The organism is Novosphingobium sp. HII-3, from assembly GCF_002916655.1.
GTDB classification, from domain to species: domain Bacteria; phylum Pseudomonadota; class Alphaproteobacteria; order Sphingomonadales; family Sphingomonadaceae; genus Novosphingobium; species Novosphingobium panipatense.
In genome coordinates this window covers 507,466-618,302 of sequence record NZ_PPSM01000014.1, presented here as the reverse complement: position 1 = coordinate 618,302, position 110,837 = coordinate 507,466, and the positions used below count along the sequence as shown (strand labels likewise).

Annotated in this window: 108 protein-coding genes, 3 tRNA genes, 1 other RNA gene, 1 pseudogene and 1 riboswitch (2 of these 114 only partly in view); of the genes and pseudogenes, 56 read left to right on the top strand and 57 right to left on the bottom strand. The window is 65.4% G+C overall.

Annotated features, from left to right (window positions below; translation table 11 throughout):
* From C2R25_RS06780 to C2R25_RS06770, 3 genes are all read left to right on the top strand, one after another.
* Positions 1-851, top strand: partial view of a valine--tRNA ligase gene (locus tag C2R25_RS06780; protein ID WP_103728624.1) — the end only. It extends 1,810 nt beyond the left edge of the window; only the last 851 of its 2,661 coding nucleotides appear in the window; the start codon falls outside the window, past its left edge; it ends in the stop codon at positions 849-851.
* Positions 852-1,088: 237 nt separating this feature from the next.
* A complete protein-coding gene (locus tag C2R25_RS06775; protein WP_103728422.1) occupies positions 1,089-1,835 on the top strand; it encodes a 7-carboxy-7-deazaguanine synthase QueE in 747 nt (248 codons plus the stop codon).
* Positions 1,832-3,271: an MATE family efflux transporter gene (locus C2R25_RS06770; RefSeq protein ID WP_103728421.1), complete on the top strand. Its 1,440-nt coding sequence runs from the start codon at positions 1,832-1,834 to the stop codon at positions 3,269-3,271. Before C2R25_RS06775 ends, C2R25_RS06770 begins: the two co-directional genes overlap by 4 nt.
* Before the next feature lies 1 nt (position 3,272).
* Here the strand turns inward: C2R25_RS06770 and C2R25_RS06765 are convergent, their stop codons facing one another.
* From C2R25_RS06765 to C2R25_RS06740, 6 genes are all read right to left on the bottom strand, one after another.
* Entirely contained in the window at positions 3,273-4,931 is a 1,659-nt protein-coding gene (locus C2R25_RS06765) for an ATP-binding protein (protein ID WP_103728420.1), read from the bottom strand.
* Between the two features lie 75 nt (positions 4,932-5,006).
* On the bottom strand, positions 5,007-5,759 hold the full coding sequence (locus tag C2R25_RS06760; protein ID WP_103728419.1) for a TIGR02186 family protein: 753 nt from the start codon (positions 5,757-5,759) through the stop codon (positions 5,007-5,009).
* Positions 5,756-6,670, bottom strand: a complete 915-nt coding sequence (locus tag C2R25_RS06755; RefSeq protein WP_103728418.1) for a sulfite exporter TauE/SafE family protein — start codon at positions 6,668-6,670, stop codon at positions 5,756-5,758. The genes C2R25_RS06760 and C2R25_RS06755 overlap by 4 nt, the downstream gene beginning before the upstream one ends.
* 47 nt (positions 6,671-6,717) lie before the next feature.
* Positions 6,718-7,806: a hypothetical protein gene (locus tag C2R25_RS06750; RefSeq protein WP_103728417.1), complete on the bottom strand. Its 1,089-nt coding sequence runs from the start codon at positions 7,804-7,806 to the stop codon at positions 6,718-6,720.
* Positions 7,803-9,197, bottom strand: a complete 1,395-nt coding sequence (locus C2R25_RS06745; RefSeq protein WP_233203794.1) for a glycosyl transferase family protein — start codon at positions 9,195-9,197, stop codon at positions 7,803-7,805. Before C2R25_RS06745 ends, C2R25_RS06750 begins: the two co-directional genes overlap by 4 nt.
* 183 nt (positions 9,198-9,380) lie before the next feature.
* Positions 9,381-9,812: a VOC family protein gene (locus C2R25_RS06740; protein ID WP_103728415.1), complete on the bottom strand. Its 432-nt coding sequence runs from the start codon at positions 9,810-9,812 to the stop codon at positions 9,381-9,383.
* Between the two features lie 195 nt (positions 9,813-10,007).
* Here C2R25_RS06740 and C2R25_RS06735 point away from each other — a divergent pair, with 195 nt between their 5' ends.
* Complete coding sequence (locus C2R25_RS06735) at positions 10,008-10,796, top strand: metallophosphoesterase (RefSeq protein WP_103728414.1); 789 nt, start codon at positions 10,008-10,010, stop codon at positions 10,794-10,796.
* Positions 10,797-10,807: 11 nt separating this feature from the next.
* On the opposite strand, the gene rnpB is transcribed toward C2R25_RS06735, so the two are convergent.
* From rnpB to C2R25_RS06715, 4 genes are all read right to left on the bottom strand, one after another.
* Positions 10,808-11,263: RNase P RNA component class A (gene rnpB, locus C2R25_RS06730), an RNA gene on the bottom strand.
* Positions 11,264-11,272: 9 nt separating this feature from the next.
* The gene (locus C2R25_RS06725; RefSeq protein ID WP_103728413.1) at positions 11,273-11,977 is read right to left on the bottom strand and encodes an N-acetylmuramoyl-L-alanine amidase; all 705 of its coding nucleotides are present in this window, start codon (positions 11,975-11,977) and stop codon (positions 11,273-11,275) included.
* 25 nt (positions 11,978-12,002) lie between these two features.
* The gene (locus tag C2R25_RS06720) at positions 12,003-12,644 is read right to left on the bottom strand and encodes a histidine phosphotransferase family protein (protein ID WP_103728412.1); all 642 of its coding nucleotides are present in this window, start codon (positions 12,642-12,644) and stop codon (positions 12,003-12,005) included.
* 42 nt (positions 12,645-12,686) lie between these two features.
* Positions 12,687-13,079: a Mov34/MPN/PAD-1 family protein gene (locus C2R25_RS06715; RefSeq protein ID WP_103728411.1), complete on the bottom strand. Its 393-nt coding sequence runs from the start codon at positions 13,077-13,079 to the stop codon at positions 12,687-12,689.
* Between the two features lie 18 nt (positions 13,080-13,097).
* Between C2R25_RS06715 and C2R25_RS06710 the strand changes: the two genes are divergently transcribed.
* The 3 genes from C2R25_RS06710 to mtgA all read left to right on the top strand — a co-directional run bounded on the left by C2R25_RS06710 (position 13,098) and on the right by mtgA (position 15,900).
* Entirely contained in the window at positions 13,098-14,039 is a 942-nt protein-coding gene (locus C2R25_RS06710) for an RluA family pseudouridine synthase (protein WP_103728410.1), read from the top strand.
* A gap of 89 nt (positions 14,040-14,128) precedes the next feature.
* Complete coding sequence (gene rpoH / locus C2R25_RS06705; protein WP_103728409.1) at positions 14,129-15,040, top strand: RNA polymerase sigma factor RpoH; 912 nt, start codon at positions 14,129-14,131, stop codon at positions 15,038-15,040.
* Positions 15,041-15,234: 194 nt separating this feature from the next.
* Positions 15,235-15,900, top strand: a complete 666-nt coding sequence (mtgA, locus tag C2R25_RS06700; RefSeq protein WP_103728408.1) for a monofunctional biosynthetic peptidoglycan transglycosylase — start codon at positions 15,235-15,237, stop codon at positions 15,898-15,900.
* A gap of 8 nt (positions 15,901-15,908) precedes the next feature.
* Here the strand turns inward: mtgA and C2R25_RS06695 are convergent, their stop codons facing one another.
* Together C2R25_RS06695 and C2R25_RS06690 are read right to left on the bottom strand one after the other, a co-directional pair.
* Positions 15,909-16,517, bottom strand: a complete 609-nt coding sequence (locus tag C2R25_RS06695; RefSeq protein WP_103728407.1) for a carboxymuconolactone decarboxylase family protein — start codon at positions 16,515-16,517, stop codon at positions 15,909-15,911.
* Positions 16,518-16,670: 153 nt separating this feature from the next.
* Positions 16,671-19,199, bottom strand: coding sequence for a TonB-dependent receptor (locus C2R25_RS06690; protein ID WP_103728406.1), 2,529 nt, complete (start codon positions 19,197-19,199; stop codon positions 16,671-16,673).
* A 351-nt stretch (positions 19,200-19,550) separates the two neighbouring features.
* Here C2R25_RS06690 and C2R25_RS06685 point away from each other — a divergent pair, with 351 nt between their 5' ends.
* Entirely contained in the window at positions 19,551-20,498 is a 948-nt protein-coding gene (locus C2R25_RS06685; protein ID WP_103728405.1) for a cation diffusion facilitator family transporter, read from the top strand.
* Here the strand turns inward: C2R25_RS06685 and C2R25_RS06680 are convergent.
* The 4 genes from C2R25_RS06680 to C2R25_RS06665 all read right to left on the bottom strand — a co-directional run bounded on the left by C2R25_RS06680 (position 20,495) and on the right by C2R25_RS06665 (position 24,142).
* Positions 20,495-21,349, bottom strand: coding sequence for a VOC family protein (locus C2R25_RS06680; protein WP_103728404.1), 855 nt, complete (start codon positions 21,347-21,349; stop codon positions 20,495-20,497). The genes C2R25_RS06685 and C2R25_RS06680 overlap by 4 nt on opposite strands.
* 173 nt (positions 21,350-21,522) lie before the next feature.
* The gene (clpX, locus tag C2R25_RS06675) at positions 21,523-22,785 is read right to left on the bottom strand and encodes an ATP-dependent Clp protease ATP-binding subunit ClpX (RefSeq protein ID WP_103728403.1); all 1,263 of its coding nucleotides are present in this window, start codon (positions 22,783-22,785) and stop codon (positions 21,523-21,525) included.
* 121 nt (positions 22,786-22,906) lie between these two features.
* Positions 22,907-23,572, bottom strand: a complete 666-nt coding sequence (clpP, locus tag C2R25_RS06670; RefSeq protein WP_103728402.1) for an ATP-dependent Clp endopeptidase proteolytic subunit ClpP — start codon at positions 23,570-23,572, stop codon at positions 22,907-22,909.
* 177 nt (positions 23,573-23,749) lie between these two features.
* On the bottom strand, positions 23,750-24,142 hold the full coding sequence (locus C2R25_RS06665) for a hypothetical protein (RefSeq protein ID WP_103728401.1): 393 nt from the start codon (positions 24,140-24,142) through the stop codon (positions 23,750-23,752).
* Positions 24,143-24,260: 118 nt separating this feature from the next.
* Here C2R25_RS06665 and C2R25_RS06660 point away from each other — a divergent pair, with 118 nt between their 5' ends.
* Complete coding sequence (locus C2R25_RS06660) at positions 24,261-24,914, top strand: 5'-methylthioadenosine/S-adenosylhomocysteine nucleosidase (RefSeq protein ID WP_103728400.1); 654 nt, start codon at positions 24,261-24,263, stop codon at positions 24,912-24,914.
* 93 nt (positions 24,915-25,007) lie between these two features.
* Positions 25,008-25,706, top strand: a complete 699-nt coding sequence (locus C2R25_RS06655) for a hypothetical protein (protein ID WP_233203793.1) — start codon at positions 25,008-25,010, stop codon at positions 25,704-25,706.
* A gap of 79 nt (positions 25,707-25,785) precedes the next feature.
* On the opposite strand, the gene tig is transcribed toward C2R25_RS06655, so the two are convergent.
* Positions 25,786-27,336, bottom strand: coding sequence for a trigger factor (tig, locus tag C2R25_RS06650; protein ID WP_103728399.1), 1,551 nt, complete (start codon positions 27,334-27,336; stop codon positions 25,786-25,788).
* Positions 27,337-27,411: 75 nt separating this feature from the next.
* Positions 27,412-27,496: transfer RNA gene (locus tag C2R25_RS06645), tRNA-Leu, on the bottom strand.
* Positions 27,497-27,643: 147 nt separating this feature from the next.
* On the opposite strand from C2R25_RS06645, the gene C2R25_RS20675 reads away from it, so the two are divergent.
* Complete coding sequence (locus C2R25_RS20675) at positions 27,644-27,808, top strand: hypothetical protein (protein ID WP_199183773.1); 165 nt, start codon at positions 27,644-27,646, stop codon at positions 27,806-27,808.
* A 64-nt stretch (positions 27,809-27,872) separates the two neighbouring features.
* On the opposite strand, the gene sppA is transcribed toward C2R25_RS20675, so the two are convergent.
* Positions 27,873-29,771, bottom strand: coding sequence for a signal peptide peptidase SppA (gene sppA, locus C2R25_RS06640; RefSeq protein WP_103728398.1), 1,899 nt, complete (start codon positions 29,769-29,771; stop codon positions 27,873-27,875).
* 202 nt (positions 29,772-29,973) lie between these two features.
* Here sppA and C2R25_RS06635 point away from each other — a divergent pair, with 202 nt between their 5' ends.
* On the top strand, positions 29,974-30,954 hold the full coding sequence (locus C2R25_RS06635) for an aspartate carbamoyltransferase catalytic subunit (RefSeq protein WP_103728397.1): 981 nt from the start codon (positions 29,974-29,976) through the stop codon (positions 30,952-30,954).
* A complete protein-coding gene (locus tag C2R25_RS06630; RefSeq protein WP_103728396.1) occupies positions 30,951-32,201 on the top strand; it encodes a dihydroorotase family protein in 1,251 nt (416 codons plus the stop codon). Before C2R25_RS06635 ends, C2R25_RS06630 begins: the two co-directional genes overlap by 4 nt.
* A 74-nt stretch (positions 32,202-32,275) precedes the next feature.
* On the opposite strand, the gene C2R25_RS06625 is transcribed toward C2R25_RS06630, so the two are convergent.
* Positions 32,276-33,634, bottom strand: coding sequence for an SPOR domain-containing protein (locus tag C2R25_RS06625; RefSeq protein ID WP_233203792.1), 1,359 nt, complete (start codon positions 33,632-33,634; stop codon positions 32,276-32,278).
* A gap of 22 nt (positions 33,635-33,656) precedes the next feature.
* The gene (locus C2R25_RS06620) at positions 33,657-34,376 is read right to left on the bottom strand and encodes a ParA family protein (RefSeq protein ID WP_103728395.1); all 720 of its coding nucleotides are present in this window, start codon (positions 34,374-34,376) and stop codon (positions 33,657-33,659) included.
* Between the two features lie 266 nt (positions 34,377-34,642).
* Here C2R25_RS06620 and C2R25_RS06615 point away from each other — a divergent pair, with 266 nt between their 5' ends.
* The 5 genes from C2R25_RS06615 (at position 34,643) to C2R25_RS06595 (ending at position 38,929) form a co-directional block, all read left to right on the top strand.
* Positions 34,643-35,617, top strand: coding sequence for an SPOR domain-containing protein (locus C2R25_RS06615; RefSeq protein WP_369825694.1), 975 nt, complete (start codon positions 34,643-34,645; stop codon positions 35,615-35,617).
* Positions 35,566-36,882, top strand: a complete 1,317-nt coding sequence (locus tag C2R25_RS06610; protein ID WP_233203791.1) for a DUF418 domain-containing protein — start codon at positions 35,566-35,568, stop codon at positions 36,880-36,882. The genes C2R25_RS06615 and C2R25_RS06610 overlap by 52 nt, the downstream gene beginning before the upstream one ends.
* A 64-nt stretch (positions 36,883-36,946) precedes the next feature.
* Positions 36,947-37,141 carry a bacterioferritin-associated ferredoxin gene (locus tag C2R25_RS06605; protein WP_103728394.1) on the top strand — a complete coding sequence of 65 codons (195 nt, stop codon included), beginning with the start codon at positions 36,947-36,949 and terminating at the stop codon, positions 37,139-37,141.
* A 72-nt stretch (positions 37,142-37,213) separates the two neighbouring features.
* A complete protein-coding gene (bfr, locus tag C2R25_RS06600) occupies positions 37,214-37,693 on the top strand; it encodes a bacterioferritin (RefSeq protein ID WP_103728393.1) in 480 nt (159 codons plus the stop codon).
* Positions 37,694-37,774: 81 nt separating this feature from the next.
* Positions 37,775-38,929, top strand: coding sequence for an AI-2E family transporter (locus tag C2R25_RS06595; RefSeq protein ID WP_103728392.1), 1,155 nt, complete (start codon positions 37,775-37,777; stop codon positions 38,927-38,929).
* Positions 38,930-39,020: 91 nt separating this feature from the next.
* Here C2R25_RS06595 and der read toward each other — a convergent pair whose 3' ends face one another.
* Entirely contained in the window at positions 39,021-40,400 is a 1,380-nt protein-coding gene (gene der / locus C2R25_RS06590) for a ribosome biogenesis GTPase Der (protein WP_103728619.1), read from the bottom strand.
* 193 nt (positions 40,401-40,593) lie between these two features.
* On the opposite strand from der, the gene C2R25_RS06585 reads away from it, so the two are divergent.
* Positions 40,594-41,256: a CHAP domain-containing protein gene (locus C2R25_RS06585; protein WP_103728391.1), complete on the top strand. Its 663-nt coding sequence runs from the start codon at positions 40,594-40,596 to the stop codon at positions 41,254-41,256.
* 61 nt (positions 41,257-41,317) lie between these two features.
* Here C2R25_RS06585 and C2R25_RS06580 read toward each other — a convergent pair whose 3' ends face one another.
* Entirely contained in the window at positions 41,318-41,620 is a 303-nt protein-coding gene (locus C2R25_RS06580; protein WP_103728390.1) for a DUF3297 family protein, read from the bottom strand.
* Positions 41,621-41,697: 77 nt separating this feature from the next.
* Here C2R25_RS06580 and C2R25_RS06575 point away from each other — a divergent pair.
* The 6 genes from C2R25_RS06575 (at position 41,698) to C2R25_RS06550 (ending at position 47,727) form a co-directional block, all read left to right on the top strand.
* Positions 41,698-41,772 (top strand) — tRNA-Val (locus C2R25_RS06575).
* A gap of 195 nt (positions 41,773-41,967) precedes the next feature.
* On the top strand, positions 41,968-43,398 hold the full coding sequence (locus C2R25_RS06570) for a hypothetical protein (protein ID WP_103728618.1): 1,431 nt from the start codon (positions 41,968-41,970) through the stop codon (positions 43,396-43,398).
* A gap of 65 nt (positions 43,399-43,463) precedes the next feature.
* Positions 43,464-44,744: a serine--tRNA ligase gene (gene serS, locus C2R25_RS06565; RefSeq protein WP_103728389.1), complete on the top strand. Its 1,281-nt coding sequence runs from the start codon at positions 43,464-43,466 to the stop codon at positions 44,742-44,744.
* A 45-nt stretch (positions 44,745-44,789) separates the two neighbouring features.
* Positions 44,790-45,569 (top strand): 5'/3'-nucleotidase SurE, encoded by a 780-nt coding sequence (gene surE, locus C2R25_RS06560; RefSeq protein WP_103728388.1) that lies wholly within the window; start codon positions 44,790-44,792, stop codon positions 45,567-45,569.
* On the top strand, positions 45,566-46,684 hold the full coding sequence (locus C2R25_RS06555) for a LysM peptidoglycan-binding domain-containing M23 family metallopeptidase (RefSeq protein ID WP_103728387.1): 1,119 nt from the start codon (positions 45,566-45,568) through the stop codon (positions 46,682-46,684). Before surE ends, C2R25_RS06555 begins: the two co-directional genes overlap by 4 nt.
* A 5-nt stretch (positions 46,685-46,689) precedes the next feature.
* Positions 46,690-47,727 carry a TrkA family potassium uptake protein gene (locus tag C2R25_RS06550; protein WP_103728386.1) on the top strand — a complete coding sequence of 346 codons (1,038 nt, stop codon included), beginning with the start codon at positions 46,690-46,692 and terminating at the stop codon, positions 47,725-47,727.
* Between the two features lie 3 nt (positions 47,728-47,730).
* Here C2R25_RS06550 and C2R25_RS06545 read toward each other — a convergent pair whose 3' ends face one another.
* The gene (locus C2R25_RS06545) at positions 47,731-48,123 is read right to left on the bottom strand and encodes a DUF1761 domain-containing protein (RefSeq protein WP_103728385.1); all 393 of its coding nucleotides are present in this window, start codon (positions 48,121-48,123) and stop codon (positions 47,731-47,733) included.
* Positions 48,124-48,264: 141 nt separating this feature from the next.
* Here C2R25_RS06545 and rimO point away from each other — a divergent pair, with 141 nt between their 5' ends.
* From rimO to C2R25_RS06530, 3 genes are all read left to right on the top strand, one after another.
* A complete protein-coding gene (gene rimO, locus C2R25_RS06540) occupies positions 48,265-49,644 on the top strand; it encodes a 30S ribosomal protein S12 methylthiotransferase RimO (protein ID WP_103728384.1) in 1,380 nt (459 codons plus the stop codon).
* 423 nt (positions 49,645-50,067) lie between these two features.
* The gene (locus C2R25_RS06535; protein WP_103728383.1) at positions 50,068-50,829 is read left to right on the top strand and encodes a molybdopterin-binding protein; all 762 of its coding nucleotides are present in this window, start codon (positions 50,068-50,070) and stop codon (positions 50,827-50,829) included.
* A gap of 30 nt (positions 50,830-50,859) precedes the next feature.
* Entirely contained in the window at positions 50,860-51,402 is a 543-nt protein-coding gene (locus tag C2R25_RS06530) for a hypothetical protein (RefSeq protein ID WP_233203790.1), read from the top strand.
* A gap of 1 nt (position 51,403) precedes the next feature.
* Here C2R25_RS06530 and C2R25_RS06525 read toward each other — a convergent pair whose 3' ends face one another.
* The 7 genes from C2R25_RS06525 to C2R25_RS06495 form a co-directional block, all read right to left on the bottom strand.
* Positions 51,404-52,252, bottom strand: a complete 849-nt coding sequence (locus C2R25_RS06525) for a TauD/TfdA family dioxygenase (protein WP_103728381.1) — start codon at positions 52,250-52,252, stop codon at positions 51,404-51,406.
* Between the two features lie 174 nt (positions 52,253-52,426).
* Positions 52,427-53,128 carry a 50S ribosomal protein L1 gene (rplA, locus tag C2R25_RS06520; protein WP_103728380.1) on the bottom strand — a complete coding sequence of 234 codons (702 nt, stop codon included), beginning with the start codon at positions 53,126-53,128 and terminating at the stop codon, positions 52,427-52,429.
* A gap of 4 nt (positions 53,129-53,132) precedes the next feature.
* Positions 53,133-53,564, bottom strand: coding sequence for a 50S ribosomal protein L11 (gene rplK, locus C2R25_RS06515; protein ID WP_103728379.1), 432 nt, complete (start codon positions 53,562-53,564; stop codon positions 53,133-53,135).
* Between the two features lie 298 nt (positions 53,565-53,862).
* Positions 53,863-54,399 carry a transcription termination/antitermination protein NusG gene (nusG, locus tag C2R25_RS06510; RefSeq protein ID WP_103728378.1) on the bottom strand — a complete coding sequence of 179 codons (537 nt, stop codon included), beginning with the start codon at positions 54,397-54,399 and terminating at the stop codon, positions 53,863-53,865.
* Positions 54,400-54,427: 28 nt separating this feature from the next.
* On the bottom strand, positions 54,428-54,622 hold the full coding sequence (gene secE, locus C2R25_RS06505; protein ID WP_103728377.1) for a preprotein translocase subunit SecE: 195 nt from the start codon (positions 54,620-54,622) through the stop codon (positions 54,428-54,430).
* Positions 54,623-54,748: 126 nt separating this feature from the next.
* Positions 54,749-56,275 carry a hypothetical protein gene (locus C2R25_RS06500; RefSeq protein WP_103728376.1) on the bottom strand — a complete coding sequence of 509 codons (1,527 nt, stop codon included), beginning with the start codon at positions 56,273-56,275 and terminating at the stop codon, positions 54,749-54,751.
* Positions 56,276-56,518: 243 nt separating this feature from the next.
* Positions 56,519-56,594 (bottom strand) — tRNA-Trp (locus C2R25_RS06495).
* A 161-nt stretch (positions 56,595-56,755) separates the two neighbouring features.
* Here C2R25_RS06495 and aat point away from each other — a divergent pair.
* Entirely contained in the window at positions 56,756-57,532 is a 777-nt protein-coding gene (aat, locus tag C2R25_RS06490) for a leucyl/phenylalanyl-tRNA--protein transferase (RefSeq protein WP_369825697.1), read from the top strand.
* 35 nt (positions 57,533-57,567) lie between these two features.
* Here the strand turns inward: aat and C2R25_RS20895 are convergent.
* The 4 genes and pseudogenes from C2R25_RS20895 to C2R25_RS06470 all read right to left on the bottom strand — a co-directional run.
* Positions 57,568-57,750: pseudogene (locus C2R25_RS20895) on the bottom strand (DUF2155 domain-containing protein); the annotation flags it as partial.
* 242 nt (positions 57,751-57,992) lie between these two features.
* A complete protein-coding gene (locus C2R25_RS06480) occupies positions 57,993-58,400 on the bottom strand; it encodes an NADH:ubiquinone oxidoreductase subunit NDUFA12 (RefSeq protein ID WP_103728375.1) in 408 nt (135 codons plus the stop codon).
* Between the two features lie 89 nt (positions 58,401-58,489).
* Positions 58,490-58,981: a DUF192 domain-containing protein gene (locus tag C2R25_RS06475; RefSeq protein ID WP_103728374.1), complete on the bottom strand. Its 492-nt coding sequence runs from the start codon at positions 58,979-58,981 to the stop codon at positions 58,490-58,492.
* Positions 58,982-59,554 (bottom strand): regulatory protein RecX, encoded by a 573-nt coding sequence (locus tag C2R25_RS06470; RefSeq protein ID WP_103728373.1) that lies wholly within the window; start codon positions 59,552-59,554, stop codon positions 58,982-58,984.
* 150 nt (positions 59,555-59,704) lie between these two features.
* On the opposite strand from C2R25_RS06470, the gene C2R25_RS06465 reads away from it, so the two are divergent.
* The 3 genes from C2R25_RS06465 to C2R25_RS06455 all read left to right on the top strand — a co-directional run bounded on the left by C2R25_RS06465 (position 59,705) and on the right by C2R25_RS06455 (position 62,604).
* Positions 59,705-61,465 (top strand): fatty acyl-AMP ligase, encoded by a 1,761-nt coding sequence (locus tag C2R25_RS06465; RefSeq protein ID WP_103728372.1) that lies wholly within the window; start codon positions 59,705-59,707, stop codon positions 61,463-61,465.
* Positions 61,466-61,547: 82 nt separating this feature from the next.
* Positions 61,548-62,102: a hypothetical protein gene (locus tag C2R25_RS06460; RefSeq protein WP_103728371.1), complete on the top strand. Its 555-nt coding sequence runs from the start codon at positions 61,548-61,550 to the stop codon at positions 62,100-62,102.
* A 13-nt stretch (positions 62,103-62,115) separates the two neighbouring features.
* A complete protein-coding gene (locus C2R25_RS06455; protein WP_103728370.1) occupies positions 62,116-62,604 on the top strand; it encodes a DUF421 domain-containing protein in 489 nt (162 codons plus the stop codon).
* Here C2R25_RS06455 and C2R25_RS06450 read toward each other — a convergent pair.
* From C2R25_RS06450 to C2R25_RS06425, 6 genes are all read right to left on the bottom strand, one after another.
* Positions 62,574-63,827, bottom strand: a complete 1,254-nt coding sequence (locus C2R25_RS06450) for an MFS transporter (protein WP_233203788.1) — start codon at positions 63,825-63,827, stop codon at positions 62,574-62,576. The genes C2R25_RS06455 and C2R25_RS06450 overlap by 31 nt on opposite strands.
* A gap of 75 nt (positions 63,828-63,902) precedes the next feature.
* Positions 63,903-64,355 (bottom strand): DUF2721 domain-containing protein, encoded by a 453-nt coding sequence (locus C2R25_RS06445; RefSeq protein WP_233203787.1) that lies wholly within the window; start codon positions 64,353-64,355, stop codon positions 63,903-63,905.
* Positions 64,356-64,361: 6 nt separating this feature from the next.
* Entirely contained in the window at positions 64,362-65,198 is an 837-nt protein-coding gene (locus C2R25_RS06440) for a class I mannose-6-phosphate isomerase (protein ID WP_103728369.1), read from the bottom strand.
* A gap of 11 nt (positions 65,199-65,209) precedes the next feature.
* Positions 65,210-66,265: a mannose-1-phosphate guanylyltransferase gene (locus C2R25_RS06435; protein WP_103728368.1), complete on the bottom strand. Its 1,056-nt coding sequence runs from the start codon at positions 66,263-66,265 to the stop codon at positions 65,210-65,212.
* Between the two features lie 87 nt (positions 66,266-66,352).
* A complete protein-coding gene (locus C2R25_RS21205) occupies positions 66,353-67,039 on the bottom strand; it encodes a TonB family protein (protein WP_304465946.1) in 687 nt (228 codons plus the stop codon).
* A 241-nt stretch (positions 67,040-67,280) separates the two neighbouring features.
* The gene (locus C2R25_RS06425) at positions 67,281-68,678 is read right to left on the bottom strand and encodes a short-chain fatty acyl-CoA regulator family protein (RefSeq protein ID WP_103728366.1); all 1,398 of its coding nucleotides are present in this window, start codon (positions 68,676-68,678) and stop codon (positions 67,281-67,283) included.
* Between the two features lie 170 nt (positions 68,679-68,848).
* Between C2R25_RS06425 and C2R25_RS06420 the strand changes: the two genes are divergently transcribed.
* From C2R25_RS06420 to C2R25_RS06415, 3 genes are all read left to right on the top strand, one after another.
* On the top strand, positions 68,849-70,441 hold the full coding sequence (locus C2R25_RS06420; RefSeq protein WP_103728365.1) for an isocitrate lyase: 1,593 nt from the start codon (positions 68,849-68,851) through the stop codon (positions 70,439-70,441).
* A gap of 77 nt (positions 70,442-70,518) precedes the next feature.
* Complete coding sequence (locus C2R25_RS20670) at positions 70,519-70,689, top strand: hypothetical protein (protein WP_199183772.1); 171 nt, start codon at positions 70,519-70,521, stop codon at positions 70,687-70,689.
* A gap of 225 nt (positions 70,690-70,914) precedes the next feature.
* Positions 70,915-73,023, top strand: coding sequence for a putative bifunctional diguanylate cyclase/phosphodiesterase (locus C2R25_RS06415; RefSeq protein ID WP_369825693.1), 2,109 nt, complete (start codon positions 70,915-70,917; stop codon positions 73,021-73,023).
* Between the two features lie 4 nt (positions 73,024-73,027).
* On the opposite strand, the gene C2R25_RS06410 is transcribed toward C2R25_RS06415, so the two are convergent.
* Positions 73,028-73,684 carry a TetR/AcrR family transcriptional regulator gene (locus C2R25_RS06410; protein ID WP_103728363.1) on the bottom strand — a complete coding sequence of 219 codons (657 nt, stop codon included), beginning with the start codon at positions 73,682-73,684 and terminating at the stop codon, positions 73,028-73,030.
* Between the two features lie 145 nt (positions 73,685-73,829).
* On the opposite strand from C2R25_RS06410, the gene C2R25_RS06405 reads away from it, so the two are divergent.
* The 3 genes from C2R25_RS06405 to C2R25_RS06395 all read left to right on the top strand — a co-directional run bounded on the left by C2R25_RS06405 (position 73,830) and on the right by C2R25_RS06395 (position 77,289).
* Positions 73,830-74,156, top strand: coding sequence for a 2Fe-2S iron-sulfur cluster-binding protein (locus C2R25_RS06405; protein ID WP_103728362.1), 327 nt, complete (start codon positions 73,830-73,832; stop codon positions 74,154-74,156).
* Positions 74,157-74,170: 14 nt separating this feature from the next.
* Complete coding sequence (locus tag C2R25_RS06400; protein ID WP_103728361.1) at positions 74,171-75,430, top strand: cytochrome P450; 1,260 nt, start codon at positions 74,171-74,173, stop codon at positions 75,428-75,430.
* 548 nt (positions 75,431-75,978) lie between these two features.
* A complete protein-coding gene (locus C2R25_RS06395; RefSeq protein ID WP_233203784.1) occupies positions 75,979-77,289 on the top strand; it encodes an MATE family efflux transporter in 1,311 nt (436 codons plus the stop codon).
* Here the strand turns inward: C2R25_RS06395 and C2R25_RS06390 are convergent.
* From C2R25_RS06390 to C2R25_RS06375, 4 genes are all read right to left on the bottom strand, one after another.
* The gene (locus C2R25_RS06390) at positions 77,276-77,881 is read right to left on the bottom strand and encodes a DUF938 domain-containing protein (RefSeq protein ID WP_103728360.1); all 606 of its coding nucleotides are present in this window, start codon (positions 77,879-77,881) and stop codon (positions 77,276-77,278) included. The genes C2R25_RS06395 and C2R25_RS06390 overlap by 14 nt on opposite strands.
* A 100-nt stretch (positions 77,882-77,981) precedes the next feature.
* On the bottom strand, positions 77,982-79,538 hold the full coding sequence (locus tag C2R25_RS06385) for a DHA2 family efflux MFS transporter permease subunit (protein WP_103728359.1): 1,557 nt from the start codon (positions 79,536-79,538) through the stop codon (positions 77,982-77,984).
* Positions 79,538-80,689, bottom strand: coding sequence for an HlyD family efflux transporter periplasmic adaptor subunit (locus C2R25_RS06380; protein WP_103728358.1), 1,152 nt, complete (start codon positions 80,687-80,689; stop codon positions 79,538-79,540). The genes C2R25_RS06385 and C2R25_RS06380 overlap by 1 nt, the downstream gene beginning before the upstream one ends.
* Complete coding sequence (locus C2R25_RS06375) at positions 80,682-82,136, bottom strand: efflux transporter outer membrane subunit (RefSeq protein ID WP_103728357.1); 1,455 nt, start codon at positions 82,134-82,136, stop codon at positions 80,682-80,684. The genes C2R25_RS06380 and C2R25_RS06375 overlap by 8 nt, the downstream gene beginning before the upstream one ends.
* A gap of 65 nt (positions 82,137-82,201) precedes the next feature.
* Here C2R25_RS06375 and C2R25_RS06370 point away from each other — a divergent pair, with 65 nt between their 5' ends.
* The 3 genes from C2R25_RS06370 (at position 82,202) to C2R25_RS06360 (ending at position 84,634) form a co-directional block, all read left to right on the top strand.
* On the top strand, positions 82,202-82,819 hold the full coding sequence (locus tag C2R25_RS06370; RefSeq protein WP_103728356.1) for a TetR/AcrR family transcriptional regulator: 618 nt from the start codon (positions 82,202-82,204) through the stop codon (positions 82,817-82,819).
* A gap of 99 nt (positions 82,820-82,918) precedes the next feature.
* Positions 82,919-83,434 carry a nitroreductase/quinone reductase family protein gene (locus tag C2R25_RS06365; protein WP_103728355.1) on the top strand — a complete coding sequence of 172 codons (516 nt, stop codon included), beginning with the start codon at positions 82,919-82,921 and terminating at the stop codon, positions 83,432-83,434.
* A gap of 36 nt (positions 83,435-83,470) precedes the next feature.
* Positions 83,471-84,634 carry a MaoC family dehydratase N-terminal domain-containing protein gene (locus tag C2R25_RS06360; RefSeq protein WP_103728354.1) on the top strand — a complete coding sequence of 388 codons (1,164 nt, stop codon included), beginning with the start codon at positions 83,471-83,473 and terminating at the stop codon, positions 84,632-84,634.
* Here the strand turns inward: C2R25_RS06360 and C2R25_RS06355 are convergent.
* Positions 84,631-85,467 (bottom strand): PhzF family phenazine biosynthesis protein, encoded by an 837-nt coding sequence (locus C2R25_RS06355; protein WP_103728614.1) that lies wholly within the window; start codon positions 85,465-85,467, stop codon positions 84,631-84,633. The two genes, C2R25_RS06360 and C2R25_RS06355, sit on opposite strands and share 4 nt — an antisense overlap.
* Before the next feature lie 156 nt (positions 85,468-85,623).
* Here C2R25_RS06355 and C2R25_RS06350 point away from each other — a divergent pair, with 156 nt between their 5' ends.
* From C2R25_RS06350 to C2R25_RS06325, 6 genes are all read left to right on the top strand, one after another.
* Positions 85,624-86,040, top strand: a complete 417-nt coding sequence (locus C2R25_RS06350) for a glycine zipper 2TM domain-containing protein (protein ID WP_103728353.1) — start codon at positions 85,624-85,626, stop codon at positions 86,038-86,040.
* 190 nt (positions 86,041-86,230) lie between these two features.
* On the top strand, positions 86,231-86,557 hold the full coding sequence (locus tag C2R25_RS06345) for a glycine zipper 2TM domain-containing protein (protein ID WP_103728352.1): 327 nt from the start codon (positions 86,231-86,233) through the stop codon (positions 86,555-86,557).
* A gap of 271 nt (positions 86,558-86,828) precedes the next feature.
* Complete coding sequence (locus C2R25_RS06340) at positions 86,829-87,596, top strand: SDR family oxidoreductase (protein ID WP_233203783.1); 768 nt, start codon at positions 86,829-86,831, stop codon at positions 87,594-87,596.
* 78 nt (positions 87,597-87,674) lie between these two features.
* Positions 87,675-88,922: a cyclopropane-fatty-acyl-phospholipid synthase family protein gene (locus C2R25_RS06335; RefSeq protein WP_103728612.1), complete on the top strand. Its 1,248-nt coding sequence runs from the start codon at positions 87,675-87,677 to the stop codon at positions 88,920-88,922.
* An 80-nt stretch (positions 88,923-89,002) separates the two neighbouring features.
* Positions 89,003-90,220: an argininosuccinate synthase gene (locus C2R25_RS06330; RefSeq protein WP_103728351.1), complete on the top strand. Its 1,218-nt coding sequence runs from the start codon at positions 89,003-89,005 to the stop codon at positions 90,218-90,220.
* Positions 90,221-90,372: 152 nt separating this feature from the next.
* Entirely contained in the window at positions 90,373-90,804 is a 432-nt protein-coding gene (locus C2R25_RS06325; protein ID WP_103728350.1) for a septal ring lytic transglycosylase RlpA family protein, read from the top strand.
* A gap of 20 nt (positions 90,805-90,824) precedes the next feature.
* Here C2R25_RS06325 and C2R25_RS06320 read toward each other — a convergent pair whose 3' ends face one another.
* The 4 genes from C2R25_RS06320 to uvrA form a co-directional block, all read right to left on the bottom strand.
* Complete coding sequence (locus tag C2R25_RS06320; protein ID WP_103728349.1) at positions 90,825-92,006, bottom strand: hypothetical protein; 1,182 nt, start codon at positions 92,004-92,006, stop codon at positions 90,825-90,827.
* A gap of 172 nt (positions 92,007-92,178) precedes the next feature.
* The gene (locus C2R25_RS06315; protein ID WP_103728348.1) at positions 92,179-92,361 is read right to left on the bottom strand and encodes a hypothetical protein; all 183 of its coding nucleotides are present in this window, start codon (positions 92,359-92,361) and stop codon (positions 92,179-92,181) included.
* Entirely contained in the window at positions 92,330-92,884 is a 555-nt protein-coding gene (locus C2R25_RS06310; protein ID WP_103728347.1) for a hypothetical protein, read from the bottom strand. Before C2R25_RS06310 ends, C2R25_RS06315 begins: the two co-directional genes overlap by 32 nt.
* Positions 92,885-92,886: 2 nt before the next feature.
* A complete protein-coding gene (gene uvrA, locus C2R25_RS06305) occupies positions 92,887-95,790 on the bottom strand; it encodes an excinuclease ABC subunit UvrA (RefSeq protein WP_103728346.1) in 2,904 nt (967 codons plus the stop codon).
* A 258-nt stretch (positions 95,791-96,048) separates the two neighbouring features.
* On the opposite strand from uvrA, the gene C2R25_RS06300 reads away from it, so the two are divergent.
* Both C2R25_RS06300 and C2R25_RS06295 read left to right on the top strand, forming a co-directional pair.
* On the top strand, positions 96,049-96,474 hold the full coding sequence (locus C2R25_RS06300; protein WP_103728345.1) for a hypothetical protein: 426 nt from the start codon (positions 96,049-96,051) through the stop codon (positions 96,472-96,474).
* Positions 96,475-96,609: 135 nt separating this feature from the next.
* Positions 96,610-96,984, top strand: coding sequence for a hypothetical protein (locus C2R25_RS06295; protein WP_233203782.1), 375 nt, complete (start codon positions 96,610-96,612; stop codon positions 96,982-96,984).
* A gap of 26 nt (positions 96,985-97,010) precedes the next feature.
* On the opposite strand, the gene C2R25_RS06290 is transcribed toward C2R25_RS06295, so the two are convergent.
* Positions 97,011-98,558, bottom strand: coding sequence for an AarF/ABC1/UbiB kinase family protein (locus C2R25_RS06290; RefSeq protein WP_233203813.1), 1,548 nt, complete (start codon positions 98,556-98,558; stop codon positions 97,011-97,013).
* A gap of 127 nt (positions 98,559-98,685) precedes the next feature.
* Between C2R25_RS06290 and C2R25_RS06285 the strand changes: the two genes are divergently transcribed.
* Positions 98,686-99,258 (top strand): septal ring lytic transglycosylase RlpA family protein, encoded by a 573-nt coding sequence (locus tag C2R25_RS06285; protein ID WP_103728344.1) that lies wholly within the window; start codon positions 98,686-98,688, stop codon positions 99,256-99,258.
* Between the two features lie 48 nt (positions 99,259-99,306).
* A complete protein-coding gene (locus C2R25_RS20665; RefSeq protein WP_199183771.1) occupies positions 99,307-99,465 on the top strand; it encodes a hypothetical protein in 159 nt (52 codons plus the stop codon).
* Positions 99,466-99,468: 3 nt separating this feature from the next.
* Here the strand turns inward: C2R25_RS20665 and C2R25_RS06280 are convergent, their stop codons facing one another.
* The 4 genes from C2R25_RS06280 to C2R25_RS06265 are packed head-to-tail and all read right to left on the bottom strand — an operon-like array spanning position 99,469 to position 103,914.
* Positions 99,469-100,215, bottom strand: a complete 747-nt coding sequence (locus tag C2R25_RS06280) for an ABC transporter ATP-binding protein (RefSeq protein WP_103728343.1) — start codon at positions 100,213-100,215, stop codon at positions 99,469-99,471.
* Positions 100,212-101,177: an iron ABC transporter permease gene (locus C2R25_RS06275; protein ID WP_103728342.1), complete on the bottom strand. Its 966-nt coding sequence runs from the start codon at positions 101,175-101,177 to the stop codon at positions 100,212-100,214. The genes C2R25_RS06280 and C2R25_RS06275 overlap by 4 nt, the downstream gene beginning before the upstream one ends.
* Positions 101,174-102,079, bottom strand: a complete 906-nt coding sequence (locus C2R25_RS06270) for an ABC transporter substrate-binding protein (RefSeq protein ID WP_103728341.1) — start codon at positions 102,077-102,079, stop codon at positions 101,174-101,176. The genes C2R25_RS06275 and C2R25_RS06270 overlap by 4 nt, the downstream gene beginning before the upstream one ends.
* Positions 102,079-103,914 carry a TonB-dependent receptor domain-containing protein gene (locus C2R25_RS06265; protein ID WP_103728340.1) on the bottom strand — a complete coding sequence of 612 codons (1,836 nt, stop codon included), beginning with the start codon at positions 103,912-103,914 and terminating at the stop codon, positions 102,079-102,081. The genes C2R25_RS06270 and C2R25_RS06265 overlap by 1 nt, the downstream gene beginning before the upstream one ends.
* A gap of 105 nt (positions 103,915-104,019) precedes the next feature.
* A riboswitch (cobalamin riboswitch) is annotated at positions 104,020-104,203 on the bottom strand.
* 198 nt (positions 104,204-104,401) lie between these two features.
* Here C2R25_RS06265 and C2R25_RS06260 point away from each other — a divergent pair.
* On the top strand, positions 104,402-105,613 hold the full coding sequence (locus C2R25_RS06260) for a cell wall hydrolase (RefSeq protein WP_369825692.1): 1,212 nt from the start codon (positions 104,402-104,404) through the stop codon (positions 105,611-105,613).
* Between the two features lie 66 nt (positions 105,614-105,679).
* On the opposite strand, the gene C2R25_RS06255 is transcribed toward C2R25_RS06260, so the two are convergent.
* On the bottom strand, positions 105,680-106,006 hold the full coding sequence (locus tag C2R25_RS06255; protein ID WP_103728338.1) for a hypothetical protein: 327 nt from the start codon (positions 106,004-106,006) through the stop codon (positions 105,680-105,682).
* 235 nt (positions 106,007-106,241) lie between these two features.
* Here C2R25_RS06255 and C2R25_RS06250 point away from each other — a divergent pair, with 235 nt between their 5' ends.
* The 4 genes from C2R25_RS06250 to C2R25_RS06235 all read left to right on the top strand — a co-directional run.
* Positions 106,242-106,583, top strand: coding sequence for a hypothetical protein (locus tag C2R25_RS06250; protein ID WP_103728337.1), 342 nt, complete (start codon positions 106,242-106,244; stop codon positions 106,581-106,583).
* A 353-nt stretch (positions 106,584-106,936) separates the two neighbouring features.
* Positions 106,937-107,899, top strand: a complete 963-nt coding sequence (gene mdh, locus C2R25_RS06245; RefSeq protein ID WP_103728336.1) for a malate dehydrogenase — start codon at positions 106,937-106,939, stop codon at positions 107,897-107,899.
* A gap of 127 nt (positions 107,900-108,026) precedes the next feature.
* Positions 108,027-108,917 (top strand): succinate--CoA ligase subunit alpha, encoded by an 891-nt coding sequence (sucD, locus tag C2R25_RS06240; protein WP_103728335.1) that lies wholly within the window; start codon positions 108,027-108,029, stop codon positions 108,915-108,917.
* Between the two features lie 188 nt (positions 108,918-109,105).
* Positions 109,106-110,837 carry the 5' portion of a 2-oxoglutarate dehydrogenase E1 component gene (locus C2R25_RS06235; protein WP_103728334.1) on the top strand. The gene runs 1,118 nt beyond the window's last position, so only the first 1,732 of its 2,850 coding nucleotides appear in the window; it begins with the start codon at positions 109,106-109,108; the stop codon falls past the right edge of the window.

Genomic DNA, 110,837 nt, shown 5'->3' with positions numbered 1-110,837 from the left:
GCCAGTCCAATGGCATCGTCGGCAGCACTTCGGTCGCCGCACCCAAGGCCACTTCGGCGGTCAACCGCTGGATCATCGGCGAAGTGGTCGAAACCGTCGCCGCACTCGACAAGGCGATGGCCGATCTGCGCTTCGACGCCGCCGCCAACGCGATCTACCACTTCGTCTGGAACCAGTTCTGCGACTGGTACATCGAATTGATCAAGGGTCAGTTCGATGACGAGACCAGGGCCGTCGCCGGCTGGGTGCTCGACCAGATCCTCGTCATGCTGCACCCCTTCATGCCCTTCGTCACCGAAGAGCTGTGGAGCAAGACCGGCAGCCGAGCCCACGAACTGATCGTGGCGCAGTGGCCCGCGCCGGACGCTTCGGTGGACGCCGAAGCCAAGTCGGAAGTCGAATGGCTCATCGCCCTCGTCGGTAACCTGCGCGGCGCCAAGGCGGAACTCGGCATCGCGCCGGGGGCGCGCCTGACGGCCTATCTCGCCGAGCCTTCCGCGGCGACGCGCGCGGTGATCGAGCGCAACCCGGCCGTGGTCGACCGCCTTGCCCGTTTGGACGCGATCCGCTTCGAAGCGGCACCAGCCGGCGCCGCGATGCAGGTAGGCGCGGGCGATGCGATGCTGGCGATCCCGCTCGAAGGCGTGATCGACATCGCGGCGGAGAAAGCGCGCCTTGAAAAGGCCCATGCCGCCGCCATCAAGGAGCGGGACTCGCTGGGCAAGCGCCTCGAGAACCCGGCTTTCGTCGAGAAGGCGAAACCGGAAGCGGTCGAAAAGGCGAAAGCCGACCATGCGGCGCATTCGGCGGAGGCCGAAAGGCTGGCCGCTGCGCTTGCACGGCTTGGCTGATGAGATGTGGCCCCGGGTCGCTCCGGGGCCATGCCTGGGCCCGGCGCTTTCCTACTTGCCGGACCTCTGACACTGTCGCGTGATGATCACGCGTGTAATCCCGGTTGACTGTATGCCCGCGCGCGCATCTTCTGCGACGCTGCAAGGCGCATCGTCTCCTTCGCCGGCGACACCCTGGACCCGGGGCGCCGCTTCGTTCTCTGTACCGTGTAAACCGTGTAAACCATCCCTCTTCCTATGCCCCTGACCCTAGCCACCACCACGCCCGGCGAGCCGGAAATCTTCGCCTCCCTGCAGGGCGAAGGCCCTTCGATGGGGCAGCCGAGCACGTTTGTGCGCCTCTCGCGCTGCAATCTCGCCTGCCAATGGTGCGACACCGCCTACACCTGGCGCTTCACCGGCGACAATCGCCCGCACCGCGACGCCCTGGCCTTTGAGCGGAGCGAGAACCAGGTGGCGATGGAGGAAGCCGCGCTGGCGGAGCGGATCGCGGCACTTGTCCCGGACCGTCTCGTCATCACGGGTGGCGAACCGCTGCTTCAGGGCGCGGCGCTTGCCCGCATGCTTGCCGTTCTCGACGATCTGCGCCCCGGCATGCACGTGGAGATGGAGACGAACTCGACCGTCGCCCCCCATCCGGCGCTGGATGCACGCGTGAACCAGTACAACGTCAGCCCGAAGCTGGCGCACAGCGGTAACCCGGCCGACCTCGCGCTCCTGCCGAAACGCCTTGCCGCATGGGCGGCCGAGCCCCGCGCCTACTTCAAGTTCGTGATCGCGACACCCGACGACCTCGACGAGGTCCGCGCCCTCCGGGAAACCTATGCGATCCCGGGCGCCCGGCTGTTCCTGATGCCCGAAGGCCGCTCCAGCGATGTCATACGGGAACGGTCGGGATGGCTGGCGGATTTCTGCGCGGCGAACGGACTGCGCTTCACCGACCGCTTGCACATCCATCTCTGGGGAGACACGAGAGGGACATGAACGAAGCATCGCCCATTCCTGCCGGAGAAGAGCTCGCCGCTGCAGATTCGCCTCAGGAGCAAGCAGCGGCGCGTCCGGCCATGCGGGGCGACCTGACCAAGGGGCCGATCCTGAAGACGCTGCTGTTCTTCTCGATCCCCATGCTGGCGTCCAACGTGCTGCAGGCGCTGAACGGCTCGGTAAACGCGATCTGGGTGGGCCGTCTGCTGGGCGAAGCGGCGCTGGCGGCGACGGCGAACGCCAACATCGTCATGTTCCTGATCTTCGCCGCCGTCTTCGGCTTCGGCATGGCGACGACGGTGCGCGTCGGCCAGCACTTCGGTGCGCGCCAGATCGACGCCGCCCGCCAGACCTTCGGCACCGGGGTCGGCTTCTGTCTTCTCATCTCCATCGCCACGGGCGTTGTCGGATGGTTCGGAGCCGGTGCCCTGCTGGACGTCCTCGGCACGCCGGCCGCCAGCAAGGCGAACGCGCTGGCGTACCTGCGGGTCGTCTTCGTGACGATTCCCCTCGCGACCGTGAACATGATGGTGTCGATGGGCATGCGCGGCGCGGGCGATTCCAAGACTCCCCTTTACGCGATGATCCTGGCGGTCGTCGTCGACATCGCGCTCAACCCGATACTCATCATCGGCGTGGGGCCGCTTCCCGCTCTTGGCGTGGCGGGTTCCGCCATAGCCACGGCACTTGCCAACACGGCCGGAATGCTGCTGCAGATCTGGGTGATCTATCGCAACGATCTGCCGCTGCGCCTGCGCGGGCCGGAGCTTGGCTACCTGCGCCCCCGCGGCGATGACTTGCGCTACGTCCTCAGCAAAGGCCTGCCGATGGGCGCGCAGATGCTGATCGTGTCGGCCGCGGGACTGATCATGGTCGGCCTCGTCAATCGCGAAGGCCTGAATGCCGCGGCGGCCTATGGCGCGTCCCTGCAGCTGTGGAACTACCTGCAGATGCCCGCCTTCGCCATCGGCTCGGCCGTCAGCGCCATGGTGGCCCAGTCCCTCGGCGCAGGGGACCACAGCCGCGTCGACCGTGTGACCCTCATCGGCGTTGGCACCGCGCTTGTCCTCTCGATCGTGCTGGCAGCCCTGATCGTCGGCTTCGACGCCCCGCTGCTGGCGCTGTTCCTCGGCGCGGATAGCCCCGCCATGCCGATCGCCGAACATATCCAGCTCGTCTGCACCGCCTCGTTTGTCATCGTCTCTATCACGATGATCCTGACCGGCACCATGCGCGCCTACGGCGCCGTCGTCGCGCCGCTGGTGATCCTGTTCCTGGGACTCTACCCCGGACGCCTCGGCTTCTACGCGATAGCCGAGCCGCTCATCGGCAGCGAGGCGGTGTGGTGGTCATACCCGGTCGGCTCCGGGCTGACGGTTCTCATCACGGTGCTCTATCACCGCTTCGGCAAGTGGCGGGACGCCTTCTCGATGTAGGTCACCGCCCCTGCGCGCGCCATTTTCGGACGGTACGCAGGACCATCTCCTCCTCGCCACCGGTCCGCTTCCACAGCTGCGCGAAGGAAGGATCGGCGGAGGCCGGCCGGCGGCTCTCCTCAAGATCGTCGAAGGCCACGCGCATCGGGATCGCCACGCCCTCGCCGCTGATGACGCACTCCCTGTTGCGCAGCGCCGGAATCGAATCGAGGAACCCGCGCGCGCCCTCCGGCATCGCCGCGCGCACCACGGCCTGATCCCGCTCGTTGTTGAGGCGCATCGCAATGATGGTGCCGCACTGCGACAGGACACCCTCGGCAAGATCGGACGGTCGCTGGGTTATGAGCCCGAGCGAGATGCCGTACTTGCGGCCTTCCTTGGCGATGCGCGACAGGATGCGACCGACCGAGGATCCATCGGCGTTCCTCTCGTTGGGGACGTAGCGGTGCGCCTCCTCGCACACGAGGAGGATGGGGCGTGTCTCCTCCCCGCGGGCCCAGACCGCGAAGTCGAACACCATGCGGCTGAGCACGGCGACGACGGTGGAGGTGATCTCGGTGGGAACTCCGGACACATCGATGATCGAGATCGGCCGCCCGCGCGATGGCAGGCGGAACAGCATGCCGATGAACTCCGCCATGATGTCGCCCACGAGCATGCCGGAGAACATGAACTGGTAGCGCGGGTCGCCGCGAAGCTCGTCCAGCTTGTTGCGGATGCGCAAGTAAGGCGCGGTGTTGTGCCCCTTGTCGAGCTTTCCCATCGCGTTGTTGAGGATCGCCCCCAGGTCCGACAGCAGATAGGGTATCGGCGAGTCCACCGTAATCTTGCCCACCTGCTCGGCAAGCCGGTTCTTCGAACGCGCCTCCAGCAGCGCCTTGCCGAGGATCTCGGCGTCAAGCTGCCGGTCGTCGCCGCGCGAGGTGAGGAGGATTTCGCAATGCTCCTCGAAGTTCATCAGCCAGTACGGCATCTGCAGGTTGGTCACGTCCAGGATCACGCCGGTGTCCCGAAACGCCGCCGCGTACTCCCCATGCGGGTCGACCATGATGATGTGGCCCTCAGGCGCACGCTCACAGATGCGGTGAAGGATCAGCGCCGCGCTGGTCGACTTGCCCGTGCCGGTCGAACCCAGAAGCGCGAAGTGCTTTCCAAGCAGCGCATCCACGCTCAGCCCGGCGCGGATATCCTGCGTGGGATAGACCGCGCCGATCTCCACCGCCTCGCGTTCGTCGCTGGCGTAGATCTGCCGCAGGTCGTCGCTCGTGGCGGGGAAGACGGGCGCGCCCGGGACCGGGAACTGCGTGACGCCCCTGCGAAACCCGTGGATGTGGCCTGTTGACGGATCCTCCCGCCCTTCGCCGAGGAAATCCACTTCCGAGACGATGGCGCCGGTGTCGTCCAGGCTCTGGTTCCGCACGCTTGCCAAGAGCCAGCCGCTGCTGACGCGGATCTTGACCTGGCTGTTGACCTGACCCGAAAGCGCCACCGAGGGATCGCTGTCCAACCGCGTTTGGCGGAAACGCTCCACCGGAAAGGCGACGCATCCTCCTCCGCCGTCGATCTTCAGGACAGAGCCGATCGGCTCGAGACCGCGCGCCGCACGACCCTCTGTCTGCAAGGGGACGAAACGCGATTCAGGATGGCCATCGGAGTGCATCAGCCCGTCAACCCTTCATGAATTCAGCAACAAGGCATAAGCCTAGGGCCAGAGGGTTAACCGGAAGCTAAGAGGTCAGATCAGGGCAAACAGGCGACCCGCCAGCCACCCCATCGCCACCGAGACGAACACTGCCAGCAGGCCATAGGCAAAGCCGTAGTTCTCCGCGAAATCGGCAATGGCGCGCTCGACGCCCAGCTTGCGTACCTCGACCTCGCTGCTGGCCGAGGCGACAACGCGCCCCTTCGAAATCGCGAAGGTCTCGGCGGTGTAGATGCCGGTCGGCACCCGCGAAGGCAGTTCTATTCGCGCCTGATAGAGCACCTGCTCCTTCACGGTGACGCCGCCCTCCTCCTCGCGATAGAGACCCATGCGCTTGTTGAGGTCGACGAGACCGGCCGAGAAACGCGCCTGTTCCTCAGGGTCGATCGCTCCGATCGGGGAGAGTTGCAGCCACTTGAGGCCAAGTTCGTAGATCGCGGCGGTCTTCTCGTCCACGATGCGGGCAATCGGGCGGCTCGATGCGATGGCGTAGTAGCTGGGCGCGCTGCGCAGTTCGGTGCTGGCGGCATTGATCCACACGCCGGCGACCTTCTCCTTCTCCCGCAGCACGATGGACTGGGTCGGGCCCTTGAGTACGACCACGATGTCGTAATCCTGCGCCGCGCGTGATCCTTCCGGCGTCAGGACGGCGCCAAAGAGCAGGAGTTCCGTCCCCGTGAACCCCTGCTGGAGGTCCACCTTGTGCTGGGAAACCTCGGGCACGAGGATCGGATCACGGGCCCCGGTCAGCGCAAGAAGGGCCAGCAGGGCGATGAAGACCCTCACAGCGGTGCGACCGTATAGATCTCGTCCGGACGGTAGCCGAGCCCAAGCGCCATGCGCCCCGCCACGAGCAGGACGATGAGGGCGAGCACAAGGCGCAGTTTCACGGGACTGGCCTTCTGCGCGAACTGAGCGCCGATCTGAGCACCGGAAACCGATCCAAGCAGCAACAGTGAGGCGAGAACGATATCCACCGCGCGAGTGGTCAGGGCGTGCATCATGGTCGTGGCCATAGTCACGAAGAGGATCTGGAACAGGGACGTTCCGACGACCACGTTCGCGCTCATGCCCAGGATGTAAAGCATGGCCGGTACGAGCACGAAGCCCCCGCCGATGCCCATGAGCATCGTCAGAATGCCGGTCGCGACGCCCAGCAGCAAGGGCGCCAGGGGCGAGATGTAGAGGCCGGAGCGATAGAACCGCCACCGCATCGGCAGGCTTGCCACCATCGGATGGTGACGGCGCTTGCGCGCGGCGACCGGCACGCCGCTCTTTTCGGCGCGAATTCCCTGAATGCTCTCGCGCGCCATCAGCGTGCCGATGGAACCCAGCAGGAGAACGTAAAGGATGTTGATCACCGTATCGATCTGGCCAAGCCGCTCAAGCAGGTTGAACAGCGCCGCGCCAAGGCCCGTGCCGATGATCCCGCCCGCCACCATTACACCGCCCATGTGGTAATCCACGCCGCCGCGCCGCGTATGTGCGAAAACGCCGGAGACGCTCGCACCGGTCACCTGGCTGGCGGCGGAAGCGGCGGCGACCGTCGGCGGGATGCCGTAGAAGATCATCAGCGGCGTGGTGAGAAAGCCCCCACCCACACCGAACATGCCCGAGAGCACGCCCGTAAGCGCCCCCAACGCGATGATGACGAGGCCGTTGACCGACAGATTGGCGATGGGAAGATAGACATCCATGGCGAGACACTCGCTACCGCAGCATCGCCCCGGGGAAAAGCCGCGTTTCAGAATCCTGCGGATAGCGTCACGGCGGGGCCGGAACCGGGCTCCGCGGCTCCGGCCAGCCGGAAGCGCCAGTCGACTGCGACGCGGCCGTTCAGCCCGCGCCCGAGAGGCATCGCGAGCGACGCGCTGGGGCCCGCATCAAGCCGGGCTGCCCCTTTCTGAGCGCCGCCCCACACACCCGCCCCCACTCGAGCCGAAAGCGATCGCGTGCTGAAGAGAGGGGTGTCGGCGCGGATTTGCCCGTCCGCGAACGGGGTGGAGTAATCGCCCGCGACGTAACCCGCCTGTCCATACGCTTCGCCGCGAAAGCCTGCGGGAAGCGTGAACGTGGGCAGTTCCGTCACGACCATCGCAGCGGCTTGCATGCGACGCTGGCCCGCCTGGTCGATCATTCGGCCTTCGACGGCGGCCACGATCGGGATGCTGCCTTTGGGCCTGCCTGAAAATCCCAGTGCAAGGCCGGTCTCGCGGACCTGCCCTGCCGAGGACGTGCTGCGGAGATAAAGGCTTGGACGCTGCGGGCTGCTCATCGACAACCGATACCGCAGGATGGCGCCCGCCTGGCTCGCCCCGTACGTGGCCGGCAGCGCGCCGGCCGAAGCGGCCGACAAAGCTCCGTCCCGGCGCAGCAAGGCCCACGCATCCATGGACCAGCGCCGGGCACGCGGCGGCAAGGCCGGAAGACCCGGCGGCAGCGGCAGTTCCGTACCCGGCATTTCCGGAGCAAAGAAACGGGGCTGCGCCGTCAACGTTGCGAAGTCCCGGCGCAGGTGCGTCAGAGCCGCGCCGTGCTCTGCCGGCCGGCTCCAATGACCGTACACCGGAAGGGCCGCAGGCGGAGCGGCCGCGGTAAGCGACAGAGGCGAGGAAAAGGGTGGAGTCGCTCCGAAAGCAATTGGAGGCGCAACTGGTTGAATATCCGGCAGCGATTGGGGGCCCGGGACCAGGGACATATCGGCGGCCTCCACCGCCGCACTCGCGCGGGCGACCGGCGCTTCCCATGTGGCCGCCCTGCCCGCCACCCAACCGCCGAGCAGCGCGAGCAAAGCCACGAGCGGATGACCACGCGCAATCTTCCCCCGGCTCAAAGCACTGCCTCCGAGCGGAACGCAAGCGCGGCCGGATGCGCGTCATGCCGCGTCTTGTCCCAGCGGACCGCTCCGCCGAACAGGGTGCGCACGTAGGCCGAGACAGCGCGCCAGCCGGCCAGGATGGAAATGAGGTTCGCCACCGGTATTCGCATGATCGCCCCTAGACCCTCGACAATGCCGTATTCGCGGGACGTGAAGGCGACGCGGAAGGCGCAGCGCCAGAAGAAGCTGACAAGGCAGATGACAACCAGCGCTTCGAGGAGAGGCGACATGACAGGGCCGCCGGAAAGCCCGCCCGATGCGGCAAGCTGAAGCAGCCCCTCGGCCAGCAAGAGGGCGTACCCGCAGGCAAGCACGACCGCTGTCAACGGCCCCCGCCGGTCCCGCAGCGCCATCCACATGTCCACCCAGCCGCTGCTCCAGCCAAGCCGGTCCCAGCCCTGGAAGGCGATGCCGTGGATCCAGCGAGATTTCTGGCGCACGGCATCCTCGAGCCGTGCGGGGAAGTAGGCACGCGTCGCAACAAGCGCCCCTTGCTCGTCGCGAACGCGCAGGAAACGCGAACGGCCGCCTTCGCGCGTGACCAGAAGGCCGAGTTCGTAGTCCTCCGTCAGGCACTCCGCCGCGAACGGGCCCCGTCCCCCGCCGCGCTGCGCCGCGATGCGGGCGATCATCTCCCGCGCGAACCCGCAGCCTACGCCGGCGGCCGGTATCGCGGCGCCGAGGGCGTCACGCACGACCATCGATTTACCATGCGTTTCGGCGAACTCGTCCGCGTAGTGCGCCGCGATCCATGGCGAGGATTCCAGAAGTTCCGCGCGCACCGGGAGCTGGACGAAATCGGCGTGGTCGAGCGCCCTGTCGATCACCGCCAGTTCGGCGGGATGAACCATATCCTCGGCATCGTGCAGCACGACGCAGCGGAACCGCCTGCCATGGCGCGCCTCATCGTCGCACAAGGCCGCGTAGATGCGGTTCAGGCAGTCCGCCTTGGTGGTCGGCCCGGGGTTCTGCGTGATCACGATCCTGGCGCGCGGATCGTCGCTGCTGGCCTCCATCACCGCCGCGATTGTCGCCGCGTCGTTGCAATAGCAGCCGATATAGAGCGTGAAGTCGCGTTGCCGCCATGCGGAAAGGGCGTGCCTCACGGTATGGCCAATGACATCGGCCTCCTGCCACGCGGCAATGATCACCGCCGCACCGCCGCTCAGAGGTGCGCCAGCCTCGGCTTCGGAGATCCGGCTGGAGCGCCCCCGCCCGAGAAGGCGCGAGCTCAGCCAGCACAGGTCGAGGCCGAGTTCATCAAGGGCGCCGATCACGATCCAGAACGCCGCGAAGAGCAGAAGTTCATGCTCCAGCGTCTCCAGATAGAGGACGACGTCAGTCAACGCTTGCGGTACTGGCACTTTGCTCCCCCGGGGCCGAAGCCCGCGCCGGACCGTGTAGCTACGATCCGGCGCAGGCTCCGGGTATTCCGGGCCATGCGTGCTGGGCAAATGAGCTTTTGTTCAATGTCAGAATGTTAATGGCCGAAGCAAAGGCGGCCGGTCTCGGCCGGTCTGGTCAATGGCTTACCAGCTGCCCACGTTGGGCATGCTCGCCCAGGGTTCCGCCGGTTCGAGATGGCCTTCCTGAAGCAGCTCGATCGAGATGCCGTCCGGCGTACGCACGAACGCCATGTGCCCGTCGCGCGGGGGGCGGTTGATCGTGACGCCCGCATCGGCGAGCCGCTGACACGTCTCGTAGATGTTCTCGACCCGGAAGGCCAGATGGCCGAAATTGCGGCCGCCGGTGTACGTTTCGGCGGAACCGTCCTCAGCGGGCCAGTTGTACGTCAGCTCGACCTCGGCGTCTTCCTGCCCGAGCGCGGCGAGGAAGATCAGGGTGAACCGCCCCTTCTCGTTGGAAAAGCGGCGCGTCTCGCGCAGACCGATGAGTTCAAAGAAGCGGACGGTCTCCTCCGCATCGGTTACGCGGATCATCGTGTGAAGGTATCGTGTCATGGAAGGGCCTTGTGAATGGTCTTTTCGAGGAGCGTAGATAGACCCCGTCGACAGGCTGGCAAGGGCAGTGCCCAGGAGTTTTCGACGACATCTGCCCCACCAGGATCCGTCGTCGGGCCGCCCCGCGGCAGCGATCTCCGTATTCGCAACGGGTTGTGCCCGATTTCTGCGACGGCTATACTCCATGGCAATACAATGCTGAACACCATACGCAAGATTCTGGGCCGGGCTGATAATCGCCAAGTTCCTTCGACGCCCCCGGGCGAACGGGTTTACGCCGTCGGAGACATCCACGGCCGCGCCGATCTTTTCGAGCAGTTGATAACGGCTATCGAGCGGGACGATGCCGAGCGCGGCCCTGCGCAGACCACAGTCGTGCTTCTCGGGGACCTGATCGATCGCGGCCAAGACAGCGCGGCCGTCGTCCGCCGGGCAAGGAACTGGGGCGCCCGCCGCCGGATCGAATACATCCAGGGCAACCACGAAGAGATGCTTCTCGTCTCCCGGGAGGACGTGGAGGCCCTGCGCAGCTTCCTCAAGTTTGGCGGCACGGAAACGATACTGTCCTATGGTGTCGACAAAGACGTGCTGCGCGAAGCGGACTGGGAGGAGGCGCAGCGGCTGATGAACGCCGCCATTCCGCAGGAAGACATCGATTTCCTCGCGGGTTTCAAGCAACTGGTCTGCATCGGAGACTATGTCTTCGTCCATGCTGGCGTACGGCCCGATACCCCGCTTGACCAGCAGCGTGGCCGGGACTGCCGCTGGATTCGCGAACCGTTCCTCAGCCATCGCGGAGACTTCGGCGGCTTCGTCGTGCATGGCCACACCATCACCCCGCAGCCGGACATCTGCAGCAACCGCATTGGCATCGATACCGGCGCGTTCCTGCACGGAACGCTGACCGCCATTGGCCTCGAAGGGACCGACCGCTGGTTCCTGACCGCGAGCGAAGTGGAAGAGGCCCGCAGCAAAGCGGCCTGAGCTTTCGTGATTGCGCCGGGGAGCCTGTAAGCCGGGTTCTGTACCTGGCGTGGTCTCCCCATTAAGGCCGAAGCCCGAGGGACCTTACGCCGCGGCGGCAGCCATTCCTCTAGGCGATGCATCGCTGCATCGCTCAAGCGACCAACCCGGGCTGCCTGGGTCCGAAACGAACCCGCCGATCCCCCGCTTTCGCGACGCCGGCGCGCAGCCCCTATTCGGTCTTGCTCCGAGTGGGGTTTGCCAAGCCGCTTTCCGTTACCGGAAGCGCGGTGCGCTCTTACCGCACCCTTTCACCCTTACCTGCTTCCCTGAGGAAGCATCGGCGGTCTGCTCTCTGTGGCACTTTCCCTAGGCTTCGGAAGGCCTGGAAGCCTTCCTCGCCCGGCGGGCGTTACCCGCCACCCTTGTTTCGTGGAGCCCGGACTTTCCTCGCGGTCTTGCGACCCCGCGGCTGCCCGGCTCCCCGACGCGGGCGGTCACCTAGCACGGCCGGTGTCGCGCTCCAACAGAAGTTCGAAGAGGATGCCGCCGATTTCCCCATCGATCTGCCCGTCGATGATCGCCGGCCGCCACCGCCGCTGGAACGCGGTAACCGCCGCACGGCCATCGGTGATGTCGTAGCCAAAGCGCTCCAGCGCGAGGTAGAAGGCGCCGGGGTTGTCATAGAACAGGTTCATCCGGGCCCTCGGCGTAGCCAGCGCCAGCCGCAGTTCCGCAAGCCTGTCCCAGTCGAAGAGCTCACCCGGATCCTGCTTGCGGGAGGGCGCGATGTCCGAGTGGCCGACGACGTTCGCCCGGGGAATGTCGTGGCGCTTCATGATGCTTGCCAGCAAGGGCAGGAGCGCGGCCATCTGCGGCTCGGGAAAAGGCCGATAGCCCCGATCGTGCCCCGGATTGACAAGTTCGATCCCCACACTCGCCGAATTGATGTCGGTCTCGCCGCGCCAGTAGGAGCGCCCCGCATGCCAGGCCCGCTTGTCCTCGGGGACGAGCGCGGTGACGCAGCCCTCCTCATCGATCATGTAGTGGGCCGAGACTTCCGCGGCCGGGTCACACATGCGCGAAAGCGCTTCGTCGGCCGAGTTCATGCCGGTGTAGTGCAGCACCATCATGCTGACCGGCAGCTTGCGCTCGTTCCAGTTGGGAGACGCCACGGTCCGGTTGACCAGCCAGCGGTTCATCGCGCTCCTCTCCGCGGAAGTGTGTTCAGGCCCTTGGCAGCATGGCGCCCAGCACCAGCGCGTCTTCCGCAAGCACGTACTGCAACTGCCCCTTCAGCTCGCGCGCAAGCTGGCACAGCATCGCGGCAGGCGCCGTCCGGCTCGACAGCTCCCCTTCCGGCAAAGTCCCTTCAAGAGCACTGCCGATCGTGCGGTCGAAAGCGATACGTGGCCCGGCGGCACGCACCACAAGCTCACTGTGATCGTCGCGGTATTCAGCCGCTATTTCCAGCGTGCCGCCGCGCGGCAGCGCTTCAAGGCCGATCAGCGCGAAATTGAGAAGTGTCTTAATGGCCGCCTTGGGCATCGAATCGCTCGGCAGCGCCCAGGCCAGGGTCACGCGCGGGTTGTTTGCGACCAGCGCATCGACGAGGACCTTCGCCTCGCTCACCGCGACCATTTCGCCAAAGCCACCGGCGGCGCCGAACGCAAGGCGGAAGAACCGCAGCTTGTCCGTGGAAATACGCGCGCTTTGATCGAGAAGCTCGAAGCAGCGCTGCCGCATCTCCGGGTCCTTCTCATCGGCGAGCAGTTCAAGACCATTGGTGAGCGCGCCGACCGGGCTAAGCATGTCGTGGCACAGGCGCGAACACAGGAGGCTGGCAAGTTCGATTGAACTCGTGGTCATGGGTTTCAGCTGCTTTCCGTACTACTTGGGCTATCGCCTCGCTTACTGCACGATGCGAAATGGCTGGGACGCGAATCCATTGGCGTTATCGCGCCAGAAAGCAACCTCGCTATCCGCGATGATCGCCCAGATGCGCGAATCCCCGGTGGAATGTTCCCTGTCCGTAGCGGAGGGCCTTGCATCGCCCGTCGGGTGGGAGTGGTAGTATCCGAGCACCTGCGCGCCCTCGCCGCGGGCCGCCTTGAACGCTGCGAACAAGGCTGCGGGGTCGATCTCGAAGCGGCGGCGCGGGTCGGGAGCGATGTTCGCCGCTTCCTGCGCCTGTTCTATTCGCCCGTGCCGCCCCAGCAGCAGTCCGCAGCATTCCTCAGGCGCGGCGCGAGACGCGTCTTCGCGCAGTTTCATGATGACGGCACTTGTCACTTCAAGGATCATCCCCAAATCCTATCGGCAATGGGGGTCATCGCAAACATCATAGAAGGCGAAGTCGCGACCGGCGGCCGCATCGACAAGGCTCTGGCGGAGGCCAGCGGCCTTTCCCGGGAGCGCGTGAAGGCCTTGATGAGCGAGGGTCGGGTTACGCTTGCCGGAAAGCCCGTGAAGCAGGCGTCCCTCAAGATCGAGGCTGGCGTGCCTTTCGCCATCGCCGTGCCGGAGGCCCTGCCCGCCGAAGCGATCGCGCAGGACATCCCGCTGGCCATCGTGTTCGAGGATGACCATCTCGTCATCGTCGACAAGCCGGCCGGACTCGTCGTCCACCCGGCTGCGGGCAATCTCGACGGAACGCTCGTAAACGCACTGCTTCACCATTGCCGGGGCCAACTGTCGGGAATAGGCGGCGTCGCCCGGCCCGGCATCGTTCACCGCATCGACAAGGACACCTCCGGCCTGCTGGTCGTCGCGAAGACGGACAAGGCGCACGAGGGCCTTGCGGTGCAGTTCGCCGATCATTCCATCGAGCGGGCCTATCAGGCGATCGTCGGCGGACGTCCGGTGCCGGCAAGCGGCACGGTACGCGGATCGATCGCCCGGTCCGTCCACGATCGCAAGAAAATGGCTCTCGTAGACGACGGCCGCGGCAAGCATGCGGTGACACATTTCCGCACTCTCGAACCGCTCCGCCATTCCTCCTTGGTGGAGTGTCGGCTCGAAACCGGACGGACCCATCAGGTGCGCGTTCACATGGCGTCAATAGGCCATGCGCTATTAGGGGATCCTGTCTATGGACGAACGCCTTCCCCCCTTCGCTCGAGTCTCCAGAGGCTCGGTTTTTCGCGACAAGCCTTGCATGCTGCGGAACTGGGCTTCGTCCACCCCGTTTCTGGGGAAAGGGTCCACTTCGTCAGCCCCCTGCCCGACGATATGCGGACATTGATCGACGAACTGCGACACTGAAATCGCATTTATGTGCTATCGTGAACAGGTGGCCACAAGCTAAGACGCCTTCAAGGGTCTTTGACCGTGTGCCGACCTAGAAAGGACGGATGAACGTGAGCAACAACCAACGAAACTTGCCGAGCGTGCCGGCCCTGGGTGGTGAGCAGAGCCTCAACCGCTACCTGTCCGAAATCCGCAAGTTCCCGGTGCTGGCTCCTGAGCAGGAATACATGCTCGCCAAGCGCTATTCGGAACATCAGGATCCAGCGGCCGCAGCCCAGCTCGTGACCAGCCACCTGCGTCTCGTCGCGAAGATCGCGATGGGCTACCGTGGATACGGCCTGCCCGTGTCGGAGCTGATTTCCGAAGGGAACATCGGCCTGATGCAGGGCGTCAAGAAGTTCGAGCCCGAAAGGGGCTTCCGCCTCGCGACATATGCCATGTGGTGGATCAAGGCATCGATCCAGGAGTACATCCTGCGCTCGTGGAGCCTCGTGAAGATGGGCACGACGGCGGCGCAGAAGAAGCTGTTCTTCAACCTGCGCCGCATGAAGAAGAACCTCGATGCCTACGAGGACACGGATCTTCACCCGGAAGACGTCGCCAAGATCGCGACCACGCTGGGCGTGTCCGAGCAGGAAGTCGTCAATATGAACCGGCGCATGATGATGGGCGGCGATGCATCGCTGAACGTCTCCCTGCGCGAGGAAGGCGAGGGCCAGTGGATGGACATCCTCCAGGATGACCGCCCGCTCCAGGACGAAACCGTCGCCGACGCGGAGGAAGCTTCGGTTCGTCACGAAATGCTGGTCGAAGCCATGGGCTCGCTCAACGACCGTGAGCGAGACATCCTGACCGAGCGCCGCCTGACGGACGACCCCAAGACTCTTGAGGAACTCAGCCAGGTCTACTCGGTCAGCCGCGAACGCGTCCGCCAGATCGAGGTCCGCGCCTTCGAAAAGCTGCAGAAGGCAATGAACCGCATTGCCGGTGACCGAAAGCTGCTGCCGGCGCTTTGATATAGGCACACCCCAGTCGAAAGCCGGGCCGTTCGCAAGGACGACCCGGCTTTTTTCATTGCCCTCAAGCCCTCGCCCGAACGCCGCATCGTCGCATCGCCGCGCAACCAATGGCAGCGCGATGGGCTGGCGCCCGGCCGGGAACTTGGACTAGAGGGGGAGCCTTCTTTTCTCAGCCAGGGTTCCCGTCCTTCATGCGCCTTCTCGCCAAGATCATCGTCTGGTTCGTCGCGATCAGCGTGGGGCTTACGGTGCTCTATCGATTCGTGCCGCCGCCCGTCACGGTAACGATGCTGATCGACGGCAACGGCATCACCAAGGACTGGGTGCCGCTCAGCCGGATCGACCGGAACATGGTTGCTGCGGTGGTCGCCGCCGAAGACGGCAAGTTCTGCTCCCACAACGGCTTCGACACCGAGGCGATCGAAGCGGCCATGGAGCGCAACGCGAAAGGCGGCCGCATCCGTGGCGGCTCCACCATCAGTCAGCAAACAGCCAAGAACGTGTTTCTCTGGCAGGGCGAAGGCTGGACCCGCTACCTGCGCAAAGGGCTGGAGGTGTGGTTCACCTTCCTGATCGAAACCTTGTGGGACAAGCGTCGGATCATGGAAGTCTATCTCAACGTCGCAGAGACCGGCATCGGGACCTATGGCGTGGAAGCGGGCGCGCAGCGATACTTCGGCAAGTCCGCCGCCCAGCTCACGCCCACCCAGGCAGGTCGCATGGCGGCTGCCCTGCCCAGCCCGAAGACTCGCGCCGTGAAGAGCCCGGCGGGTTTCACGCGCCGCTACGGCAACACCATCGCCGCCCGTATCGCCACCGTCAAGCGCGACGGCTACGACGCCTGCGTGTACGAATAAGCGGACCGTCAGCGCGCCGACAGGCCGCGGCCATGAGCGGTCAGGGCGGTTCGCAGGCTGTTTTGAAGATAGGCGGTGGTCACATAGTGGCCGATGAGGATGAGGAGCTCCACCAGCTGCCTTTCCTCCAGATGCCCCGCAAGCACGGACCATGTCGCATCGCCGATCAGGGCATCGGCGTGCAGCTCTTCCACGGCTTGCAGGACCGCCCGTTCGAGATCGCCCCACGCCATCGAAGGCGAGCCCTCGATGATGGCGGCGATATCCTGCTCCGACAGCAGCCCGCCCTGCGTGGCATGAACATGCTCACCCCAGGCGTAGGGCGCGCCGGTCAACCACGCGGTGCGCAGGATCGCCAGCTCGCGTAAGCGCCGCGGCAAGGCGCTGTGCATCGAGATGGTCACGCCCAGTTGAATGTACGCGGCGAAAAACTCCGGACTGTGCGCCAGGTTCGCGAAGAAGGACGCGAGCGGGACCGTTTCGGGGTGGCCGTACAACAACCGAAGTTGCTCCATCGCCTGGAAATGCCGCTCATCCAGAGCATCCGCTCCCACAGGAGAGAGCCGCTCCGCAGCTCCCAGGATCTGCCGTTCACGCGCCGTCGGGTCCCATGCCATGCTCGCTCTCCCGTCCCTGACCACAGGCTAGCGGCGCAAGGTCGACAGGCAACACGACGGCGTCCGATAGCGCCCGAGTGATGGGCGGCATGAAAAAAGGGGAGGAACCTCACGGTCCCTCCCCTTCCCTGTTCCGATAGCGGATGTTTGGGATCAGAAGCCGAAGCTAATTGAACCGATGAACGTGCGCGGAGTGCCGATGAAGGCATTCGGCACGCTGGTGGTCGACGTACCGGCCCCGTCGAAGCCGCCCACGTAAAGCTTGTCGAAGACGTTGACGACGTTGAGCTGCAGGAACGTGCGCTCACCCAGACCGATGAAGTCGAGGTTCACCTTCGCGTCCAGATCAACCAGCGTGTAAGCGGGGGTCTTCTTGCCATAGACCTCGACGCCGCCAATCACGATCGCCTTGTTCTGGTCGTTGACGTAGCGCGGTCCGGTCCGCTTGACCTGCGCGCCGAGTTCGACCGGGCCGATGTTGCCGCTCGCGCGGGCGCCCAAGGTGAAGACCGGTGCGCCGGCTTCCCGCTTGCCCTTGGTTTCCGCGAACTCACCATCGGCGATTTCGACGTTTTCCTTGATCTTCGACTTCAGGTAGGAACCAAAGAGGTAAAGGCTGAACTCCGGAACCGGGCGAACGGCCAGGCTACCGTCGATGCCATACTTGTCCACCCGACCCAGGTTACGGTAGATCGTCACGTCAAGGTCACGATCGAACGCCGAGGCAAGGCGGTTGGTGTAACGGGTGTACCAGCCAGTCAGCGACGCCTGGATGATGCCGGAGGTATAACGGACACCAAGGTCGAAGTTGTCAGTGGTTTCAGGAACCGGGTTGGCTCCGGCGGTGTCTTCCGCATACCAGAACGACTGGTACAGGTTATCCGTACCCGGAACCTGCAGGCCCTTCGAGTAGTTGAAGAACAGGCTGGCGTTGTCGGTTGCGTCGAAGACGACACCAGCCGTCGGCAGGACCTTGCTGTAGTTCAGGATGCGCTGCTGCGGCAGCTTATAGCTCGGGTTGGCGGCTGCGTAGGTCGCCTGATCCGTGCTATTCGTGCTGAAGCAGTCAACGAAGCCGCTCGCGCTGGTGGCAAGACAGTAGTTCGTGAGGTTGCGCTTGAAGAACGGAGCACGAATGCCAACGTTCACGTGCACCCGGTCGTTCATGTAGTCGCCCGAGTACTCACCCGAAACCTGATGCAGGATAGCGTAGGACAGGCGGTCACGCTTTTGCAGCACGTTGCCCTCGGCGTCGGCCAGCGCGTTGTCCGAAAACAGGTCACGTCCAAAACCATTAGAACGCAGAAGGCTGGTTTCGCCGGTTTGACGGTGACGACCACGATCGTACGAGTAGGCCACGCGGACACGGTTGTATTCGTCGATATCGTAGCGCAGCGAAGCGATGACGCCGATACGCCATGTTTCGGTGTTGCTGGGTGCTAGAACGCGCACGGTGTCGAGCGTGTCACCGTCGCCGTTCAGGTCAACACCACCGAAGTAGGGCTTACCGCCAATGTAACCGGAAACACCTTGAGCGGCAGTGATCGCACCACGCGTGGCGTTTGCAGACTGCGTGTAAAAGCCTTCCCGTGCATCCACCGTGCCGCCGCCATTCGCCTTGGTGTACTGCAGGCTTGGATCGACGTTCAGGGTCAACTTATCGCTGAGTGTAAAGCGCGAGTTGATGCGCAGGTTACCGGTGTTAGACGGGTTGAAGCGGTAGTCGTACAGCGAACCGCAGCTGGAGGAACCATCGATATCAATGACGCCGTTGGTGCCCGGATTGATCTGGCAGCGAGCGACCTCATAGAACCGCTCGTCCTTCGTGCGCGGGAAGCGGTTGCTCGAATCTGGGCCGACAACACGGTTCGCGTCCAGACGCAGCGGGGTCGAGCCAAAGAAGTTGTTGCGGTTGCGGTTCCAGTGGCCAGCAATCGAGACGAAGTCACCGTTGTCGCCGATCGGCTGGTAGATCTTCGCGTTGAACTGGGTCTTGTCGATCTTCCCGATACCGCCATAGACGGTATCATTGGTTGCCTTAGAAGCCGAGAGGAATGCCTTCGTGCCGCTCGAGTTCAGGACGCCGGTGTCGATTTCGCCGAACATGCGGAAGAAGTTGAAGTCGCCGGCCGAACCCAGGAAGCGGACGCCGAATTCATCGAACGGATTGCGGGTGCGGATGTTGACGGTCGAACCCGAAGCAGCGGCGGTCGGCGAGTCAACGTCCGTCGTGCCCAGGTTGACGTTAACCTGCTCGATCAACTCGGGGTCGAGCTGCTGGTTCGAGTACAGCGAATAACCACCCGTGTCGTTCAGCGGAATGCCGTCCACAGTCTGCGAGATACGCGTGTCGTCGAAGCCGCGGATCGTCAGCGTACCGCCGGCCGAACCGAACGGGTCATTGTTCTGGAAGCTTACGCCCGGCATCAGATTGATCACATCGTTCACGGTCTGACCCGGAACCTGCGTCTGGATGATTTCCGCCGTGAGGACCTGCTTGGCCTTGGACGTGTTGGGTACCTGAACGCCTGCTACACTGCGGCTTGCTTGGCCGGTAACGACAATAGTTCCTTCCTCGAAGTCAACCGATCCGGTCGACTGCGCGACTGCAGGGACAGCGAGGAATGCGGCGCCGACAGCAATCGTGCTGGTCGCCGTCGAAAGGAGTGAGGTGAATTTCATGCAATGCCCCTGAGCTTTACAGGTTAGAGTGGTCTCGAGTGCGACGAAATTTTTCCGGCCGCGTTTTGCTGCGGCTGCTAAGAGCAGCCCCATATGACAACTCTTTGACATTTTGGATTCAAATAGCTGCGCCATTAGGAAATTTCATGACCCCGTCTGGGAACCTTTTTACGCGGTGAGAATTAAGGGCGCGTTTTCAGACGCTTAGCGGAACAGCCCTAAGGAATATCTGCGACATAAATGCCACAGATGCGGGTGGCCGTGGGTTGCCAAACTTCCGTGCCGCTACTCGGTCGGAGTTCTTGCTCAAGAACAGTTGAAGAACCGGGCGCCGCCTGCCAGTCAACGATCATGGGCGCTGGACATCATCATCACAGTCACGGACATCATGCCGGACATCACCACGGGCACAGCCATGCACCGCCGGCCAATGCCGGGACGGCCTTTGCCATCGCACTGACGCTCAACGTAACCTTCGTGATTGCGGAATTTGCGGCAGGGCTTTTCAGTGGTTCGATGGCCCTCGTGGCGGATGCCGGGCACAATCTGTCCGATGTGCTGTCTCTCGCACTCGCCTGGGCCGCATCCGTACTGTCGGCCAGACCTCCTTCGCAGCGCTTTACCTACGGGCTCAAGAGTTCGTCCATTCTTGCCGCAATTGCGAACGCCGCGCTTCTCTGGGTGGCGATCGGCGCCATTCTTGTCGAGACGCTTCGCCGTCTCCCCTCTCCCGAAGCGGTGGGCGGGACCACGATGGTCATCGTTGCCGGGATCGGCATCGCCGTGAACGGTCTGTCCGCGCTGCTCTTTGCGAAAGGCGCCCGCTCCGACATCAACCTGCGCGCCGCCTTCGTGCATCTTATGGCGGACGCGCTGGTTTCCGTGGGGGTAGTGGTTGCCGGGCTGCTCATCCGCTGGACCGGCGAGGCGCTCATCGATCCCGTCACATCGCTCATCATCACTGCCGTGATCGCGTGGTCGAGCTGGGGCCTGCTGCGCGATTCGTTGCGTATGGGGATGCTCGGCGTCCCGGAAGGCATCGACGCGGCCAAGGTCCGCGCCCTGCTGGAAAGTCAGCCCGGCGTAACGCGGGTGCATGATCTTCACATCTGGCCGATGAGTACGACGGAAACCGCTCTCACCGCGCATCTCGTAATGCCGCAGGGGCAACCGGGTAACAGCTTCCTGCACAGGGTGGCAGAGCAGCTGGAGCACGACTTCGGCATCGCGCATTCCACCCTTCAGGTGGAATTCGATGACCAGGGAGGCTGTCCTCTGGAGAACGAAGCGGCCGTCTAGGCGACGAATTCGTGCCGCGCCCCCATGAAGTCAGCCGGCTCGATGGCGAAGCCCTGTGACACGCACCCCTCCTCCGTCAGGCGCAGGGACAACTTTTGCGCGAAGTGGCGGCGCGCCTGGTCCTCGTCCGCGATTCGCCACACGAGCGCGTAGATGCCATTCTGCTCCTTATGGAGAAAGGCCGCCAGCGCCCCCTCCCGGACCTCGTCCGGCTGCGTGAAAGCCACCCGGGTATCGCCGACCTGAAGAAGCACGCGGCGGCCAGCCTGCGGCAACGTCGTGCGCGCGTCCTCAAGCAGATGGCCGTCGATCACTTCCGTGAAGAAGCGGATCGCGGCGTCGATATCCTTCGTGACGCAGGCAATATGATCCAGCCCCTTCACCGTCGCGTGATGCCCGGCGCTGACCGCAGGGTTCCAGTTCCCGCGGTCCCAAGGGTCGTTCGGCATTGGCAGCTCACAGACTTCAAGAAGAACCCCGCCCGTGGACTCGGGCTTCACGAAGAAGAACACGCCATAGTCGCTGGCGACCGTGCAGCCCGCCTCACGGAAGGCAGCGCTCGCTTCCCTTCCGTTGGCCACCTTAAGCTCGAAGGAGTGGAAGGATTCGCCGATGCGCGCAAACTGCCGGGCGAAGGGTTTGCCCAGATCGTCGGGATGGCGGGCGGCCATGGGTTCGACCATGTGATCTGTCACGTAAAGCAAGGCTGCATCCCTGTCCTCCGCAGGGAAGTAGTTTTCAGCGAAAACGAGGCCCCCAAGCGCATCTTGGTAAAGGGCGCGGCAGGCGTGAATATCCGCGACGGCGTGGATGGTGTGGATCACCCGGGTCACCGCGATGCGTGCAGCCATATCTGTCCCTCCGTGTCTTTGCGCAGAGAGTGTGGCAGCGCCCCGGCTGTGCCAAGGCAGCCTTTGCATGCAGCACCGATATCGCGCGGGAGCGATCCCTCGGACGCGAAAAGGCCCGGTCAGCCGAACTGACCGGGCCCTCACGTCTTATCAGGTCGCTTACGCCGGCGGCGTCAGGCGGCGGCCTCCGCCTTGTCGCCTTTGAGAACCCGGACCGGTTCCTTGCGGCCTTCGACCACGTCCTTGTCAACCACGACCTCGGCGATGTCACGCTCGGTCGGCAGGTCGAACATGGTGTCGAGCAGCAGCCCTTCGACGATCGAGCGCAGGCCGCGCGCACCGGTCTTGCGGTCGATCGCCTTCTGGGCGATCGCCTCGAGTGCCTCATCCGTGAAGGTGAGCTCCACGTCCTCAAGTTCGAACAGGCGGGCGTACTGCTTGATCAGCGCGTTCTTCGGTTCCTTGAGGATCTTGACCAGCGCCTCGATGTCGAGGTCGTTAAGGGTCGCGATCACCGGCAGACGGCCGACGAATTCGGGGATCAGACCGAACTTCAGAAGATCCTCGGGCTCCGCCTTCTGGAGCAGTTCGCCAACGCGGCGCTTGTCCGGGTCGGCGACATGGGCGCCGAAACCGATCGAACGCTTCTGCAGACGGTCCGCGATGATCTTTTCCAGACCTGCGAAAGCGCCGCCGCAGATGAACAGGATGTTCGTCGTGTCCACCTGCAGGAATTCCTGCTGCGGATGCTTGCGTCCGCCCTGCGGGGGAACGGAGGCGGTGGTGCCTTCCATCAGCTTGAGCAGCGCCTGCTGCACGCCTTCGCCCGACACGTCGCGCGTGATCGACGGGTTTTCGGCCTTGCGGCTGATCTTGTCGATCTCGTCGATGTAGACGATGCCCTGCTGCGCCTTCTCGACGTTGTAGTCGGAAGCCTGGAGCAGCTTGAGGATGATGTTCTCCACGTCCTCACCCACGTAGCCCGCTTCGGTGAGGGTCGTGGCGTCCGCCATGGTGAAGGGCACGTCGAACGTCTTGGCCAAGGTCTGCGCGAGCAGAGTCTTGCCCGAGCCGGTCGGCCCAACCAGCAGGATGTTCGACTTCGAAAGTTCGACGTCGCCCTGCTTGCCGCTGTGCTTGAGGCGCTTGTAGTGGTTGTGGACAGCCACCGACAGGACGCGCTTCGCACGCTCCTGACCGATCACGTAGTCGTTCAGCGTCTCGCAGATTTCGCGGGGAGAGACGACTTCGCCGTCCTTGCGTCCCGCTATTCCGGCCTTCGTCTCTTCACGAATGATGTCGTTGCAAAGCTCGACACACTCGTCGCAGATGAACACCGTTGGGCCCGCGATCAGCTTGCGCACTTCGTGCTGCGACTTGCCGCAGAAGCTGCAGTAAAGGGTGCTTTTCGCGTCAGATCCGCTCAATTTCGTCATTTTCCGTCTTAGGCCTCCATGCGAGGCGACTCGCTGACTCTACTCTGTGGGGAGCCGGTTTTGCAACTCTACCGCCATTTTGCTTGCGATAGCATGAAGAGCCGGCCCCACTTTCGAGCTGTTATCCGTCCGCCTTGTCGGCATCGGGCCGGGTTTCGAACACCTTGTCGACCAGACCGAAGGCCAGTGCTTCCTCGGCTTCGAGGAAAGTGTCACGGTCCATGGCCTTCTCGATCTCGTCGAGAGACTTGCCGGTGTACTTCACGTAGAGATCGTTCAGGCGCTTGCGCATCCGCAGGATTTCCCGCGCCTGGATCTCGATGTCGCTGGCCATGCCCTGCGCACCGCCCGAAGGCTGGTGAACCATGATGCGGGCGTTCGGCAGCGCGATGCGCATGCCCGGCTCGCCGGCGGCCAGCAGGAAGCTGCCCATCGACGCGGCCTGACCGATGCACACGGTCGAGACGCGCGGCTTGATGTACTGCATGGTGTCGTGGATCGCCATGCCGGCCGTCACCACGCCGCCGGGCGAGTTGATGTACATCGAAATATCCTTCGAGGGATTTTCCGATTCGAGGAACAGCAGCTGAGCGACGATCAGCGAGGCCATGTGGTCCTCGACTTGTCCGGTCACGAATACGATGCGCTCGCGAAGCAGGCGCGAATAGATGTCAAAGGAGCGCTCGCCGCGGCTGGTCTGCTCGACGACCATCGGCACGAGAGCGCCGGTAACGGGATCGGTGGTGAACTTTCCTTGGGCACTGGAGGCGCCGAACAGGTCGAGCATGAGAGTCCTCTTTACGATTTGCCTCGCCTATGTCGCGTGGCTTGCCGCGATGTTCAAGGGGGTTAACCCATCGATCGGCAATGCGCTTGGGAGAACCGGGTCCGCAGCCATGCACGGCGATGCGTTTGCCCGGCCAACCTCCGTCACGGCGGGTCCCGCGTGACCAGCCCGGGAATCTTACCCGGCAGCGCGGTGGTAACCGCTGACCGCGTCCGGATCCTGGACGTCGTACGCGAACCATGCGTCGGCGCCGTGATCGTAGACCTGCACCAGTCCGTCCGCCACGCGCGCTGTGTAGAAGGTGGCCGATCCGCGGTCGTATCCCCTCACGCCCTGCCCGTCCTCCTCCAGCGAGATGAAGGCCTTGTCCACCGCGTCGAAGATCTCGGGCAATGTGCCCCCGAACTTCGCGCCGCGATCGCCGTCGATCCCCTGAAGACGGCCGTCACGGCATTCGGCGGCAATGCGCCGGTCGCCGCCCAGGGCGTGATCAAAGAGGCCGGCGACCTTGCGTCCGGTGACCACGGCGAAAGCCGACGCGGCGATGAGCGAGCGTGTGTGAGGTTGCATGGCGCAGACTTGGTGCCGAAAGCGCCCCGGATCAACCCTGCGCCGGTTGCCGTGCCCCATGCCCCTGACGTAATGGCCGCTGCCACTTCGGCCGCGAGCGCCCTGCAGGAGCAAAGAGATGACCCCCACCCGCATTGCGGACAAGCGCGTGCTGTTCATCATGGCCACCGATCACGAGTACGGTGCCCACCTGCAGGCGCGCATGACCCCGCTGATCACCGGCGTCGGTCCAGTGGAAGCCGCAATCGGCACCACCGCCTGCCTCCAGCAGCTGCAGACAACGGGTGAACTCCCCGACCTCGTCGTCTCGTTGGGCTCGGCCGGGTCGCGGCGGTGCACGCTGGGCGACGTGTACCAGGTCGACAGCGTATCGTGGCGGGACATGGACGCATCGCGCCTGGGTTTCCCGAGAGGGGTCACGCCCTTCTCGGATATTCCGGCAGTGATCGCGATTCCCGCACTTCTGCCCGACGTCCCCCGCGCCTCGCTGTCGACGGGCGGCGACATCGTCGGCGGGGAGGACTACGCGCGGATCGACGCAGATCTGGTCGACATGGAGACGTTCGCGGTCTTGCGCGCATGCCAGCGTTTCGGCGTGCCGATGATCGGCCTGCGCGGCGTCTCCGACGGTCCGGGCGAGCTTGAGGCCCTGTCCGGCTGGACTCACCTTCTAGCGGCGCTCGACGAACGCCTCGCCATTGCCGTGGACGCCCTGGGCGCCGCGCTGTCCGGCGCGGATCCGAGGGAGAGCTCCGCCCCGCCCCCATGGTGACCGGCCAGCGGGAGCGAACGTACCGCCGATAACCGCTGGCGCTAGCCCTGGTGTTCGGTCATCCTGCCGCCGTCCAGCTTTGCGGGAGATCTTGTGTATCGTTCGCCTCTGCCAGCCTTCGCCGCACTTGTTGCTCCCATCGCCATCCTCACGCCTGCCGCGGCCCACGCGCAGACCCCGCGCGAACTGCTGACCACGGCCGCGTTCCAGACCGGGTCCAAGGCCCGTGCGCTCGACCTCGTGGGGCAGGCCATCCTCGTCTCGGAACGGACCCTTGCAAGCCGTCCTGAAGACCGGGAGGCTACACTGCAGCGTGCCATCGCCGTCGGCTATCGCGGCAAGCTCACCCGCAGCCGCTCGGACGTGCGCGCCTCGCGCGATGTGTTCCAGAAGCTGGCTGCGCAGAACCCGCGCGATCCCGAGATGCAGATGGCGATCGCCGGCTGGCATCTGGGCGCGGTGGACGAGCTGGGCGGCTTCCTTGCCCGCACTGCGCTGGGCGCACGGGCGAGCACCGGCAAGGCCGCGCTGGCGAAAGCGGTAGCGCTGGGCGGCAACCGCGCGTTCTTTCCCGGCCTGGCTGCCCTGCTGCAGATCCGCAACGATCCCGGCGACATCTCTCTTGCCCGGCAATGGGCCGAGGCGGCTTCCAAGGCATCAGCCAAGAGCCCCCTCGATGCACTGATGCAGCGCGCCGCTCTTGCCGTACTGCCGGCGCTGCGGGCCAATGATGGCAAGAAAGCCGCCGTGCTGGCGCGCAAGCTGGTTCCCTTCGGCCAGCTGAAGGACTGACGACCAGCGCTGGCGCCGAAACGAAAGAAGCCCGGTGCATCGCTGCACCGGGCCTCTTTTCACGCACCGCGTTGGGGGATCAGTCCTCCTTGGCAGCGGCCTTCTTCTTGGCCGGAGCCTTCTTGGCAGGCTTGGCGTCGTCGCCCTCGGCGTCGTCAGCCTTCTTGGCGGCGGCCTTCTTGGCGGGAGCCTTCTTCGGCTTTTCCTCGGCCTCGGCTTCGTTGGCGGGAGCTTCCTCGGCGTCCTTCTTGGCAGCCTTCGTCGAAGCCTTCTTCGCCTTCTTCGGTTCTGCCGGCCTCTCGCCGTCCGCGTCAGCCTCGATCGCGGCCTGCAGTTCCTCGCGGGTCACTTCACGCTCGGTGACTTCGGCCTTCTCGATGAGGAAGTCGACGACCTTGTCCTCATAAAGCGGCGCGCGAAGCTGTGCGGCCATCATCGGGTCCTGGCGGACGTATTCGACGAAGCGCTGACGGTCCTCCGGACGGTACTGCGAAGCGGCCTGCGAGACCAGCATCGACATTTCCTGCGCGGTCACTTCCACGCCGTTGGTTTGGCCGATTTCCGAAAGCAGCAGACCGAGGCGCACGCGGCGCTCGGCGATCTTGCGGTAGTCGTCCTTCTCGGCTTCGATCTCTTCCAAAGCTGCGGCCGGATCTTCCTCGTTCTGGGCTTCCTGCACGAGCTGCTGCCAGATCTGCGAGAATTCGGCTTCGACCATCGTCGGCGGAACGTCGAAGTCATGGCCGGCGGCAAGCTGGTCGAGCAGCGAACGCTTCATGGCAGTGCGGGTCAGGCCGGCAGTTTCCTGCTCCAGCTGGCCACGCAGCAGGCCCTGCAGCTGCTCCAGGCTCTCAAGACCCAGTTCCTTCGCGAAGTCGTCGTCGAGCTTCGATTCGGCCGGTGCCTTCACTTCGTGCACGACGATGTCGAAGGTGGTTTCCTTGCCGGCGAGGTTCTCGGCCGGGTAGTCCTCGGGGAAGGTGACGGTGATGGTGCGCTCTTCACCCGCCTTCGCGCCGGTCAGCTGCTCTTCGAAGCCGGGGATGAAGCGGCCCGCACCGATGACCAGCGGAGCCTTCTCGGCCTTGCCGCCTTCGAACTCGACGCCGTCGAGCTTGCCGGTGAAGTCGATGATGACCTGGTCGCCGTCAGCGGCTTCGCCGTCCTTGGTTTCGAAGCGCTGCTGCTGCGAAGCAATACGCTCCACTGCCTCGGTCACAGCTTCGTCCGAAACCGGCACGGTCAGCTTCTCGAGCTTCAGGCCTTCGAGCGACGGGGCTTCGATCTGCGGCAGCACTTCGAGGCTGACGGTCAGTTCGGCGTCCTTGCCTTCTTCGTAGCCTTCGGCGAGCGAGACGTCGGGATTCATCGCGGGACGCAGAGCGTTGTCGGCGACAAGCTTGTCCATCGCTTCGCGAATCGAGGTGTTCAGCGCTTCCTGGTGGATTGCCGGGCCGTGCATCTTCTTGACGAGGTTGGCAGGCACCTTGCCGGGACGAAAGCCGGGCATCTTCACCTGAGGCGCGATCTTCTTCACCTCGCCCTCGATCTTCGCCGTGATGGCGGCGGCGGGAATGGTGACCGTATAGGCGCGCTTCAGGCCTTCGTTGGTCGTTTCGACGATCTGCATTTCGATGCCTTCCTGTGCAATCCAAGTGGCCCATGGGCCAGCATTACGCGGCTTGCCCTCGCACAGGTGACGGATTGGTGCGGGCGAAGGGACTCGAACCCCCACATCTTTCGATACTGGTACCTAAAACCAGCGCGTCTACCAATTCCGCCACGCCCGCATGAGTGTAGCCTGAAACTCAAGGCACGGGCGCTTATAGCGTCGCGCGGCAAAGGGCAAGTGCGACGAGTCGCATCGCGGGGTTGCAGTTGGACCGGACGGTGCCCAAGTGGGTTAAGGGAGCGGGTGAAAACGGAGCAGGACGACCATGGCCACGCAGCCTCCAGCCGACAATCCGGGCGACACGCCCGCCGAATTCCCGACGCCCGGCAACGACCCCGGGGTTCCCGGCGGACCGGAAGAAGCTCCCGCCGAGGGGCCGGATTACGATCAGCCAGACAACGCCCCCACGGAACTTCCGCCGCCCGATTGACGGCGTCGGAGCGGCAATCTGCCGGTGACCGGCGGGAGGATGGCTCCTCCCGCCGTTTTCGTGCCTATCGCAAGCCCACCAGCCGCGCGACGAGCATCATGGGCGAGTCCGCCCGCGGCGGCTTCGGGACGCTGCGGTTCCCCGGCACGGCGCCGCAGCTGAGGCAGTAGGCCTGGATGCCTTGCGCGCCGAGAACGGACTCGAGGCCGGACACAGCCTGGACCATCTGCATTCGCTGGCGCGCGGCGAGCAGGCCGGGGACGTCGTAAGCCCCGGCCTGTTCGCGCGATGCGGGCATCAGGCTTTCCAACAGAGACGTGAACGGGTCCGCCGGCTCCATCAGGTACTCCGCGTACCATTTGCCGTTGCCGACCCCGGCAAGCTTCGCTGCATGGGCCAGCGCATCGTCGAGGCCGCCCATCTGATCGACAAGGCCGATGCGCTGGCCTTCGGCGCCCGGCCATACGCGGCCCTGAGCGATGGAATCGACCTCTTGCGCCGACTTGCCGCGCGACTGCCCGACCAATCCCACGAACCGACCGTAGATTCCTTCCACCGAGCCCTGGAGGATCGCTTCCACCTCCGGAGTGAGGCCGCCAAGGAGGTCGGGCTGCCCGGCCAGCGGGGTGGTGCGCACGCCGTCACTGGTGACACCGAAATCCGCCAGCGTCTTCTCGAAGCTGGGCATGAAACCAAACACGCCGATCGAGCCGGTGAGTGTCGCCGGCTCCGCAAAGATGCGCTGGGCGGGTGTGGACACCCAGTACCCGCCGCTCGCCGCGACCGGTCCCATGGAGACGACCACGGGTATCTTCGCGTCGCGCCAGCGCTGGATGGCGCGGCGGATGCGCTCCGACGCCATGACCGACCCGCCGGGGGAATTGATGCGGACGACAAGCGCCTTCATCCCGGCGTCCCGGTTCTCGTCGAGCAGCCGCGCAATGCGATCACCCCCTGCGCGCCCCGGCCCTGCCTTGCCATCGACGATCTCGCCCGCGATGGTGACCACGGCGATGCCTGCCCCTTCGGCCTTCTCGGGATGTGCGGCAAGCCAGGTCGTCAGCGGCGTATGCGCGTAGCCCGGCGCATCGGTATCGTCGCGCGCCATGGTGCTGACGCCGACGAGCTTCTCGACCCGTTTTTCGAACTCGGTCTGATCGCCGATGCGGTCAACTAGGCCGGCCGCCCGGGCGGCCTTGGCCAGGTCGTTGCCCGAAGCCCTGGTCCAGCCGACCGGGTCCGAAACGACGCGGTCGATCTGCGCTTTGGGCCGGGCCCGGGCGATCTCCGCGCGCAGGGCGTTCCACTGCGCGTCGAGCACCATCTTGAAATCCTCCCGCGCTTCCGGCGAAAGGTCGCTGCGCAGGTATGGCTCGACCGCGCTCTTGTAGGTTCCGACGCGGAATACGTGAGCGGTGACGCCGTACTTGTCGAACAGGCCCTTGTAGAATTGCAGGTTGCCGCCCGGCCCGGTGACGATCGCGCCGCCCATGGGGTCGACCCAGGCTTCGCTTGCGTGAGCGGCAAGCTGCACTCCGTCGTCGGCATAGGCGTTCGCAAATGTCAGCACCGGCTTCCCGGCCTTGCGCACCGCGTCCATGGCCTCGCCGATGCCATGCAGGTGGACGTAGCTGCCGCCGAGGAAGCGCGATAGATCCAGCACGACGGCCTTGATCCGCGTGTCCGTTGCCGCAAGCCGAAGCGAGCGTTCGACATCACGCGCCTGAAACTCGCCGATCTGCCCCCCCGAGGCCATGAGCAGCCCGAACGGATCGGCAGCGCTCTTCTCTTCGACGATGGTGCCGTCGAGGCGGAGCAACAAGGCGCCCTCCTCGACCCGTCCGCCGACAGGACGTGCCATCAGGACGGCGTAGATCGCTCCGAAGAAGGCAAGCAGGAACAGCAGCGTCAGCGCGTCCTTCACGGCGACGAGCAGCTTCCAGACCTTGCGCGCGAATCTCATGTGACGAATACCTTTCCGGTGCAGCCTTACCTCCTGCAAGGCGCATTGGAAAAGGGGCGGCGCATCCGGCGGTTCCCCCGCCTCACGGCGTTCGGCCGGTCTTGTACCGGCGCAGGCGGTCCCCCTTGTAAACACTGGAAGGCATCGAAAGCCCGCAGGGGCTTGAGCAGGCGCCGGGGCGCGCCTACTAGCGTGGTCCTTGATGACACCCCCTGAATACACTTACCCGGAAGGCGCACTCGCTTTCCCCCATCGCGGCCTCGTCGGCATAGCGGGCCTTGCTCCGCACGAGATCTGGTTCCTGCTGGACGAAGCGGAACAATGGGTCGAGATGAACCGGGGCGCACAGAAGCGGCGGGAACTGCTGTCAGGCCTGACCATCATCAACGCGTTCTTCGAAAACTCGACCCGCACGCTGCTCAGCTTCGAGATCGCGGGCAAGCGCCTCGGAGCCGATGTGGTCAACATGGCCGTCGCGACATCGAGCGTGAAGAAAGGCGAGACGCTGATCGACACGGCGATGACGCTCAATTCCATGCGCGCGGATGCGATCGTCATCCGTCACGCCAGTTCCGGCGCGGTACAGCTCATCGCGGACAAGGTGGACTGCCCGGTCCTCAATGCCGGGGACGGCCAGCACGAACACCCCACTCAGGCGCTGCTCGATGCACTGACCATCCGCCACGCCAAGCGCGCCTTCAACGGTTTGCGGGTGACGATCTGCGGCGACATCCTGCACAGCCGCGTCGCACGCTCGAACATCCTGTGCCTCAACTCGCTGGGCGCCGAAGTGCGGGTCTGCGCACCCCCCGCGCTTATGCCCGCTGACATCGAGCGGATGAACGTCACCGTGTTCCATGACTTCGACGAAGCCCTGAAGGGCGCGGACGTGGTGATGATGCTGCGCCTGCAGATGGAGCGCATGGAAGGCCAGTTCATCCCCTCCCCGCGCGAGTACCGGCACCTTTACGGCCTGACGCTGGACCGGCTGGCGCGGGCGGAGCCGGACGCGCTAGTCATGCACCCGGGCCCGATGAACCGAGGCGTCGAGATCGACAGCAACGTCGCCGACCACATCGAACGCTCGCTCATCACCCGCCAGGTGGAGATGGGCGTCGCCATCCGCATGGCCTGCCTTGACGTGCTGACCCGAAAAGGTCGCGGAATGGAGGGCTGGGCATGAGTATCCAGGCCTCCCTCACCATCACCGGCGGCCAGCTTCTGCTGCCGGACGGCACCGTCACTCCCGGCGCGGTGCGCTGCGAAGGCGGCTTCATCACCGCCGTCGGCGCGGGTGTCGTCCCTCAGAAGGGCGACACGGTCCACGATGCGGCGGGCCGGATCGTCGCGCCGGGCCTCGTCGACATCGGCGTCTTCGCGATCGACAAGCCCGCCTTCCACTTCGGCGGCATCACGCGGGCCGCGCTGATGCCGGACCAGAATCCCCCTCTGGACGTTCCGGCCCGGGTTCGCTTCGCGGCTCAGTCCGGCAAGCCCGACTTCTGGGTGCATCCCCTTGCCGCAGCCACGCAGGGGCTTGAGGGCACGTCTCTCGCCGAGATCGCGATGATGCGGGACGCAGGCGCCCGCGCAGTCGCCACGGGGCGCCGGTGGATTGGCGATTCGGGCACGATGCTGCGGCTGCTCCAGTACACCGGCATGCTCGGCATGATCGTCATCGCTCATGCGGAGGACGCCGGGATCGTCGGCAACGCCGTCGCCACCGCTGGTGAGATGGCCACCCGGCTCGGCCTCCCCAGCGCGCCCGCTCAGGCAGAGGCGCTGGCGATCGCCCGTGACATCACACTTGCCGAAATGGCAAGCGCCGCAATCCACTTCCGCAACGTGACGACAGCCGCCGGGCTTGACCTCGTGCGGGCCGCCAAGGCGCGCGGCCTGCACGTGACGGCGGGCATTAGCCCGGCGTACTTCATGCTGTCGGACCTCGCGATCGGCGCCTTCCGCACCTTCACGCACCTCTCCCCCGCCCTGCGCTGCGAAGAGGATCGCAAGGCGGTCGTCACCGCCATCAAGGACGGCACCATCGACGTCATCACATCGGGCCACGACCCGCGCGGACCGGAGGACAAGCGCCTGCCGTTCTCCGATTCGGCGCCCGGCATGGCGGGAGCGGAGACGCTGCTGCCGCTGACGCTGAACCTCGTTCGCGACGGGGTGATTGATATCGGGCGGGCCTTCGCGCTGCTGTCGACCAACCCGTCCCGCCTGCTCGGCGTCAACGCCGGCCGCCTCGCAGTCGGCGCCGAGGCGGACATTGCGGTGATCGATCCGGAACGTCCGTGGATCGTCAATTCGGACAAGATGGCGGCCGCTGCCGGCAACACGCCGTTCGACCGCCAGCCCGTCCAGGGTCGCGTCCTGGCGCTGTTCAAGGGTGGCATGGCGGTCCGGCGGTCGAACTCCGGCTAATCGGGGATCGGCCATGAAGAAGGCCTTCCGCCATCAGGCGAAAGGCCTTCTTCATGCCGTTGCGGCTCAGCCGGTCAGCGACGCGCCAGCAAAGGCTTCTCGCCGCGACCGGTGCCGGGCTGCGGGCGGTCGTCCGCGTAAGCCAGGCACTGCTGCCCGCTCTTGCGGACGGTCGAACACATTGCCTGCGCGGAGTTTGCGCCGAAACCTTCGGCAGCGACCCTGAAATAGCGCTCTCCGCGAACATCGGCCTCGATGATGCGCAAGGTGCGGCCGCGCAGCGACGGGTTCTGCTTCTGCAGGATGCCCCATGCCCGCTTCGCGCCCTCCAGCGTGCGGAACGACCCAAGTTGTACCAGATGCGTCCCACTGTGGACCGCAGGCTTGGGCCGGACCGCAGGCGCAGCAGCCGCCTTCTTCGCTGCAGGGGCCATCGTCTTGGCCGCAGGAGCCGTCATCCCCGCGAAAGCCCGCTCGACGGACGTGCGCGCGGGCTTCGGCCGAGCCGGGGCCTCGCCTGCGGGCCGAGGCTCCACGCGCGGCGGCGGCGCAGCCTCGGCCGCGACGGAGACACTCGCCTCGCCGTCGCTGATGGCAGTCTGCACGATCGCTGCAAACGGTGTGACGGGAGCGGCGGCTTCCATCGGCGGCAGTTCGCCCGGCTCCGACGCAGCCGTCCGGATCTGCGGCGCACGGACGCGGCCACCAAGCGCCAGCGCGGCGGGCTGGCCGGGATCGCTGCGCAGCGGCGCGCCGAGCAGGCTCGCCACCCGCTCACGGCCGAGCTCCGGGTGCGCCCGGCTGGCCCACTCCCGCAGACGGGTGTCAAGTTCGTCTCCGGTAAGGTCCTGCGACGCGATCAGCCGGGCCTCGCCCCAGCGCCCGTCCAACGCATAGGCATAGGCCAGGTTCTGCCGCATCTTGACCGAGTTGTCTCCGCCGCGGATCGCCTCCGAAAGCACCGTGACGCCATAGGCGGGCTGTCCCGCCAGCGCGATCGCCAGCCCGTAATCGCTGACGGGGAGTTGAGTGCTCCATCGGCCGAGCACTTCAAGGGCATCGGCGTTGCGGGCCAAACTGATGTAGGCCAGCGCCAGGCCCAGGCCACTGCGGGGATTGCTGTCGCCTAGCGAAAGCGCATCCTCCAGCGCGGTGGCCGCCGAATCGAAACGACCGACGGCAAGATAGGCCTGCCCCAGCAGCCCGCGGGCGGACGCGTCGCGCGGGGCTTTCAAAACCCGCTTCTCGAGCTTCGCCAGCGCGGCCTCGCTCACGCCGGGCTGGTTCGCTGCAGCCACAACCTGTGTCCCGTTTGCACTGGCGAGGGAGGTCGGGCCACCGGCGCATCCCGCCAGCAGCGCGGCCACCATCGCCGAACACAAGGTGAAGCCTGCGGAGCGGGCGTGGCTGTTATGACGGTTCTTCATCTTCATGTCCCAAATCATGCCGGCCCGCTCACGCAGGCACCCGGCGGCCGAAGCTGCCGGCCGGACGCAGCACGCCCCCCGCCACGGACTGCCCGGCGGCAGGTGCGGCGAAAATCGTGCGACGAAAATTCTTTTCCAGGCGATCGGCCACATAGGCCCAGAGCGCAGCGACCTCCGCAGCGGAGCGCCCGCGCGGGTCGACTTCCATGACGGTGCGCCCGTCGATCATCGAGGCGGCGAAATCCGTGCGCTGATGCACCGTGACCGGGGCCACCGTCCCGTGCTGGGAAAGTGCGATGACCGCTTCGGTCGTGATGCGCGCCTTGGGCGTCGCGCCGTTCACCACAAAGACCAGCGGTTTGCCGGACCGCTCGCACAGGGCCACGGTCGCACCCACGGCCCGCAGGTCGTGAGGACTCGGCCGAGTCGGAATGATGATGAGTTCGCTCGCGGCAATCACCGTCTGGATCGCCACCGTGATGGCCGGCGGGGTATCGATCACCGCCAGCTTGAAGCCCTGTTCACGCAAGGTTTCCAGATCGCTCGCCAGCCGCGCGACGGTCGTTCGAGCAAAGGCGGGCGTCGGCGCCTCGCGCTCGTTCCACCAGTCGGTCAGCGAGCCCTGCGGATCGATGTCGATAAGGACGACGGGGCCGGCACCTGCACGCTCGGCCTCCACGGCGAGTTGGCCCGACAGCGTGGTCTTCCCCGAACCGCCCTTCTGCGATGCCAGTGCAAGTACGCGCAAAACGATAGTCCCCCATTGCGGCGAGCGCGTCGCCAGTGGAGGGACTGCCCTAACGTTCCTAATTAACGGTTAATTGCCTCTGATTTCGACCAAACCCGCATTCCGACGAAGAAACCGGCAGCTGAAACGTCCACGACGCGTTAACTCTTCACGCCTAGTCAGAAGCCAGGGAATTCTGGCAGACTAACGCCGTGGTTTTGGTGCCCGGCAGATGTCTGCAGGATACTTCAATGGACAGGGGTCGGCGGCAGCGGAATGGCAAGGCAGTGAAGACGATACATGCGATGACCGCACTGGTCCTGCTCACCCTCGCCGCGCCTGTGGCGCAGGCTGCGACGCACAGCGTCAAGGATGGGGTCGATGCCTGGTCGAACGGGGACTATGCAGCCGCCGTCCGAACGTGGGAGCCGCTTGCGCAGAAAGGCGATGCGGATGCGCTGTTCAACCTCGCGCAGGCCTATAAGTTGGGCCGCGGGGTTCCGCTCGATCTTTCCAGCGCTGAAAGGCTTTACGGACAGGCCGCTGAGAAGGGGCATGTGCAGGCGGCCGATGCCTATGGCCTGCTGCTTTTCCAGGAAGGCGAACGCGAACGCGCCCTCCCCTATCTCCAGGCTTCGGCCGCACGCGGCGATCCGCGCGCGATGTACATCCTGGGTGTCGCACACTTCAACGGCGACCTCGTCGCAAAGGACTGGGTGCGCGCCTACGCTCTTGCGAGCCTCGCTCGCCAGGCCGGTTTGCCGCAGGCAGCCGAGGCTCTGGCGCGGATGGACGAGCACGTTCCTCTAGCCGACCGGCAGAAGAGCGTCGTCGTCGCGGAGCAGATCTCCGCACAGGCGCAGGCCAACCGCGAGCGCCTGAACACCGCCGTCGAACTGGATACGCGGTTGGCGCAAGCCGAACCCGTGGCGCGGCCGCCGTCGCCGCCTCGCTCGCCGAAGCCTGCCCCCCAGGTAACCGCCGCGGCGAAGCCGAAGGAGCCGCCTGCACCGCCGGTTGCGAAAAAGGCGAGCGGTGCCTGGCGGGTCCAGCTCGGCGCCTTCGCCGTGGCCGGCAACGCCGAAACGCTCTGGAGCCGCCTGAAGGGCAGGCCGGAACTGGCTGGCCATGCGCGCGCCCTCGTCCGCGTGGGCAAACTGACCAAACTTCAGGCCACGGGCTTCGCGTCCCGCGCCGAGGCTTCGGCGGCGTGCGCCCGGCTCTCTGCGGGTGGCTTTACCTGCCTTCCGAGCCGCGACTGATACAGGCCGAGCAAAACCTCGAAGGTGCGGCGTCCTGCGCACGCCTGCCGACGCTTGACCTGATTCGCGGCGTGGCCGTCCTGGGTATTCTGGCGATCAACATCGCAGGGTTCGCCGGACCGATGGTAGGAACGCTGCGGCCGAGTGTGGCGCCGTTCGAAGGAACGTCCCCCGAACTCCTGGACAAGGTCGCCTGGTCTTTCGGGTTCCTGCTGTTCGAGGGGAAGATGCGCGCCCTCTTCACACTGCTGTTCGGCGCCGGACTCGTTCTCTTCTCGCAGCGCGCCGACGCGGCGGGCCGGGACGGCGACAGTCTGCAGCTGCGTCGGCTGGGCTGGTTGCTGATCTTCGGCATGGCACACTACCTGCTCCTGTGGTGGGGCGACATCCTGTTCCTCTACGCAGCATGCGGCATCGTTGCGCTGACGATGAGGTCCATCGGGGACCGCCCCCTTCTCTGGATGGCTCTTGCGCTCTACTGCGGCTACCATGCCTGGGGCTTCGTCAGCGCCATCCCGACGCTGCAAGCGGAAGAGGCAGCACGCACCGCATCCGCCAGTCCCGCGCAGGCTCGCCTGCTCGCCAGCCATGTCGAACCGATCCGGGCCTGGGCAGCGCTGGAACTGCGGGAGGCGCAGTTCGGGTTCCTTGAACTGGTCGGGACGAAGCTGATCGAACGGCCGTTCTGGCAGGTGCAGATGGTAGCCAGCTCTTACGCCGAAACGTTGCCCCTTATCCTGATAGGCATGGTCCTCTTTCGGCGCGGGTTCTTCGACGGACGCCTGCCGCGTGCGCGCCTTCGGGCACTGGCGTGGGGCTGCACCCTTGCCGGGCTCCTGCTGACGGGCCTGTATCTCGCGTGGGCCTGGCCGAGGGGCTTCCCGCTCATGGCCATGCAGGCCGCATTCGCCTGGGGAATGGCGCTTCCGCACCTGTTGGGCGGGATCGGCTACGCAGCCGTGCTCGTCCTCGCCACGCCTGCGCTGGCGCGCTCCGGTCTGGGCCGGACCCTTGCAGCGGCGGGCCGCATGGCGTTCAGCAATTACATCCTCACCAGCCTTGTAATGACAGCGCTGTTCTACGGCTGGGGGCTGGGCCTTCACGGGCGGGTATCGCCGGCGGAACAGTGGCTGTTCGTTGCCGGAGGGTGGGCGCTCATGCTTGTCTGGAGCTCTCTGTGGTTGCGGCTTTTCCGCCGTGGACCGCTTGAATGGCTGTGGCGCTCGCTCGTGGAACGGCGCCCGCTGAACAATCGAACAGGCTGAGGCATTTTCGCTATTGCGATCCATTCGCACTCGCATATATTGGGCGCAACGAAAGGATTCGCTCATGTACGTGTGCATCTGCAATGCCATTCGAGAGACCGAACTTCGCTGCGCCGCCCGCCGTTGTCGCGGGAATGCCGAAGCGATCTACGGTGCTCTCGGCCGCGCTCCGCAATGCCGCCAGTGCCTTGACGAAGCCGATGACATCATCGCGGACGAACTTTCGTCCGACAGCATGGGAATAGCTGCCGCCGCCTGAAACTCTGTCCTGACTTGTCCTCATTGCCGAATTTCCGTATAGCCGCGGCTCCAGAACAGGAGTTTCCGCGCGATGAAGGGCGACCTCAAGGTTATCGAGTTTCTGAACAAGGCGCTGTTCAACGAGCTCACCGCAATCAACCAGTACTGGCTGCATTACCGCATGCTGGACAACTGGGGCATCAAGAAGCTCGCCGAGTACGAGCGCCACGAATCGATCGACGAGATGAAGCACGCCGACGTGCTTGCGGATCGCATTCTCTACCTCGGCGGGCTGCCGAACTTCCAGAACCTGGGCAAGCTGCGCGTCGGCGAATCGGTGGAGGAGATCCTCAAGGCCGATCTCGCGCTCGAGTACGATGCGATTCCCATGCTCAAGGAAGCCATCGCGCATTGCGAAACGGTCCGCGACTATGTCAGCCGCGAGATTTTCGCACGAATCCTCGAAAGCGAGGAAGAGCATGTTGATTTCCTCGAGAAGCAGTTCGACATGATCGAGCGAATGGGAATCCAGAACTACTGCCAGCTGCAAAGCAAACCGGCGGAAGACTGACCCCCATCAGCAGGCCAGGGAACACGGGCTCCTGCCATCGATTATGGATGGCAGGAGCTCTGTGCGCTATTAGGGGGAACGATGGGTTCGCAAGAGAAGAGCGGCTTCGAGACGGAGGACATAGGCTTTACCGTCCTCGTCGTGCTGATTTCCCTGGCGGCGGCCTACCTTCTGGCTCCCTACTTCGGACCCGTCCTCTGGGGCGTGGTTGCCGCGATCATGTTCCAGCCGCTGACCGCCCGGCTTGCGACACGGCTTGACGGCCGCAAGAACCTGGCCGCATCGATAGTCCTGTTCGGGCTGATCACGCTGCTCGTGGTGCCGACGATCCTCCTTGGCATCAGCCTCGTCAATGAAGCCACGATGCTGTATGAGAAGATCGCCAGCGGCCAGATCGACTTCGGCCGCATCTTCCAGCAGGTCATGAGCGCCTTGCCGCGCCGGGCGCGCGAACTCCTGTCCGAGTACGATCTGACGAACTTCGAGACAATCCGGCGGGAGTTCGGGTCCAGCATCACCAGCGGCCTGCAGACAATCGCGGGGCGCGTGCTGACGGTCGGCCAGGGAGCGCTGAGCTTCATCGCCGCGCTTGGTGTGATGCTCTACCTCAGCTACTTCCTGCTTCGGGACGGCGACCGTTATGGCGAGAAGTTCCGCACCTGCCTGCCGCTGCGTCCCGCCACGCGCGACGCCCTGATCGAGAACTTCCTGCTCGTGGTGCGCGCGACAATGCGCGGCACCGTCGTCGTCGCCGTCGTGCAGGGCTTCCTCGGCGGCATCCTCTTCTCGTCGCTCGGGATTGAAGGCGCCCTCATCTGGGGCGTGCTGATGGGGTTCTTTTCCCTGCTGCCAGCCGTGGGCACGGCCATCATCTGGGGTCCCGTGGCCATCTACCTGTTCGCGGCAGGCGAACCCATGAAGGCGGGCATCGTCCTCTTCTGCGGCGTGTTCATCATCGGCATGGTCGATAACGTGCTGCGGCCGATCCTCGTCGGGCGCGACACCCGCCTGCCAGATTTCGTGGTCCTGATCGCCACGCTATCGGGACTTGAACTGTTCGGTCTCAACGGCTTCATCATCGGCCCCGTCATCGCCGCGCTGTTCATCGCGGTCTGGAACCATCATCGCGACAGCCGCCGCGCACGCGAGGAAGTGCTTACAGGATCCCCGGTGCCGGTGCAGACCGATGCCGTGGCAAGCAGGGCTGTCGAGGAATCCGTCGCTCACCCTTCCTGAGCGAGGCGCGGTTCCGGCGCATCGGTCCAGCCGCGCGTGCGGGTCGATGCGCCCCTGCAGGGCATCAACCCGTACTTGCGTCCAACCCGCGTCAGTCCTTCTTGAAGGGGTTCTTCGGACTGCGCAGATTGAGCCGGATCGGCACCGATTCGAAGCCGAGTTCCCGCCGCATCCCATTCACCAGATACCGCTTGTAGCTCTCGGGCAAGAGATCGAGGCGGGTGCCGAAGATGACGAAGCCCGGCGGCCGGGTCTTTGCCTGGGTGATGTAGCGCAGCTTGATCCGCTTGCCGCCCGGCGCCGGCGGCGGATTGGCCGCAAGCGCATCGTCGAACCAGCGATTGAGCGCGGACGTCGGCACGCGCTTGCTCCAGGCTTCCCGGATGGAGAAGGCGGCCGCCAGCATATCGTCCAAGCCCTTGCCGGTGCGGGCCGAGACAGCGAGAAGCGGCAGCCCCTTCACCTGCGCCAGGCCATCATCGAGCGCAGCGCGGATGCCGTTGAACAGGCTCGATGCGTCCTCCGCCACGTCCCACTTGTTGATGGCGATCATCAGGGCGCGGCCTTCTTCGAGCACCTTGGAGGCGATCGTCAGGTCCTGGTGCTCCAGCCCGCGCGTTGCGTCGAGAAGGAGGACGACGACTTCGGCGAAGTCGATCGCGTGACGCGCGTCGGCCACGGCGAGTCGCTCCAGCTTCTCGGTCACGTTCGCGCGCTTGCGCATGCCGGCCGTGTCGATCAGCCGGACCTCGCGGGCTTCCTTGGTCTTGGGGTCGGTCCACGTCCAGTCGATGGCGATCGAATCGCGGGTAATGCCCGCCTCCGGCCCGGTCAACAGCCGGTCTTCACCCAGCAGCCTGTTGATGAGCGTGGACTTGCCCGCGTTGGGACGGCCGACGATCGCGAGCTTCAGGGGCGCGCGAAGCAGCGCTTCCTCGTCCTCCTCCGCGGCAAACTCGTCCTCCACCGGCTGGAGCGGGTCGAGGTGCGGAAGCAGGGCCTCGAACAGGTCTCCCATGCCTTCGCCGTGCTCCGCCGAGATGCCGACAGGATCGCCGAGACCCAGCGAATAGGCCTCCAGCAGGCCGCCCTCTCCGGCGCGGCCTTCCGCCTTGTTGGCGAGCAGGATGACAGGCACGGTGGATGCCCGCAGCCAGTTCCCTATCTCTTCATCCAGAGGAGTAAGGCCGGCGCGGGCGTCGACCACGAACAGCGCGACATCCGCCGTCTGCAGCGCGGCTTCGGTCTGCTTGCGCATCCGACCCGGCAGGGTTTCCGCCTCGTCGTCTTCCCAGCCTGCGGTGTCGACGATCTGGAACTTGAGGCCCAGCAGTTCGGCATCACCGAATCGGCGGTCGCGCGTGACACCGGGCTGGTCGTCGACCAGCGCCAGTTTTTTGCCGACCAGCCGGTTGAACAGCGTGGACTTGCCGACGTTCGGTCGGCCTATGATGATGACTTGAGGAAGCATGATTCCCACCGCTTGGGGACTTCCGCCGGCTTTGGCAAGCATTAGGCGGGTGCTGGCGGGCCAAAACGGCCGGTTCGCAGCCCGGGCGCAGCGCTTGGCGACAATTTTTGCCGCGACGGGGAACCTTTTCCTACTTCGCCGTTAACCAACCGTGGAAGATTCCCGATAATCTTCGTGGGGCACAGAGCGGGGCATGAGGGTACAGGGAAACGCGATCGTTCTGGGGCTAGCCGCCATGTGCGCAGCCGCATCCATCCCAACCGCATCCGCGCGCGCCGTGCCGGACACGGACGCGCGGGACGACAGCGCCGTGGGCGCGGGCTTCATCTCCAGCAAGCCGCCTGGCCATCCGGCCGGCGATCTGGAATGCGTGCCTTATGCCCGCACGACATCGGGCATCCAGCTTTACGGTGATGCGTGGACGTGGTGGACTCAGGCACAGGGTCGCTACGCGACCGGCACCAGCCCCCGCGTCGGCGCGGTCATGGCGATCAAACCCTTCAACAACTCGCGGCTCGGCCACGTGGCGACCGTCAGCCGGATCATCGATTCGCGCACAGTCTTGCTGAGCCATGCCAACTGGTCCGTCCCCGGCCAGGTCGAGCGCAACGTGACCGCGCTCGACGTGTCGCCCGCGAATGACTGGAGCCGGGTCCGCATCTGGTATGCCCCGGCCCGGGGTCTCGGCACCACGCATTGGCCTGTCGCGGGCTTCATTTACAACAGCAAGCCCGGCTCGCGCTCTGAGGCGCGGGAACGCGCAGAGACCGCGCGCCTTGCCACGGCGGCCAGAGCCTCCAATGGAAAGGGCCGCCGAAGCGACCCCATCGGCGCCATCATCGCCGGCGCTTACTGATCCGGCTTGGACCGGAGGATGCGCGCTCCCTCTCGGCGGCGCGCCTCCTCCGGCGAATGGCTCAATCCTTCTTTGCCACCGGGGCGCCTTCGCCCAGGTCCTCGTACCAGGCTTCGACCGGACCCGAGAGCTTGATCGTCAGCGGGTTACCGTGGCGATCCATCGCCTTTCCGGCCTGCACGCGCACCCAACCCTCGGAAATGCAATATTCCTCGATGTTGGTGCGCACAGTGCCCTTGAAGCGGATACCAATGCCGCGCTGCAGCTTGTCCTGATCGAAGAACGGGCTGCGCGGGTTGATCGCGAGGTGATCCGGCGGCACGTCAGGGCCGGCGGTTTCGGGCGTGGTGGTCTCTTCAGTCATGCCCCCGCGATTTATATTGCATTCCCCGCTTGTCAATTCGATCCGGCCTGTCTAAAGGCGCGCTTCCGCAACGAAGCGGGCGCGTAGCTCAGCGGTAGAGCACACCCTTCACACGGGTGGGGTCACAGGTTCAATCCCTGTCGCGCCCACCATCCCACCGGGATGGTCCTTCGAAAAACCTCAATATCATTCTGCACACTGATTTGCGTGCCGGGCGCCTGCCTGCGCGGTTAACGGGAAATTAGGTCCGTTTCGTACAGGAACGCCGCGACTTCTGGAGGCGGGACGGCTCTTCGATGCTTATGGAACGGGTAACACGGGACTCCCGCACCGGCGAAGCTCCAGGCGTGCGCCCCCTTCATCTGCTGCTCTTCCTCGTCACGGCAATCGCGCTTCGCATCGCCACGTTCGGCGACCCCAATCTCCATGTGGACGAGAGCTTCTATCAGACCGTCGGTATTGCCATGCACGAAGGAGCGGTTCCCTATGTCGATGTATGGGATCGCAAGCCCTGGGGCCTGTTCTTCCTCTATTACCTGATCGCCTTCATCTCCTACAGCCCGATCGCCTACCAGGTGATCGCCACGATCTTCGCGGCTGCGACGGCGTGGGTCATCGCCCGGCTGGCGAGCGCTTGGAGCACCACCCGTGCCGGCCTCCTCGCCGGAATGGCGTACCTTCTGTGGCTCACCGAACTGCAAGGCTTCGGAGGGCAGACCCCGATCTTCTACAACCTGTTCATCGCGACGGCCGCGCTGCTCGTCTTCAGCGCCCGCGACCGCCTGCTTCGGGGGCAGGCCCCGCCCAGCGTCGTCGTGGCCATGGCGCTGGCCGGCGTCGCCATAACGATCAAACAGACAGCCGTGTTCGAGGCGAGCTTCCTCGGCCTCTACGCCTCGGCCCGCCTGCTTCGCTCACCCATGCCGCGGAGCCTCGTCTGGAGACCTGTTCTCCTGTGGGCGGCGATCGGCGCTGCCCCCACGCTGGCGATCGCGGGCTGGTATGCTGCGGAGGGGTACTGGGGGATCTACTGGCATGCGATGTATACGGCGAGCGCGAACAGGCCGATGTTCCTGTACCCGACGACGATGCGCTTTCTCATCACGTTCGTCATTCTTGCTCCTCTGCTGGTGGTGGCCACCCTGTCGCTGGCGGACTGGAAAGGCGAGAGCCGTCGCTTCGTCACGGGCTGGATCGCCGCAGCCGTCATCGGGCTGGTCTTCGTGCCCAACTTCTACATGCATTACTCGCTGCCTCTTCTCGTCCCTCTGAGCGCAGCCACTGCGGTGTTCCTTGCCCGCCCGGTCTTCGGCCAGATTGCGATGGCCGGTCTGGCGGCCTATTCGGTCTGCACGTTCGACCCCCTCGACGCACGGCGAACGCAGCAATCGATCGACGCGTTCGCGGAACTGGCGGACGTGATCCGCGCGCACGACGACGGCAGCCTGCTCTTCGTGGTGGACGGTCCTCCGCAGCTCTACACGTTGACCGGGCACGCCTTCCCGACCCCGCTGGTATTCCCGCATCATCTGGGCGACGCGAACGAGAAGGATCTCAGCCATCTTTCCACGCTGGGTGAGACACGCCGCGTACTGGCGCAACGGCCCGGCATCGTCGTCACGCCGGACAAACCGCGCGAGGGGCCTCCCAACATGGAGGTGCTCGACACCGTTTATGCCTATGTGCGGAAGAATTGCCGGCGGGTCGCAAACATCGAGACGCCCGACGCGCTCACCACGGCGCGCATGGATGTCTGGGCCGACTGCCGAAAGCGTTGATCTGCGGCGCAGATCGCATGTTCCCGCGCTTGCGCGGGTCAATGCGAAAAGGCATAGCCCGCGCCATGCACGACATCCGCCAGATCCGCGAAAATCCCGCAGCCTTCGACGCCGGCCTCGCCCGCCGGGGCGTTGCGCCCGTCTCCGCCAGCATCATCGCTCTTGATGAGCAGCGGCGTGCCGTCGCCACTCGCATGCAGGAGGGGCAGAACCGCCGCAACGAAGCCTCGAAGGCGATCGGTAAGGCCATGGGTCAGGGCGATACGGAGACCGCGGAAGCGCTGAAGGCGGAAGTCGCGCAGCTCAAGGGCAGCCTCCCTGCACTTGAGGCGGAGGAAAAGGATCTCACCGCCCGGCTGCAGGACGCGCTGGCGGGCCTGCCCAACATTCCGGTAGACGAGGTCCCCGACGGCGAGGACGAGGCGCAGAACGTGGAAGTGGCGCGCTGGGGCACACCGCGTGAGTTCGCCTTCACCCCCCGTGAACATACCGACATCGGCCCTGCCCTTGGCCTCGACTTCGAAACGGGCGCCCTGCTTTCAGGCGCTCGCTTCACATTCCTCAAGGGCCAGATGGCGCGCCTGCACCGCGCTCTCGCGCAGTTCATGCTCGACACGCAGACCACGGCGAACGGCTTCATGGAATGCGCCGTGCCGCTGCTGGTAAAGGACGATGCGGTATTCGGGACGGGGCAACTTCCCAAGTTCTCGGAAGACCTGTTCCGCACCACTGACGGCCGCTGGCTGATTCCCACGGCTGAAGTGTCCCTGACCAACGCCGTGCGCGAGCAGATCCTTGCGCCGGAGGCGCTGCCGCTGCGCATGACCGCGCTCACCCCGTGCTTCCGTTCCGAAGCCGGTGCCGCAGGCCGCGATACGCGGGGATTCATTCGGCAGCACCAGTTCGAGAAGGTCGAACTCGTCACCGTCTGCAAGCCGGAAGAGAGCGAGGCCGAGCACGAGCGCATGGTGGCGGCGGCGGAGGGAATCCTGCAGGCGCTCCACCTGCCGTACCGCAAGGTGCTGCTCTGCGCCGGCGACATGGGGGCGACCGCGCGCAAGACTTTCGACCTTGAGGTCTGGCTGCCCGGCCAGGGCGCCTACCGCGAAATCAGTTCGATTTCCAACTGCGGTGACTATCAGGCACGCCGCATGAACGCGCGCTTCAAGCCCGAAGGTTCGAAAAAGACGGAGTTCGTGCACACGCTCAACGGTTCAGGGCTGGCCGTCGGCCGCACGCTCGTAGCGGTACTTGAGAATTATCAGCAGGAAGATGGCTCCGTCCTTGTGCCGGAAGCCTTGAAGCCGTGGATGGGCGGCATCGGCACGCTGGAAGTGCCCGCCTGACCGCCTCGGGTCATCGCAGGCAATTGGCAAGGAAAGACAGACACAGTGCGTATCCTCCTCACCAATGACGACGGCATCAACGCGCCCGGCCTCTACGTCCTGGAAAAGATCGCGGCGCAGCTTTCGGACGACATCTGGATCTGCGCGCCCAGCGAGGAACAGTCTGGTGCCGGGCATTCGCTGACCCTCAACCGGCCGGTCCGTCTGCGCAAGCACGCCGAACGTCGCTTTTCCGTGACCGGCACGCCGACAGATGCGGTGACGATGGGCCTGCGCAAGGTTCTGCCCGAGCCGCCGGATCTCATCCTTTCCGGCGTCAATCGCGGCGCAAACCTCGGCGACGACGTGACGTATTCGGGCACTGTCTCGGCGGCGCTGGAAGGTGCGCTGGCGGGTGTGCGCTCGATCGCGTTGAGCCAGGTCCCCGTGCGCGAGAGCATCGGGGACGGCGTGGACTTCTCCGCTGCCGAGGAATGGGGCGCACGGGTGCTGCGCCCGCTGCTGGACCAGCCGTTCGCGCCGCGCACGCTGGTCAACGTCAACTTCCCGCCCCTGCCGGCCAGCCAGGTCAAAGGCATCCGCGTGGTTCGTCAGGGCTTCCACGACTATGCCCGCGGCTCGCTCGTCGAAGGGGTGGATCCGCGCGGTTTTCCCTACTTCTGGTTCGGTTTACAGGGTATCGAGCATACACCCGCTCACAACACGGACCTGGAAGCGATCGCCGAGGGACACATTTCAGTGACGCCACTTCATCTTGATCTCACGCACGACGCGTCGCTCAAGGCCATGGCCGAACGCTTCGCACAGGAACGCGCGACCTCGTGAGGCGGGCTGTCGTTCTGGCGGCAGCTCTTGCCGCTTTCCCCAGCCTTGCGGCGTCGCCCGAGAGCGAGACCACGCACGTCGTCGTTTCCGGAGAGACCCTGAACGGCATTGCCAACCGTGCAGGGGTGTCCGCCAGCGCGATCAGCAAGGCGAACGGCCTCAGGGAACCCTACGTGGTGCGGGTGGGCCAGAAGCTGGCGATCCCACGCGCCGCCGCGCCCGCCCGGCCAAGTGCCGCGAAGCCCGCCCGGCCAATCGCCGCGAAGCCCGCCGACGAAGCGCTACCCGCAGCCGCCCAGGCGGCGCGGACCGCTTCCCGCGTGATTGCCGCACGATCGGGTCCGACACGCAGCCCGGAAACGGCAACCGAACATCTGGTCCAGCCCGGCGAGACGCTTGGCGGCATCGCCGCCCGCGCCAAGGTGCCGCGCATCCTCATTGCAGAAGCGAACGGTTTGCAGCCGCCTTATGCCGTGCGCACAGGCCAGACACTGCGTATCCCCCGTACGCGACGCCATGCCGTCAAGGCCGGCGATACGAGCTTCAGCATTTCCATGGACTATGGCGTGCCGTGGGAACAGATCGCCCTGGCCAACAACCTGGAACCGGCGGCGGCGGTGAAAGTGGGGCAGACCCTCCTCATCCCCACCCTGCTCAACCCGCCGGCAAGCGGATCGACGCGCTCGAGCCCCGTGACTGCATCGGACGATGTGCCCGCGCCCGCCGCACGAACGGCTTCGGCACGCTTCGCCTGGCCCCTGACCGGTCCCGTCCGGCGCGGCTATGCAAGCGGCAGCAATTTTCACGACGGCCTCGACATCACGGCGCCGGCGGGAACCATGGTGCGCGCAGCCGGCGCCGGTACGGTCGTCTTTGCGGGCGAGGAGAAAGGCCAGTTCGGCAATCTCGTCGTCATCGATCACGGCAACGGCTGGCACACGGCTTACGGCTTCCTGAGCCGCGTCACGGTGAAGGAAGGCGCCAGCGTGACGGCCGGTGAACGCGTCGGCCTCGTCGGCACGACCGGTCTCGCCAAGGGCAGCGAACTTCACTTCGAAGTGCGGCGAGACGGCAAGCCCGTCGATCCGCGCGGCGAACTTCCCAAGGTACCCTGACCCACATGGCCAGACGTCGCGCGCCTTTGCCTCTCTCGGTGCGAAAGCCCCTCAGACGCGCGATAGACCTGCCGGTCTGGGCCGATCTCGGGCTGCGGCTGGGCGGTGCTCTCGCGCTGGTGATGTTCGTCGTCCTCATCCACTGGGTGGACCGGGAGGGCCTGAAGGACACGCACGACGGCTACGTCAGCTTCCTCGACGTCTTCTACTTCACGATGATATCGATAACGACTACCGGCTTCGGCGACATCGCCCCGGTGAGCGACAAGTCGCGGCTGATCGAAGCCGTCATCGTCACCCCCATCCGCTTCGCCGTGATCTTCATCTTCGTGGGAACGGCGTACAACTACTTCATCAAGCATAGCTGGGAGAGCTGGCGCATGAAGCGCATCCAGGAGCGCCTTTCCGATCACGTGGTCGTGCTGGGCTATGGAGTGAGCGGCTCCGAAGCCGTGCGGGAACTGATCGAGCGTGGCACGGACCCGGCCTGCATTGTCGTTGTCGACCCGTCGCCCGCCCGCCTCCAGCAGGCCGAGCGGATGGGCTGCAACGTCCTTGAAGGCGACGCCACCCGGGACGAAACTCTCGCCTCAGTGCGCATCGAGCGCGCGCGCACGATTCTCGTCTCCGCGGGGCGGGACGATACAACGATCCTCATCCTCCTGACCGCTCGCCACCTCGCGCCCGGGGTTCCCATCACCGCCGTAATCCGGGCCGACGACAACGAAGTGCTTGCCGTCCAGGCCGGAGCCGACAACGTCATCAACCCCGTTCGCTTTACGGGGCTGCTGCTTGCCGGCTCCGCCCAGGGCAAGCATATCGCGGAGTACATGTCGGACCTGGCCTCGGTCAGCGGGCGGGTGCAACTGGTGGAACGCGAAGTGCTGCCTGAGGAAATCGGACATTCACTCGACGATATCCGCACCGGCAAGGGTGTACGGATCTACAGGGGACAGGCCGCCTACGGCTTCTGGGAACCGGAGACTCACGCACTGCAGCCGGGCGACGTGGTGGTCGAGGTCACCTCCACGCAGGAGCGTTGAGCCTCAGCCCAGCGCCCAGAAGACGATGCCCATCCCAAGATACGAGACGATCCAGAACAGGCAATCGATGACCCGGCGCAGCGGTTCGACGCGATTATGCACATGCGTGATCCAGACCGCCGGCACCACGAAGGCGAGCGCGACGCCGCCGCTTTGCATGAAATAGAGCCAGGGCTTCACCGCCAGGGTCTCGCTTCCGATGCGCGCGAAGCTGTGGCCAAGCATGGTCGCCCCGATGAGGAAGACGATGATCGCGGTCGCGTAGTTTCCCGCAAGCTCGGCTTTCCCGGGAACGATCTGGCGTCCTCCCTGAGAAGGCCGTCCGGTGCGGAGCGCCCCGATCAACACCCCTACTGCTGCTGCCAGAACCACGGCCAGCCAGTTTACGGCCCCCATGTCTCTCTCCCTTGGTGACAAGCTCTTGTAACGGCGCCTTACTTGCAGGCTCCGCAGACTTGTGCAAGTTTTGCGAATCATCCGCAAAGCTCGTTTTTCGTGACTCGCGGCCCCAATGCGAGTATCGGGCGCGGCAATCCCATGGCTATAGAACTCCCCTCCCCGCCGAAAGTCGGCATGGTCAGCCTCGGCTGCCCCAAGGCGCTCGTTGATTCCGAGCGTATTCTCACCCGCCTGCGTGCAGACGGCTACGACATGAGCCCCGATTATGCCGGGGCCGACGTCGTGCTCGTCAACACGTGCGGCTTCCTCGATTCCGCCAAGGAGGAAAGCCTCGCCGCGATCGGCGAAGCGATCTCCGAGAATGGCCGTGTGATCGTCACCGGTTGCATGGGCAACGAGGCAGAGGTCATCCGCGCGAAGTTCCCGCAAGTCTTCGCCGTCACCGGCGCGCACCAGTATGAAGCGGTTGTCGAAGCCGTCCATGATGCCGCCCCGCCCGAACTCTCGCCGTACCTGGACCTGATCCCGCAGGCCTATGACGAAGCCGGCGTGAAGCTGACGCCGCGTCACTACGGTTATCTGAAGATCTCAGAGGGCTGCAACCACGCCTGCTCGTTCTGCATCATCCCCAGCCTTCGCGGCAAGCTGGCGAGCCGCCGTATCGACGCGGTGCTGCGTGAGGCCGAAAAGCTGGTGCAGGCGGGCACGCGCGAACTGCTGGTGATCAGCCAGGACACGTCGGCCTATGGTGTCGACGTGCGACACGAAGAGCGCACCTGGAAGAATCACCCGGTACGCACGCACATGACCGATCTCGCCCGTGAACTGGGCCAGTTGAGCGATGCGCAAGGGCGCAAGCCTTGGGTGCGGCTGCACTACGTCTACCCGTACCCCCATGTGGACGCCGTGATCCCGCTCATGGCCGAAGGGCTGCTGACGCCTTACCTCGACATCCCGTTCCAGCATGCCGCGCCTTCGGTGCTGAAATCCATGAAGCGCCCCGCCAACGAGGCCAAGGTGCTGGACCGCATCCACAAGTGGCGCGAGATCTGCCCGGATATCGCCATCCGCTCCAGCTTCGTTGTCGGCTTCCCCGGCGAGACCGAGCAGGACTTCCAGTACCTGCTGGACTGGCTGGACGAAGCACAACTCGATCGCGTCGGCGCTTTTCGCTTCGAGCCGGTCGAGGGCGCTGCGGCGAACACCCTCCCCGATCCCGTGCCTGAAGAGGTGAAGGAAGAGCGTTACGCACGCATCATGGAAAAGACTGCCGCCATCAGCGCCGCAAAACTCCAGGCGAAGGTCGGCCGCGTGCTTCCTGTCATCATCGATGAAGTCGGCGAAGCGGATGAAGATGGTGATGTGGGCGCAACCGGGCGTTCACAGGCGGATGCTCCGGAAATCGATGGCAACGTCTTCCTGCGGGACGCTTCTGGCGTACAAGTCGGTGATATTGTTGACGTTTTCATCGAAGATGCGGATGAGCACGATCTGTATGGAGCAGTGCGCCGCGCGTAACGCTTTCACCACTTGCATGCCTTGCAACTTCGGTAAAGGTTTTCGCGTTTGCGGAAATCAGGGCTGAACTTCATATAGGGCGGGCCTTTCAGGCATCCTCTCCCAAAACTTCTACAGGGCTGGTCTTCGGACCGGCCCTTTTTTTTGCCTATCGCGCATGGCTGCTGGGTCTTTCCCCGTTGCTACGCGCGGCACAACTCCCAGATGACAAGTTGCAAGGCTTGCAACAAAGCTCAATCTTTTCGCATTTGCAGCATGTCGGTCCCCCGGGCATAAGGATCGGGCCTTTCAGGCATCCTCTCCCAAAACTTTTACAGGGCTGGTCCTCGGACCGGCCCTTTCTTTTTGCGTTTTGTCATGGGACCGTATGCCTGGCTGCCGAGGTGACTGGCAGTGGCGGCGTAATTGCCCTAGCGAAACCGAATGGCTTCTTCGCAGCGAATCTTCACCGCCGCCCTCGTCGTCATCGGAGACGAGATCCTGTCTGGCCGCACTCACGACAAGAACATCGCGCAGGTCGCCGCCTGGCTGCAGGTACAAGGCATTCGGCTGAAGGAGGTTCGCGTCGTGGCGGACGAGACCGCCGCGATTGTCGAAGCGGTCAACACGCTGCGTGTGCGCAACGATTATCTTTTTACCACCGGCGGCATCGGGCCCACTCACGACGACATCACGGTGGATGCCATCGCCGAGGCCCTGGGCGTGCCGGTCGTCGTGCACCCCGAAGCCCGCGCCATTCTTGAAGGCTACTATGAGACCCGGGGCGGCCTGACAGAGGCGCGTCTCCGGATGGCGCGCGCGCCGGAAGGATCCAGCCTCATCCCCAACCGCTACACGGGCGCTCCCGGAATCCGCTGCGGCAATATCTTCATCATGGCGGGCGTGCCCAGCATCACCGCCGGGATGCTCGACGCCTTGTCCGGCGAGCTGGAGGGCGGCGCACCGCTGCTGTCCGAAACCGTCGGTTGCTGGGTGGGCGAGAGCGAAGTGGCCGAACTCCTGCGCCAAACGGAGAAGGCCTTCGAAAGCTGCCAGATCGGCTCGTACCCGTTCTGGGGTGAAGGCCGGACCGGCGCCAATTTCGTCATCCGGTCTGTCAGCGCCGAAGACCTTGCGGCCTGCACACGCGCTCTCATCGACGGGTTATCCGCCATGGGTCGAACCGCAGTTCCCGGCGGTATCTGATCGGCCGCCGCTGCGCTGATGGTCACCCCCATGATTCCTGCAGCAACGCCTGCCGCCGCGCCTCCCTTCGCCCCGGCAACGCTGGAGGAGTTCGAAGCGGTCCTGCGCCGTCATGACAGCGCAACTCTGGCGCTGGAGGAATGGTGCGCCCGGCGCGGGCTGGGCCACCCGCCACGGATCACGGCAGAAACGCTCAGCCAGCAGGAGGGCGAGGTGGACCCGGAACTTCGGGCTCGGCTTGCCCTGAACGAAGGCGAAGGCGTGACACAGCGCAACGTGCATCTGCGCTGTGGCCCTCTTGTCCTTTCCGTCGCATGGAACTGGTACGTTTCGGAGCGTCTGACTGCGCCGATGAACGAGGCGCTCCGCTCGTCGGACGTGCCGTTCGGCAAAGTGGTGGCGGCGCTGGACTTCCGGCGCCGGCCGCTTTCGGTCACGGCCGGCCCAGCCCGCGGCTGCCCGGCGGGCACCATATCGACGCATCAGGCGATCCTGGTCCTGCCGGACGGGCGTCCGCTGGCGTACCTGGTGGAATGCTACACGGCGACGAACCTGCGCCCGCCGCCGCGCTGATTCACGCCGCGACCGCCTCGGTTCCCGCGATCGAGGTGCGGTGCATCATGCGGCCGGTCGACTTGTCATAAGGGATGGCCCGGTGCATCGCGCCGGTGTTGTCCCAGATCACAAAGTCACCCTTCGTCCACTTATGACGCAGGGAAAAGGCGGGTTGCGCGGCCCATTCCTGCAGGCGGATGAGCATAGCACGGCCGGCCGGCACCTCCATGCCCACGATGTGATCGGCGGTGGTTCCGATCACCATCGACTTGCGACCGGACTCGTGCGTCCAGACCAGCGGGTGCTCCTTGACAAGCCCGATCCCGAGCACCTTTTCACGGTGCTTTTCCGGGATGGCGTCGGCGATGGGGGAAAGGCTGGCGCGGACCGAGTGGACGGCCTTGAGACCCTCCAGCGCCTGCTTTTCTTCCTCCGACAGCCCTTCGTAGGCGGCGTAGGTGCTGGCAAATTCCGTCTCCCCGCCCTTATCCGGCGCGATGCGGCAGGACAGTAGGGTGGCAAACGGCGGCGGCATGTCCACGGTGATCCCGTCCATATGCCAGAAGAAGGTCCCAAGCACGTATTCGGGCTGCGGGTTGATCTTCTCGTCCAGCGTCACCTGATAGACGTCCTGGTCGGTGCTCTGGACGTTGTTGCGCGCGGTCAGACGCACCTTTTCGCCCATGGCCTCCGTGATGGCGAGCTGCTCTTCGTCCGAGAGGTGAACTTCGGGGAAAACCAGAACTGTGCGCTCTTCCACTTTGGCGCGAATCGCTTGCGCCGCTTCGGGCGTGAAAAGTTCGGTGCGATCGCCCCAGATCACGCGTGACCCTATGTGCTCCTTGATGTCTTCGAAACGAATAGCCATGTGGCCGCCTCTCCCGGCAGGATGCTGAACATGTGTACAGCATCCACCTACAGCCAATTGCGCGGGCAGTAAATGGGCTGGCGGGCCGAGACAAAGACACCGCCGGGGCGGACAAACGAAAAGGGCCGGGAGGTCTCCCTCCCGGCCCTTCAATCCGTTACGTCGGCGCTGAAATCAGGCGCCGGCGATCTCGGTCGTGTCGATCTTCAGGCCCGGGCCCATCGAGGACGAGAGCGAGATCTTGCGAACGTACTTGCCCTTGGCACCCGACGGCTTCGCCTTGACGATCGCGTCGACGAACGCCGTGAAGTTGGTCTTCAGGTCGGCATCCGAGAACGACATCTTGCCGATGCCGGCGTGGATGATGCCCTGCTTCTCGACGCGGAACTCGATCTGGCCGCCCTTGGCGTCCTTCACGGCCTGCGTCACGTTCGGGGTGACGGTGCCCAGCTTCGGGTTCGGCATGAGACCCTTGGGGCCCAGCAGCTTGCCGAGACGGCCGACGACGCCCATCATGTCCGGGGTGGCGATGACGCGGTCGTAGTCGAGGTTGCCCGCCTGCATGTCTTCCATGAGGTCTTCGGCGCCAACCTTGTCCGCACCGGCTGCGAGAGCTTCGGCAGCCTTGTCGCCCTTGGCGAACACGGCGACGCGAACGGTCTTGCCGGTGCCGGCCGGAAGCGAAACCATGCCACGGACCATCTGGTCGGCGTGACGCGGGTCAACGCCCAGGTTCATCGCGACTTCAATGGTCTCGTCGAACTTGGTGGTCTTGACGTCGCGCAGCGTCTGCAGCGCTTCGTCGACACCGTAGAGCTTCATGTTGTCGCCCAGCTTCGCAGCACGGGCCTTCTGGTTCTTGGTCTGCTTGGCCATCTTATCAGCCCTCCACCACTTGGAGGCCCATCGCGCGCGCGGAGCCTTCGATGATCTTCGTCGCCGCTTCGATGTCGTTGGCGTTCAGATCGGGCATCTTGACCTGTGCGATCTCAGCAAGCTGCGAGCGCTTGATCGTTCCGGCCGAAACCTTGCCCGGCTCCTTCGAACCCGACTTCAGTCCGGCGGCCTTCTTGATGAGGAAGGTTGCGGGCGGGGTCTTGGTGACGAAGGTGAAGCTGCGATCCGCGTAGACCGTGATGATGGTCGGGATCGGCATGCCGTTCTCGAGTTCCTGCGTCGCGGCGTTGAACGCCTTGCAGAATTCCATGATGTTCACGCCGCGCTGACCCAGCGCCGGACCGATCGGCGGCGACGGGTTGGCCTTGCCGGCCGGAACCTGCAGCTTGATGTAGCCTGTAATCTTCTTGGCCATGTGGCCGCTCCTTTTCACACTGTCGCGTCGATGACGCCGACGCTCATGCCTAGCGGTGTCACGGGCCCTGAAGCCCTCCCGCAGGGAATCGTCACGGCCAAAGCCGCTCCGAAGGGGGCGCCCCTATACGAAAAGCCCGCTAAAGGGAAGCGCTGGTTTGCAGCCGCGCGCCCCCTTACCGCTTACCGGAGGGGAACCCTGCTGCGAACACGAAAACGCCCTGCACGGCGGCAGGGCGTTTCGACTGGCGCGGCACGCAAGTCCCGTCAGACGCCGAGACCGCGAAAGCGCTGCCGCCTTACTTGCTGAGTTCGACGTGCTCGAACTCCAGCTCGACCGGCGTGGCGCGGCCGAAGATCGACACCGCAACCTTGACGCGGTTCTTGTCGAAGTCGAGTTCTTCGACAATGCCGTTGAAGCTGGCGAACGGGCCGTCCAGCACCTTCACCGAATCGCCGATCTCGTAGTCGATGTTGACGGTCTTGCGCGGCGCGGCGGCGGCAGCTTCGGCCGCGCCGAAGTAGCGCGAAGCCTCGCTCTCGCTGATGGCCTGCGGCTTGCCGTTGTTGCCAAGGAAACCCGTCACCTTCGGCGTGTTCTTCACGAGATGGTAGACGTCATCGTTCAGCGTCAGCTTGGCGAGAACGTAGCCGGGCATGGTCTTCCGCTCGGTCTGGACCTTCTTGCCGCGCTTCACCTCGGTAATGGTTTCCGAGGGAACCTGGACGTCCTCGACGAGCTGCGAGAGGCCGATGCGCTCGGCCTCGGTGATGATGGCTTCCTTAACCTTGTTCTCGAAGCCGGAATAGGCGTGGATGATGTACCAGCGGGCCATGTTGTCTCTTCGTCCTAAGGTCTGGCGATTAAAGGGCCGACAGCAGCGCGCTGACGACCCAGCCGAACAGCGCGTCGATGCCCAGGAAGAACACAGCCAGAAGCACCGTCATCAGGCCCACGAAAATGGCCGTCGTCACCGTCTCCTGGCGAGACGGCCAGTGGACCTTGCGCGCTTCCGCCTGAACCTGGCGCATGAATTCGCCGGGGGTGATCTTGGCCATCTTACGTCGCTCTCTAATATGCCGCTCGGCGCGGAAATTTGCGTGTCTTCCGCCTAGGGGCCATCGCCGCCCCGGCCTTGGCCGGGAGGGGCTGATGAAGTCCGCCTGTCGGGAGGAACCGGGGATTTAGCTTCCGTTGCCCGGATTTGCAAGGTCCACCGAATCCGGGAGCCGGGCAAGAAAGGAGTTGGGCGTCGCATAGACAATCCGGGCGCCGTCCGGGATCGCGATCGGCGCCTTGGTGCCGATGAACCACAAGTAATCGGCGTGGCGCGCCGGCTTGAACTTGCGCAAGTCTATGCGCTGGTTTTCGCCATAGAGGATGCGGTGCGTCGGGTCGTTGAAGCGATAGCGCGTCTCGCGCATCGAGAGCATGTGCACGTCTGGAAGCGCGAAGTTGGAGTTCTCCATCGAACTGCGGCGCACGACGGCATAGCTGCCGAAATGCTCGAACGGGCCGAACAGCCACTGCTGCCGCGGAATTGCCACGGCTGTCGCCACCCGCGCACCTTCGGGCACATGGTCGAGAGCCCCGATCAGTTGGCGCGAGGTCTGCGCGTCCTCGTACCAGACCACCGTGGTCACCGCGATGCGGGCGCTGAACAGGAGCCCCGCCAGCGCAAGGCCCCAGCGCGGCACGGGCCAGTCGATCGCAAGGCACGCAACCAGCAGCGCGGTCGTGCTCAGTCGATAGTCCGCGTAGTCCCCGCCGAAGATCTGACGCGGCACAAGCAGTGTCAGCACGAGCAGGATCAGCGCGGCCCAGCCGACCCGGCCATCAAAGCGCCGGATGATCAGCGCGGCCACGACCACCGCCATCACCAGGCACAGGCTGGTGATGTCGAAGACCTTGTCGTAGCTGCGCATCGCCTTGTAGAGGATCTGCCACTTGTATTCGAGCACGCCCCAGCGGCCGTAGGACACCTTCGTGTTCGCACCGACGCCAAGCAGCATCGGCAGCAGCGGGAAGATCAGCGGCCATGGCTTCAGGAACGGTCGCCAGTCCCTCCACCCGGAACGGCGCGACCATTCGTAGCCGAATACCAGGACGCCCATAACGCCCCACCCCGATACGTGGCAGAGCCAGACCACGAAGCCTGCAGGGATCATCACCGCCCAGCGCCAGGGCCAGTTCCCCAGTCGCACCCAGGCGGCAAAGATGAACAGCGCCACGGCTATGGACAGCGAGTAATTGAGGAATCCCATCAGGAACGAGGGCGACCAGATCATCGCAAAAGCCAGGATCGCACCGACCCCGACCCGCTTCCGCAAGCTCCACTCGACTGCCATGATCGCCATGCCGGTGAGGAACGGAATGACCGCCACGATGAAGCGCCCGGCCGCTTCCAGGCCCAGAATCGGGGTGAGCGGCACCATCAGCAATTCGACGCCGAGGTTGCCGGTCCAGTGCCACTTGAACAGGAAGTAGCGCGTCAGGAACGGATCGTGCCCATGGTCGAGCATGATCTTGTATCCGGCCAGGTGCGACGGATAATCCGTCATCTGCGGCGTCCAGGCTACGATGGCCGGAAGCATGGCGAGGCAGGACAGGACAAAGCCCATCCACACTGCCTCGTGGCGTGTCCGCTTGTACGTCTCGCTGCTCCGGCCGGGACCGGCCTCGACTGTCTCAGGCTGCGCGCTGGCGTGCATGTGCGACTGGATCTTTCCCGCTTTGTCCGTTCGACAACTGTCCGAATCGGCGAACGGGCTCTCCTAGAGCAAGTTTGCCCGCAAATGAATCCCGTGCAGCACCCTCTTCCCGCGCGCGTGCGGCGAAGCGCGTTCCGCACCGCTGCCAAGCCCCGGGCGCGCGGCAGATCCGTCCGGTTGAGCAAGCGCCCGGCGGAGCAGGTGCCCCCCGCTGGGGTAAGCGTCGATTTATCGGAAAAGTGCTGGCAGGAGTGCACGGACTCGAACCGTGGGCCCTCGGTTTTGGAGACCGATGCTCTACCAACTGAGCTACACTCCTGCGGGCTCGGCGGCCTCTAATGGGAGACCGCCAGGATGGCAAGCGGGGATTTTCCAGTCAAACGCAATAGTGCGCGGCTTAGTGCACTGGCGCTCACGTTCTGCTAGCATGATGCCGTGCACGCCCCCCGGTCAAACCCGATCATCGAACCCGAACTGCTGATGCTCGCTTACCGAAGCGGGATATTTCCGATGTCGGACAGCCGCGACGATCCGGAGATCTTCTGGATCGAGCCGCGCCTGCGCGCCATCCTTCCGCTGGACGGACTTCATCTGTCGCAGTCCCTTGCCCGCACCCTGAAGCGCGGGAAGTTCGACGTGACCTGCAACCGCGCCTTCGCCCAGGTGATGGATGCCTGCGCGGCGCCGCGCCGCGGGGAGGCCGACGAGGAAGGCGGCAGCTGGATCAGCCATCGCATCCAGGCGAGTTACGAAAACCTCCACTTCCTAGGCCACGCTCACTCGATCGAGGTGTGGCGCGAAGGCGAACTGGTGGGCGGACTTTACGGTGTCGGCTTTGACCGGGTGTTCTGCGGCGAATCGATGTTCTCGACCGTTAGCGATTCATCGAAGGTAGCACTGTGCTGGCTAGTGGCGGCGCTGCGCCGGGCGGGCGCGACACTGCTGGACTGCCAGTTCCTCACCCCGCACCTCGCCTCGCTCGGGGCTGTCGAGATTCCCCAGAAGCGTTATCTTGCGCTGCTGCAGGCGGCGCAGGCGCACCATTCGGCCGATCACTCCTCGACCGCTGGTTCCTCGACCGGCTCGGGCTCTTCGGGAGTGGGAGTCGGCGCGGGCACCGGCTCCGCCGTCGGCGCCGCCGCGGGCGTGCCACCGTTGCCGGACGCCTTCGCAGCCCTGCTGGACGAAGCCGCTTCCGCCGGGCTTTCCTCTTCGCCCGGGAAGCTCATCGCGCAGCTCTTAACCCAGACGTCATAGACGGGATGCTCGACCACGTTGGCGCCGGGATTGTTCCTAAACAGCCAGCCGGAGAACACCTTGTGCCACGCCAGCTTCTCAGCCGTGGTGCGTCGCTGCTCGACGAAGACCTGCACGAAAGCGCCCTCTTCCTGAGGCCGTTCCCAGGGAAGCGTCTTCTCGCACGTAGCGACCTTCACGACGAGATTGCCGATACGCCGCGATTCGCCCGGCTTCATCACCAGGTTCTGAGTAAGGTTGTTGCGCTTGTTGAGCACGCCCAGCGTGACCACACGGTCCTTGTTGGGCGTTCCGATCTGCTGGCCCTGCGCCGCCTGAGCAGGCGCGGCCTGCATTCCGGCGATGGCGTCCGGCACGCTGGTGTCCTGCACTTCCGGTGCAGGTTCGCTGCCGCAGGCCGCAAGGACCGACAGCAGCGAAAGCGCCGTCGCAATCCTCAAGCGAGCCACGAGGGGAACCCTCAGGCTTCCGGGGACCAGGCTTCGTAGTCGCCCGTCGCGGCGGCGCGGCGGCCACCCCGCTCAAGCGCGCCCTGCGGACGGTACGCCGTTGCCGTGCCAGTGGCGTTGGGGGTGTAATCCACCTCCCAGATGCGCGGCGGCGGCAGATGGCTTTCGGGAACGCCGTCGTACTGGTGGTGCAGCCAGCCATGCCATTCGGCCGGAACGTTGCTGGCATCGTTGGCGCCGGCGTAGATCACCCACCGGCGGTCCAGCCCTTCAGCCGTCTTCACCTTGTCGTTCTTGGAACGATAGTACTTGTTGCCCTGTGAGTCGGTGCCGACATGCTCGCCGTTGCGCGAACTCCAGAGCGAGGTGCCGATGGTGGCGCCGTCCCACCAGGTGAAGATCTTGGACAGGATTCCCATGAGCCGCGCGTTAGCCCCGAACCCCCCTCCAAGGCAAGGGTGAAGAGGGGCCGAAACGCGGCTTCATCCACGAAGCGGGCGGTTTCGCCTCACCAGCGCACCTTGTCGCCAGCCTTGAGGCCCAGCTGGGCGGCACGCCCGCCGTTCAGCTCCAGCACCGCGGCGGCCACGCCGTCGGAACGGAGCGGTGTTTCGTCGTAAGGCACCGCTTCAGGAATGATGTTGAGAATGCGATGGTCGGGACCGATGAAGATGAGGTCGAGCGAGATCACCGTGTTATGCATCCAGAACGATGAGGGGCGCGGCGGCTTGTTGGGGAAGATCATGCCTTCGTTCTCGCCCATCTCGGTGCGGAACATCAGCCCCTTGGCCTGCTGCTCGGTCGTGGAGGCGACTTCCACCTGAAAGGTGTGCGTGCCGTTGGCCGAGGTTACCGTCAGCGGCACCACGGGCAGTCCGGATACGGGATGAACGGCCGGACGTGTGGCCGTCGGCTTCGCCGTCGCTTCATGCCCGGTCTGCGAACAGGCGGCGCAAGCCAGCAGGAGCGACAGAGCGGTGATGGAACGGGTCAGGCGCATTCAACAGTCTCCAAAGTCCGACTCGGCCCACTCCTCGAGGGCGTCGGCGTCATCGCTCTCGACGATCCGGCGCGCGATGTCGAGCGGGTGACCGGCACGCAACATCGCGGCAAGCTGCCGATCGCGCGTTTTCGGGTCGGCCAGGCCACGGCTCGTGGCGAGCGCGAAGGGGCCGAACCGCCTCCGCCGCGCCAGCACGAGCGCCGCGCGGCGCTGGTCCGCGACGGCTGGCCGCGCCTCGACCCGAAGCGCCTCCTCAACACCCGCCTGCCCGAGCGCCTCGCCTACCCGCCGCGCGCCATAGCCGCGCCGCAGCAGGCTCCCGGCCTTCATCCGTGCCCAGGCGGCATCGTCGATGTAGCCGCGCTCGCAGTACCGGGCGATGAGGGCGTCGAGGGGCGGCGCGTCCTCCCCGTCCCAACCCCGTTCCCGCAGCTTGCGCTGCAGATAACCGCGCAACTTGGCTTGCGTCGTGGCGAAACGCGCGACATAGGCCAGCGCCAGTTCCTCGAGGCGGGTGGGATTCAAGGGTGGTGGCCCACTGCGGTGGGAATTGCGACGCTTGTCCGACATGCTGCCCTATTCGTGCCACACTCAGGCAGGATTGGGGAGGGTGCGCGAGACCGCAACGGGACGCAACCATAGCCAACTCCGGTTCACAATGCGCCGGGTAAAAGCGCCGTCTCGTGAGAGTAACGGTATAACTACAACGGGTTAGAACATATGGCCGACACCATCGACGTGGTGCCGAATCTGGGGCAGGCACTCATCCCCACCCCGAACGAAGATACGCAGACGCGCATCTTCGCCGACTTCGCCACATTTGGCGACGCCCTGGATTATGCCGCTGAAGGCAAACGCGGGTTCAACTTCCATGACCCGCGCGGCACGCTGATCCGCGTCTATCCGTTTTCGGAATTACGCACGGACGCGCTGAAGGTTGCGCACGCTCTCGTCGCCCGCGGCGTGAAGAAGGACGACCGGGTCGCGCTCATTGCCGAGACCGGGGTCGATTTCGCGGCGCTGTTCTGCGGCGCCGTCTACGCCGGTGCCTGGCCCGTTCCCCTGCCGCTGCCCACCAGTTTCGGCGGCAAGGACAACTACATTGAACAGCTGGCCGTCCAGCTTTCCAGCTCGGACCCGGTGCTGCTGGTCGGCCCGGACGAGATCGGCGCGATGACCGCCGCCGCCGCCGAACGCCAAGGCTGCGCCCACGCCACCTGGGCGGATTTTGCTGCGAAGGACGCGCCCGAGGTAGAGCTTCCCAAGGCCTCGCCGGACGACATCTGCTATCTGCAGTACTCGTCGGGCTCCACCCGCTTTCCCCATGGCGTCGCGGTCACGCACAGCCAGTTGCTGGCGAACCTCGCCGCCCACAGCCACGGCATGAAGCTTGAACCCGGCGACCGCTGCATATCGTGGCTGCCGTGGTATCACGACATGGGCCTCGTCGGCTGCTTCCTCTCGCTGATCGCCAACCAGGTCTCGGGCGACTACCTCAAGACTGAGGATTTCGCCCGCCGTCCGCTCGCGTGGCTGGACCTGATCACGCGCAACGAGGGCACCTCTGTGTCCTACTCTCCGACCTTCGGCTACGATATCTGCGCCCGCCGCATCTCCAGCCAGAGCCCGGTGAGCGACCGCTTCGACCTGTCGCGCTGGCGCCTGGCCGGCAACGGCGCGGACATGATCCGTCCCGACGTGATGCAGAACTTCGTCAATGCCTTCGCCGACGCGGGCTTCAAGGCAAGCGCGTTCCTGCCCAGCTACGGCCTGGCCGAAGCGACCCTTGCCGTCACCATCATGCCGCCGCGCGAAGGCATCCGCGTCGAACTGGTCGAGGAAGAACGCTTGTCGGGCGCCCCGCGCGACCTCAGCCGCCCTGCCCGCTACCGCGCCATCGTCAACTGCGGAAAGCCGGTGCGCGACATGGAAGTCGTGATCCGGGGCGAGAGTGGCGACACCTTGAGCGATCACCAGATCGGCAAGGTCTGGTGCCGTGGCACCTCGGTCATGCACTCCTACTTCCGCGACCCGGAGGCGACGGCCGCCTGCATGGTCGACGGCTGGCTGGACACGGGTGACATGGGCTACATGGCCGGCGGGTACCTGTTCATCGTCGGCCGCGCCAAGGACATGATCATCATCAACGGCAAGAATCACTGGCCCCAGGACATCGAGTGGGCCGTGGAGCAGTTGCCCGGCTTCAACCATGGCGACATCGCCGCCTTCTCGGTGGAAATGGACAACGGCGAGGAAGCGCCGGCGGTGCTGGTTCACTGCCGCGTCTCCGATCCGGTCAAGCGCGTGGAACTGCGTGACCTGATCCGCGACAAGGTGCGCTCAATCACCGGCATGAACTGCGTGGTGGAACTGGTTCCACCAAAGAGCCTGCCGCGCACCAGTTCGGGCAAGCTCAGCCGTGCCAAGGCCAAGAAGCTCTACCTTTCCGGCGAGATCGAGCCGTTCAAGCTCGCGGCCTGACCGCTCGCCCAAAGCAAGCGTTCAAGGCGGGGTTCCGAAAGGAGCCCCGCCTTTTTCGTGCGCTGGAACAAAGAAGGAAGGCATGGCTTTCTTTCCTGCCATGTCGACCGACAGCACGTCCGTGAAGCCACCGTACGGCATCGACCCCGTACACTGCGAGGTTTCCCCCGCCTCCCGCTGGCGCACACCCTTGGCCGCGCTGGTCTTCCTGGCGGTACTCGGCAGCGCCCTGATGGGCTGGCTGGGCGGCGGTTCGCCCGAAGTGACGGAATACCGCGCGCGTGATGCCAGGGCGGTGATCGAATACGAACCGATCCTGCGCAGCGGCAACTGGTTTGAAACCGTTGTCACCGTGACGCCGGCGGTGGACGTCGAGGATCTTGTCGTCGCCGTCGACGATACGCTCTGGCGCGGGATGAGCATCGACACGCTGGTTCCCGACGCCGAGAGCGCCGAGGCGCTAGACGGTCGTTACGCCTATCACTTCGGGAAAGTGAAGGCCGGTGAAGCCTTCAGACTCAAGATCGACGGGCAAATACAACCACGCGCCCTTCGGACGCTATCCGGTAGCATGGAAATCAGGGACGGCGAACGCCCCCTGCTCGCCGTCCCGGTCAAGGTGACGGTGCTGCCCTGATGGAACCATCCTGATGGAGATCGTGATCCGCGCCTCAGTGATGTTCGTAGTGGTCTATGTGCTGCTGCGGCTGATGGGCAAACGCGAGTTGGGCCAGATGGCGCCATTCGAACTGCTGTCCCTGATCGTGACCGGCGATCTCATCCAGCAGGGCGTGACACACCAGGACTTCTCGCTAACAGGGGCGACGCTGGCGATCTTCACTTTCGCGGCCTGGAGCTTCGTCATGGGCATCGTCTCGCACCGGTTCCCCAAGGCGCGCCGGGGGCTGAAAAGCCGGCCCGTGGTGCTGGTCCGCGATGGGCGCCTGCTGAAGGGCAATCTCGATGAGGAGCGGATCGACGACGCCGAACTCGCCGTCGAGATGCGGCTTGCGGGGCTATCCAGCCTGCGCCAGATAGCCTGGGCCATCCTTGAACCGGAAGGCAAGATCAGCTTCATTCGGAAGGACGATTCCGAACCGGACCAGCGCTATGCGGACGAAGAGACGCTCTCGGCCTGATCCCATCTCGGCATCGGCGGCAGGACCAGGAGCAAGGCCCCGCCCACGACGCAGCCGATCGCGCCCGTCCAGAGAAATGGCTCATATCCGCCCGTCACGTCATAGACTTTTCCCGCCAGCCACGGCCCCAGTCCGGAAGCGAGAGCCACGAGGGCGGACATGACGCCGTAGATCATGCCGAAGTTGCGCAGACCCGCATAGCCTGCGGTGAGGAACGCGGTAATCTGTGTCTTCGATCCGGCCGCATAGCCGTTGATGATCAGCGCTATGATCAGCGCCGGCATCGAATGCAGAAACCAGATCAGCACCACGAAGGTGACGGCCGTGACGCCCATGGTCAGGCTGCCGGTCCAGTTCGGGCGGAAGCGGTCGAGCAAGGCGCCGGTTACGAGTTTTCCCACGATGCCCGCGATCCCGCCCAGCGAAAGGAGCCAGGCTGCTTCCGATCGCGCCACTCCCGCCTCGGTGAGGATGGGGAACAGATGAATGGCCAGCCCGATCGTCATCATCATGACGATGAAGGAGGATAGCGCCACCTGAAGGAGGGCACGGCTTCGCCACGCTTCATGCCTGTGAAGCCCCGGAATGGCGGCGCCCCTTGACTTGTCACCGGCAGGCTGCCGGTCGTGCAAATCGTGCAGGAACAGCCAGCACAGGAGCAGGGTAACGCCTCCCCAGCCAAGGCCGAACCATACGTAGGCGGCTCGCCAGCCGAAGCTTTCGATCAGCATGTTGCCGAGCGGCGGCACCAGGGTCTGGGCGATGGCTGGCCCGGTCACGGCCAGGCCAAGAGCAAGGCCACGCCCCTTGCTGAAGGTTCCGGCCACGGCCGTGGTCCAGATGGTCGACTTAATGGAGGTGAGGATCAGTCCGAAGACGATCCACATCACGATCCACTGCGTCGTCGAACCATTGGCGAAGGCAAACATGCAGGTCGCTGCCATCGTCGTCACGACACCGGGGATGCCGAGCCGCCGCGATCCGAAGCGGTCGATCAGCGCGCCGTAGAAGGGAGACAGAAGCGCGGTCACGGCCGTTGCGATGGCAGGCCCCATCGAGAGCGTGGCACGGTCCCACCCGAAGTCCCGCTCGAGCGGTTCGATGAACAGCCCGGTTGCTGAAATCACGACCGAAAAGAACGAGAAACCGCCACTGCCGCCAGCACTACCGGCCAGCCGCGCTTCCACTCCTGCGATGCACCTGTCTCGCCTGTCGCCATCCATCGTTCTCCCGAGGAGCGAACCTAGGCGAAACGGCGAAAAGTCCAATCGCCGCGACGATGGTGCAGCGGCGCGAAATCAGATCTGCCTGTGAAGCTCCAGATAATCGCTCGGAATACGAAGAGCTTCGGCTGCCACCTGCGTCTCGCGCAGGAACAGCACCAGGGCGAGCAGGAGCAGCACGATGGCCGCAAGAAACGTAATGGCAGCGGCGGTATGCCATTGCAGGCCGCTCAACCCGGAGAGGAAGAGAACGGCCACCGTGATCCCGATCGCGAGAGCCGAGAGCACCATGAGGCGCACGGCATGCGTGATCAGCGTCATGCGCCGGTCCACCAGCCGCAGTTCGCTGACGATCATGTCGTGCTCGATGCCATGCGTACTGCCGTGCCGTTCCTGCAGGTTGCGCGCACGGTCCACCACCCGGCCGAGGCGGCTTGAGAGGATGTTCAGGATATTCCCTATGGCCACCAGAACGAAGACCGGTGTCAGGGCAAGTTGAATGGTCTGGACGATCATGCCGTCAGTCATGCAATCCTATGCGGCGATTGGACAGGCCCTCGCCAGAAGGCAGACGCCCTTATCCGCAAATCGCACGTCCGACAGCCCTGCCGCCAGTGCGCATCCGCCCGGCGCGACAGTGTCGCCGCCGATCTGCACGCTTCCTTGGCGCGGGATCACCAGAAGCGCGTCGGGGTAGCGAGCCGCCACCGCGTCCGAGGGGGCGCCTTCGATCTGGTCCAGGAGGAAGAGAGGACCGTCGACAAGAGTGAGGGATCCATGTTCCGGAACATGCTTGTGCCAGGTGTCCAGCGAGTACGGCTCCCCCCGCGCGACAGCGATGCCCTCCTCCAGATGCAACTCGCGGGGGCGGCCGTAGTCATAGAGCCGGTACGTGATGTCGCTGTTCTGCTGCACTTCGATCAGGCTGACGCCAGCTCCGATCGCATGAACAGTGTTCGCCGGAATGTAAAAGAAGTCACCCGGTGAGACATCGTGCCACGTCATCAGCTGTTCGATCGAGCCGTCGAGCGCTGCGGCGCGCATGGCGTCGCCGCCGATCTCCTGTTCAAAGCCGATCCCCAGCTTCGCCCCGGGCTCCGCGTCGACGATGAGCCAGCATTCCTCCTTGCCCTGAAGGCCCAGCCCCTTGGCGAGCGTCTGCGCATCCGATGGGTGAACCTGCACCGACAGCGCCTCGCTGGTGAAGATGTACTTGACCAGCAGGTCCGGCAGGGCGGCGGGCGGCTCGAACCAGATCTCCCCGATGCGCTTGCCTTCCGGTGCCGCGAACGGCGCAGGCAGGACATCCTTGCCCCAAGGCTTCTCGACCTGGCGAATGGGGAGCGACGCGGGAGGACCATCAACAGGCATCGGCAGGGTACTCACTGATTCTTGGCGCCGAATAGGTTTCCGACTTTCTGTACGCCTGCAACCGTGGTGATCATGATGTCGTTCCCGTCGACAACGACAATCACATCCTCAAGGCCGATGAGCGAGACGCGTGGCCCGTCGCTGTCGACCAGCACGTTGCGGCAGTCCACCATCTCCACCTCACCCGCGCCCCGAACGGAGTTGCCGTTCCCGTCGCGCTCCAGCGCATCGTGGAGCGCCTGCCAGTTGCCGATGTCGGACCACTCCATATCGGCCGGCACCATCGCGGCGCGATCCGTGTTCTCCATGACGGCGTAGTCGACAGAGACGCTGGGCACCCTGCCGAAGACCTCTGCATCGGGATGGAAGCGGCGGCCGTCTTCCTGACCACGCGCGACCGCCTCCGCCACCCCGGCCGCGACCTCCGGCCGGTGCGCACCCAGCTCCTCAAGGAAGTCTTTGACGCGGAAGGCAAAGATGCCCCCGTTCCACGCATAGATCCCTTCAGCCAGGAAGGCTTTCGCCCGCTCGAGGTCCGGCTTCTCCACGAACTGCGCGGTGCGAAAGCCGCCTGCACCGCTGCCGACCGCGATGGACTCGCCGCGCTTGAGGTAGCCGAAGCCGGTTTCGGGAGCCGTCGCCTCGATACCGAAGGACACGAGCCAGCCGTCCGCCGCAAGTTCAGCGGCCGAGCAGGCGGCTGCGGTGAAGGCGTCGGCATTGCCGATATGATGGTCGCTCGGGCAGACCAGCATTACCGCATCCTCCGGCAGGCGGCATGCGGCAAGGGCGATCGCCGCGGCCGTGTTGCGTGCCGAAGGCTCGACGATGACCTGCGCGCCTTCCACGTCCCCAAGCTGCGCTTCCACATGAGCCAGGTGCTTGTGCCCGGTCACCACCACCGGAGGCGAGAACCCGCCGGACGCGGGGCAGCGCGCCAGTGCCGCTTCGAACAGGGTCTTGTCCCCGACCAGCGGCAGGAATGGTTTGGGCATCGCGGCGCGGCTACGCGGCCAAAGACGCGTGCCGCTGCCACCACAGAGAATTACCGGTACGATCATGGGCATGAAGGAGGTGCTCGTCTGATGACGTTTCAGGGTTGTGCTTAATAGTCGCAGGTCGACCGGATGCAACGTTACAGCTTGTTCAAGGTTTCAGTAAAACCATCGCTGACGCCATCGAAAGACAGCTTCTACGGGGTTGCCCTCATTGTCTAGCGCCGGCCGGAAGCGGAACCGCTGGGTGGCAAGGGCGCAGGTTATGCGATCCGCCTCCGGATCGCCACTGGGCTGGACAACCCGGCACTCAGAAACCCGCCCATCCTTTCCGACCGAGATGTCGATGATGACCGACGAACCGATACGACGGTCACGACCAGCTCGCGGGTAGTCCCTTGCCGAGTTTATGTCGCCCGCGATCTTGACGGTCGGGCTGGAACGGCCGCCACCGCCTTGTCCCGCACCGCGACGCCCGGCCCCCGTACCCAAGCCGCTTCCGGAAGCGCCCGTGCCCTCGCCCTGCGCAGCCGCACCGGCGGCGTTCTCACGCCCCTGCCCTGGTACCGGCGGCGCCTGCGTCGGACGGACGATCACTTTCGCTGGGGGAACAGCAGCCTCGCGGGGGTCGGCCCTGCGACCGGCAGCAGCGGCCACTCCTTCGTCCCGTGGTGCAGCGCTGCTGGGGGACTGCGTTGAAGGCGCAGGCGTGGGTGATGGAGGAAGCGGAGCCTCGATCGTGAAAGCCTGCGTTACGGATCGGCTGACCCGTGCCACGAAATCTGGCGTGAAAGCGCGTATCAGTCCCGCAACGACAAGGATGTGCATGAGCAGAACGACAGCCATCACGCCCCACCGTGGCCGAGCCTGTGGCCTTCCCGCTCGAGGGCGGTCACGCATCACCCGCGGTGCAACGCAGGTCTGAGGCACCGATCGGCAGGGGTCGGCCACGACATGTGCCCACCTTGTCCCCTGCACGCGTCCTTTCGAGTGAATGGCACGGGCGCTGACCTCCACGAAGAGAACGGAACGGCGCTGACCAGCTGGATGTTCCCGTCGAAACGCCTGCGCTCTGGCCACACTTCGATCAGCTTTCGGCGAACGTGTAAGGCTGCGCCGCGCGGCGATAGTCATCCGCCAGCACATCGCGACCAATGGGCGGAACGGAGCGTGCGGTGCATTCGGCGCGTTGGCACAGCCGGCACGTCACGCCTATCGGCGTGCCGGGCACCGTGGCTTGCCCTGTGGCCTGCGCATAGACGAGCCTGCCCGCCTCTTCCGCCGCGCAGGCCAGCGCGACGGCCCGCATGACGCGTGTACCGCCGTAGGCGGCAGCGCCGCCTGTCACGGTCCGCGCGATCGAGAAGAACCGCTCGCCTCCCGGGAGCTCGAGCCACTGGGGAACGATTTCGCCCGGCCGGCGGAACACCTGATGGACGCTCCACAAGGGGCACCCGCCGCCGTGCGCTGCGAACGGGAATCCGGCCCCGTCAAGCCGTTTGGACACGTTTCCCGCCTCGTCCACACGGATGAAGAAGAAGCCCACCCGCTCATCACCCGGGCGCTGCAGCGTCGTGAGGCGATGCGCCACCTGCTCGAAGCTGGCCCCGAAAAGTGCTGAGAGAGCGTCGATGTCGTAGCGCCGCTGTTCGACGGCGCGGGCGAAGCGGCCATAGGGCATCACGATGGCGGCCGCCGCGTAGCCCGCCAGGGCGCGCAGCAGCAGCGTAGCCGTCGTGCGGCTGGAAAAGCTGTCCCCCCGGATCGTCTGCTTGATCTCGGAACGCAGCGCCGTGTGCGCGATGTGCGTCGCGATCTGAAAAGACCGGCTGGCGGCATCCAGCGTGTCGGCAATCAGCAATTGCTGGTTGTGGCGGTCGAAGCGCCGGAGCGAATCGACCAGCACCTCGGGCGGCAGGAAGCGCACCCGCACGGCCTTGCCCGCGAGCCATTCAATGGCCCCGCCGGCCTTCTCGATTTCGGACGCCAGTTCCTCGGCACGGGTGTCGAGATCATGGAAGTAGTTGCGGTTGGCGGCCAGGAAGCGCTGCGCCTCGCGCACCGGTTCGTTCTCGTCCGCCAGTGGACCTGCAGCCCTCTGTTCGGCAAGCGCCTGCGCCTCGCGCGTGTACGCCTGATGCAGCCGAAGCAGCGCTTCCGAAACGCCCGGGAAGCTCATCGCAAGATCGGCCACTTCGAGCCGGGGCAGGTCTATGTCGGCGAACAGCGGATCGCGCAGCACGTCCGTCAGTCGACGGGCGTAATCCTCGCCGCCGTCGCCGGCTATGTCGGCCATGTCGAGCCGATAGGTCCGCGCCAGCCGCACCAGCATGTCCGCCGTTACCGGCCTTTGATTACGCTCCAGCAGGGCGACGTAGCTGGGGGATATCTGCAGATCGTCCGCCATGGCCTGCTGGGTCAGGCCCAGTTCCCGCCGCAGGCGCCGCAGTCTGGGGCCGAGATAAAGCGGGCGATTGTCTGCCAAAGTTCTGAGCTTTCCCATCGTCTATACAGGGCCTTGTCACTACCACACAACTTTACAAGGAACATCTGTAAAGTTTGACAACAGCACCTTGGCAGCGGTTCCTTCGCTGCGTTGCGGCGCCTAACTCGAAGGCATCAGATGCAACCGCCTTCCGCAAAGGGAACCGAATCGTGACTTACCAGAGCAAGATCATCGAGGCCGACGCCACGATCGACACAGAGCCGACCTGGAACGGGATCGAGGCGGAGTCGGTTGCGCGCATGCGCCTGCAGAACCGCTTCCGGACCGGCCTCGACATCGCCCGCTACACGGCTCGCATCATGCGCGAGGACATGGCCGCTTACGATCGCGATCCGGCCAGCTACACGCAGTCGCTGGGCTGCTGGCACGGTTTCATCGGCCAGCAGAAGATGATCTCCATCAAGAAGCACTTCGGCACGACCAAGGGTCGCTACCTCTATCTGTCCGGCTGGATGGTCGCCGCGCTGCGTAGCGAATTCGGCCCGCTGCCCGACCAGTCCATGCACGAGAAGACGAGCGTTCCGGCGCTGATCGAGGAACTCTACACTTTCCTGCGCCAAGCCGACGCCCGCGAACTGGGCATGATGTTCCGCGACCTCGACAAGGCCCGCGACGCCGGAGACGAGATCGAGGCCAAACGCATCGAACATGCCATCGACGGCTACGAAACGCACGTCGTGCCGATCATAGCCGACATCGACGCGGGTTTCGGCAACGCCGAGGCGACCTACCTCCTCGCCAAGAAGTTCATCGAGGCCGGTGCCTGCTGCATCCAGATCGAGAACCAGGTCTCCGACGAGAAGCAGTGCGGCCACCAGGACGGCAAAGTCACGGTCCCGCACGAGGACTTCATCGCGAAGATCCGCGCGATCCGCTACGCCTTCATGGAACTGGGCGTCGACGAGGGGGTGATCGTGGCGCGCACCGACTCTCTGGGCGCGGGCCTGACCAAGCAGATCGCTTTCACCCGGGAGGCGGGCGACATCGGCGACCGGTATAACAGCTTCCTCGACTGCGAAGAGGTCGACCCCTCGGCCGTCGGCCACGGCGCTGTCCTCATCAGCCGCGACGGCAAGCTGATGAAGCCGAAGCGCCTGCCCAGCAACCTCTACCAGTTCCGCCCGGGAACCGGCGAGGACCGCTGCGTACTCGACTGCATCCAGTCGCTGCAGAACGGGGCGGACCTGCTCTGGATCGAAACCGAGAAGCCGCACATCGGCCAGATCGGCGGCATGGTCAGCCGCATCCGCGAGGTGATCCCCAACGCCAAGCTGGTCTACAACAATTCGCCCAGCTTCAACTGGACGCTGAACTTCCGCCAGCAGGTGTTCGACGCCTGGGAAGCGGCCGGAAAGGACGTGTCATCCTACGATCGCACGAAGCTGATGAGCGTGGACTACGACGGCACGGCGTTGGCGGACGAAGCCGACGAGCGCATCCGCACCTTCCAGAAGGACGCGGCGCGCGAGGCGGGCATCTTCCATCACCTCATCACCCTGCCGACGTACCACACCGCCGCGCTGTCGACCGATAACCTGGCGAAGGAATACTTCGGCGAGGCAGGCATGCTCGGCTACGTCAAGGGCGTGCAGCGCCAGGAAATCCGCCAGGGTATTGCCTGCGTGAAGCACCAGAACATGGCCGGCTCCGACATCGGGGACGACCACAAGGAGTACTTTGCCGGTGAAGCCGCCCTCAAGGCAGGCGGCGCACACAACACGATGAATCAGTTCGCCGCCTGAGGCGCACCGATCCGGAGGAAGCCGGGGGTCACCCCCGGCCAGGGGAAGCAACCCGCACAGCAAGGAAAGGATACAGCATGACGACCATGACCGCCGAACCGAGCCGCGCGCGCGCGGTGCTCTCGAACGAGGACTTCAAGCTTCTTCAGGAAGCCGTCCTGTTCTACCTCAAGGCGCATGAGGACGACCCGATCTCGTCCAAGTACTCCAATCTCTACCATCGCCTCGGCAGCGCCGGCCGCCGCTGAGACCGTTCTTGAAGTTTTCCTGGGGAGGAAAGCTTGGCCCGTCGCACCTGTGTGCGGCGGGCCATTTGCATGCGCGGCCCCTCGTTCGACGAGGGTTGTGCGATGAACAAACTTTAATCGGCTAAGATATTGGAAAAGGCCGGGCACCTTCTCCTCCAGCAGGACTTGATAGAGCAAAAATTAACCTTTTCGCTTCTAGCCTGCTTCAAACATATGGGGATCTGCGTGTACTTGGGGCTATCTGACGAGACAGCGGGCAATCAACACCCGGACGGACCCGCGCATGGCGACGGACTACTGGCGCTGGATACCGCCCTGGAAGCGGCATCGCTCGCCGAAACCCGCTTGCGCGAGGCCATCGAGGCGATACCGCAGGGCATTGTCTTCCTCGACGAACATGACCGCTACATTCTCTGGAACGAAAAGTACGCGCAGATCTACGAGCGGTCGGCCGACCTGCTTCAGCGCGGCGCCAAGCTGAGCGATACGCTGCGGATCGGCATCGCCCGGGGCGACTACCCGGAAGCGATCGGCCGTGAAGAAGAGTGGCTGGAAGACCGCATCGCCCGCCTGCGCGATCCCGGTCGACGGCATGAGCAGTGGCTGTCGAGCGGACGCTGCATCATGATCGAGGAGCGCCGGCTGGCGAGCGGCGGGACCATTGGCGTGCGGGTGGACATCACCGACCTCAAGCAGAAGGAAGCGGCCTTTCGCCTGCTGTTCGAGCGCAATCCCCTGGCGATGTTCGTCTACGACCACGAAACGAGATGCATCCGCTCTGCGAACGATTCGGCCTGCACTCTGTTCGGATATGACAGCACGGAAATGACCGGCCTGCCTGCGCAGAGGCTCTTCCCCGAGGACCTGTGGCACGCGGCGGACGACCTGCTTTCTTCGGACCGCAGCGATACGGCCGACTGCTGGAGCATGCTGCGTCGGGACGGCAGTTCCATCGACGCGGTCATCTCGACCCGGACTTCCGATCAGCCGGATTTCTCCGGCACGATCGTCTCGATCTTCGATGCGACGGAGCGCCGCCGGATCGAGCAGCGCATGGCGCACATGGCGCGCCATGACGAGCTCACGGGGCTCGCCAATCGCTCCTACTGCCGTCAGTATCTGAGCGAACTGCTGGAGAACGCCGGGCCGATGGAACGGGTCACGGTGGCGTTCGTGGATCTCGACCACTTCAAACCCGTGAACGACACCTACGGGCACCACTTCGGTGACATTCTCCTCACCGAGGCGGCCCGGCGTATGGGCGACCTGATCCCGCCCGGCTCGCTTCTGTGCCGCATCGGCGGAGACGAGTTCGCGGTGATCTTCCATCGCTGCAGCCAGACTCAGGCGGAACTCGTGGCCAAGTCCATCGTGACCACCTTGTCCGAGCCCTTCTTCGTTCAGGGTCACATCATCCACATCGGCGCAACGATCGGTTTCGCGGCCGCCCCGCAGGACAGCCGCGACACCGAGACGCTGCTTCGCTACGCCGATCTCGCGCTCTACGCCGCAAAGGGTGAGCGGCGCGGAACCTGCCGCAGCTTCGAGGCGGCCATGGATGCCGCCGCGCAGGAGAAGAACCGGCTTGAGAAGGACCTGCGGAGGGCGGTTAGCGAGAACCTGCTCGAGGTGCATTATCAGCCGATCGTCGATCTCGAGAGCGGCGCCGTCGAATGCTACGAAGCCCTGCTGCGCTGGCACCATCCGGAGCGCGGTGCGGTGGCGCCCGACATCTTCGTTCCCCTGGCCGAGGAGATCGGCCTGATCGACCAGATCGGCCGCTTCGTACTGACCAGCGCCTGCAGCGCGGCGATGGCCTGGCCCTCGCACATCAAGGTTTCCGTCAACGTCTCCCCGCTCCAGTTCCGCAACGGCAACCTTCTGAGCACCGTCATCAGCGCCCTGTCTACGACCGGACTGGCCGCCGAGCGGCTCGAACTGGAGATCACCGAGGCCGTGCTCATGGAGAAAGGGCCGCGCCCGGCCGCGATAATCCGGAACCTGCGCGCATTCGGCATCGGCATTTCGCTGGACGACTTCGGCACCGGCTATTCGTCGTTGAGCTATCTGCTCAACTACCCCTTCACGAAGATCAAGATCGACAAATCCTTCATCCTCAACCTCAATCACGAAGCGAGCTCGCGCGCGGTCATCCGCGCGGTCATCGGGCTCGGCCGCAGCCTTGGCCTGACCGTCACGGCTGAGGGGATCGAGCGCGAGATCGAGCGGGACTACCTGCGCGAAGAAGGCTGCACGCAAGGGCAAGGCTACCTGTTCGGCAAGGCCGCCCCGCCCCCGGTCTCGTCCTCGATGGCCTCCCGGTCGGCGGCCTGAACCCTCAGGCCACGATCGCGCGGCGGCAGAACTCCCAGAGCTCGCCGGCCAGTCCCTCGCGCTCGCTGCGATCGGCAACCGTGCCTTGCTCCTCGGCCAGGAGGACGGTGTGGATGGTTGTGGAGATCAGGTTGTAGATCAGCCGCGCCTGAAGCTGCGCATCGGCCTTGCGAAACACGCCTTCCGCCATGCCCCGGCTGACGTGCCCGGCCATGACGTCGAGCAAGGGTTCCAGCGCGGAGTTCAGTTCGGCCGGGCGTGTCTGTGCCAGCCGAAGGTGCTCGCGGCTGAGCGCCGCCCCGCGCCGGTTCGCTCCGGCCTGTCCCCGGCCCAGCTGGCCCATGACGATGCCGGTCACGATGGCCCGAAGTGCTTCCACCGGTTCCGGTATCTGCGCAGTGATCGTGCGAAAGTACAACGCCGCCGCGCGCAGTGAATTGTCGAAGACGGCAAGCACCAGATCGTCCTTGCCCTGGAAGCGTTCGTAGAAGGCGCGGCGCGCGAGACCCGCCCTCGCCAGAACCGCGCGGATCGTCAGCCCCTCCAGCCCGCCTTCGTCAAGCAGGTCATAAGCAGCGCGGATGAGCGCGTTCGTGCGTTCGCAGTCACCATCGGGGTATCCCGACGCCGGCAGCAGAAGAGGAGGAGCGGCATATGGCATCGCCTTTGTCCGCTACGCGCCGCAGCGGCGCCGGTCCAGTCCCCCGAACGGGCCCAAGAGCATCGGCAGGGCGATTGACTTGCTCCACTGTGAAAGGCTAAAAGTCGAGAACAGCGTTCTCGCGAAAAACGATAAGAGAGGGATCATGCCGCAGGTTACTTACGTCGATCACGACGGTCACGAAACACGCGTCGACATACCTGTTGGCGAAAACGTCATGCGCGGGGCGCTCTACAACGGGATCGAGGGGATCGTCGGCGAATGTGGCGGTGGTCTCTCCTGCGCCACCTGCCACTGCTACATCGACGAGGACTGGACCGACACGGTGGGCGGCCCCTCGTCCGAGGCCGAAGCCGAACTTCTGGAATCCGCGTCCGGAGAAATCCGCCCGACCAGCCGCCTCTCCTGTCAGGTGGAGATCACGCCGGCTCTCGACGGGCTCGTGGTCCATCTCCCCGAAACGCAGTTCTGAGAAAGGCCGAGCCGATGCCGATCGATGCCGCAAATCCGGTTCCGCCCAGCTTCCCCCGCCATGTCGGCATGGATCAGGTGCCCGACCATGTCCCACCGGAACTGATCCGCCAGTCCGGTCTCACCGTGGGCCCGGACTTCCTCGCCAATCCGCACGACTTCATGGCCGCGCTCCACGAAAAGCAGCCGCCGATCTATTATGACGTCAGTCCGATGGGGAACATGTGGCACCTCATCAAGCATGAGGATGCGCTGTTCGGCCTGCGCCATCCGGAGATCTTCTCCAACGAAGGCGCCACTCCGTTTCCGCGGGATCCGAACGACTACTTCTATTTCATTCCGATCGAGATCGACCCTCCGCACCACCGCAAGTACCGCAACATCGTCGATCCGGTGTTCTCGCCCCAGGGCGTACTCAAGCTGGAAGGGCAGATCCGCCAACGCGCGAACGACCTGATCGACGCCATTGAGGCGAAGGTCGCAGCCGGCGGCACCTGCGAGTTCACGGAGGACTACGGCCGCCCTCTTCCGGTCTCCGTCTTCCTCGACATCATGGGCCTTCCGCAGAACATGCGCGACGAGTTCGTGGACTGGGCGGTCAAGCTCCTGCACTCCAACGATCGCGCCATCATGGCGGACTCGATGCAGAAGATCACCGCGTATCTCAAGCAGGCAATCGAGGAGAAGAAGGCAAACCCGGACGACGGCGTCGTCAGCCGCATCGCCCATGCCACTCCGGACGGGCAGCCGCTCTCCGACAAGGAGATCTTCGGCTTCGTCTGCTTCCTGTTCATCGGCGGGCTGGACACCGTCTTCGCGACGCTGAACAACATCTGGCTCTATCTTGCGCAGAACCCGGACAAGCTGGCCGAAATACATGCACGCCCGCAGGATATCGACAAGATCGTCGAGGAACTGCTGCGCCGCTGGTCGGTGACCTTCTCAGGCCGCGTCCTCGACAAGGACTTCGAAATGCGTGGCATCCAGATGAAGAAGGGGGACCGCGTCACCTTCGTCCTGCCGGCCTGCAACTTCGATCCGGAGGTTTTCCCCAATCCGAAGGATGTTGACTTTGACCGTCCGCGCAAGACGATCCTGGCTTTCACGGTCGGCGTGCACAGCTGCATGGGCGCGCATCTCGCCCGTCTCGAAGTGAAGATCGCGCTTCAGGAATGGCTGAAGCGCATTCCAAGCTTCTCAGTCAAGCCTGGCACCCAGATCGAATACCGCCCTGGCGGCGTGATCGGGCCGGAGCACCTGCCGCTCGTCTGGTAACGCTGTGTTGATCTCCCGCCGGGCAGTACCGCCGGGAAGTTGCTGCGCGGGCCTGAACAGAACAGGTTTTCGGCAGAAGTGATAGCAAGCGGCACAATTCCGCTTTCCCAAACACTCATTCTTGTGCAAGGTGGCCGGGAAAGGTTCTTCGGACCTTACCGGTGTTGGGAGAGAGCGCGCCGGGGATGACTAGTTCACTCCGGCGCGCCGATTTCTTCTCGCAACTGCAGCATCATCTAAAATCCGCGTCCTCGCCCTGAATAGTCGCACGTTTCGGGACTGATGCAAGCGTTCTTTTCCGCCGTTCATCCGCTTGGGCCCGCTTCGCTTTTCGCGCTGCACCATCGACGCGGCAGCAAACGGCAGCCCGCCTGAAAGCAGGAAGCGATTCGAATCGGTCAGAACTGAACACGGGCGAGCCGCCGCGGCACCTTGCGCGCTGTCCTTGCCCTGGATAGAGCCGGTCGCCGTTATGCCGCCGGGATCGCCCTGTCCTTTCCCGGCGTATCCTTCGCCCCACCGGCGGCGCTGATCGAGCCCCTTCTTCCATGAACATGTCCCGCCAGCTCTGGTCTCTCGCCCTGCCCGCAATGTTGACGAACGTGGCGACGGCTCTCTTCGGGCTGGCGGACATGTGGGCGATCGGCCGGCTTGGCGATGCTCCGGCTCAGGGCGCGGTCGAGCTGGGGGCCAAGTTCATGCTCGGCCTGCTCAACGTGTTCAACTTCCTGCGCACCAGCACCGTGGCGCTCACCGCGCAGGGAAGCGGCCGCGGCGATACGCAGGCAGGCGCAACGCTTGTCCGCGCGGCCGGTGTCTCGCTGGCGATCGGGCTGGTCCTGCTGGTCGCGATGCCCCTGACCATCCCCCTCGGCCTCGACCTGCTGGGAGCGGAAGGCGCGGTCCGCACGGCGGCAAGCCGCTACATAGAGGTGCGATACTGGGCCGGGCCGGTGTGGCTGCTGAACTGCGTCCTCGTGGGTTGGATGATCGGGCGGCGCAAGGTCCGCCAGGTCCTCGCCGTCGAGATCATCGCTAACGTCGTTCACATCGCGCTGGACCTCCTCCTCGTCCTCGTTGCCGGGTGGGGCGTCACCGGCGTGGCGGTCGCGACGCTGGCCTCGGAACTCCTCAAGTTTGCGCTGCTGGCCGTCCTGATGACGCGCGAGGGGGCAGTGCCTGCGTGCGCCGCAGCCATCCGGCGCAGGAGCACCTGGGCGCGGCAGGAGCTGGCGCCCCTGTTCGCCCTCAACCGCGACCTGTTCGTGCGCACGCTGCTGCTCACCGGCTCGATCCTCCTGTTCGCACGAACCGGTGCCGAGGGCGGTCCCGTGACATTGGCGGCCAACGGCGTGCTGTTCCAGCTGTTCATGCTTTCCACCCTGCTGCTGGACGGCTTCGAGAGCGGTGCGCAAGTCCTGTGCGGGGAAGCGAGCGGCGCGGGCTCACGGCGGCGCTTCACCGATGCCTTGAAAGCTGCCCTTGTCTCGGGCGGCGCGATGGGACTGGTGGTGGCGATCGTCTACGCGCTGGCGGGCCCGGCGCTGGCCGGGGCGTTCAGCACCGACCCGCAGGTAATCGCGGCGACCGCGCGTTACGCTCCCTGGATCGCGCTTCTGCCCCTCCTCGGCGTCTGTTCGTTCGTGTTCGACGGGGCTTTCGTAGGGGCGGGATGGACGCGAGCGATGCTGGGGACGATGACCGTAGCCATTGCCGCTTACCTCGTGGCCCTCGCAGCGCTGCGGCCTTTAGGCAACCACGGGCTCTGGGCTGCCTTTGCCGTGCTTTTCGCCAGTCGCGCGCTGGCGCAGGCGGCTGTCCTGCCCGGCCTGGTCCGCCGCAGCTTCAGCGCTTCCTGAACACCAGCATCAGGTTATTGGCCGGCATCTCGACGCATCGGTCCAAATCGAGCCTCTGCTCCTGCGCGCAGTGGCTGACCGCCTCGACCGTGCGCAGTCCCCAGGCTGGATTGCGCCGCCGCAGCTCCTCGTCGAAGGCCTGATTGCTGGGCTCCAGCGCACGACCTTCCCGCCGGTAGGCCCCGTATAGGACAAGCGGGCTGCCGCTGCGCAGGAGCCGTCCCGCTCCCGCCATCAAGCCCTCGGTAGCTGCCCATGGGCTGATGTGGACCATGTTGATGCACACGATCGCCTGCGCCTCCTCGACGGGCCAGGTCGAGGCGGACGCGTCCAGGGCGATCGGCGCGAGCAGGTTGGGCAGGGCCGCCTGCTCACGCCAGGCGGCAATGGATGCCCGCGCCTCCGCATCCGGATCGCTCGGTTGCCATGTCAGTTGCGGCAGGGCGGCGGCGAAGTGGATGGCGTGCTCCCCCGTCCCGCTCGCGATTTCAAGGACTCGGCCGGACGCCGGCAGCGCCTCGCGAAGGACTGCGAGGATCGCGTCGCGATTGCGCGCTGTGGCCGGGGCCTGGCGACGGGCATCAATGGTCATGCCCCCGCCATGACCGGGACGGACGCACCGTGCAAGGGCTCACACATCGCGCACGGTGCGTCGGACACTTTCGCGTTGGGCCGCCGCCCGGGCCACAGGGTCAATGGCCGTCGGCAGGCTTCACGTTCTTGGGCGGCCTCGGAGCAAGCCAGATCGTCGTCGCCGCCAGGAAAAGGGCGATCGCGCTGACCACGAACAGTTCACCGGTGGCGACCGCCGTCCCCTGGCTCTCCACCATCTGCGCAATCGCCACCCGCGCCTGTTCGACAGTGAAACCTTGCTGCTGCAGCATCTCGGACGTGGCCTGCGACCCATTCAGCGTGCCGGACAACTCGTCGCTGCGCGCCCGCGACATGTCGCTCCACACGGTCGTCATAATCGCCGTCGCGACGGCACCCGCCAGCGTGCGCCCGAAATTGGCGATGCCTGCGGCCGAGGCGGTCTCCTGCGGCAGGACCGAGCTGAGGCCGATGGTCGTCAGCGGCACGATCATCAGCGCCACTCCTGCGCCCTGCAGAAGCTGCGGGACGGCGATGGTCCAGAACGTGATGTCCGTAGACCAGGTCATGCGCATCAGCGAGCAGATACCGATCCAGGTCACGCCGATGAAAACGAGCAGTCGCGGATCGAAACGCTTCATCAAGGAAGGCACGAAGGGCGAGAACACGACGGCGAGGACGCCGCTGAAGGCTGTCGCCTTGCCCGCCTCCGTCGCGGTGTAACCCATCGAGGTTTGCAGCCACTGTGGGATGATGACGATGGCCGAGAAGTACGTACCAAAGGCGATCGTCAACGACAGGGTCGAGGCGGCGAAGCCCCTGTGCCGGAACACGCTGATGTTGACGATCGGGTGCTCCTCCGTCAGCTCCCAGATGAGAAAGGCGACGAAGCCGACGGCGGCGATGCAGGCCAGTGCGACGATCTTGGTAGACGAGAACCAATCTTCTTCACGTCCAAGGTCAAGCATCATCTGGAACGCGCCGACGAAGACGACCAGCAGCAGAAGGCCGATCTTGTCGATCGGCTGCTTCTGGCGCGGCGTCTCCTGCCCGCGCAGCAGCACCGCGACGCCGAAGAAGATCAGCGCGACGATCGGCACGTTGATGAAGAAGATCCATTCCCACGACCAGTTGTCGGAGATGTATCCGCCCAGAATCGGCCCGGCGATAGGAGCGGTGACCACCGTCATCGCCCACATAGCCATGGCCTTGTTCTGCATCTCCTTGGGGAAGATGCGCATAAGCAGGGTCTGCGTCAGCGGCATCAGCGGGCCGCCGCAGAACCCCTGCCCGAGCCGGAAGACGATAAGCGCCGATAGTGTGCCGGAGAGGCCGCACAGGGTCGAGAAGATGCCGAACCCGACGAGCGAGAACATGAAGGTGCGCAACGCGCCGAAGCGGTTTGCGAGCCAGCCCGTCAGCGGCACGCAGATGGCCTCGGCCACCGCGTAGGAGGTGATGACCCAGGTCCCGCTCGACACCGACACCGCCAGGCCGCCCGAAATGTGCGGCACGGACACGTTCGCGATCGTCGTGTCGAGAACGACGATGAAGTTCGCCAGGGCAAGCACGAGGCCCGCCAGGACCAGCCGGGCTCCCGTCAGCGGCGCGGGCGCATCGCTCCCGGCACGGGGCCCGGCGGCTGCTGCAGCCGCCATCAGTCGTTGTCCGTCAGGTCGATCTCGGCTTCCATGGACAGGCCGATGCGCAGCGGGTGCTCCTTCAACTCCTTGGGATCGAGCTGGATGCGCACCGGCAGGCGCTGGACCACCTTGATCCAGTTGCCGGTCGCGTTCTGCGCGGGAATCAGCGAGAACGCCGCGCCCGTGCCGCCCGCAAAGCCCACGACCTTGCCGTGATACACCACGTCACCGCCGTAGAAGTCGGAGGTCAGCCGCGCCTTCTGACCAGATCGCACCTTGCCGAGCTGGTCTTCCTTGAAGTTGGCGTCGACGTAGAGCTGGTCGACCGGCACCACCGTCATGGCCGCCTGTCCGCTCTGGATCCGCTGTCCCACCTGGATGGCGCGCTTGGCGATGACGCCGCTGATCGGCGCGCGCACCACGGTGCGCTCTAAATCGAGCCGCGCCTTGTCCACCTGCGCCTGCGCCTCGAGGATTTCAGGGGCGGTTTGCTCGTTCGTGCCCTTGGTGAGGGCTACGGCCGCCTCTTCCTGCCGCCGGGCGCTGCGGGCGTTTTCCTGAGCCTGCGCGACGCCGGCCTGCGCTTCCTGATAAGCGGCGCGCGCGGAATCCAGCGCCTGCCGCGCGGTGGTCAGCTCTTCGGATGATACCGCACCGCTGCCCGAAAGCGCCGCGCGGCGGCGGTAGTCTTCCTGGGCCCGGGTCAGCGAAGCCTGCGCCGAGGCAAGCGCCGCGCGCGCGGTGTTGATCTGCGCTTCGTTGGCGCTTGCCGCGGCCCCCAGAGCCGCGTTGCTGGCAAGCGACTGGCCATAGCGGCGCTGCACCTGGGCGAGGTTCGCTTCGGCCTGCTGCAGCGCGATCTTCTGGTCCGCGTCTTCCAGACGGAACAGCAGCTGGCCCTTGCGGACCGGTTGCGTGTCCGTGACGAGAACCTCGACGACGCGCCCGGAGGTGAGCGGCGTGACCTGCGCGTTCTCACCGGCGACGTAGGCGTTCTCCGTCGAGACGGAGCCGCTCGCGATGAACTCCTCATAAATGAACCAGAGCCCGCCGATCACCAGAACCGCGCCCCCCAGCCCCAGCAGAAGGCTCTTGCGCTTGCTCTTGTCGACCACGCTGCTCGAGCCGGACTGGCTGTCTGCGCTTGCGGTGGTGTCGTCACTCATCGATCGGGGCTTTCTTGCTGGATTCGTCTGCATAACCGCCGCCCAGGGCGCGCTTGAGCGCGACTTCGCTGGCGAGCGTGGCGAAATGGGCGTCGACGGCGGCAAGCCGCGCGTCGAGGGCTGTGGTCTCGACGTCAAGCGCGTCGATGTAAGTGTTCAGGCCGGCTTCGTAGCGTTGGACGGCAAGATCGTAGGCGGCGTTCGCCTCCGTCCGCGCCACAAGGGCGTGCCGCTCCTGCTCGGCGGCGGATGCACGGGTGGACAAGGCGTCGGCCACGTCCTGCAGCGCGCCGATGACCGCCTTGTTGTAGCTGGCGACCGTGCTGTCGTACCCGGCGCGGGCGGAGCGGTACTGACCGGACAGCTTGCCGCCCTGGAAGATCGGGAGACTGATCGCGGCGCCTGCGTTGCCGAAATCCGAACCATCGTCGAACAGGTTGGAGATGCCGAGCGAGCTGAGCCCGATCAGGCCGCTAAGGGAAATGTCCGGCAGGAACGACTTGCGGGCGTACTCGACGCCCTTGTCCGATGCTTCGACCAGTCTGCGCGCCATCACGATATCGGGGCGGCGTCCGGCCAGCGATATGGCGGCATCGGCCGGAACCGGCGTGGCCGCGATGTCCGCGATGGGCGGCGGCGTGAGCGTCAGCGTACGGTCGGGCCCCGCACCAAGCAGCGCGGCCAGCGCGTGGCGGCGCAGTTCGATCTGCTCGCGGTTGGCGGCCACATCGACGCGGGCTCGCGCGGCAAGTGCGTTGGACTGCCGCACAGTAGCCTGGTTCTCGATGCCCTGCGCCACGCGACGCCCGACCAGCCCGGCGGACGTTTCGCGCGCGGCGAGCGAGGATTCCAGCACCTTCTGCCGCTCGATCAGCCGCGCGAGGTCGAAGTAGGACGCCACGACCTGCGAGGCGAGCGCCAGTTCCGTCTGGCGGGCGTCGGCGATGGCTGCCTCGGTCACTGAGGTTGCCGCTGCCAGCAGGGCACGATTCTTGCCCCAGATGTCGAGGTTGAGATCGGCGGAGAGCGCAAGAAGACCGTAGTCATTCCAGCCACGGGGCAGCGCCTGGGGCGGGGACCCGTTGTTGTAGCTCTGCTTCTCGACCGAAGCGCTGCCGCGCGCGCCTACTTGCGGCAGCAGCGACGAGCGCGAACTTTCAAGGATGCCCTGCGCCTGCCGGATGCGGGCAAGCGCGGTCGCCAGGTCAGGCGACGCGGCAACGGCCTCATCGACAAGGGCGTCGAGCTGGGGATCGCCGTAGGCGGTCCACCAGCGCTGCCGCGGCCACTCGGCGGACGTGCCGCTGATCGAACCGGCGCTGTCGAGGCTGGAGGGCGGACGCAGCTGCGGACGCGGCCCGAGATCGGGCGCGCCGCATGCGGCAAGCGAAGTGGTCAGCGTCAGCAGCACAAGGGCTGCGACTCGGGAAGAAGCAATCGTACTCATCGGTACGGCTTTAATTGTTACAAGCCTTGCGGCTGTCAATCGAAAAGCGTACTGCCTAGTACACCATGATCGACACCACGCGTCCCTCCAAGCGCGAGCTCAACAAGGCAAGGAAGCGCGCCGATATCGTGCGGATTGCGTCCCGCATGTTCCTCAAACAGGGCTACGCCGCGACGACCATGTCCGCCATCGCCGACGCGTTAGGTGGATCCAAGGCCACACTGTGGGCCCACTTCGCCTCCCGGGAGGATCTTTTCGCCGCGGTGGTCGACCTGCACGTGGGAACCTTCGCGCATGATGTGGAGGAAGTGCTGACCGGGCAGAGCTTCTCGCTGCCGGCGCTGCGCCGCGCATGCCTGCGCCTGATCGACTGCCTGCTGCGCGAAAACTCCGTCCTTCTCTACAAGCTGGTGGTCAGCGAGGGGGACCGGCATCCCGAAATCAAGGACACCTTCTACACGCGCGGCCCCGTCACCCTGCGCTGCGCGATCACGGACTTTTTCGCGACGCGCTTTGAGTGGGAGGAGGCCGTCCGCCTGACTCAGATCACTGCCGCCGCCGTCACGGGGTATCGCACCGATGTCCTGCTGCGGCCAGACCCCGTCGGCCAGCCGGAACACGAGGCCTTCGTGGACAACCTCATCGCCCATCTGGTCTGGCCGGACGAGGGCGAGACAGGCTAACCGCCCCCGCGATCACTGGCCGCCGGGCGCAATCGGTGTTGGACGCGCCCGCGCCACCTCGGCCATCGTTCCTCCCGTTCGCAAGGAGAGGAACCGCCCATGAGCGACGACACATCGGCCGAAATCCGCGACACGCGCAAGGACTGGGTTGTCGAGCATCGCGAAATGTACCTCTCCTCGGGCGGGGCGGAGGGGCACATCATGGACGTGACGGCCGTGGGCGGCCGATCCTTTGCCACGCACTGTCTGGTCAAGTACGTCGGTCGCAAGAGCGGCAAGGTGTTCATCACGCCGCTTTGCTACGCTGATATCGGCGGGGAGGTGGTGATCTGCGCATCGAAGGGCGGCGCGGACCATCATCCCGCCTGGTATCTCAACATCCGCGAAGCCAAGACGGTCGACTTTCAGATCGCCACCCAGGCCTTCCGCGCCACCTGGCGCGAGCCCGAGGGTGAGGAACGCGACAGGATCTGGGCCTTCATGGTCGCCTGCCATCCCTTCTACGCCGATTACCAGAAATCGACCGACCGCCTGATCCCGCTGGTCATGCTCAAGGCGGTCGAACCGCGCCCCGTGTTCACGCCGGACGAGGCGACCGGAACCCGGCAGTTCTAACTCGGCCGCCCCGGCGCGCCAGCTTCGAGAGACCTGATGAGCACTGACTTCGACTGTTCCGACATCGACAATCACCTCGGCAAGACGATGGACTTCTCGCCCCTGCGCGAGGCCATCGCCCCCAACGACATCCGCCGCTGGGTCCATGCCATGCATTACGCGAACCTCGCCCATTTCGATCCGGAGCATATCACGGCCAGCGTGTGGGGCCGGCACGTCGCGCCGCAGAGCTTCGCGATCGCGACGGACGACGGGCACGGCGCCGCGCCGGCCTGCGTAGGCCGGATCGAAAATTCACACCTTCTGTTCGGCGGTGACGAATGGTGGTTCTACGGCCCCCGGATCGAGCCGGGCGACGTGATCACCAACACCCGCATCCCCTTCGACTACAAGGTCAAGGAAACGGGCTTCGGGCCGACCTGCTTCCAGCGCGGCGACAACAACTACGCGAACCAAAAGGGCGAGAAGATCGCCCGCCAGCGCTCCACCTCCATCCGCTACCGGGCCGAGGCGGGCGGCAACACCGTAAACACCGAAGAGTTCGAAGAGCCGGAATGGACCGACGCCCAGCTTGAGGAGATGGAGGAGCGCCGGTTCGCCTGGGTAAAGATGCTTGCGGATCTCGGCAACAAGGAACGCTGGTGGGACGACATCGCCGTCGGGGACCAGCTTCCGGAGCGCGTGTTCGGCCCGCATTCGATCGCCAGCTTCGCTACCGAGTGGCGCGCGTTCATTGTCAACACCTGGGGCGCGCTGGACCTGCGCAAGCAGGATCTCGAAGGGCTGGGCTTCACCCGCGAGATGGCCGGGTATGAAAACGATCCGGACATGATGAAGGTCAACCCCTTCCTTACGGACGGCGCATATTATGGCCCTTCGCGCGGTCACCTCTTCCCAAGGTTCGCGCGCAGGATCGGCATGCCGCGCGGATACGGCTACGGCGCATCCATGGGCTCGTGGGTCACCGACTTCCTCTCGGGATGGGCCGGCCAGCACGGCATGGTGGTGCATTCGGTCGCGAACTACCGCGGCCCCGCCCTCACAGGCGACGGCACGATCCAGACCGCCGAGGTGATCGACAGGTCGGTGGACGAGGAAGGCCGTCACCTCGTCCATGTGAAACACCTGATGAAGAACCAGAAAGGAACGACCATGTGCACCGGCACAGCCGAGATCGCCCTTCCAAAGAAGCCTGCCTAGGAAAGCGTGCCGCCGGTGGAGACCGTCTCCACCCGGCCGGCAACCCACACGGCACCGGTGTCGTCCTGCGAACAGCAGACCCGGCCATCGGCCCCGACCTTGCGCCCCTGCGCCGCGACATAGGCATCCTGCGCCAATCCGCTTGCGAACAGATACTGCGCCACGGCCGCGTTCAGACTGCCGGTCACCGGATCTTCCACCATCTTCCCGGTCGCATCGGCGAAGAACGCCCGAACTTCGAACTGCACGTCGCCTCCCGCCGGATAGGCGCCCAGCAGGGCGACGTCCGTCCCTACCGGCGCGCGCGATGCCGGTTCCGCAGCAAGAACAGCCTCTGCGCAAGCCAGATGCAACAGCTTCCAGCCCGGCCCGTTTTCGGCATGAACAGCCGCAAGGATCTCGCTGTCCTTTGCTCCCGTGAGCCGGACAACGTCGGCCCTGTCCGCATCATCCAGGGGACCGGAACGGATCAGCGGAGGCGCCCGGAAGGCGAGCGCATCTCCTTCCCGCCGCACATCGACAAGGCCGACGCCGCATTCCTGAACCACGCGGCCGGCTGACTTTGGGACTCCGCCGGCCGCAAGCCAGGCATGCGCCGTGCCCAGGGTCGGATGTCCGGCGAAGGGCAACTCCCCCGCAGGATAAAAGATTCGGACCCGGTAATCGGCCGCAGGATCCGTAGGCGGCAGCAGGAATGTCGTCTCCGAATAGCCGAGCCAACGGGTCAACCGCAGCATCTGCGCGTCGCTCAGCCCTTCTGCGCCACGCACCACCGCCAGGGGATTACCGGTCAGGGAGCCTGAGCCGAAGACATCGACGAGATCGAGAAGCATCATTTTCCTGCCTGGAGCCTTTCGTACTTTCAGCGCTTTAGAGGAAGGTACGGCCTTGTCCCTGTGCCGCCGATCCGCGGGACGGTTCATCGCCCGATCCGGCCTGCCGGTCCAGCCGCAAAGGTCGCACACCGAAATTCCGCAGGAGTTCAAGACATGAAGAAGTCCCTCCTGGCGATGGCCACCTTCGCCGCAACCCTCACCGCACTACCCACCACGCCCGTTTCCGCCGATCCCCCTTCCTGGGCGCGAGCCGAAGGCCGCCGAGACCGCGATCGGTACGAGCGACGGGACGATGGGCGGGACCGCAACGACATCTACGATTCCCGTGGGCGGTACCGTGAGCCTCGCCGCATCACGCGCGACTCGCGTGTCTGGCGCGGGACTGATGGGCGCTACTATTGCAAGCGCGACAACGGCACGACCGGGCTGCTCATCGGTGCCGGTGTCGGCGCTCTCGCCGGCAACCAGATCGCTGGCAGCGGCGATCGTGCGATTGGAACGATCCTCGGCGGTGTCCTTGGCGGCGTGGTTGGCCGGGAGATCGACAAGGGAGACGTGCAGTGCCGCTGACACGCGCGTGGCGGACCATGGGCGCTCGCGCTTCGTTTTCCTGCCCCTGTCGACACTTATCGTTTTGTCGCTGCTTTCGCCCGGTTCGTCAGGCATTCGCAAGGGACTGATTTCGTTCATCTGCCGTTGTGGATCAATGAACCAAAAGCGGCGTTACCGGACATTCAAAACGCAATTGAGGGCATGATATATGCGTAAAGCCATTCTCGCCGCCACCATGATGGCACTCACCGTTCCCGCCACCGTCGCTTTCTCAGCCCCCGCTGAAGCACGCGACCGCCGCTATAGCCGCACCGACAACGGCATCCGCTACTGGCGGGGCAATGACGGCCGTTACCGCTGCAAAAAGTCGAACGGCACGACGGGCCTGCTGATCGGTGGCGTCGCAGGCGCTCTTGCAGGCAGGGCGATCGACACGCGCGGCGATCGCGCCACCGGCACCATCCTGGGCGCTGCGGGCGGCGCCCTCCTCGGCCGCGAAATCGACCGCAGCAACTCGCGTCCGCGCTGCCGCTGATCGCACCCCAAACTCTTCCAGAAGGCGCGTCGTTCATGCAACGGCGCGCCTTTTGCTTTTTCAGATCACTGCCCTCCGCACGATGATCTGCATGAAGCCTTTCCTACTTGGGGGCGCTGTGCTCCAATGGCCCCATGTTTCAGCGCGTTACCACGATCTTCAGCCGCTCTGGCGTCACTCCTTCGTCCTTGAGGGTGGCCGGCTCCAACTCCCCTGGACCGTGTAAACCGTGTAAACCTGTGCCACGCGTGGCGAAGGAACGAGCGAGGCCATGAGCCTGCGTTCCGCCCATCGTCCCACGATGCTGGTAACCGGCGGCGCCAAGCGAATCGGTGCAGCGATAGCCCAAGCCTTCGGTGCCGCAGGCTGGCATGTCGTCATTCACTATGGCCGATCCAGACTCCAGGCCGAAGCGTTGGCCGCACGCCTGCCCAGCGCGGAGACGGTTTCGTGCGACCTCCATGACTGGACCGAAGGTCCGGCCATGGTGGAAGCGCTTGCGGGCAGGTTCGACGATTGGCGGGTCCTGATCAACTGCGCCAGCGTCTTCGATCTCGACACCGCACAAGCGCTCGATCCTGCCACCTTTGACAAGGCCCTGCGCGTCAACGCCGGCACCCCCGCCCGGCTCGGCCAGGCTTACCTCGCTCACGCCCGCTCGGCCTCGGGACGGCGCCTGATCCATGTCACCGATCAAAAGCTCCTCAACCCGAACCCGGACTTTTTTTCCTACACCATGAGCAAGCATGCGTTGGCCGCAACCATTCCCATGCTCTCCATGGCGCGCACTGATGATCGCGATCGCGTCTACGGCATCGCGCCCGGCGCCATCCTCGCCAGTCACGACCAGACCGACGCCGAGGCGGAGGTATCCCACCGCATGAACCTGCTGAACCGCCGTGCCACACCCGAAGATGTGGCCGGCGCAGCGCTGTTTCTCGCCGGTGGCTGGCTGATGAGCGGGGAAACCGTGTACGTGGATTCAGGCCAGCATCTCCTCACTCAGACGCGGGACGTGCTGTTCCTGGCGCGTCAATGACGCACGTCGTGCGCGGTTTGTGTGTTTTTCAGCACACTGCCTCTTGCGCAGGAAGGCTCCGCACCGCACAACCCGCGCATGGCACTCGGCATCCTAGACCGCTTCCTTGAACGCGGCGTCCGAAAGGGCGTGCTTGAACTGGTTCGCGCGGACGGCAGTATCCGCCGCTTCGGCACCCCCGTCGAAGGATTCCCCGAAGTCCGCATCCGCTTGATGGGCAAGGCAACTGAACGGCGGATCCTGCGTGATCCCCGGCTGGGGGCTGCCGAAGCCTTCATGGACGGCCATCTGCTGGTCGAGCGCGGGGACATCATGGAGCTGGTCTACCTGCTTCGCGCCAATGCCCGCTGGGATCGTGGCGGCGAACTCCACGAAAGCTCTCGCCTGAAGAGCGCGATCGGCAAGGTCATCACTCTCATCGACGGCATCAATCGCGCCGCCAGCGCCAAGCGCAACATCGCTCACCATTACGATGTGGGTAATGATCTTTACCGCCTTTTCCTCGACAGCGAGCACATGCAGTATTCCTGTGCCTACTGGCCGCGCGAAGGCATGACACTGGAAGAAGCGCAGACCGCCAAGCTCGCCCACATTGCCGCGAAGTTGGCGATCGAACCGGGCAACACCGTGCTCGACATCGGCTGCGGCTGGGGCGGCATGGCGATCTATCTGGCTCAAAACTTCAACGTTGCGGTGAAAGGCATTACCCTCAGCGAGGAGCAACTCGCCCTCGCCCGCCGCCGCGCTGCAGACGCCGGCCTCGGAGACCGTGTCGACTTCGAACTGGTCGATTATCGCGACCTCGCCGACACGGGTGAGAAGTTCGACCGCATCGTCTCGGTCGGCATGTTCGAGCATGTCGGCCAGGCACAGTTCGACCGCTTCTTCCGCGATTGTGCAAGATTGCTGGCAGACGAAGGCGTCATGCTCCTCCACACGATCGGACGGATGGGCAAGCCTGGCTCGACGGACGCGTTCACGCGCAAGTACATCTTCCCCGGCGGCTACATCCCCGCACTGAGCGAAACCCTTGCGGCGAGCGAGAAGGTGCGCCTGATCGCCACCGACGTCGAGAACCTGCGCCTTCACTACGCAAAGACGCTGCGCGAATGGTACAAGCGCTGCGTCGCGAACAAGGAAGCCATCGTCCGGCTTTACGACGAGCGGTTCTACCGCATGTGGATCTTCTATCTTTCCGGCGCGACGGCGGCCTTCGAAAGCGGCGGCATGTGCAACTATCAGGTACAGTACGCGCGCAGCCGCCACGCGCTGCCCATCACCCGCACGTATATGGTGGAGAGCGAGAAGGCGCTGCCTGGCGGCTGAACCATTGCGAAGCCGGGGCGCACCTGTTAGGCGCGCGCGCAATTCATCCAAACGCCCTTTTCTCCGCGAAAGCCCTGCCCATGTCCGACATCAAGAAGGTCGTCCTCGCCTACTCCGGCGGCCTCGACACCAGCGTCATCCTCAAGTGGCTCCAGGTCACGTACAACTGTGAAGTCGTGACCTTCACCGCCGACCTCGGTCAGGGCGAGGAACTCGAGCCCGCTCGCGCCAAAGCGAAGCTGATGGGGCTGCCGGACGAGAACATCTACATCGACGACCTTCGTGAGGAGTTCGTCCGTGATTTCGTGTTCCCGATGATGCGCGCCAACGCCCGCTACGAAGGCGACTATCTTCTCGGCACCTCCATCGCGCGCCCGCTCATCTCCAAGCGCCTGATCGAAATTGCGCACGAAACCGGCGCCGATGCCGTGGCGCATGGCGCGACCGGCAAGGGCAACGACCAGGTCCGCTTTGAACTTTCGGCTTACGCGCTCGACCCGAACATCAAGGTCATCGCCCCCTGGCGCGAATGGGATCTCACCAGCCGCACCGCGCTCATCGCCTGGGCCGAGGCACACCAGATCCCAGTGCCGAAGGACAAGCGCGGCGAAAGCCCCTTCTCCACCGACGCGAATTTGCTGCACACCTCGTCCGAAGGGAAGGTGCTCGAAAATCCCTGGGACGAGACGCCAGACTACGTCTATTCGCGTACCGTCAATCCGGAAGACGCGCCGAACGAGCCGGAATACATCACCATCGACTTTGAAAAGGGCGACGGTGTCGCGCTCAACGGCGTTGCGATGAGCCCCGCCACGCTGCTGACCCAGCTCAACGAACTCGGCCGCAAGCACGGCATCGGCCGCCTCGACCTCGTCGAGAACCGCTTCGTCGGCATGAAGTCGCGCGGCATGTACGAGACACCGGGCGGCGAGATCTATGCCCGCGCTCACCGCGGCATCGAACAGATCACGCTGGACCGGGGTGCCGCGCACCTCAAGGACGAGCTGATGCCGAAGTACGCCGAGCTCATCTACAACGGCTTCTGGTTCGCACCGGAACGCGAGATGCTGCAGGCCGCGATCGACCACTCGCAGGCACGCGTCAACGGCACCGTTCGCCTCAAGCTCTACAAGGGCTTGGCTTCCGTCGTGGGCCGCAAGAGCGCGGATTCGCTCTACTCCGAACGCCACGTCACGTTCGAGGATGACGCAGGCGCCTACGACCAGAAGGACGCCGCCGGCTTCATCCGCCTCAACGCACTTCGACTCCGTCTGCTGGCGCAGCGCGACTCCCGCTGAACCTTAACGACATCCTGCACACATCGGGCGGCCCGTTGCCAAAGCGCGACGGGCCGCTTTCACATGGGTGGCCTTGGAAAGGCCGCACCGTTAGGACTCCTCGCACCGTCAACGACGAAGCGGGGTAGGTTTTGCAAGTACGATCGACCGGAATGCTGGCGCTGTGCGCCGCCGTGATCCTGCCGTTTGCAGGACCCGCCCAGGCAGAAGCCCCGGTCGTTCCTATCGTTGGCGTCAACGCCATCGTGGCTGCAGAAGTTCCCCAAATTGCCAAAAAGCCCGAGTTCGAGCCTATCGCAGGCGGCGTCGCCAGCTATTATGGCCGCCATCTGAAGGGCGCCCGCACCGCCAGCGGCGCACGCTACGCGCCGGATGCCCTCACCGCCGCGCACCGCACGCTGCCCTTCGGCACCCGGGTCCAGGTGACTAACCCACGCAGCGGCGAGTCCGTCGTCGTCACCATAAACGATCGCGGCCCCTTCCACGGCAACCGCGTGATCGACCTTTCGGACGCCGCGGCCGAGGAGATCGGCATTGCCCGCGCCGGCAGTGGCCGCGTGGAACTCGCCGTCCTGGCCGACTGAGCCAGCGCGCCAGCGTACCGTCACACCCCCCGTGAGGCTTCGTCCAAGATCCTGATTTTCGGGAGAAAGGGTCGGCCGGCGCAGCTGGGAGGGGGTGGGGGAAGCGCCGCGCCGGCCTTCACATCGAATAACAGCGAGACGGCGGGAGCGTTCCCGGCCCCCGCCTCATTTTGCCGGTCCGTGCCGCGCTGTCGACCAACGGACAAGTTTACCCGGTTTACACGGTCCTGAGGCAACCCCTCGAGCGACTTGTACTCGATCTCCCCCGCAAGTTCCGCATCGACCCGGCTCACGGCGCGGGCCTGCCAGCCATCCCACCGCGTCGCCCGCGCCGAACGATGAACGGAACGGCTGGGCCGAGGCGGGTAGACCGGCTCCGGCACGTCCGGACGGCGATCATGATCCTCGCTCGCCGGCTCGAAGCCATGCTCCGCCTCGAAAGCGCCGTCGATCGCCTCTACCTCGTCGAGCCACGCCTCGTTCGCCGCGACGAAAGCGCGATCCCCCTCCGCCACATACGCCGAGCGCCCGAGCGGCATGGCACCCGCCCGCTCGCCGCCAGCCGCTCCATCGTCATCGTCATCCAGAGCCGCCCGCTCCCCCGCCACCAACGCCAGCGCCTCGTCGAACCGGCCCGCGTGATCCGCCGTCTCCTCGGCCACGCGGTCCAGCCGTGCAAGATGCGCAAGAAGAAGCCGCGTGTCGTAGCGCCGGCGGCTGCCGACCAACTCGCCCCGGAACCACACCGCCTCCTCCACACCATCCAGAGCGCGCGTCGCCAGCACTTCCTCGACATGGCGCCGGGCCAGCACCAGAGCCGCCTCCCACCCCGCCGCAAACGCCGCATCCCGCCGGCGCAGGAGATAAGCCGACGTCCGGCTCATCCCCACCCGCGCGCAAGCCGCGCTGACATCCCCCTTTTCGGACAGGTGGTGCAGGAACCGAACCTTGCGGGAGGCATCCCAGGCGGTGTGAGGGACGTGGGGATCACCGGATTTCGAAAAGGAAGAGGAAATGCGAGGGCCATCGCCCACGCGCTGCCAGGGCTTTTCCGTAGTGCTCGAGGCGGTGTCCGCACTCGCCGGATCGCCCGGGATGCCGATGTCGCGAGCTTCGGGAATCCAGCCGCGGCCGAAGCGGGGGGCCGCAGGCGCCTTCCCGGCCTCACCGTCAGCCCCGAAGTCTGAAGAAAAGTCTGTCATCGTCCACCTCGCGCAAGAGGAATGCCACGAATGGCCACGACGCAGCCCGAACGGCTGCGTCGAGGTGAACGGTTCAGTTATCGCATCTTGGGGGCTGTAGGAAAGTTATGGGTGTGGGGAAAAGCCGACCGCCGCAAAATTGCGTCCATCGTCAATACCTGCAAGACGCGGGTTACCACTTCGTACCCGTTTTGGCGATCGCATCGAGCAGCGCCTGCTTGGAGGCCGTGCGGCGTTTGCCGCTGTTGCGGGGAACAATGATTTCAGACGCAGCTGCGCGGCGGCGGGCGATGCTCTTCGCCAACGCTTCAAGCGTCAGCGGCTCACGCTTCGTCTGCAAGGTCTTGAAGGCCATGACTGCCAGAAGTTTCCTCTGAAATCCTTCGTTCCATATACGTGATATCGAGGCTCTCGCAAAGGCGGTAGAGCGCCCTAGCCTGCCCGAGCATCTCCGGAGCGCTGCCCGAAGCGTACTGGCCCATGCGGTCGGCGATGATGTCCTCGGGGGCGATTATGGCGACGGCGCCATCCACATCAAGTTCCAGAACGCGGATCATTGCACGGTCGGCCATACCGTCGAGCAAAGTATCGGACACGACCTCGAACCCGAGACCGAGTTCGGGGTGGACCCAGCCGCGCGTGGCTTTGCCTGCGCCGGTGGGGCGCTGAAAGCCGAAGCGGACGAACTCGTCTTCCAGCAGATCCTGCCGCCCGCAGGACAAGTCAAAATCGCCGGTAGTGACTTGCCCGCCGGTGTAGATCTCGACCGCCGCGCCGCCAACGAGGATCGGCGGGCGATGGCCAGCTTCGTCCATGGCACGGCTGATGCGCGCGAGGACGCGAAGGGCGTTCTCAAACGACGCGCGCCAACCGTCCACCGCTATTTCGCCCAGCTTCCCAGCAGCGGCTTCAGGTATTGGCCCGTAAAGCTGCGCGGTTCCTTCACCACATCCTCAGGCGTGCCTTCGGCGACGATCTCGCCGCCGCGGACGCCGCCTTCGGGGCCCATGTCGATGATCCAGTCGGCGGTCTTGATGACGTCGAGGTTGTGTTCGATCACGACCACCGAGTTGCCCTGGTCGACCAGGCGGTGGAGCACTTCGAGGAGCTTGCGCACGTCTTCGAAGTGGAGGCCGGTGGTGGGTTCGTCGAGGATGTAGAGCGTCTGGCCGGTGGAGCGGCGGGCGAGTTCCTTCGCGAGTTTGACGCGCTGCGCCTCGCCGCCCGAGAGGGTCGTCGCCTGCTGGCCGACCTTGACGTAGCCGAGGCCAACTTCGTTCAGCATGTGCATACGATCGCGGATCGGGGGGACGGCCTTGAAGAACTCTTCGGCGTCCTCGATCGTCATGTCGAGCACGTCGGCGATGGACATGCCCTTGAACTTCACTTCCAGCGTTTCGCGGTTGTAGCGTTTGCCGTGGCATTCCTCGCAGGTCACGTAGACGTCGGGAAGGAAATGCATCTCGATCTTGATGAGGCCGTCGCCCTGGCACGCTTCGCAGCGGCCGCCCTTGACGTTGAAGCTGAAGCGGCCGGGCTTGTACCCGCGCGCCTGGGATTCCGGCAGGCCGGCGAACCAGTCGCGGATCTGAGTGAAGGCGCCGGTGTACGTGGCCGGGTTGGAGCGCGGCGTGCGGCCGATGGGCGACTGGTCGATCTCGATGACCTTGTCGCACTTTTCCAGCCCGGTGATCCGGTCGTGTGCGCCCGCGATCACCCGCGCGCCGTTGAGCTGCCGCGAGGCGCCCGCCTGCAGCGTGTCGATGGTGAGCGAGGACTTGCCAGAGCCCGAAACCCCCGTCACGCAGCAGAAGGTGCCGAGCGGGAACTTCGCGGTCACGCCGGTCAGGTTGTTGGCGCGCGCGTTCTCTACGCAAACGAAGTGGCCGTTGCCCTTGCGGCGTTCGGTGGGCACCTCGATCCGGCGGGTGCCGTTGAGGTACTGTGCGGTAAGGCTGTTCTTGCTCTTGAGCACCTGCTTGAGCGTGCCTTCGGCAACGACCTCGCCGCCATGGACGCCCGCGCCGGGGCCGAGATCCACGAGGTAGTCGGCGGTGCGGATCGCATCCTCGTCATGCTCCACCACGATGACCGTGTTGCCGAGGTCGCGCAGCCGCTTGAGGGTTTCGAGCAGCATGTCGTTGTCGCGCTGGTGGAGGCCGATGCTGGGCTCGTCGAGCACGTAGAGCACGCCCGAGAGGCCCGAGCCGATCTGGCTGGCGAGGCGGATGCGCTGGCTCTCACCGCCGGAGAGGGTGCCGCTGGTCCGGTCGAGGTTGAGGTAGTCCAGGCCGACGTTGTTGAGGAAGCCCAGCCGTTCGTTGATCTCCTTGAGGATGGCGTGCGCGATCTGTCGCTGCTGGTTGGTGAGCCTGTCTTCCAGCCCGCCGAACCACGCGAAGGCGTCCGCCACGGAGAGGCGCGCGGCGTCCGCGATGTCGCTGCCCGCCACCTTGACCGACAGCGCCTCCGGCTTGAGGCGCTTGCCGTGGCAGGTCTCGCACGGCTGCGCGGTCTGGTACTTGGCCAGTTCCTCGCGCATGAAGGCGCTGTCGGTCTGGATCATGCGGCGGTTGAGATTGCCGATTACGCCTTCGAACGGCTTGTTGACGGTGTACTCCTTGCGCCCGTCCTTGAAGGTGAGCGGCACCGCCTTGCCGCCGGTGCCGTAGAGGATCACCAGCTTGACCTCGCCGGGCAGTTCGTCCCACGGCGTCGTCAGCGCGAAGCCGAAGTGTGCGGCAAGGCTGGAGAGCACCTGCATATAGTAGGGGCTGGGCGGGTTGGACTTGGCCCAGGGGACGACAGCCCCCTGCTTGAGCGTCAGATGCTCGTTGGGAACGACCAACTGGGGATCGAACAGCAGCTTCTCGCCAAGGCCGTCGCAGGCCGGACAGGCGCCTTGCGGCGCGTTGAACGAGAACAGGCGCGGCTCGATCTCTTCGATGGTGAAGCCGCTGACGGGGCAGGCGAACTTCTCGGAGAAGACGATGCGGTTGGCGGGCAGGCCCGCGCCCTTGAGGTTGGTGCCCTCCCCGCCCTCTTCCCGGCCCGGCACGATGCCATCGGCCAGGTCGACGTAGGCCAGGCCGTCCGCCAGCTTGAGCGCCTGCTCGAAACTGTCGGCCAGGCGGGTCTGGATACCGTCTTTCACCGCGATGCGATCCACCACGACCTCGATGTCGTGCTTGAACTTCTTGTCGAGCGCGGGGGCATCTTCGATCGCGTAGAACTCGCCGTCGATGCGCACGCGGGTGTAGCCCGCCTTCTGCCACTCGGCCAGTTCCTTGCGATATTCCCCCTTGCGGCCGCGCACCACGGGGGCGAGCAGGTAGAGGCGCGTGCCTTCCGGCAGGGCCATCACCCGGTCGACCATGTTCGACACCGTCTGCGCCTCGATCGGGAGGCCTGTGGCGGGGGAATAGGGCACGCCCACGCGCGCCCAGAGCAGGCGCATGTAGTCCCAGATCTCGGTCACGGTGGCGACGGTGGAGCGCGGGTTGCGGCTCGTCGTCTTCTGCTCGATCGAGATCGCGGGCGAGAGGCCGTCGATATGCTCGACATCGGGCTTCTGCATCATCTCGAGGAACTGGCGCGCATAGGCGCTCAAGGATTCCACGTAGCGGCGCTGCCCTTCGGCGTAGATCGTGTCGAACGCGAGGCTGGACTTGCCCGAACCCGAAAGCCCGGTGATGACGATCAGCTTCTCACGCGGGAGCGCGATGTCGAAGCCCTTGAGGTTATGCTCGCGCGCACCGCGCACCGTGATGTGGGAGAGACTCATGGGAAGGCTGTGTTCCAGATTTGTTCGCGGCCATCAAGGGCGCTTCGCGGGTTTTCGCTTAGATGGGATCTACGCAGGTCAAGGCAAGGGACGGCGGGGAAATGGAAATTTGGCGGCGGCGGTAATGCGGGGGGCACGCGGCGCCTCGTCGTTCGTCAGCAACGGCTGAGAGGGTGAAGCGGTTGCCCAGCGGATACCGGCCGGCTCCCGGGCGTTCGTCCCGCTACGAACCCTTGGCCAACGACACAGGAGAAAGCCATGCGCCCGATCCCCAGCCTCGCTGCCACTCTTGCAGCCCTCGCCCTGACCGTGCCCGCCACGGCGCAGGAGCCGACCGCGCGAACAACCGCTCAGACGGTAGACGCACCCGCATCAAGCCGGCCCGAACCGGGCAACCCCGAAGAGAAACGCCGTATCCTGAACGCGCAGCAGGCCGAAGCGGCACAGCGGCAGGTCGCAGCAAATTCCGCGAGCGAGGCGCAGCACGAAGCCGCGGTTGCCCTTAACGAGATGAAGGTCCGCCGCGACACACAGGCTTACGCGAACACGCTGCAGGCGCACGATGAGGCAGTCGGAGCCTACCGCGCCAGCCGCGACCAGTGGGAGGTGCGCACCAAGGCCTGCTGGGACGGCGATGCGGTAAAGTGCCCCCCCGAACCCGCCGTACCCGGCACCACCCGCTGAGGCCCGTCGCCCGGCTCCGGGCCTCGAATCGCGAGGCCCGCCTGCTTTTGCGATGAACCGCTCGTCGCATCCGCTTTGCAACCGCCACCCCAAAGAGGCAAACGCACCTCGTCAGATTGATGAGGGTGGCGGTTCATGCGGGTTGCGCGTTCGGTTCTGGCTCTGGCCCTTGTCACGTGCATGAGTATTCCGGCGCCGCTGTTCGCGGATGATCCCCGCGATGCGGCGATGACCCCGGAAGCGATCGCCAAGGACGCCGCCACGATCCGCCGCCTCAACCGGGAGCAACTGGATTACGTGCGCCGTCGCGATGCCGGCTATGCGCAAGGGTGGCGCGATCACGAGGCGGCCCGGGACAGCGGCAGCCGCTACGCACGGGACAGGCGCGCGTACGAGGAGGGCCAGGCGGACTATGCGGCGCAGCGCCGCCAGTACGAGCGCGACATGCGCGCCTGGCGCAAGGACGTCGCCGCCTGCAACGCCGGGAACTACAACCGCTGCGCCCGTTAAGCGCGGCCCGCCGCCGGCAACCTCTCCTACATCAAAGCCACGAGCAGCGACGCGACCGCGTGCAGCACGATGGCAGCCCCCACGAAGGTCCCCGCATGACGGATGGCACGCGCCGTCCCGTCGCTCTGCGTCGGCGGATCACGCTGTTCCAGCCGCGCGGTGGCGGCCCGCATGAGCCGCGGTGCATCGGCTGACAGCCGCGACACTTCGAGGAACAGCGCCTCCAGGCGCTCCGGCTCGGCCAGCCGGGTCAGCCGTGCGGAGACGAGCCGGCCACGCAGCGCCGTCAGCGCCTTGGAGAGGTCGAAGTCAGGCGCGATGGCGGACAGGACGCCGTCCATCGTCACCATGGCCTTGAAGATGAGCACGAGATCGGGCGGCAGGATCAGGCCTTCCTTGCGCAGCAACGGGAAGAAATCCGCCACCATCGCGTTCAGCACCAGAGCGCCGCTGCCGTGCCGCGCGACGAGGCGCTCCGACGCCGTCAGCAACCGCTCGCGCGGGACTTCCCCGGCCTGGGACCAGAGCGCCAGCATGTCCGCCACGCCAGCAGGGTCGTTGTTGCGCAGCGAGAGGATGAAAGTGAGGAACTCATGCTGGCGACGCGGGCTGACGAACCCGACCGAACCGAGGTCCAGCAGCGCCAGCCGTTCGCCCGCGCCTGCCCCAGCGGATTCTCCCGTCCCACGCTGGCCGGGCGGCAGGCAAAGCATGTTGCCGGGGTGAGGATCGGCATGGAAGCGCCCGTTGACCAGTACCATTTCCAGCACCATGCGCGCACCGATATCGGCGATGACCGAAGGATCGATGCCCCTGTCGCGCAACGCGACCGGATCGCGTGGGGGTACGCCGACGATGTAATCCATCACCAGAACGGCGTCGCTGGTGTGCTGCCAATGAATGCGCGGCACCACCGCTTCCGGCATGGTGGCAAGGTCGGCGCGCAGCATGTCCGCGTTGCGGCCTTCATTCGTGAAGTTCAGTTCGTCGAGGATCTCGCGCCCCAACTGCTCGATCATGGCAGACGGCATCATACGCCGCGCCATTGCGCTGCGTTCCTCCACGAGGACGGCGAGATGGCGCAGCAGCCGAAGGTCCGCTTCCATCGCCTTGCGAATACCGGGGCGGCGGATCTTCACTACAACCTCCGTGCCGTCGTGCAGGACCGCCCGGTGGACCTGCGCGATGGAGGCCGCAGCCAAGGGTTCGACGTCGAAGCGAGCGAAGGCCGCTTCCGGCGGCTCGCCCAGTGCGGCTTCCACGACCGGTCGCAGCTGATCGAACGGCAGACGGGGCGCGTTGCTCTGCAGGTGCTCGAAGGCAGTGATCCACTCATCCGTCAGCAGATCGCGCCGGGTGGCAAGGATCTGGCCGAGCTTCACGTATGTCGGCCCCAGCGCTTCAAGGGCCCGGCGGGTGCGGGTGGGGAGATCGGCATCCTCGCGCGCCTCGCCGCCAAGCCCCAGCCGCGCGAGAAGCGAATCCAGACCGAAGCGCCCGATGATGGTGCTGACTTCCGCCATGCGCGCCCGATCGCGCGCGGCAACCGTCATGGTCTCGAGGATAGTGGGCATCGTGGCTCCGTACTTGCAGGTCCGGTAGGGCAGAACCGGCTGCACGCGATGCGGGTTCCGCGCACCCTTGTGGAAAGTGGGCAAAGGCGCGTTGGAGCCGCCTCGCCCGGGCGCTAGGCTCGCAGCCATGCCCGGTCCATTCCGAAGCGCCCTCGTCGTCGCACTCGCTGCCCTCCTCGCCGCCTGCGGCGGCGGAACGCGCTACCGCCCGGTGAGCGACGTGCCGGTGCGGATCGGCCCGCCCTATAAAGTGCGCGGCACCACGTACACGCCTGCCGCCCAGCCCGCTTACGACATGCTGGGCTATGCCACATGGTACGGCTCCGAGAGCGGCAACCAGGTGGCCAATGGCGAGCGCTTTCGTCCCTCGTGGATTACGGGCGCGCACAAGACCCTTCCTCTTCCCACCTACGTGGAAGTCACCGCACTCGACACCGGCCGGCGCATCGTCGTGCGTGTGAACGATCGTGGGCCTTTCGGAGAGAGCGCCCGCATCATTGACCTTTCGCGCGGCGCGGCGGAACTGCTCGGCGTGCGACATCGCGGCAAGGCGGCCGTGCGGGTGCGCGTGGTCGAGCCGGATGAAAAGGACCGCGCCGCGCTGCGCAAGGGAAAGCCGGCACGCGCCCTCCCTCCGATAGCGCCCCGCACGCTCGCCAATCTGCAGGCGCAGTTCGAGCGGGGCGTGGGCACGCGCTAGGGAACCCCGGGGGGCCGTGCGTCGTTGCCTCTCCAGAGGAGAGTGACAATGACCATCGGAGCCGAAATCCCCTTCCGTCGCAGCCGCTTTGCACGCGGAACCGGATCGTTGATCCTCGACCGCCAGCGCGAAGAGCACCAGCGCCAGACCGACCACCGCGAAAATCCGATGCGGGTCTGGTCAAAAGGACGCTTCGTTCCCTCCTGACCGCTAACTTACCGAGAGCGCCCGGGTTCCGGGCTCGCCCAGCCATCGCGCCTCGCATCCCCAGACTGCGCCGATGATGTCGGCGGCAAGTGACTGGTCCGGCTCGCCATCCGTGGCGAGCCGTCCGTCTTTCAGCACGATCACGCGGTCGGCGTGGTTCATCGCCGTCGCCAGGTCGTGCAGGACCAGGACCACCCCGCGCCCGGCGTCCGCCTGCTCCCTCAGCCGCTTCATCAGGGCCAGCGCTTGGCCAACGTCGAGACTGGCGAGCGGTTCGTCCGCCAGCAGCCAGCGGGGCTGCGTGGCGAGCACCCGGGCCATGAGCGCCCTTGCCCGCTCGCCCCCCGAGAGGCGGGAGACTGGCCTCGTCCGCAGCGGCTGAAGGTCCATCGTCGCGATCGCCGCTTCCACCGCGGCCTGCCCCTGCGGCGAGGACGCGTCCTGCCAAGGCAGACGCCCCAACGCCACGAGCACGTCCACGGTGACATCCCAGGCAACCTCGGGCCCCTGCGGCAGGTAGCCGATCGCCTGTGCGCGCCTGCGCGCCGGGAGCGCGGACAGCGCCTCACCCTCCAGCGTGACGGCTCCGGCATCGGACACGGTCAGCCCCGCCAGGCAGGACAACAACGTCGACTTGCCCGCCCCGTTCGGTCCGCAGATCGCCGTGACCTCTCCGGACCGCAACGCCACTGTCACGCCCTTGAGCCGGGTGCCGAGGCTGAGATCGGTTGCCCGCAGGTCCGCGCTCATGCGAGCCCCCGGCGCATGCGCAGCAGCAGCCCGAGGAAGAACGGCGCTCCCAGCAGGCTGAGCGCTATGCCGAGCCGCAGTTCTCCTCCCGCCAGCGGGAGGATGCGGCACCCGGCATCAGCCACGAGCAGCAGCAGCGCGCCTGCCAGCGCGCTCGGCATCAGGACCGAGGACGGCCTGCGATCCGTCAGCGGCCGTACGAGATGCGGCACAATAAGGCCGACAAAACCGATGATCCCCGCCACCGCCACGCCCGCGCCGACCGTCAGCCCGACGCCGGCGATCATCAGCGCCTGCTGCCTGCGCGGCTCCACGCCCAGCGAGCGGGCAGCCGCCTCGCCCAGCGTCAGCGCGTCCAGCCCGCGCCCGGCGGTCAGCAGGAGCGCCATCCCGGCGGCGGTCAGCGGCGCGGCGATCAGGACCTCGCGCCAGGACCGATCTGTCAACGCCCCCATCAGCCAGGTGACGATCTCGCCCATGGCGAAGGGCGTGGGCGAGAGGCTGATGGCAAGACTGGTCAGCGCGCCCGCCAGGCTGGAGATCATCAGCCCGGCCATTGCGAAAAGCGCGACCCCCGCCTGCCGCCCCGCGACGAGCGCCAGCAGTGCCATGGCCCCGGCTGCGCCCGCAAGCGCGAACACCGGCAGGAGCCAGACCGACGCGGCATAGCCCGTCCAGAAGCTCAGAACCGCGCCGAGAGCGGCGCCCGGCGCTATGCCGAAGAGGCCAGGGTCGGCAAGCGGATTGCGCAGGTATCCCTGCATCGCGGCACCCGAGATGCCCAGCCCCGCGCCGACGACCAGCGCCAGCACCGCGCGCGGCAGCCGCAGCTCCATGAGGATGAGCGCTGCATTGCCCGTCATCGGGGAGAAAGGGGCAATCCAGACCCGCCCTGCCAGCAGCGAAAGCGGAACCGCGAAAGCGAGCGCGAGGGAAAGGGCGAGGATCAGACGCCGGTTCATGGCCGACCCTCCGCTCGCGGCGATTCTTGTCTCATAGCCCGGCGTATTTCGGCAAACCGCGCCAAGGCCCGCGGTATCGTAGGCCCGCCGCACCAGGCCAGCCCCGGATCGATCGGCACGCGTACGAGCCCTTTCACCCGCTCCAGTGCGGGATGATCGAGCAGGCGGTTTTCCTCCCCGCCCTCCGTCTCGGCGGTCAGCACCAGTTCCGGCGGATCCGCGATCACACGCTCCAGCGGCAGATAGTCGGCCTGCGAGAGCCCGCGGGCCGCCGCTGCGTTGGCAAGCCCCGCGTGGCGCATCAGGTCGGCGATAAGCGTGGTGTCTCCCGCGACGATCCCGCCCGACTGCCACAGCAGCGCGCGGACGGGCCGCGATCCCGCAGGGGGAGCGGCCGCTGCAAGGGCCGTGTCGATCCGGGTGACGAGCGCTTTCCCGCCTGCCGGGTTGCCGGCGAGGCTCGCCAGCCTTCGGACCTGCTCGCGCGCGGCGGCGAGGTCAGCGGGGAGCGGTTCCAGATGCACGGCTATCCCCATGTCCCGCAGCGCCTGCGCGGTGGCAGGCGCAAGGAAGCTGCTGGCGACGACCACGTCCGGGCGAAGGGCCAGGATGTCCTCAACCGCATCGGACACTTTTCCGAAGGTGGCAGCCCGTGCCACACCCATCGACGTCGACGCTGGATCGTGGCTGTAGTGCGAGACGGCAAGCAGTTGCCCCGGCGACGCCACGTCCGCGAGCACGGCGTCCGTGCAAGGATTGAGCGAGACGATGCGCGGATGCGAGGGCGGCGTCCCGTCAGGTCCGGCGGCCCTGGGCTGACACCCCGCCAGCACGGCGCATGCCGCCAGCAGCGACAGTCGGCGGCTCCAGCGCCCGTAGGACGAAAGAGCCGCCCGCTGCATCAGATCGTCACCCGGATGCCGGCGTAAGCGGACCGTCCCGGAGTGCCGTAGCTGCGAACCACTTCATAGTGTTCATCGAGAAGATTCTCGATCCGCCCGTAGACCTCCACCGTATCCGTCAGCGGATAAGCCGCGCGAAGACCGACCACGGCATGCCCCGTCACATAGAGCGTGTTCGCCGTGTCATCATAGCGCCCGCCGCCGACGCGCAGGTCCGCGCCCAGCTTCAGCCCCATTTCCCAGGTCTTGTCGATGCTGGCGTAGACGTTGTTCTGCGGCCGACGAGCCAGCTGTGTCCCGGTGATCGCGTTGGTGGCATCCAGGTAGGTATAGGCGAGATTGACGTCGAAGCCCTCCCAATCCGTCACCTGCATTCCCAGTTCAAGCCCCTTCGCGCGGGCCCGACCGACGTTGTAGTAATTCCAGTTCGCCAGGTCGTAGTCGATCAGATTGCGCGTCCTGCGGTCGAAATAGGTCAGCGTGAAGCGGCCCGTTCCTTGCGCGAAGGGCTGCTCCAGCCCCACGTCCCAGCTGGTCGAGGTCTCGGGATCAAGATTGCGGAAGCCGGCGTTGGTGTAGAGCTGGTACAGCGACGGCGCCTTGAAGGCTTCGCCGTAGCTCGCACGCAGGACCGCTGCTTCCTCGCCCTCGCCCAGCACCCAGGCGCCGTTGGCGGCGAAGGTGGTGCGGTCCCCGAAATCGGAACTGTCGTCGTAACGCAGCCCGCCATTCAGCGTCAGGCCGGAAAGCGGACGAAGAGTTAGGTTGCCGAAGATGCTGTTGATACGGGTGGAATCGCGCGCGCCGTAGTTGTCGTCAAACGTCTGCTTTTCGGTTTCCCCGCCGACGAGGAGGCTGGCCATCTCCAACGGCGTGAAGCTGGCCTGCGCTTCCAGCCGCTCGGTCCGGCCGTTTGTCTCGTACGGGCCGAAGACCGCATCGTCCGAAACGCGCCGGGTGTCGTTGAGGCCGTAGCCGAAGCGCGCGCTGAGGCGACCGGCGGCATCGGCATAACGCAGGTTCGCGTAGCCCAGAGTATCCCGCTTCAGGCCGACGTGCAGCGCGTCGGCGCCGGACGCGTCGTAATCGTAATTCGCCTTGGTGTAGAACCCGCCCGCATCCGCCGAAAGCCCGGGAGCCAGTTCCAGCGAGAGGCGCGCATTGGCGTTCCGGCTCTCGAAGCCGTCCTTCTCCGTCCCGCCGCGCCGCTCGTTGAACGCGGAGAAGCCGTCGCCCTTCATCCAGTTGGCACCGAGAACCACCCCGACGGGGCCGACCAGCCCGGAGGCCGACACGTTCGCCTGCCTGCGATCGCGCCAGCCGTACTCGGCCTGGCCACGCGCGCTCCATTCCTCGGTCGGCTCGGCCGTGATAAGGTTGATGACCCCGCCCACCGCGCGGCTCCCCCACAGCACGCCGGATGCGCCGCGCACCACCTCGACACGATCGAACTGCGCGATCGGTAAGGCTCCGAAATCGAACCCACCCCCCACGTCGCCCGGATCGTTGATGCGCACGCCATCGATGAGCACGAGCGACTGCGCGTTCTCGGCACCGCGTATGAAGACGCTCGACGGCTGGCCAAAGCCGCCGGACTGCACCACCGAAATGCCCGGAAGGCGGGAGAGGACGTCCGTGGCCGAAATCGCCTGAACGCGCTCGATCTCGTCGCGGGTGACGACGCTCACCGACTGGCCCACCTGGGTCAGCGGCGTTGGCTCACGCGTGGCGGTCACGACGATATCGGAGCGCCCACCATCAGCGGGCGCCATCTCTTCCGCTTGGGCAACAGGCGCCATCGTGAGCGCTGTGGCAAGCATAAACAGGTACTTCATGTGGCCTCCCGACCTTGAACGTGCTCTTGCCGTTCATGGCGGAGGCGTGCGAGCCGGACCTTTCGGCGCGACACGCTCGCTGCAACCGGTACACCCCGTCCGATTGCGGAACGACCGTCAGCGGGCAGGTCTCCTGGCTTCCGGATCGCCGGTGCGCCCTCACCTTCCCGGCCTGCGGCCAGTGGCTTGTTGAAGGCCCCTCCCCGGTCACAGTTGCGGGGGCAGCGCCGGCAATTGCAGCCGGCTTCCCTCTTAGGCCCTTACAGGCACCCATGACGTGAGCGGGCGGATAGTCGTGCGCCGCCCACTTGGCAAGCCGCTCCGGCGGTGCCGCATTCCCGCCGCGCAAAGAGGCGGCCGCTTCGGAGCAAATCGTAAACCTTTGCTGATAGGAGCCACCCTGTACCGCAACGGGACGGCTCCGAAACGGCAGGATGCGCCATCCGGCCACTTGCAGTAGGCGACGCTCGAGATTGAAAGGAAACGCGTGCCTGCTCCCCCCGCCTCCACCGAACGAGACGCCGCAGAGGCGCATCGGATGGAGCGCGAGCAGCTCGTGGTCCAGAGGCCCCGTGACTTCGCCGCACGGTATCCGCGCCGCGCCCGGCCGGTCGGACGGCGTCCACGCGGGCTTGAGCGACATTGGATCTACGTCATGACGGCGGCCATGACGGTCGCGCTGCCCGCCTTCGCGGCGCCCGATGAGTGGGGCGATGACTGGGGGCGCTTCGCCATCGCTGACGCCGCGCTTTCCGAATCGGGCCCGCAGCCGATACCTTTCGAGCAGGCCGGTGCAAGTTTTCCGGGCTCCGCCTTCTACTATCTTGAAGCGGAGACGCGCCCTCTGCAGATCGGCGAGGGCATCCATTCGGACGCGGACGATCGGGCAAGCGGCCCGCTGCCTTTCGCCCGCCCCCTCTTTATCGACAGGTCCGGCGTCGATCGCACCCGCGCGCTCCAGTGCCTCACGGCGGCGATTTACTATGAAGCGGCGAGTGAGCCCGACGCAGGCCAGCGCGCGGTCGCGCAGGTCGTGCTCAACCGGGTGGCTCATCCCGCCTATCCCGGCACGGTGTGCGGCGTCGTCTACCAGGGGTCGGAGCGATCGACCGGGTGCCAGTTCTCCTTCACGTGCGACGGGTCGCTGGCGCGCCGGCCGCAGCCGATGTTCTGGGAGCGGGCCCGCGCCGTCGCGCGTGCTGCGCTGGCGGGCTATGTCTATGCGCCGGCGGGGCTCGCCACGCATTACCACACTGTACAGGTCCGGCCGTACTGGGCGCCAAGCCTGCACCCCCTGGGCACCATCGGCGCGCACCGCTTCTACGCCTTCCGGGGCGCCGCCGGAAAACCCGCGACGTTTCGCTTCGCCTACCTGGGCGGGGAACCTGTCGCCGCGCCGCACCGCCGGGACGACAGCGCCGCCAGCGCCGCTGTCAGCGCCGCGCTCGATCCTCTGGCGGTGCAGCAGGCGTTCGCGACCGGCCTTCCCGCTTCCGGGGCGGCGGTGCAGGACATGGCCGCCGAAGCGAAGGCCCCGGCAGCACCCGCGCCTGCCTATTCAAGCCAGGTGCGCGAGCGGGGCGGCGAGGCTCTCTACACGGCGCGCAACCTGCCGGGCACGCAGGGCATCCGCCCTGAGTACGCGAATTCCGGGCGATGGATTGCAACGCCAAACGGCGCATCCGCGGGTACTCGCTAGACCGTGTGGACAGATTCGACACCGGCGTGAAAGACTGACACGGGTGGTTAGCTGCCATCAGGCAGCTCAGCGGCCCATAGGTCTGTGTTCAATCCCGCAGTCAGGATAGACCTCAGCGCGTTCCACTGATCGCCGTTCGCCGTCGCAGATAATAACATCGGCAGGGTTATCGTTGGACCAGCTCTGTGGCTTGCTGATCGAGCAGACGCTGCGCCCAGCACTCAGATCAGCGCTTACGAAATCCGCGATGTTCTTCTCGGAGTAGACGGCGCAGGCTTGGGGATCGTACGTCAGCCAGTTCAGCAATGGTGGGGCAAAGGGGACGGCCACGATGAGCAGCAGCACGCCAAAAACCGCCGCACCTAAGATGAACAAGCTTCGCCGGATCATCATGCCTGCATAGCGCCTGTCGAAACATCCGCTAGGGGGCGCTTACGTTCCGGCAGGATTGGGGCGCTAGCTGACGTTCGCATTTGTCCACGCGGCGTTGGACGAAGCGGCGGGCCGTGGCTTTCACGGCCCGAGATGCCCGTGGCAGGATTTCGTAAACCATACTTTCTCACGATAGCTTAGCCCTGCCGCGTGACAATGTGCACACAACGTCGCAGCCACAGAGGGGCACCTTCTTATGACCATCCGCTTTGCCGCCGCCCTTAACGGAACGGTGCCGGCCGTCTGCGGTGTCATCTGCAAGGACGCGCCGCTCGGCGCTGCCAACGACAATGCGGTGCTCTCGCCGCGCATCCTGCGCACGCTTGCCTGCGAAGACACCTCGGGAGAGGACGCGCGCCTCGCCGAAGCGCTCATGCACTTCGCCCGCCATGGCCTTTCCGCAGCACGGCGTGCGGCGGAAGAGGCCGAGGTTGCCGGCGTTTCCCGGCAGCCGAGAGAGCGGGCGCGGTGGCTGGACATCTGCGGCCGCTTCGACCCCCGCCTCGCCGCCGCGACCGCCGCCCGTCTCGTGATCTGAAGCCCGCTGCGGGTCGATCGCTTTACCTGCATCAGGATGTCCCGGGTCAGCCCTTGCCGAGTCGCGGGTGGAATGCTCGAGAGAGGCCTGCGTAGCGGGTCGAACCGTTGCCGCGCGTTGCTGAAACATGAACAAACACGGCCTTTTCCGCCGCATTCGAGCGCTTAATGAAATTGCGAACTATTATCACATAAAAGTTCCGGGCTCATCGGAGAAAGAGGCCTTTGGCGGTTGCAATGCCCTGCCAAGGGGCGTAGGGCCGCCTTCGCAACCCGGCACCTGCCGTTCGCGGGATTAAGAGCAGGCCGCCTTGAAGTCCGGAAATCCCGCCTTGGGAAGGACACTGACGGATCATGGCTCGTAAGAAGATTGCCCTTATCGGCGCCGGCAACATCGGCGGCACGCTGGCGCACCTCGCGGCGCAGAAGGAACTGGGCGATATCGTCCTGTTCGACATCGCCGAGGGCGTTCCCCAGGGCAAGGCTCTTGACCTGTCGCAGTGCGGCCCGGTTGAAGGCTTCGACGCCAGCATCACCGGCACCAACGACTACGCTGACATCGCGGGCGCCGATGTGGTCATCGTCACCGCCGGTGTTCCCCGCAAGCCGGGCATGAGCCGCGACGATCTCCTGGGCATCAACCTCAAGGTCATGAAGGCCGTCGGCGAAGGCCTCAAGCAGTATGCTCCCGACGCCTTCGTGATCTGCATCACCAACCCGCTCGACGCGATGGTCTGGGCGCTGCGCGAATTCTCGGGCCTGCCGCACAACAAGGTCGTCGGCATGGCCGGCGTGCTGGACTCCGCTCGCTTCTCGACCTTCCTGGCCTGGGAATTCGGCGTCTCGGTCCGCGACGTGAACACCTTCGTGCTCGGCGGCCACGGCGACACCATGGTGCCGGTCGTGCAGTACTCGACCGTCAACGGTATCCCCGTTCCGGACCTTATCAAGATGGGCCTCTCCACCCAGGAGAAGATCGACGCCATCGTGCAGCGCACCCGTTCGGGCGGCGGCGAGATCGTCGGTCTGCTCAAGACCGGCTCGGCGTTCTACGCTCCGGCAGCCTCGGCGATCGCGATGGCCGAAGCCTATCTCAACGACCAGAAGCGCATCCTGCCGGTCGCGGCTTATGTTGACGGCCAGTACGGTGTTGACGGCCTCTATGTCGGCGTCCCCGCCATGATCGGCGCCGAGGGCATCGAGAAGGTCATCGAGATCGAACTCGACGCAGAAGCCAAGGCCAACCTCCAGGTCTCGGTCGACGCGGTCAAGGAACTGCTGGTCGCCTGCAAGGGCATCGACAACACGCTGGCCTGAGGCCACAGACACACACTGCCCTCGCGCCGCCGGCCCCGCACCCGGGCCGGCAGCGCGAGGGCCTCACAGTTTCTTGGAACCTCCCCGGCCTCACCGGCTGCTTCCATGATCAGGAACAGGAAAACCGATGTCGATCCTCGTTAACAAGAACACCAAGGTCATCACTCAGGGCATGACCGGCGCCACGGGCAGCTTCCACACCCAGGCCGCCCTCGACTACGGCACGCAGATGGTCGCGGGCGTGACCCCCGGCAAGGGCGGCACCGAGCACCTCGGCCTGCCGCAGTTCAACTCGGTCCACGAAGCCAAGGCCGCCACCGGCGCCACCGCATCGTGCGTCTACGTGCCGCCGTTCGGCGCCGCCGACGCCATCCTCGAAGCGATCGACGCCGAGATGGAACTCATCATCTGCATCACCGAGGGCATTCCCGTTCTCGACATGGTGCCGGTGAAGCGCGCGCTCGTCGGCTCCAAGTCGCGCCTGATCGGCCCCAACTGCCCCGGCGTGCTGACCCCCAACGAATGCAAGATCGGCATCATGCCGGGCAACATCTTCTCCAAGGGTTCGGTCGGCGTCGTGTCGCGCTCGGGCACGCTCACCTATGAAGCCGTGTTCCAGACCACCGCGGCAGGCCTTGGTCAGACCACCGCGGTCGGCATCGGCGGCGACCCCGTCAACGGCACCAACTTCATCGACGTCCTCGAACTGTTCCTCGCTGACGAGGAAACCAAGTCGATCATCATGATCGGTGAAATCGGCGGTTCAGCGGAAGAAGAAGCGGCCCAGTTCCTCAAGGACGAAGCCAAGCGCGGCCGTCGCAAGCCGATGGCGGGCTTCATCGCCGGCCGTACGGCGCCTCCGGGCCGCCGCATGGGCCATGCGGGCGCGATCGTTTCGGGCGGCCAGGGCGGCGCCGAGGACAAGATCGCAGCGATGGAAGAGGCCGGCATCAAGGTGTCGTCCAGCCCCTCGCTGCTGGGCGAGACGCTGGTGGAAGCCATCAAGGCTTACGCCTGATTTAAGGCGCAACCGGGCGGTACGGCAGGAACCCTGCCGCCCGGGAGCGCTTACCAAGACGCGCACGGGGCATTCGGTCCCGGCGTGAGTACCCGAGCGGACTAACGGCTCTCCTGCTGGACCCGTCAGCCGCCAAACCGAGACGCCGGACGATTTTTGCTGTCCGGGCGTGGCGATAGGTGTTTCCTATGGGCGACGAGAGTTTTGATTTCACCCCCGACATGGGACTCGACGAGCCCCAGGCCGGACCGAGCTGGCAGCGCGGCAGCTGGCCGCTCGTCGGCGGCGAGGCCGAGGACGACTGGACCCAGGGCCTCGATCCCACTGTCCTGAAGGCCGAGATCAAGAAGGCGGCGGACAAGGGCGGCGTCAAGGTCGACCAGGCCCGCATAGACGAAGCGGCGGCCGATGCAATCCGGGCGATGATGCTGATCCGCACCTATCGTGTGCGCGGTCATCTCGCGGCGGACCTCGACCCGCTCGGCCTGAACCAGCGCAAGCTGCCCGCCGACCTCACGCCCGATTACCACGGTTTCGTCGGAGCGGCCCAGGACCGCAAGGTCTACGTCGGCGGCGCCCTCGGCCTGGAATGGACCACCGTCCGCGAACTCGTGCAGATCCTGCGCGCGAACTACTGCGGCAAGGTCGGCCTCGAGTACATGCACATCGCCGACACGGAGGAGCGCCGCTTCCTCCAGGAGCGCATGGAAGGCGCTGACAAGGAGATCGAGTTCACGCCGGAAGGCAAGAAGGCGATCCTGCAGGCCGTCGTGCGCGGTGAGCAGTACGAGAAGTTCCTCGGCAAGAAGTACGTCGGCACGAAGCGCTTCGGCCTGGATGGCGGCGAATCGATGATTCCGGCGCTTGAAGCCGTCATCAAATACGGCGGCCAGCTCGGCGTGAAGGAAATCGTTTACGGCATGGCCCACCGCGGCCGCCTGAACGTCCTCGCGAACGTGATGGCGAAGCCGTACAAGGTCATTTTCCACGAATTCTCGGGCGGCACCGCCAACCCGGAGGACGTTGGCGGGTCGGGTGACGTGAAGTACCACCTCGGCACCTCGACCGACCGCGACTTCGACGGCACGAAGGTTCACATGAGCCTGATGCCGAACCCGTCGCACCTCGAAACGGTCGACCCGGTCGTTCTCGGCAAGGTGCGCGCCTACCAGACCATCGCGGACGATATCGGCGACGACATCGGCCCCGGCGCCAAGCACAAGCAGGTGCTGCCGGTCCTCATCCACGGTGACGCGGCCTTCGCGGGCCAGGGCATCATCTGGGAGTGCTTCGGCCTCTCGGGCGTGAAGGGCTACAACACCGGCGGCTGCGTCCACTTCATCATCAACAACCAGATCGGCTTCACGACGAGCCCGCAGTTCGCGCGCAACTCGCCGTATCCCTCGGACGTCGCCAAGGGCGTCCAGGCGCCGATCCTGCACGTCAACGGCGATGATCCGGCGGCGGTGACCTTCGCCTGCAAGCTGGCGATCGACTACCGCCAGACCTTCGGCCGCGACATCGTGATCGACATGTGGTGCTACCGCCGCTTCGGCCACAACGAAGGCGACGAGCCAGGCTTCACCCAGCCGTTGATGTACCAGAAGATCCGCCAGCACCCGCCGGTCAGCAAGATCTACGGCGAGCGTCTCCTCAAGGAAGGCGTCATCGACGCGAACTTCCTGCCGGAAACCGAGGCGGCCTTCACGGCGCACCTCGAAGAGCAGTTCGAGGCGGCCAAGACCTATAAGTCGAACCAGGCCGACTGGTTCGGTGGCCAGTGGAGCGGCTTCCACAAGCCGGCCGATCCGGAAACCGCGCGCCGCAACGTCGACACGCGGGTCGAGCCCAAGCTGTTCGAAAGCCTGGGCCGCACCCTGACGACCGTCCCCGAGGGCTTCACCGTCCACAAGACGCTCG

Excerpts from the sequence above, each read along its gene's own strand:
- C2R25_RS06330 (WP_103728351.1), top strand. The coding sequence starts at position 89,003 with ATGTCCGACATCAAGAAGGTCGTCCTCGCCTACTCCGGCGGCCTCGAC.
- C2R25_RS06440 (WP_103728369.1), bottom strand. The coding sequence starts at position 65,198 with ATGCCTGTTGATGGTCCTCCCGCGTCGCTCCCCATTCGCCAGGTCGAG.
- C2R25_RS21205 (WP_304465946.1), bottom strand. The coding sequence starts at position 67,039 with ATGGCTGTCGTTCTGCTCATGCACATCCTTGTCGTTGCGGGACTGATA.
- C2R25_RS20675 (WP_199183773.1), top strand. The coding sequence starts at position 27,644 with ATGGCCACGCAGCCTCCAGCCGACAATCCGGGCGACACGCCCGCCGAA.
- C2R25_RS06290 (WP_233203813.1), bottom strand. The coding sequence starts at position 98,558 with ATGCCCACTATCCTCGAGACCATGACGGTTGCCGCGCGCGATCGGGCG.
- sucD (WP_103728335.1), top strand. The coding sequence starts at position 108,027 with ATGTCGATCCTCGTTAACAAGAACACCAAGGTCATCACTCAGGGCATG.
- C2R25_RS06545 (WP_103728385.1), bottom strand. The coding sequence starts at position 48,123 with ATGGGGGCCGTAAACTGGCTGGCCGTGGTTCTGGCAGCAGCAGTAGGG.
- C2R25_RS06630 (WP_103728396.1), top strand. The coding sequence starts at position 30,951 with ATGAGTATCCAGGCCTCCCTCACCATCACCGGCGGCCAGCTTCTGCTG.
- C2R25_RS06690 (WP_103728406.1), bottom strand. The coding sequence starts at position 19,199 with ATGAAATTCACCTCACTCCTTTCGACGGCGACCAGCACGATTGCTGTC.
- C2R25_RS06285 (WP_103728344.1), top strand. The coding sequence starts at position 98,686 with ATGCCCGGTCCATTCCGAAGCGCCCTCGTCGTCGCACTCGCTGCCCTC.
- C2R25_RS06465 (WP_103728372.1), top strand. The coding sequence starts at position 59,705 with ATGGCCGACACCATCGACGTGGTGCCGAATCTGGGGCAGGCACTCATC.
- C2R25_RS06315 (WP_103728348.1), bottom strand. The coding sequence starts at position 92,361 with ATGGCCTTCAAGACCTTGCAGACGAAGCGTGAGCCGCTGACGCTTGAA.
- rpoH (WP_103728409.1), top strand. The coding sequence starts at position 14,129 with ATGAACGTGAGCAACAACCAACGAAACTTGCCGAGCGTGCCGGCCCTG.
- C2R25_RS06680 (WP_103728404.1), bottom strand. The coding sequence starts at position 21,349 with ATGGCTGCACGCATCGCGGTGACCCGGGTGATCCACACCATCCACGCC.
- C2R25_RS06525 (WP_103728381.1), bottom strand. The coding sequence starts at position 52,252 with ATGGCTATTCGTTTCGAAGACATCAAGGAGCACATAGGGTCACGCGTG.
- C2R25_RS06530 (WP_233203790.1), top strand. The coding sequence starts at position 50,860 with ATGATTCCTGCAGCAACGCCTGCCGCCGCGCCTCCCTTCGCCCCGGCA.
- C2R25_RS06755 (WP_103728418.1), bottom strand. The coding sequence starts at position 6,670 with ATGGATGTCTATCTTCCCATCGCCAATCTGTCGGTCAACGGCCTCGTC.
- C2R25_RS06550 (WP_103728386.1), top strand. The coding sequence starts at position 46,690 with ATGGCCAGACGTCGCGCGCCTTTGCCTCTCTCGGTGCGAAAGCCCCTC.
- C2R25_RS06350 (WP_103728353.1), top strand. The coding sequence starts at position 85,624 with ATGAAGAAGTCCCTCCTGGCGATGGCCACCTTCGCCGCAACCCTCACC.
- C2R25_RS06375 (WP_103728357.1), bottom strand. The coding sequence starts at position 82,136 with ATGAGTACGATTGCTTCTTCCCGAGTCGCAGCCCTTGTGCTGCTGACG.
- C2R25_RS06325 (WP_103728350.1), top strand. The coding sequence starts at position 90,373 with ATGCTGGCGCTGTGCGCCGCCGTGATCCTGCCGTTTGCAGGACCCGCC.
- clpP (WP_103728402.1), bottom strand. The coding sequence starts at position 23,572 with ATGCTCGACCTGTTCGGCGCCTCCAGTGCCCAAGGAAAGTTCACCACC.
- C2R25_RS06710 (WP_103728410.1), top strand. The coding sequence starts at position 13,098 with ATGGGGGTCATCGCAAACATCATAGAAGGCGAAGTCGCGACCGGCGGC.
- secE (WP_103728377.1), bottom strand. The coding sequence starts at position 54,622 with ATGGCCAAGATCACCCCCGGCGAATTCATGCGCCAGGTTCAGGCGGAA.
- mdh (WP_103728336.1), top strand. The coding sequence starts at position 106,937 with ATGGCTCGTAAGAAGATTGCCCTTATCGGCGCCGGCAACATCGGCGGC.
- C2R25_RS06475 (WP_103728374.1), bottom strand. The coding sequence starts at position 58,981 with ATGCGCCTGACCCGTTCCATCACCGCTCTGTCGCTCCTGCTGGCTTGC.
- C2R25_RS06765 (WP_103728420.1), bottom strand. The coding sequence starts at position 4,931 with ATGCACTCCGATGGCCATCCTGAATCGCGTTTCGTCCCCTTGCAGACA.
- rimO (WP_103728384.1), top strand. The coding sequence starts at position 48,265 with ATGGCTATAGAACTCCCCTCCCCGCCGAAAGTCGGCATGGTCAGCCTC.
- C2R25_RS06605 (WP_103728394.1), top strand. The coding sequence starts at position 36,947 with ATGTACGTGTGCATCTGCAATGCCATTCGAGAGACCGAACTTCGCTGC.
- C2R25_RS06695 (WP_103728407.1), bottom strand. The coding sequence starts at position 16,517 with ATGGCATGGGACCCGACGGCGCGTGAACGGCAGATCCTGGGAGCTGCG.
- C2R25_RS06275 (WP_103728342.1), bottom strand. The coding sequence starts at position 101,177 with ATGAACCGGCGTCTGATCCTCGCCCTTTCCCTCGCGCTCGCTTTCGCG.
- C2R25_RS06580 (WP_103728390.1), bottom strand. The coding sequence starts at position 41,620 with ATGACTGAAGAGACCACCACGCCCGAAACCGCCGGCCCTGACGTGCCG.
- C2R25_RS06740 (WP_103728415.1), bottom strand. The coding sequence starts at position 9,812 with ATGACACGATACCTTCACACGATGATCCGCGTAACCGATGCGGAGGAG.
- serS (WP_103728389.1), top strand. The coding sequence starts at position 43,464 with ATGCACGACATCCGCCAGATCCGCGAAAATCCCGCAGCCTTCGACGCC.
- C2R25_RS06435 (WP_103728368.1), bottom strand. The coding sequence starts at position 66,265 with ATGCCCATGATCGTACCGGTAATTCTCTGTGGTGGCAGCGGCACGCGT.
- C2R25_RS06340 (WP_233203783.1), top strand. The coding sequence starts at position 86,829 with ATGAGCCTGCGTTCCGCCCATCGTCCCACGATGCTGGTAACCGGCGGC.
- C2R25_RS06470 (WP_103728373.1), bottom strand. The coding sequence starts at position 59,554 with ATGTCGGACAAGCGTCGCAATTCCCACCGCAGTGGGCCACCACCCTTG.
- C2R25_RS06405 (WP_103728362.1), top strand. The coding sequence starts at position 73,830 with ATGCCGCAGGTTACTTACGTCGATCACGACGGTCACGAAACACGCGTC.
- uvrA (WP_103728346.1), bottom strand. The coding sequence starts at position 95,790 with ATGAGTCTCTCCCACATCACGGTGCGCGGTGCGCGCGAGCATAACCTC.
- C2R25_RS06595 (WP_103728392.1), top strand. The coding sequence starts at position 37,775 with ATGGGTTCGCAAGAGAAGAGCGGCTTCGAGACGGAGGACATAGGCTTT.
- C2R25_RS06395 (WP_233203784.1), top strand. The coding sequence starts at position 75,979 with ATGAACATGTCCCGCCAGCTCTGGTCTCTCGCCCTGCCCGCAATGTTG.
- C2R25_RS06715 (WP_103728411.1), bottom strand. The coding sequence starts at position 13,079 with ATGATCCTTGAAGTGACAAGTGCCGTCATCATGAAACTGCGCGAAGAC.
- C2R25_RS06345 (WP_103728352.1), top strand. The coding sequence starts at position 86,231 with ATGCGTAAAGCCATTCTCGCCGCCACCATGATGGCACTCACCGTTCCC.
- C2R25_RS06685 (WP_103728405.1), top strand. The coding sequence starts at position 19,551 with ATGGGCGCTGGACATCATCATCACAGTCACGGACATCATGCCGGACAT.
- nusG (WP_103728378.1), bottom strand. The coding sequence starts at position 54,399 with ATGGCCCGCTGGTACATCATCCACGCCTATTCCGGCTTCGAGAACAAG.
- C2R25_RS06410 (WP_103728363.1), bottom strand. The coding sequence starts at position 73,684 with ATGCCATATGCCGCTCCTCCTCTTCTGCTGCCGGCGTCGGGATACCCC.
- C2R25_RS06300 (WP_103728345.1), top strand. The coding sequence starts at position 96,049 with ATGCGCCCGATCCCCAGCCTCGCTGCCACTCTTGCAGCCCTCGCCCTG.
- C2R25_RS06370 (WP_103728356.1), top strand. The coding sequence starts at position 82,202 with ATGATCGACACCACGCGTCCCTCCAAGCGCGAGCTCAACAAGGCAAGG.
- C2R25_RS06365 (WP_103728355.1), top strand. The coding sequence starts at position 82,919 with ATGAGCGACGACACATCGGCCGAAATCCGCGACACGCGCAAGGACTGG.
- C2R25_RS06460 (WP_103728371.1), top strand. The coding sequence starts at position 61,548 with ATGGCTTTCTTTCCTGCCATGTCGACCGACAGCACGTCCGTGAAGCCA.
- C2R25_RS06735 (WP_103728414.1), top strand. The coding sequence starts at position 10,008 with ATGCTGAACACCATACGCAAGATTCTGGGCCGGGCTGATAATCGCCAA.
- C2R25_RS20670 (WP_199183772.1), top strand. The coding sequence starts at position 70,519 with ATGACGACCATGACCGCCGAACCGAGCCGCGCGCGCGCGGTGCTCTCG.
- C2R25_RS06400 (WP_103728361.1), top strand. The coding sequence starts at position 74,171 with ATGCCGATCGATGCCGCAAATCCGGTTCCGCCCAGCTTCCCCCGCCAT.
- C2R25_RS06725 (WP_103728413.1), bottom strand. The coding sequence starts at position 11,977 with ATGAACCGCTGGCTGGTCAACCGGACCGTGGCGTCTCCCAACTGGAAC.
- clpX (WP_103728403.1), bottom strand. The coding sequence starts at position 22,785 with ATGACGAAATTGAGCGGATCTGACGCGAAAAGCACCCTTTACTGCAGC.
- C2R25_RS06385 (WP_103728359.1), bottom strand. The coding sequence starts at position 79,538 with ATGGCGGCTGCAGCAGCCGCCGGGCCCCGTGCCGGGAGCGATGCGCCC.
- C2R25_RS06720 (WP_103728412.1), bottom strand. The coding sequence starts at position 12,644 with ATGACCACGAGTTCAATCGAACTTGCCAGCCTCCTGTGTTCGCGCCTG.
- C2R25_RS06450 (WP_233203788.1), bottom strand. The coding sequence starts at position 63,827 with ATGGATGGCGACAGGCGAGACAGGTGCATCGCAGGAGTGGAAGCGCGG.
- bfr (WP_103728393.1), top strand. The coding sequence starts at position 37,214 with ATGAAGGGCGACCTCAAGGTTATCGAGTTTCTGAACAAGGCGCTGTTC.
- C2R25_RS06770 (WP_103728421.1), top strand. The coding sequence starts at position 1,832 with ATGAACGAAGCATCGCCCATTCCTGCCGGAGAAGAGCTCGCCGCTGCA.
- C2R25_RS06585 (WP_103728391.1), top strand. The coding sequence starts at position 40,594 with ATGAGGGTACAGGGAAACGCGATCGTTCTGGGGCTAGCCGCCATGTGC.
- C2R25_RS06335 (WP_103728612.1), top strand. The coding sequence starts at position 87,675 with ATGGCACTCGGCATCCTAGACCGCTTCCTTGAACGCGGCGTCCGAAAG.
- C2R25_RS06355 (WP_103728614.1), bottom strand. The coding sequence starts at position 85,467 with ATGCTTCTCGATCTCGTCGATGTCTTCGGCTCAGGCTCCCTGACCGGT.
- C2R25_RS06280 (WP_103728343.1), bottom strand. The coding sequence starts at position 100,215 with ATGAGCGCGGACCTGCGGGCAACCGATCTCAGCCTCGGCACCCGGCTC.
- C2R25_RS06250 (WP_103728337.1), top strand. The coding sequence starts at position 106,242 with ATGACCATCCGCTTTGCCGCCGCCCTTAACGGAACGGTGCCGGCCGTC.
- C2R25_RS06445 (WP_233203787.1), bottom strand. The coding sequence starts at position 64,355 with ATGACTGACGGCATGATCGTCCAGACCATTCAACTTGCCCTGACACCG.
- C2R25_RS06660 (WP_103728400.1), top strand. The coding sequence starts at position 24,261 with ATGACCCCCACCCGCATTGCGGACAAGCGCGTGCTGTTCATCATGGCC.
- C2R25_RS20665 (WP_199183771.1), top strand. The coding sequence starts at position 99,307 with ATGACCATCGGAGCCGAAATCCCCTTCCGTCGCAGCCGCTTTGCACGC.
- C2R25_RS06635 (WP_103728397.1), top strand. The coding sequence starts at position 29,974 with ATGACACCCCCTGAATACACTTACCCGGAAGGCGCACTCGCTTTCCCC.
- C2R25_RS06295 (WP_233203782.1), top strand. The coding sequence starts at position 96,610 with ATGCGGGTTGCGCGTTCGGTTCTGGCTCTGGCCCTTGTCACGTGCATG.
- mtgA (WP_103728408.1), top strand. The coding sequence starts at position 15,235 with ATGCGCCTTCTCGCCAAGATCATCGTCTGGTTCGTCGCGATCAGCGTG.
- der (WP_103728619.1), bottom strand. The coding sequence starts at position 40,400 with ATGCTTCCTCAAGTCATCATCATAGGCCGACCGAACGTCGGCAAGTCC.
- C2R25_RS06500 (WP_103728376.1), bottom strand. The coding sequence starts at position 56,275 with ATGCACGCCAGCGCGCAGCCTGAGACAGTCGAGGCCGGTCCCGGCCGG.
- C2R25_RS06625 (WP_233203792.1), bottom strand. The coding sequence starts at position 33,634 with ATGAAGATGAAGAACCGTCATAACAGCCACGCCCGCTCCGCAGGCTTC.
- C2R25_RS06775 (WP_103728422.1), top strand. The coding sequence starts at position 1,089 with ATGCCCCTGACCCTAGCCACCACCACGCCCGGCGAGCCGGAAATCTTC.
- C2R25_RS06270 (WP_103728341.1), bottom strand. The coding sequence starts at position 102,079 with ATGCAGCGGGCGGCTCTTTCGTCCTACGGGCGCTGGAGCCGCCGACTG.
- C2R25_RS06665 (WP_103728401.1), bottom strand. The coding sequence starts at position 24,142 with ATGCAACCTCACACACGCTCGCTCATCGCCGCGTCGGCTTTCGCCGTG.
- rplK (WP_103728379.1), bottom strand. The coding sequence starts at position 53,564 with ATGGCCAAGAAGATTACAGGCTACATCAAGCTGCAGGTTCCGGCCGGC.
- C2R25_RS06455 (WP_103728370.1), top strand. The coding sequence starts at position 62,116 with ATGGAGATCGTGATCCGCGCCTCAGTGATGTTCGTAGTGGTCTATGTG.
- rplA (WP_103728380.1), bottom strand. The coding sequence starts at position 53,128 with ATGGCCAAGCAGACCAAGAACCAGAAGGCCCGTGCTGCGAAGCTGGGC.
- C2R25_RS06390 (WP_103728360.1), bottom strand. The coding sequence starts at position 77,881 with ATGACCATTGATGCCCGTCGCCAGGCCCCGGCCACAGCGCGCAATCGC.
- C2R25_RS06380 (WP_103728358.1), bottom strand. The coding sequence starts at position 80,689 with ATGAGTGACGACACCACCGCAAGCGCAGACAGCCAGTCCGGCTCGAGC.
- aat (WP_369825697.1), top strand. The coding sequence starts at position 56,756 with ATGCTCGCTTACCGAAGCGGGATATTTCCGATGTCGGACAGCCGCGAC.
- C2R25_RS06255 (WP_103728338.1), bottom strand. The coding sequence starts at position 106,006 with ATGATGATCCGGCGAAGCTTGTTCATCTTAGGTGCGGCGGTTTTTGGC.
- C2R25_RS06535 (WP_103728383.1), top strand. The coding sequence starts at position 50,068 with ATGGCTTCTTCGCAGCGAATCTTCACCGCCGCCCTCGTCGTCATCGGA.
- sppA (WP_103728398.1), bottom strand. The coding sequence starts at position 29,771 with ATGAGATTCGCGCGCAAGGTCTGGAAGCTGCTCGTCGCCGTGAAGGAC.
- C2R25_RS06360 (WP_103728354.1), top strand. The coding sequence starts at position 83,471 with ATGAGCACTGACTTCGACTGTTCCGACATCGACAATCACCTCGGCAAG.
- tig (WP_103728399.1), bottom strand. The coding sequence starts at position 27,336 with ATGCAGATCGTCGAAACGACCAACGAAGGCCTGAAGCGCGCCTATACG.
- C2R25_RS06265 (WP_103728340.1), bottom strand. The coding sequence starts at position 103,914 with ATGAAGTACCTGTTTATGCTTGCCACAGCGCTCACGATGGCGCCTGTT.
- C2R25_RS06320 (WP_103728349.1), bottom strand. The coding sequence starts at position 92,006 with ATGACAGACTTTTCTTCAGACTTCGGGGCTGACGGTGAGGCCGGGAAG.
- C2R25_RS06480 (WP_103728375.1), bottom strand. The coding sequence starts at position 58,400 with ATGGGAATCCTGTCCAAGATCTTCACCTGGTGGGACGGCGCCACCATC.